The sequence below is a fragment of the Coleofasciculus sp. C1-SOL-03 genome, from assembly GCF_040220555.1.
GTDB lineage: Bacteria > Cyanobacteriota > Cyanobacteriia > Cyanobacteriales > Coleofasciculaceae > Coleofasciculus.
This window is the reverse complement of record NZ_JAVJUO010000171.1, coordinates 1-115343: the sequence shown is the minus strand read 5'-3', so window position 1 is coordinate 115343 and position 115343 is coordinate 1. Positions and strand designations below refer to the sequence as shown.

Annotated in this window: 101 protein-coding genes and 5 pseudogenes (1 of these 106 running past the window's edge); 51 read left to right on the top strand and 55 right to left on the bottom strand. The window is 45.3% G+C overall.

Translation table 11 applies throughout. The annotated features are described in order from the left end of the window. Positions 1 to 503, top strand: the end of a protein-coding gene (locus tag RIE73_RS27265; protein ID WP_446404154.1) for a DUF1802 family protein. 955 nt of this gene lie to the left of the window's left edge; 503 of the gene's 1458 nt are visible here — the last part of the coding sequence; its start codon lies off the left edge, out of view; it ends in the stop codon at positions 501 to 503. Between the two features lie 639 nt (positions 504 to 1142). Next, entirely contained in the window at positions 1143 to 1511 is a 369-nt protein-coding gene (locus RIE73_RS27260; RefSeq protein WP_446404153.1) for a hypothetical protein, read from the top strand. Between the two features lie 48 nt (positions 1512 to 1559). Here RIE73_RS27260 and RIE73_RS27255 read toward each other — a convergent pair whose 3' ends face one another. Continuing rightward, positions 1560 to 1853, bottom strand: coding sequence for a hypothetical protein (locus tag RIE73_RS27255; protein ID WP_446404152.1), 294 nt, complete (start codon positions 1851 to 1853; stop codon positions 1560 to 1562). 215 nt (positions 1854 to 2068) lie between these two features. Between RIE73_RS27255 and RIE73_RS27250 the strand changes: the two genes are divergently transcribed. Genes RIE73_RS27250 through argG form a run of 3 tightly spaced genes read left to right on the top strand, consistent with a single transcriptional unit; the run spans position 2069 to position 4084 of the window. Continuing rightward, positions 2069 to 2314, top strand: coding sequence for a UPF0175 family protein (locus RIE73_RS27250; protein WP_446404151.1), 246 nt, complete (start codon positions 2069 to 2071; stop codon positions 2312 to 2314). Then, positions 2311 to 2802 carry a DUF3368 domain-containing protein gene (locus RIE73_RS27245; RefSeq protein WP_446404150.1) on the top strand — a complete coding sequence of 164 codons (492 nt, stop codon included), beginning with the start codon at positions 2311 to 2313 and terminating at the stop codon, positions 2800 to 2802. Before RIE73_RS27250 ends, RIE73_RS27245 begins: the two co-directional genes overlap by 4 nt. A gap of 37 nt (positions 2803 to 2839) precedes the next feature. Next, entirely contained in the window at positions 2840 to 4084 is a 1245-nt protein-coding gene (gene argG / locus RIE73_RS27240; RefSeq protein WP_446404149.1) for an argininosuccinate synthase, read from the top strand. Here the strand turns inward: argG and RIE73_RS27235 are convergent. The 4 genes from RIE73_RS27235 to RIE73_RS27220 form a co-directional block, all read right to left on the bottom strand. After that, a complete protein-coding gene (locus RIE73_RS27235; RefSeq protein WP_446404148.1) occupies positions 4081 to 5052 on the bottom strand; it encodes a radical SAM protein in 972 nt (323 codons plus the stop codon). The genes argG and RIE73_RS27235 overlap by 4 nt on opposite strands. Positions 5053 to 5140: 88 nt before the next feature. Further along, positions 5141 to 8719 carry a methionine synthase gene (gene metH / locus RIE73_RS27230; protein WP_446404147.1) on the bottom strand — a complete coding sequence of 1193 codons (3579 nt, stop codon included), beginning with the start codon at positions 8717 to 8719 and terminating at the stop codon, positions 5141 to 5143. Positions 8720 to 8868: 149 nt separating this feature from the next. Further along, positions 8869 to 9000, bottom strand: a complete 132-nt coding sequence (locus tag RIE73_RS27225; protein ID WP_446404146.1) for a hypothetical protein — start codon at positions 8998 to 9000, stop codon at positions 8869 to 8871. A gap of 574 nt (positions 9001 to 9574) precedes the next feature. Further along, on the bottom strand, positions 9575 to 9958 hold the full coding sequence (locus tag RIE73_RS27220; RefSeq protein ID WP_446404145.1) for a hypothetical protein: 384 nt from the start codon (positions 9956 to 9958) through the stop codon (positions 9575 to 9577). Positions 9959 to 9994: 36 nt separating this feature from the next. On the opposite strand from RIE73_RS27220, the gene RIE73_RS27215 reads away from it, so the two are divergent. The 3 genes from RIE73_RS27215 to RIE73_RS27205 are packed head-to-tail and all read left to right on the top strand — an operon-like array spanning position 9995 to position 11537. After that, positions 9995 to 10807: an EI24 domain-containing protein gene (locus tag RIE73_RS27215; RefSeq protein WP_446404144.1), complete on the top strand. Its 813-nt coding sequence runs from the start codon at positions 9995 to 9997 to the stop codon at positions 10805 to 10807. 45 nt (positions 10808 to 10852) lie between these two features. Continuing rightward, entirely contained in the window at positions 10853 to 11095 is a 243-nt protein-coding gene (locus RIE73_RS27210) for a hypothetical protein (protein ID WP_446379755.1), read from the top strand. Further along, positions 11076 to 11537: a type II toxin-antitoxin system VapC family toxin gene (locus RIE73_RS27205; RefSeq protein ID WP_446404143.1), complete on the top strand. Its 462-nt coding sequence runs from the start codon at positions 11076 to 11078 to the stop codon at positions 11535 to 11537. The genes RIE73_RS27210 and RIE73_RS27205 overlap by 20 nt, the downstream gene beginning before the upstream one ends. A 62-nt stretch (positions 11538 to 11599) precedes the next feature. Here the strand turns inward: RIE73_RS27205 and RIE73_RS27200 are convergent, their stop codons facing one another. Next, on the bottom strand, positions 11600 to 12484 hold the full coding sequence (locus RIE73_RS27200; RefSeq protein WP_446404142.1) for a sulfotransferase family protein: 885 nt from the start codon (positions 12482 to 12484) through the stop codon (positions 11600 to 11602). A 167-nt stretch (positions 12485 to 12651) separates the two neighbouring features. On the opposite strand from RIE73_RS27200, the gene RIE73_RS27195 reads away from it, so the two are divergent. The 11 genes from RIE73_RS27195 to RIE73_RS27145 all read left to right on the top strand — a co-directional run bounded on the left by RIE73_RS27195 (position 12652) and on the right by RIE73_RS27145 (position 30145). Beyond that, entirely contained in the window at positions 12652 to 13689 is a 1038-nt protein-coding gene (locus RIE73_RS27195) for an NADP(H)-dependent aldo-keto reductase (protein WP_446404141.1), read from the top strand. 204 nt (positions 13690 to 13893) lie between these two features. Continuing rightward, positions 13894 to 14577, top strand: coding sequence for an urease accessory protein UreF (locus RIE73_RS27190; RefSeq protein ID WP_446404140.1), 684 nt, complete (start codon positions 13894 to 13896; stop codon positions 14575 to 14577). A 77-nt stretch (positions 14578 to 14654) separates the two neighbouring features. After that, positions 14655 to 14900, top strand: coding sequence for a hypothetical protein (locus RIE73_RS27185; protein WP_006104453.1), 246 nt, complete (start codon positions 14655 to 14657; stop codon positions 14898 to 14900). A gap of 2 nt (positions 14901 to 14902) precedes the next feature. Then, a complete protein-coding gene (locus tag RIE73_RS27180; RefSeq protein WP_446404139.1) occupies positions 14903 to 15064 on the top strand; it encodes a hypothetical protein in 162 nt (53 codons plus the stop codon). Between the two features lie 1054 nt (positions 15065 to 16118). After that, positions 16119 to 17531 carry a response regulator gene (locus RIE73_RS27175; protein WP_446404138.1) on the top strand — a complete coding sequence of 471 codons (1413 nt, stop codon included), beginning with the start codon at positions 16119 to 16121 and terminating at the stop codon, positions 17529 to 17531. Positions 17532 to 18083: 552 nt separating this feature from the next. Beyond that, positions 18084 to 19364, top strand: a complete 1281-nt coding sequence (locus tag RIE73_RS27170) for a response regulator (RefSeq protein WP_446404137.1) — start codon at positions 18084 to 18086, stop codon at positions 19362 to 19364. Between the two features lie 68 nt (positions 19365 to 19432). Continuing rightward, on the top strand, positions 19433 to 19798 hold the full coding sequence (locus RIE73_RS27165) for a response regulator transcription factor (RefSeq protein WP_446388182.1): 366 nt from the start codon (positions 19433 to 19435) through the stop codon (positions 19796 to 19798). A 42-nt stretch (positions 19799 to 19840) separates the two neighbouring features. Next, a complete protein-coding gene (locus tag RIE73_RS27160; RefSeq protein ID WP_446404136.1) occupies positions 19841 to 20377 on the top strand; it encodes a chemotaxis protein CheW in 537 nt (178 codons plus the stop codon). Positions 20378 to 20570: 193 nt separating this feature from the next. Further along, positions 20571 to 25547 carry a GAF domain-containing protein gene (locus RIE73_RS27155; protein WP_446404135.1) on the top strand — a complete coding sequence of 1659 codons (4977 nt, stop codon included), beginning with the start codon at positions 20571 to 20573 and terminating at the stop codon, positions 25545 to 25547. Positions 25548 to 26271: 724 nt separating this feature from the next. Next, the gene (locus RIE73_RS27150; protein WP_446404134.1) at positions 26272 to 29619 is read left to right on the top strand and encodes a response regulator; all 3348 of its coding nucleotides are present in this window, start codon (positions 26272 to 26274) and stop codon (positions 29617 to 29619) included. 88 nt (positions 29620 to 29707) lie between these two features. Then, entirely contained in the window at positions 29708 to 30145 is a 438-nt protein-coding gene (locus tag RIE73_RS27145) for a chemotaxis protein CheW (RefSeq protein ID WP_446404133.1), read from the top strand. 393 nt (positions 30146 to 30538) lie between these two features. Here the strand turns inward: RIE73_RS27145 and RIE73_RS27140 are convergent, their stop codons facing one another. Further along, positions 30539 to 30742: a hypothetical protein gene (locus tag RIE73_RS27140; protein WP_446404132.1), complete on the bottom strand. Its 204-nt coding sequence runs from the start codon at positions 30740 to 30742 to the stop codon at positions 30539 to 30541. 72 nt (positions 30743 to 30814) lie between these two features. On the opposite strand from RIE73_RS27140, the gene RIE73_RS27135 reads away from it, so the two are divergent. Beyond that, a complete protein-coding gene (locus RIE73_RS27135; RefSeq protein WP_446404131.1) occupies positions 30815 to 32101 on the top strand; it encodes a DNA methyltransferase in 1287 nt (428 codons plus the stop codon). 507 nt (positions 32102 to 32608) lie between these two features. On the opposite strand, the gene RIE73_RS27130 is transcribed toward RIE73_RS27135, so the two are convergent. The 4 genes from RIE73_RS27130 to RIE73_RS27115 all read right to left on the bottom strand — a co-directional run bounded on the left by RIE73_RS27130 (position 32609) and on the right by RIE73_RS27115 (position 35382). After that, positions 32609 to 32923 (bottom strand): hypothetical protein, encoded by a 315-nt coding sequence (locus RIE73_RS27130; RefSeq protein ID WP_446404130.1) that lies wholly within the window; start codon positions 32921 to 32923, stop codon positions 32609 to 32611. A gap of 200 nt (positions 32924 to 33123) precedes the next feature. After that, the gene (locus tag RIE73_RS27125; RefSeq protein WP_446404214.1) at positions 33124 to 33474 is read right to left on the bottom strand and encodes a S1 family peptidase; all 351 of its coding nucleotides are present in this window, start codon (positions 33472 to 33474) and stop codon (positions 33124 to 33126) included. Between the two features lie 31 nt (positions 33475 to 33505). Then, the gene (locus RIE73_RS27120) at positions 33506 to 33736 is read right to left on the bottom strand and encodes a CU044_2847 family protein (RefSeq protein WP_446404129.1); all 231 of its coding nucleotides are present in this window, start codon (positions 33734 to 33736) and stop codon (positions 33506 to 33508) included. A gap of 272 nt (positions 33737 to 34008) precedes the next feature. Next, a complete protein-coding gene (locus RIE73_RS27115; RefSeq protein WP_446404128.1) occupies positions 34009 to 35382 on the bottom strand; it encodes an SGNH/GDSL hydrolase family protein in 1374 nt (457 codons plus the stop codon). A gap of 148 nt (positions 35383 to 35530) precedes the next feature. Between RIE73_RS27115 and RIE73_RS27110 the strand changes: the two genes are divergently transcribed. After that, positions 35531 to 36031 (top strand): low molecular weight protein-tyrosine-phosphatase, encoded by a 501-nt coding sequence (locus RIE73_RS27110; protein WP_446404127.1) that lies wholly within the window; start codon positions 35531 to 35533, stop codon positions 36029 to 36031. After that, complete coding sequence (locus RIE73_RS27105; RefSeq protein ID WP_446404126.1) at positions 36028 to 37482, top strand: bifunctional orotidine-5'-phosphate decarboxylase/orotate phosphoribosyltransferase; 1455 nt, start codon at positions 36028 to 36030, stop codon at positions 37480 to 37482. The genes RIE73_RS27110 and RIE73_RS27105 overlap by 4 nt, the downstream gene beginning before the upstream one ends. 168 nt (positions 37483 to 37650) lie before the next feature. Here the strand turns inward: RIE73_RS27105 and RIE73_RS27100 are convergent. Beyond that, positions 37651 to 38079 (bottom strand): annotated as a pseudogene (locus RIE73_RS27100) (PIN domain-containing protein). Continuing rightward, positions 38076 to 38426 carry a hypothetical protein gene (locus tag RIE73_RS27095; protein ID WP_446404125.1) on the bottom strand — a complete coding sequence of 117 codons (351 nt, stop codon included), beginning with the start codon at positions 38424 to 38426 and terminating at the stop codon, positions 38076 to 38078. Before RIE73_RS27095 ends, RIE73_RS27100 begins: the two are co-directional and overlap by 4 nt. A 133-nt stretch (positions 38427 to 38559) precedes the next feature. Between RIE73_RS27095 and RIE73_RS27090 the strand changes: the two genes are divergently transcribed. Both RIE73_RS27090 and RIE73_RS27085 read left to right on the top strand, forming a co-directional pair. Next, positions 38560 to 38811 carry a hypothetical protein gene (locus RIE73_RS27090; RefSeq protein WP_446404124.1) on the top strand — a complete coding sequence of 84 codons (252 nt, stop codon included), beginning with the start codon at positions 38560 to 38562 and terminating at the stop codon, positions 38809 to 38811. After that, positions 38811 to 39254 (top strand): type II toxin-antitoxin system VapC family toxin, encoded by a 444-nt coding sequence (locus RIE73_RS27085; RefSeq protein ID WP_446404123.1) that lies wholly within the window; start codon positions 38811 to 38813, stop codon positions 39252 to 39254. The genes RIE73_RS27090 and RIE73_RS27085 overlap by 1 nt, the downstream gene beginning before the upstream one ends. 49 nt (positions 39255 to 39303) lie before the next feature. Here the strand turns inward: RIE73_RS27085 and RIE73_RS27080 are convergent, their stop codons facing one another. From RIE73_RS27080 to RIE73_RS27060, 5 genes are all read right to left on the bottom strand, one after another. Next, positions 39304 to 39546 (bottom strand): hypothetical protein, encoded by a 243-nt coding sequence (locus RIE73_RS27080; RefSeq protein WP_446404122.1) that lies wholly within the window; start codon positions 39544 to 39546, stop codon positions 39304 to 39306. Between the two features lie 220 nt (positions 39547 to 39766). Next, complete coding sequence (locus RIE73_RS27075) at positions 39767 to 40117, bottom strand: hypothetical protein (protein ID WP_446404121.1); 351 nt, start codon at positions 40115 to 40117, stop codon at positions 39767 to 39769. 95 nt (positions 40118 to 40212) lie between these two features. Next, positions 40213 to 41388, bottom strand: a complete 1176-nt coding sequence (locus RIE73_RS27070) for a glycosyltransferase family 4 protein (RefSeq protein WP_446404120.1) — start codon at positions 41386 to 41388, stop codon at positions 40213 to 40215. A gap of 25 nt (positions 41389 to 41413) precedes the next feature. Further along, a complete protein-coding gene (locus tag RIE73_RS27065) occupies positions 41414 to 41845 on the bottom strand; it encodes a hypothetical protein (protein ID WP_446404119.1) in 432 nt (143 codons plus the stop codon). A 14-nt stretch (positions 41846 to 41859) separates the two neighbouring features. Further along, positions 41860 to 42312: an LOG family protein gene (locus RIE73_RS27060; RefSeq protein WP_446404118.1), complete on the bottom strand. Its 453-nt coding sequence runs from the start codon at positions 42310 to 42312 to the stop codon at positions 41860 to 41862. 252 nt (positions 42313 to 42564) lie between these two features. On the opposite strand from RIE73_RS27060, the gene RIE73_RS27055 reads away from it, so the two are divergent. Continuing rightward, positions 42565 to 43926, top strand: a complete 1362-nt coding sequence (locus RIE73_RS27055) for an NB-ARC domain-containing protein (protein WP_446404117.1) — start codon at positions 42565 to 42567, stop codon at positions 43924 to 43926. A 29-nt stretch (positions 43927 to 43955) separates the two neighbouring features. Here the strand turns inward: RIE73_RS27055 and RIE73_RS27050 are convergent, their stop codons facing one another. After that, positions 43956 to 44192, bottom strand: coding sequence for a hypothetical protein (locus tag RIE73_RS27050; RefSeq protein WP_446404116.1), 237 nt, complete (start codon positions 44190 to 44192; stop codon positions 43956 to 43958). A 262-nt stretch (positions 44193 to 44454) separates the two neighbouring features. Here RIE73_RS27050 and RIE73_RS27045 point away from each other — a divergent pair, with 262 nt between their 5' ends. Then, positions 44455 to 45597: a protein kinase domain-containing protein gene (locus tag RIE73_RS27045; RefSeq protein WP_446404115.1), complete on the top strand. Its 1143-nt coding sequence runs from the start codon at positions 44455 to 44457 to the stop codon at positions 45595 to 45597. Positions 45598 to 45894: 297 nt separating this feature from the next. Here the strand turns inward: RIE73_RS27045 and RIE73_RS27040 are convergent, their stop codons facing one another. From RIE73_RS27040 to RIE73_RS27005, 8 genes are all read right to left on the bottom strand, one after another. Further along, the gene (locus RIE73_RS27040) at positions 45895 to 46197 is read right to left on the bottom strand and encodes a hypothetical protein (protein ID WP_446404213.1); all 303 of its coding nucleotides are present in this window, start codon (positions 46195 to 46197) and stop codon (positions 45895 to 45897) included. Positions 46198 to 46390: 193 nt separating this feature from the next. After that, positions 46391 to 46912, bottom strand: coding sequence for a tetratricopeptide repeat protein (locus RIE73_RS27035; protein WP_446404114.1), 522 nt, complete (start codon positions 46910 to 46912; stop codon positions 46391 to 46393). A 164-nt stretch (positions 46913 to 47076) separates the two neighbouring features. Continuing rightward, positions 47077 to 47664, bottom strand: a complete 588-nt coding sequence (locus RIE73_RS27030; protein ID WP_446404113.1) for a hypothetical protein — start codon at positions 47662 to 47664, stop codon at positions 47077 to 47079. Further along, positions 47661 to 48926: an AAA family ATPase gene (locus RIE73_RS27025; protein WP_446404112.1), complete on the bottom strand. Its 1266-nt coding sequence runs from the start codon at positions 48924 to 48926 to the stop codon at positions 47661 to 47663. The genes RIE73_RS27030 and RIE73_RS27025 overlap by 4 nt, the downstream gene beginning before the upstream one ends. A gap of 415 nt (positions 48927 to 49341) precedes the next feature. Further along, a complete protein-coding gene (locus tag RIE73_RS27020) occupies positions 49342 to 49746 on the bottom strand; it encodes a hypothetical protein (RefSeq protein WP_446372947.1) in 405 nt (134 codons plus the stop codon). A 107-nt stretch (positions 49747 to 49853) separates the two neighbouring features. Further along, positions 49854 to 50225 carry a hypothetical protein gene (locus RIE73_RS27015; protein ID WP_446404111.1) on the bottom strand — a complete coding sequence of 124 codons (372 nt, stop codon included), beginning with the start codon at positions 50223 to 50225 and terminating at the stop codon, positions 49854 to 49856. A gap of 183 nt (positions 50226 to 50408) precedes the next feature. Beyond that, positions 50409 to 50675, bottom strand: a complete 267-nt coding sequence (locus RIE73_RS27010) for a hypothetical protein (protein ID WP_446404110.1) — start codon at positions 50673 to 50675, stop codon at positions 50409 to 50411. A 457-nt stretch (positions 50676 to 51132) separates the two neighbouring features. After that, positions 51133 to 52941, bottom strand: coding sequence for a mechanosensitive ion channel domain-containing protein (locus RIE73_RS27005; protein WP_446404109.1), 1809 nt, complete (start codon positions 52939 to 52941; stop codon positions 51133 to 51135). A gap of 303 nt (positions 52942 to 53244) precedes the next feature. Between RIE73_RS27005 and RIE73_RS27000 the strand changes: the two are divergent. The 4 genes and pseudogenes from RIE73_RS27000 to RIE73_RS26985 form a co-directional block, all read left to right on the top strand. Next, positions 53245 to 53769 (top strand): annotated as a pseudogene (locus RIE73_RS27000) (DUF389 domain-containing protein); the annotation flags it as partial. 275 nt (positions 53770 to 54044) lie between these two features. Further along, positions 54045 to 55322, top strand: coding sequence for an adenosylhomocysteinase (gene ahcY / locus RIE73_RS26995; RefSeq protein WP_446404108.1), 1278 nt, complete (start codon positions 54045 to 54047; stop codon positions 55320 to 55322). A gap of 141 nt (positions 55323 to 55463) precedes the next feature. Further along, entirely contained in the window at positions 55464 to 56084 is a 621-nt protein-coding gene (locus RIE73_RS26990) for an exopolysaccharide biosynthesis protein (RefSeq protein WP_446404107.1), read from the top strand. A gap of 52 nt (positions 56085 to 56136) precedes the next feature. Beyond that, positions 56137 to 56796: a Uma2 family endonuclease gene (locus RIE73_RS26985; protein WP_446404106.1), complete on the top strand. Its 660-nt coding sequence runs from the start codon at positions 56137 to 56139 to the stop codon at positions 56794 to 56796. A gap of 410 nt (positions 56797 to 57206) precedes the next feature. On the opposite strand, the gene RIE73_RS26980 is transcribed toward RIE73_RS26985, so the two are convergent. The 4 genes from RIE73_RS26980 to RIE73_RS26965 form a co-directional block, all read right to left on the bottom strand. Further along, entirely contained in the window at positions 57207 to 57791 is a 585-nt protein-coding gene (locus RIE73_RS26980) for a general stress protein (RefSeq protein ID WP_446404105.1), read from the bottom strand. 481 nt (positions 57792 to 58272) lie between these two features. Further along, on the bottom strand, positions 58273 to 58743 hold the full coding sequence (locus RIE73_RS26975; RefSeq protein ID WP_446404104.1) for a BON domain-containing protein: 471 nt from the start codon (positions 58741 to 58743) through the stop codon (positions 58273 to 58275). Next, on the bottom strand, positions 58736 to 58909 hold the full coding sequence (locus tag RIE73_RS26970; protein ID WP_446404103.1) for a hypothetical protein: 174 nt from the start codon (positions 58907 to 58909) through the stop codon (positions 58736 to 58738). The genes RIE73_RS26975 and RIE73_RS26970 overlap by 8 nt, the downstream gene beginning before the upstream one ends. A 6-nt stretch (positions 58910 to 58915) precedes the next feature. Continuing rightward, positions 58916 to 59557, bottom strand: a complete 642-nt coding sequence (locus RIE73_RS26965) for a DUF1269 domain-containing protein (protein WP_446404102.1) — start codon at positions 59555 to 59557, stop codon at positions 58916 to 58918. A gap of 156 nt (positions 59558 to 59713) precedes the next feature. Between RIE73_RS26965 and RIE73_RS26960 the strand changes: the two genes are divergently transcribed. Continuing rightward, a complete protein-coding gene (locus RIE73_RS26960) occupies positions 59714 to 62656 on the top strand; it encodes a pentapeptide repeat-containing protein (protein WP_446404101.1) in 2943 nt (980 codons plus the stop codon). A 241-nt stretch (positions 62657 to 62897) separates the two neighbouring features. Beyond that, complete coding sequence (locus RIE73_RS26955; RefSeq protein ID WP_446404100.1) at positions 62898 to 63920, top strand: tetratricopeptide repeat protein; 1023 nt, start codon at positions 62898 to 62900, stop codon at positions 63918 to 63920. 383 nt (positions 63921 to 64303) lie between these two features. Here RIE73_RS26955 and RIE73_RS26950 read toward each other — a convergent pair whose 3' ends face one another. From RIE73_RS26950 to RIE73_RS26935, 4 genes are all read right to left on the bottom strand, one after another. Beyond that, positions 64304 to 64621, bottom strand: coding sequence for a DUF2442 domain-containing protein (locus tag RIE73_RS26950; RefSeq protein WP_446404099.1), 318 nt, complete (start codon positions 64619 to 64621; stop codon positions 64304 to 64306). Between the two features lie 455 nt (positions 64622 to 65076). Further along, positions 65077 to 66171, bottom strand: coding sequence for an AAA family ATPase (locus RIE73_RS26945; protein WP_446404098.1), 1095 nt, complete (start codon positions 66169 to 66171; stop codon positions 65077 to 65079). A 3-nt stretch (positions 66172 to 66174) separates the two neighbouring features. Continuing rightward, on the bottom strand, positions 66175 to 66921 hold the full coding sequence (locus RIE73_RS26940; protein ID WP_446404097.1) for a hypothetical protein: 747 nt from the start codon (positions 66919 to 66921) through the stop codon (positions 66175 to 66177). Continuing rightward, positions 66881 to 67228 carry a DUF2442 domain-containing protein gene (locus RIE73_RS26935; RefSeq protein WP_446404096.1) on the bottom strand — a complete coding sequence of 116 codons (348 nt, stop codon included), beginning with the start codon at positions 67226 to 67228 and terminating at the stop codon, positions 66881 to 66883. Before RIE73_RS26935 ends, RIE73_RS26940 begins: the two co-directional genes overlap by 41 nt. A gap of 426 nt (positions 67229 to 67654) precedes the next feature. Here RIE73_RS26935 and RIE73_RS26930 point away from each other — a divergent pair. From RIE73_RS26930 to RIE73_RS26920, 3 genes and pseudogenes are all read left to right on the top strand, one after another. Next, a pseudogene (locus RIE73_RS26930) lies at positions 67655 to 68017 on the top strand (DNA cytosine methyltransferase); the annotation flags it as partial. 481 nt (positions 68018 to 68498) lie between these two features. Continuing rightward, a complete protein-coding gene (gene upp / locus RIE73_RS26925) occupies positions 68499 to 69134 on the top strand; it encodes a uracil phosphoribosyltransferase (protein ID WP_446404095.1) in 636 nt (211 codons plus the stop codon). Between the two features lie 34 nt (positions 69135 to 69168). After that, positions 69169 to 69660 carry an ureidoglycolate lyase gene (locus RIE73_RS26920; RefSeq protein ID WP_446404212.1) on the top strand — a complete coding sequence of 164 codons (492 nt, stop codon included), beginning with the start codon at positions 69169 to 69171 and terminating at the stop codon, positions 69658 to 69660. 48 nt (positions 69661 to 69708) lie between these two features. Here the strand turns inward: RIE73_RS26920 and RIE73_RS26915 are convergent, their stop codons facing one another. Together RIE73_RS26915 and RIE73_RS26910 are read right to left on the bottom strand one after the other, a co-directional pair. Then, positions 69709 to 71346: a cation:proton antiporter gene (locus RIE73_RS26915; RefSeq protein WP_446404094.1), complete on the bottom strand. Its 1638-nt coding sequence runs from the start codon at positions 71344 to 71346 to the stop codon at positions 69709 to 69711. Positions 71347 to 71385: 39 nt separating this feature from the next. Beyond that, positions 71386 to 71769, bottom strand: a complete 384-nt coding sequence (locus RIE73_RS26910) for a hypothetical protein (RefSeq protein ID WP_446404211.1) — start codon at positions 71767 to 71769, stop codon at positions 71386 to 71388. Between the two features lie 336 nt (positions 71770 to 72105). Between RIE73_RS26910 and RIE73_RS26905 the strand changes: the two genes are divergently transcribed. Both RIE73_RS26905 and RIE73_RS26900 read left to right on the top strand, forming a co-directional pair. After that, positions 72106 to 72576 carry a pentapeptide repeat-containing protein gene (locus tag RIE73_RS26905; RefSeq protein ID WP_446404210.1) on the top strand — a complete coding sequence of 157 codons (471 nt, stop codon included), beginning with the start codon at positions 72106 to 72108 and terminating at the stop codon, positions 72574 to 72576. A 985-nt stretch (positions 72577 to 73561) separates the two neighbouring features. Continuing rightward, entirely contained in the window at positions 73562 to 74185 is a 624-nt protein-coding gene (locus RIE73_RS26900; protein WP_446404093.1) for a hypothetical protein, read from the top strand. Here RIE73_RS26900 and RIE73_RS26895 read toward each other — a convergent pair. Continuing rightward, a complete protein-coding gene (locus RIE73_RS26895; RefSeq protein ID WP_446404092.1) occupies positions 74182 to 74655 on the bottom strand; it encodes a hypothetical protein in 474 nt (157 codons plus the stop codon). The genes RIE73_RS26900 and RIE73_RS26895 overlap by 4 nt on opposite strands. Before the next feature lie 360 nt (positions 74656 to 75015). Here RIE73_RS26895 and RIE73_RS26890 point away from each other — a divergent pair, with 360 nt between their 5' ends. Then, positions 75016 to 75663, top strand: a complete 648-nt coding sequence (locus RIE73_RS26890) for a M23 family metallopeptidase (RefSeq protein WP_446404091.1) — start codon at positions 75016 to 75018, stop codon at positions 75661 to 75663. 125 nt (positions 75664 to 75788) lie between these two features. Here RIE73_RS26890 and RIE73_RS26885 read toward each other — a convergent pair. Both RIE73_RS26885 and ftsH read right to left on the bottom strand, forming a co-directional pair. After that, positions 75789 to 75929: pseudogene (locus RIE73_RS26885) on the bottom strand (DUF3368 domain-containing protein); the annotation flags it as partial. A 606-nt stretch (positions 75930 to 76535) separates the two neighbouring features. After that, complete coding sequence (gene ftsH, locus RIE73_RS26880) at positions 76536 to 78563, bottom strand: ATP-dependent zinc metalloprotease FtsH (RefSeq protein WP_446404090.1); 2028 nt, start codon at positions 78561 to 78563, stop codon at positions 76536 to 76538. Positions 78564 to 78817: 254 nt separating this feature from the next. Here ftsH and RIE73_RS26875 point away from each other — a divergent pair, with 254 nt between their 5' ends. The 6 genes from RIE73_RS26875 to RIE73_RS26850 all read left to right on the top strand — a co-directional run bounded on the left by RIE73_RS26875 (position 78818) and on the right by RIE73_RS26850 (position 86920). Then, on the top strand, positions 78818 to 79363 hold the full coding sequence (locus RIE73_RS26875) for an NADPH-dependent FMN reductase (protein ID WP_446404209.1): 546 nt from the start codon (positions 78818 to 78820) through the stop codon (positions 79361 to 79363). A 391-nt stretch (positions 79364 to 79754) separates the two neighbouring features. After that, positions 79755 to 80036: a DUF1830 domain-containing protein gene (locus tag RIE73_RS26870; RefSeq protein WP_446404089.1), complete on the top strand. Its 282-nt coding sequence runs from the start codon at positions 79755 to 79757 to the stop codon at positions 80034 to 80036. Between the two features lie 197 nt (positions 80037 to 80233). Continuing rightward, entirely contained in the window at positions 80234 to 81952 is a 1719-nt protein-coding gene (gene ureC, locus RIE73_RS26865; RefSeq protein WP_446404088.1) for an urease subunit alpha, read from the top strand. A gap of 182 nt (positions 81953 to 82134) precedes the next feature. After that, positions 82135 to 84255, top strand: coding sequence for a tetratricopeptide repeat protein (locus RIE73_RS26860; protein ID WP_446404087.1), 2121 nt, complete (start codon positions 82135 to 82137; stop codon positions 84253 to 84255). 680 nt (positions 84256 to 84935) lie between these two features. Beyond that, positions 84936 to 85772: a hypothetical protein gene (locus RIE73_RS26855; RefSeq protein WP_446404086.1), complete on the top strand. Its 837-nt coding sequence runs from the start codon at positions 84936 to 84938 to the stop codon at positions 85770 to 85772. A 398-nt stretch (positions 85773 to 86170) separates the two neighbouring features. Further along, the gene (locus RIE73_RS26850) at positions 86171 to 86920 is read left to right on the top strand and encodes a response regulator transcription factor (RefSeq protein ID WP_446404085.1); all 750 of its coding nucleotides are present in this window, start codon (positions 86171 to 86173) and stop codon (positions 86918 to 86920) included. Between the two features lie 21 nt (positions 86921 to 86941). On the opposite strand, the gene RIE73_RS26845 is transcribed toward RIE73_RS26850, so the two are convergent. Together RIE73_RS26845 and RIE73_RS26840 are read right to left on the bottom strand one after the other, a co-directional pair. Beyond that, positions 86942 to 88048: a hybrid sensor histidine kinase/response regulator gene (locus tag RIE73_RS26845; RefSeq protein WP_446404084.1), complete on the bottom strand. Its 1107-nt coding sequence runs from the start codon at positions 88046 to 88048 to the stop codon at positions 86942 to 86944. Between the two features lie 4 nt (positions 88049 to 88052). Further along, positions 88053 to 93584: a PAS domain S-box protein gene (locus tag RIE73_RS26840; RefSeq protein WP_446404083.1), complete on the bottom strand. Its 5532-nt coding sequence runs from the start codon at positions 93582 to 93584 to the stop codon at positions 88053 to 88055. 227 nt (positions 93585 to 93811) lie between these two features. On the opposite strand from RIE73_RS26840, the gene RIE73_RS26835 reads away from it, so the two are divergent. Beyond that, positions 93812 to 94396: a thioredoxin family protein gene (locus RIE73_RS26835; RefSeq protein ID WP_446404082.1), complete on the top strand. Its 585-nt coding sequence runs from the start codon at positions 93812 to 93814 to the stop codon at positions 94394 to 94396. 375 nt (positions 94397 to 94771) lie between these two features. On the opposite strand, the gene RIE73_RS26830 is transcribed toward RIE73_RS26835, so the two are convergent. Together RIE73_RS26830 and RIE73_RS26825 are read right to left on the bottom strand one after the other, a co-directional pair. Then, complete coding sequence (locus tag RIE73_RS26830; RefSeq protein ID WP_446404081.1) at positions 94772 to 95338, bottom strand: type IV pilin-like G/H family protein; 567 nt, start codon at positions 95336 to 95338, stop codon at positions 94772 to 94774. A 105-nt stretch (positions 95339 to 95443) separates the two neighbouring features. Then, positions 95444 to 96751, bottom strand: coding sequence for a DUF58 domain-containing protein (locus tag RIE73_RS26825; RefSeq protein WP_446404208.1), 1308 nt, complete (start codon positions 96749 to 96751; stop codon positions 95444 to 95446). A 149-nt stretch (positions 96752 to 96900) separates the two neighbouring features. Here RIE73_RS26825 and RIE73_RS26820 point away from each other — a divergent pair, with 149 nt between their 5' ends. Continuing rightward, a complete protein-coding gene (locus RIE73_RS26820) occupies positions 96901 to 98487 on the top strand; it encodes a UvrD-helicase domain-containing protein (protein WP_446404080.1) in 1587 nt (528 codons plus the stop codon). 139 nt (positions 98488 to 98626) lie between these two features. Here the strand turns inward: RIE73_RS26820 and RIE73_RS26815 are convergent, their stop codons facing one another. The 3 genes from RIE73_RS26815 to RIE73_RS26805 all read right to left on the bottom strand — a co-directional run bounded on the left by RIE73_RS26815 (position 98627) and on the right by RIE73_RS26805 (position 101493). Beyond that, positions 98627 to 99577, bottom strand: a complete 951-nt coding sequence (locus tag RIE73_RS26815) for an AAA family ATPase (protein ID WP_446404079.1) — start codon at positions 99575 to 99577, stop codon at positions 98627 to 98629. A gap of 180 nt (positions 99578 to 99757) precedes the next feature. Further along, the gene (locus RIE73_RS26810) at positions 99758 to 100876 is read right to left on the bottom strand and encodes a DUF4350 domain-containing protein (RefSeq protein ID WP_446404078.1); all 1119 of its coding nucleotides are present in this window, start codon (positions 100874 to 100876) and stop codon (positions 99758 to 99760) included. Beyond that, positions 100876 to 101493, bottom strand: coding sequence for a DUF4129 domain-containing protein (locus RIE73_RS26805; RefSeq protein WP_446404077.1), 618 nt, complete (start codon positions 101491 to 101493; stop codon positions 100876 to 100878). The genes RIE73_RS26810 and RIE73_RS26805 overlap by 1 nt, the downstream gene beginning before the upstream one ends. 380 nt (positions 101494 to 101873) lie before the next feature. Between RIE73_RS26805 and RIE73_RS26800 the strand changes: the two are divergent. Next, positions 101874 to 102008: pseudogene (locus RIE73_RS26800) on the top strand (DUF2887 domain-containing protein); the annotation flags it as partial. Between the two features lie 279 nt (positions 102009 to 102287). On the opposite strand, the gene RIE73_RS26795 reads toward RIE73_RS26800, so the two are convergent. Then, positions 102288 to 103205, bottom strand: coding sequence for a hypothetical protein (locus tag RIE73_RS26795; protein WP_446404076.1), 918 nt, complete (start codon positions 103203 to 103205; stop codon positions 102288 to 102290). A 352-nt stretch (positions 103206 to 103557) separates the two neighbouring features. Then, the gene (locus tag RIE73_RS26790; protein ID WP_446404075.1) at positions 103558 to 103989 is read right to left on the bottom strand and encodes a nucleoside deaminase; all 432 of its coding nucleotides are present in this window, start codon (positions 103987 to 103989) and stop codon (positions 103558 to 103560) included. Between the two features lie 236 nt (positions 103990 to 104225). Between RIE73_RS26790 and RIE73_RS26785 the strand changes: the two genes are divergently transcribed. Continuing rightward, on the top strand, positions 104226 to 105149 hold the full coding sequence (locus tag RIE73_RS26785; RefSeq protein WP_446404074.1) for an N-acetylmuramoyl-L-alanine amidase: 924 nt from the start codon (positions 104226 to 104228) through the stop codon (positions 105147 to 105149). 42 nt (positions 105150 to 105191) lie between these two features. Here RIE73_RS26785 and RIE73_RS26780 read toward each other — a convergent pair whose 3' ends face one another. The 6 genes from RIE73_RS26780 to RIE73_RS26755 all read right to left on the bottom strand — a co-directional run bounded on the left by RIE73_RS26780 (position 105192) and on the right by RIE73_RS26755 (position 110284). Continuing rightward, positions 105192 to 107015: a protein kinase domain-containing protein gene (locus tag RIE73_RS26780; RefSeq protein WP_446404073.1), complete on the bottom strand. Its 1824-nt coding sequence runs from the start codon at positions 107013 to 107015 to the stop codon at positions 105192 to 105194. A gap of 148 nt (positions 107016 to 107163) precedes the next feature. Next, on the bottom strand, positions 107164 to 107721 hold the full coding sequence (locus tag RIE73_RS26775; RefSeq protein WP_446404072.1) for an REP-associated tyrosine transposase: 558 nt from the start codon (positions 107719 to 107721) through the stop codon (positions 107164 to 107166). A gap of 149 nt (positions 107722 to 107870) precedes the next feature. Further along, a complete protein-coding gene (locus RIE73_RS26770) occupies positions 107871 to 108410 on the bottom strand; it encodes a GIY-YIG nuclease family protein (protein WP_446404071.1) in 540 nt (179 codons plus the stop codon). A 9-nt stretch (positions 108411 to 108419) separates the two neighbouring features. Next, positions 108420 to 108746, bottom strand: coding sequence for a hypothetical protein (locus tag RIE73_RS26765; RefSeq protein WP_446404070.1), 327 nt, complete (start codon positions 108744 to 108746; stop codon positions 108420 to 108422). Positions 108747 to 108807: 61 nt separating this feature from the next. After that, complete coding sequence (locus tag RIE73_RS26760; RefSeq protein WP_446404069.1) at positions 108808 to 108981, bottom strand: hypothetical protein; 174 nt, start codon at positions 108979 to 108981, stop codon at positions 108808 to 108810. Positions 108982 to 109063: 82 nt separating this feature from the next. After that, positions 109064 to 110284 (bottom strand): pentapeptide repeat-containing protein, encoded by a 1221-nt coding sequence (locus tag RIE73_RS26755; RefSeq protein ID WP_446404068.1) that lies wholly within the window; start codon positions 110282 to 110284, stop codon positions 109064 to 109066. A 164-nt stretch (positions 110285 to 110448) separates the two neighbouring features. Here RIE73_RS26755 and RIE73_RS26750 point away from each other — a divergent pair, with 164 nt between their 5' ends. The 3 genes from RIE73_RS26750 to RIE73_RS26740 form a co-directional block, all read left to right on the top strand. After that, on the top strand, positions 110449 to 111795 hold the full coding sequence (locus RIE73_RS26750; protein WP_446404067.1) for a TldD/PmbA family protein: 1347 nt from the start codon (positions 110449 to 110451) through the stop codon (positions 111793 to 111795). Positions 111796 to 111949: 154 nt separating this feature from the next. Continuing rightward, complete coding sequence (locus RIE73_RS26745) at positions 111950 to 112924, top strand: LysR family transcriptional regulator (RefSeq protein ID WP_446404066.1); 975 nt, start codon at positions 111950 to 111952, stop codon at positions 112922 to 112924. Positions 112925 to 113777: 853 nt separating this feature from the next. Beyond that, positions 113778 to 115343, top strand: a 1566-nt coding sequence (locus RIE73_RS26740; RefSeq protein ID WP_446404065.1) for a DUF4114 domain-containing protein, incomplete at its 3' end; no start/stop codon positions are given.

Genomic DNA, 115343 nt, shown 5'->3' with positions numbered 1-115343 from the left:
TGCAAAACCACTTTGATGATTGTCTTAAATTAATCGTAGCAGCGGGTGAACTGACCAAACCTGCTGTAAAAACAGCACAGGGAAATAAAATAAGCGTGATTCGTCCAGAAACTCTTCAACATCTCGTAGAATTGCAAGCCCAGCATAAGGGTGCTATCGATTTACTGAAACTCAAAGCCTGCTTGCAAGATGCTTATGGGTTAGCCGATGATAAAATAGAGCAATACCTGGTAGAAGTGCGTCAAGACATCGCCGTGCGATCGCACATTGTCCAATCCGTTAAATCCTTCCAGGAAAATGCCGGGTTAGGCGAAGTGGGAGTTGATGCGATTTATGGCGCGTATATCGGTTCGAGTCCCCCCAAACCCTTAATGCCGAATGAATTGCGTGATATTCTCATTGAACTATCCTCGCCGTTAACTGGTTACTTAGGGCGAAGTAAGGGTAATGAATTGAACCGCGATCGCTTCTATTTCTTGCGCGATTTACCCCAAATTCATTAAGATCAAAAAATCTTATGTAGTGGCGCGACACACCTAGTACAAGAAGGCAGAAATCCGAAGGCAGATGGCAGAAGGTAAGGAGAAAGCTTGCAAGGCACAAGGGAATAATAGCTGTTTGTCGGACATGATATTAACCATTAGCCGCAAAACAGTAGGGGCGCAAAGCTTTGCGCCCGATTCAATGGTCACATCTAATCCACAATTTTAGCTATGTCAGTCCAGTAGTGGCGTGGCACACCTTAATTGATGGATTAGAATTTGGTTCGTAGTGAGGGCTTCAGCCCTCTCCAGCTAAGCGTTATAGCGCTCTTTGTGCTTACTACAAACAAAACCCTATTTTAGCTGTGTCAAGCCAGTAGTGGCGTGGCACACCTTATTTGATGAATTAGAATCACGCCCGGAAACCGTAGGGGCGCATGGCATGCGCCCGATTCAATGGTCAAATCTATTCCACAATTTTAGCTGAACCATAGGGAGATGTGCCAGAATCACGCCTTCGGTAACCTGAACTTAAACCGAATGTCGCTGACTTAAGCTGGTTTCGTAGTAGGCACGAAGCGTGCCAGAAGCGAAGACAGCGCTGACTACAAACTCTAAAGTCAGTGCCATTCAACTTAAACCCGACTCAAGGAGATGATCATGCTAGAGAATTCCCAAACGCACAATCTGGATGCGATCGCCACTGACGCCACCAACGCGATTAACCAACTCCCCACAGCCACACAGACGCAGCTTACAGGAACCAAAGAACTCCTGAGACAATTGCAGCGTATTATTGAGGCGGAGGATAACTTATCGCCCCAAGACAAAGCCCAAGCCTTAGAACAGGTGAAGAGACTCGCCGAAGCCGGGAAGAATCCCCAAGCGCCACAGAAACAGGAACAAGCCCAAACTGCCATTAGAATTTTACGCGGGATGATTGCCGAATTACCCAACGCCCATGACTTTCTGGAAGAGAGTACGCGGCTATTACCCCAACTGGCGGAGATTTTTGGTATTTCTGAATAAGCAGCATGGTGAGAGGCGGGAACAGGGAACAGGGAACAGGGAACAGTTTCAACCCCCTGATGGGAGAAGATTCTGCTTAAGCATCCTCGAAAAATATTTTTCTAATAACGGCGAACCCAGCAACAGCGTTACCGTTCCTTCAGTGAGATGTCCATCGGTTAGATGATAAAGGTATCGGCGTCGAATTAAATCCAGGGATTCTTGTTCCACATCGTTAATCTCTGGCAAATCCTCATACCATTCGGTGAAAAATCGCTCATCTTCTGTGCGCCGGAGATGAAAGCGATTTTCTACATCGGCTAAGGTTTTAATTGCATCAGTAATGGCTTGTTGTTGTACCATGTTTTAACGCATTGACTCCATCTCCCAAGGATAGCAAAAGGCAAAAGTCACTTGTGGGGGTGGATGCGAGCCACTAACGTAATCACAATCCTCTAAAATCTAGATAGAGCAGTGCTGGCGATCGCAAAGTTCGGTTGCCGGAATAAGATTAGGTTAAGTATCCTATCTATCACGTTCTCAACCCATACTAACATAGAGGCGAGGAGAGTGAATCAATGAGTTTAGTGATTCCCGATGATTTTCTGCAAGTGGCACATATATCTGAAGCGGATCTTAAGTTAGAAATTGCTATCTTGCTCTTTCGGCAGGAAAAGATTACGCTGGGTACAGCGAGTCAATTTGTGGGGATGAATCAACTCGAATTTCAGCGAATTTTAGGTCGCCGCCAAATTCCGATTCATTATGGTGTTGAGGACTTTAGGCAAGATTTGAGAACTTTGGAGGCAAACGACTGGCGATGATTGTTGTCAGTAATACCTCGCCTATTTTTTATCTTTCTACTATTGGTCAACTTGATTTGCTGCGTCAACTCTACAATGAAGTCGTGATTCCCACGACAGTTTTTAACGAAATAACTAATGTGGGTAATACTGATGCTAGTGCCAGCATTGTACCAACCTTAACCTGGGTAAAAACTCAATCAGCAACCGATCAAGCATTTGTCAACAGGTTAAGAACTGAACTCGATCCGGGTGAGGCTGAGGCGATCGCTTTGGCTGTCGAGTTAAATGCTGATCGGCTGCTCATGGATGAACGACTCGGTAGAGGTGCTGCAATGCGAGTTGGGCTACAAGTCACAGGTGTCTTAGGAATTCTCATTGCTGCTAAACGGAACAATTTAATTCAAGAGGTAAAACCGTTGCTTGATGCTCTAATTGATCGAGTCGGTTTCTGGGTTGAGGAACAGCTTTATACAGAGGTTTTGCAAGCGGTTGGTGAGTCATGGTAAAGTACAACAAATGCAATTGAAACTTGGAAAGTCATATATGAAACTTAGTGAACTGAAGGAACAAACAGTAGCATTTGTCGGTTCTGGAGGGCTTGACAGTTGTACAATAATGCGCTGGTTAACAGATGAAGGTATAAAGGTTATTTGTTTTAGTGCAGACTTGGGACAACCTGATGAACCTGACATCAAAGTTATTAGACATCGGATGGAATCTTGTGGAGCATCAGAGGTTGTTGTTTTACCTTTGCAAGAAGAGCTTGCAAAAGTGGGGATTTATATCATACAAGCTCAAGCCAATTATGAAGGACGATACTGGAACACTACTGGAGCAGCAAGATATGTTCTGGTTAAGGCTGTAGTGGCTGAGATGAAAAGGCTAGGCTTAGACATTTTCAGCCACGGTGCGACAGGAAGAGGAAATTGCCAGGTACGGTTTCAAATTCTCACTAAAATGCTAGCTCCTAGCTTTAAAGTTTATGCTCCTTGGCGGGATGAAGTATTCTTAAAACGCTTTGGCGGACGACATGAAATGCTCAAATTTTGTCGAGAGAAAAATCTGCCTATAAATACTGTTAAAGAGGTTTCTTATTCTAGCGACGCAAATCTACTCGGAATTGCTCATGCTCCTAGTGTAATCGAATCTTTAGAGACACGTACTCACTATATTGATCCAGTAATGGGTTGTTATCCTTTTGAAGCTCCGGATGAAGCCGAAGACTTTGAAGTCTACTTTGAAAAAGGTTTCCCTGTTGAAATCAACGGCGCTCAAGTTAGTACATTGGAAGCCATTGTACATACTAATATAATAGCTGGAAAGCATGGCATCGGAATTGGTATTAATTTAATTGAAAACCGTATTGTTGGAATTAAATCTAGGGAAATATATGAGAGTCCTGGAATGGAGTTGCTAGGAACTTGTTATAGAATGATATTGCAGCTTGTTTTAGATAGATCTTCCTATGAGCTTTTTGAATTTTTATCTAACATCATATCTAAACAAATCTACCGAGGTTATTGGCTCGATTTGACGACGCAAATGGCATTTCGTGCTATAAGAAGGACAGCAGAGCTAGTAACAGGGAGAATCAAAGTATGTCTCTACAAGGGAAATATTGAATTTGTCTCAGCTCGAGAGATATCTCATTCATTATACTCAGCCGATAACTCTTCTTTAGAAAAGGTTGGTAATTATAACCATGAAGATTCAGAAGCAATGCTTCGGATTTTGGAGATAAGTGCTTATGAACTGGCTATCAAGGGTCAGGTTAGCGACCCTTTTTAAAATTTAGAGTTAAACTGTAATGCTTGGTTGAGTAGCTTGAACGAAAAGTCTTCTCTCCCCTTGTAAGTTCCACTGGTATCTGCCAAACCTTCTGATGTAAGACCAATATAAATTTTTACTCCTTCCCTCCTTTTCTCCTGAGCTAGCTCTAATACATCTGAAAGACGAGGAGGTTTATAGCTGTTCGATTCGGCTAACTTAGCCCAAGGGGTTTGCTTTGAAACATACATTGGGTTTAACCGAATACTAACTGGTATTGCTCTCTTATGACACTGAGTTGTTACATAATCTATTGAATTTTCAGCCTCAATCATAGCTTCGCTGTCTGTCATATATGGACTAGGTTTGAACAAAATATATGTGGTTAATTCTGATTCTGTGTCTGCAACTTTATCAAGTCCCAATAAAAAAGAATCTAGTGGCTCGCGTTTGCCGAGAATGTTATCTCGAATATGTTCATCGTGGGTTTCAAACCCTGTCAATATATCTACCTGTTTATCACTTATTTTCTTTACTTCTCTTAAACGAGCAATATCAATAAATTCCAGTCTTGTTTCAAACACTAGCTTACGAACTCTCGTGAGAATTTTAGTAGAACGTACAATATCCGCTAAGGCTTCAGGAGCAAAGGTTTCGACATCAAATACTGATCCTTCATTAGCAATAGTTATTCGCTCTAGTACACTGAGCGAATGCTTTACTTGCTGAAGTACATATAAGTATTGAGATAGAATATCTTCAGTGGATACCCAATCACTCGAAGACTTAAAGGGTAAGGCGCAAAACTTACATTGATATCGACATCGCTTTGTATTGAACAGTATCGCTAAATCCTGTTCTCCCAAAAAATTTCTGTGTAGAAAGTAGTGAGGTTTAGATCGATCTGATAGAGACATTCCCATTGGTTTGGATGGACCATACTCACGATATAAAGACTTTAGATATTTGGCTGTACGATACTTGCTCATGCTCATTGATTGTATTTAGTTATTAGTTTTTGTCTCCGATTTACTGCATCAAGATAAACGTGGCTGTTTCAGGTAAACTGCCGAGACGTTAAGCGCTGAAATATTTCGCTACAGGGTGATAAGTAACGATCGCGGTTGTCGATTGTTCGGGATATAGTTGTTCACTTTCATCCATATATAGGTTGATGCGATCGCACGCCAGTAACTCCAGTTGCTTGTACTGATCCTGGATATTCGGACAAGCGGGATAGCCGAAGCTGTATCGTGAACCTTGATACCGTTGCGCTAAGACATCCCGAATTGTATCGGGTTCCTCACTCGCCAATCCTAACTCCCGGCGAATCCGGGCGTGTGTCCATTCAGCTAACGCTTCTGCCATTTGCACGGCGAAACCGTGATAGTAGAGATAATCGGTATACTGATCCGATTCAAATAGCTGCTTGGCGTGTTGAGTCGCCACTTCCCCTACCGTTACCGCCTGCATCGGGAAGACATCGATAATTCCGGAGTCTTTCGGTGCAAAGAAATCGGCAATACATAGCCGTCGTCCCGATTTTTGGCGCGGGAACTTAAATGTGGCAATCGGTTCCCATTTCTCTGGATGCTTCTCACCGTCTTGATTCATCATCTCTGGATCAAACAGATGCAGCGAGTTTCCTTCCGATTGACAAGGGAAATAACCATAAATGATTTGCGGATGCAACAAGTTCTCTGCTACAACCCGCTGTTTCCAGTCGTCGAGAATCGGATGAACAGTTTCTTCCAGAAACTGATTATACTCCTCACGGGATTGGTCTTTTTGTTTGCGGAATTGCCATTGTCCAGCAATTAGCGCCTGTAAGTCTAGATACCAAAATACCTCATCGATGGGAATCTCGTCCGGTTGCAGAATCCGAGTTCCCCAGAAGGGTGGGGTTGGGCGATTAAGATCTAAGGTGATATGTTCAGAACGGCGGGTATCTTCTACCTCTGGAACCGATTGCTTGGCGGATGACTGCGGCTTCTCTTGCTTCTGATCAGATTTGCCGTTTTCTGAGGGTTGATTGCTGCCATTGGGACTGTCATCCACTTCATCTAAGAAGCCTTTTAAATCATCCCACTCTTCGGCGGCTTTGGCGGGCATGAGTTTATCCATGAAGTGTAAGTCGGAAAACGCATCTTTGCCATACACGACTTTCCCTTTATAAGCCGACTGACAATCCTGATAGACAAACTTGGGCGTCAATGCTGCACCGCCTAAAATAACCGGAACCGTGATTCCCTTTTCGTTAAACGTCTCCAGGTTATCTTTCATAAATGCCGTAGATTTGACCAAGAGTCCACTCATGGCAATACAATCGGCATTATGTTCTTTGTACGCCTCGATAATATTGTCTACGGGCTGCTTAATTCCCAGATTCACCACCTTATAGCCATTATTGGTGAGGATGATATCCACCAGGTTTTTACCAATATCGTGAACATCCCCTTTCACCGTAGCAATTACCATGATTCCCTTGGCATTATTTTCCCCGTCTTCTTTTTCCATATACGGTTCTAAATATGCTACCGCTGCTTTCATGGTTTCGGCGGATTGTAAGACAAAGGGAAGTTGCATTTGTCCGGAACCGAAGAGTTCCCCGACGACTTTCATTCCATCTAAGAGGAAGGTATTGATAATGTCTAAGGGTTCGTAGGTTTCTAAGGCTTTTTCCAGACTTTCATTCAAGCCAATCCGTTCCCCGTCGATGATGTGGCGCTTGAGGCGTTCTTCAATTGGCAGATTTTCATCCACCGTGCGATCGCGCTTCGTGGTTTTGCCTTCAAATAGCTGCGTAATCTCCCCTAACGGATCATAAGTGCAAATGTCGCCATCAAACTCCCGTTGATCATAAATCAGTTTCCGGCAAATCTCTTGATGATCGGGTTCAATTTTGGCTAGGGGTAAAATCTTACTGGCGCTAACAATTGCCGCATCTAACCCCACCGCCATCGCTTCATGGAGGAACATGGAGTTCAGCACCACCCTCGCAGCGGGATTCAGTCCAAAGGAGATATTAGAAACACCGAGAATAATATGACATCCGGGTAATTCTTCCCGCATCCGGCGGATGGATTCAATCGTCGCTTTCCCATTGCTTCTGTCTTCTTCAATCCCCGTCGAAATCGGTAAAGCCAGGGGGTCAAAAAAGATTTCATGGGCGGGAAGTCCATAGTCTATGGCTTGATGATACGCCCGTTGCGCGATCGCGAATTTTCGGTCAGCGGTTCGCGCCATCCCCTCTTCGTCAATTGTCCCGACAATCACACCCGCGCCATACTGTTTCGCTAAGTCTAAGACTTTCAGGAACCGTTCCTCCCCATCCTCATAGTTGGTGGAATTGAGGATACATTTCCCTCCGGCGACTTTTAACCCCGCCTCCATCTTTTGCCATTCTGTGGAGTCCAGCACTAGGGGTAAGGTAACATTGGTGACTAAACGGGAGACCAATTCATGCATATCATGTTCGCCATCCCGCCCCACATAGTCCACATTCACATCGAGGACATGGGCGCCTTCCTTTACCTGCGCCCTAGCTAAGGACACTAATCCATCCCAGTCTTCTTCATTTAATAAAGTACGGCATTTTTTCGACCCACTGGCATTTAACCGTTCACCGACAATTAGGAATGAGTTCTCTTGTTCGTAGGGTTGGGTGGAATAAATCGACGCGGCGGCGGGTTCATATTCGGGATGACGTTCTTTTGGCGTCAGGGTTTGGGCAATTTCGGCTAATTGTTGAATATGTTCCGGGCGAGTACCGCAACAGCCGCCAATTACCTGTACACCCAAGTCTTCGATAAAATGCATTAACGCCATTCTTAGTTCCATCGGCGTCAATTTATAATGGGCTTTCCCCCCCACATTTTCCGGTAATCCTGCATTCGGGATACAGGACACCACAAACGGCGAATGCTGGGACAAATACTTGATATGATCCTTCATGCGATCGGGTCCCGTGGCGCAGTTGAGACCGAGAATATCGATGGGATAACGTTCCAAAATCGCCAAGGCTGCACCAATTTCGGTTCCCACCAGCATCGTTCCCTGAACTTCCACAGTTACCGATACCATAATCGGGCGGCGTTCCCCTTTTTTCCGAAACACCTCCTCCACCCCATTCAGTGCGGCTTTAATTTGCAGCACATCCTGACAGGTTTCGATAATGATTAAATCGACACCGCCGTCGTAGAGTCCTTCTGCTTGTTCAGCAAAGGCGGCTTTGATTGTGTCAAAATCAATATGCCCCAGTGTGGGGAGTTTGGTTGTTGGTCCGATGGAACCCGCGACAAATCGGGGTTTTTCGGGTGTGGAGAATTCTGCTGCCACCTTTTTAGCGAGTTCAGCTGCGGCTTTATTCAGGGAATAGGCTTGATCGGCTAAATCATATTCTGCCAGAACAATCGACGCCCCCCCAAAGGTATCCGTCTCAATCACATCCGCCCCGGCTTCCAGGAAACGACGATGTACCGTCGCCACGGCTTCCGGTTTGGTGTGAACCAGATACTCATTACATCCTTCATATTTCGCCCCACCAAAATCGGCGGCGGTGAGGTTTTGGGTTTGCAAGTTGGTTCCCATGGCACCGTCGAAGACGAGAACCGGGCGTTGGGGACTATGAAGGCGAGTTAGGAAGGGACTGTTCATAACGGTCTGGGCAATCTGGATATAGATATTAGTGTAGGTGCAATGTATGACCACGCACAACCTGGGGTAAGGGAGTGAGGGGGCGATGGGGTGATGGGGTGAGGGGGCGCGATCGCACGATTAGACCCCATTCCTACTCTACCTTGCCTCTACAGACTAAAAGCTCGTGAACATCTGCCAACATCTGCAACTGTGACAACATTTAGATTAGCATTCCGCAAAGCTTTGACCAACGCCGCGTTAATGGTGTCTTCATCCAGATAGAAACCAATCTGACTCATGATCGCCTTCGAGCTAAATAGTCTGCTTCGAGGCGATCGCATTCTTGATCATAAGCGGCAAATTCCACATCGAGCAATTCTTTATTGGCGTAGTCGTAAGCTATAGCTGCATAACACCTTTCTTGCTCCCCTCTCCCCAGAGTGGGAGAGGGGCTGGGGGTGAGGGGTTTTTAGCTTAAGTTGACACGGATTCACACTTTTACCACTGACGTGCGCCCGATTCAATCGTAAAATTTATCCCACAATTTTAGCTAGATCCATCCAGTAATTTTGTGATTGGTGGGTTACGGCGGATATCAAATTAAAGGGTAACAATTAAAATGGTATAACCGCCTAACCCACCCTACTGGCGTGGCACACCTTATTTGATGAATTAGAATTACGCCCGGAAACCGTAGGGGCGCATGGCGTGCGCCCGATTCAATGGTAAAATCTATTCCATCATTTTAGCTGTGCCACGCCATTACTGGTGATTTTTTTTGAGGAGTTTAGGTTGGGTTTGTTAGCGTTCGTGTCGCGTTTCCAAAGGTAGCGTCACACATTCTGTCGTCAAACGTTAGACATGGGCAAGTTATCACACCGCCGCAAACTCAGCAAATACTTGCTCAATCACCTTTTGCGCCTTAATATCCAGAGAATGCCAATCTACTTCACCGTCTTCATCAATTAGGCTAGTATCAATCTCAACCTCCTGACTTTCTACTTCAGCATGAACGGGGGCGTACTCCTGAAAACAAACTTGAAAGCATAACTCCCATAAGTTAATACAAACCGAATGATCAGGCTTTTCTAAACATACCGCATGACCCGGTATCGGTGTCTGCACATCCTTGTACGTGGCTTTCCAGGTGGTTGGTTCAAGCTGCTGGCGAATATGATCAACGATACGGATTAACGCGGGTTGCATTAATAGTCCCGCTTGTTCCCACGCCTGAGTTGTTTTAAATTTGGGTTTCATTCTGAACGTCAAGAGGGAGGAATTCAGCAAACAACGATGTTAAGACTACTGAGTGGATTTGGTTTCGTGACGGGAGCCACTTACCCGTTGCGCGTGTTGGCAGTTTTCCGACGCACGCCACGTCTGTGGGGATACATGATTACTCCAATTTTGGTGAATGTGTTCATCGGTATTGCTCTGTATGCCGGATTACTGGTGTTGGGTTGGCAACAGGTTGACAGTGTTACGCTTAGTTTATCGCAATGGTTGAATAATGCGATCGCGAGTCTTCCCCCTTGGCTGAGTTTCCTGGGTGTCTTGGCGACGGGGATCAATTGGTTGCTGGATGTAGTCTTGGTAATTGGCTTACTGCTGATTACGGGATTTTTGCTCGTTCAATTTGGCGTATTACTAGGTGCGCCGTGGTATGGTCAACTCTCGGAACAGTTAGAAGAAATCCGCACGGGTCAAATTCATACGGTAGAGGTGGGCTTTATCCAGGATATTTGGCGAGCGATTTTATTTGAGTTGAAGAAGCTGGTATTGGGAATCGGCGTCGGTGTCTTGTTACTAATGTTGAATATTCTTCCAGGGATTGGCACCTTAGCCGCCGCAATTGGCGGAATTATATTAACCGCAACCGTAACTTGTCTGGACTTTCTCGACGCGCCCTTAGAACGTCGCCGTTTACGGTTTCGCTACAAGTTAGGGATTGTGTTTAAGAGTTTACCTGCTAGTGCGGGGTTTAGTTTAGTCTGTATGGCGTTAATTACGATACCCTTGGTGAATCTTTTTACCATTCCTTTATGTGTCGCATCCGGGACATTGTTTTTTTGCGATCGCGTCTTACCTAAGTTACCCCCAGTCTGATTTATGAGTAAAATGTACAATAAGGCGATAGACAGGAGATATACCATGAGAACACTTGAAACAACCGTCAATGTCACATCAGATGGTAAAATCACTCTACAACTCCCTCCCGATATTCCAGCCGGAGAGTATCAGGTTGTGTTGGTACTTGATCAGACCATTGTTCCAGAAGCATCAGAAACTCCTAAGAAACGCCCGCCTTTAAATTTTCCTGTGGATAGTTACGGTTCTTGGTCTCCTAATCTTTCCCTAAGACGTGAGGATATGTATGATGAATGGGGTCGATAATGCGGTATTTCTCGATACCAATGTTCTGGTGTACGCTAATGTTGAAGAATCTCTATTTCACCAATCGGCACTAGAAGCCATTCAAACTCGTTATGAAGCCGAAATCGATTTATGGATTAGCCGACAAGTTTTGCGAGAATATTTGACAACTCTCACCCGCCCTCAAGCTTTTGTCAATCCTCGACCTGTAGAAATTGTGATTGCACGAGTGCGATTTTTTCAAGACCACTTTCGTGTCGCTGAAGACAACGCACAAGTGATAGAACGGCTGTTAAGGTTGATGGAGGAAATTCCTATAGGTGGTCGGCAAGTCCATGATGCCAATATTGTGGCGACAATGCTGGTTTATGGAATTGATCAGCTATTGACCCATAATGTTGCTGATTTCAACCGCTTTTCAGGATTGATCACTGTATTGCCATTAGTTCGAGATGAAGGGTAGTTTTGTCGGTTGGGTTCCCTTATCTCAACCATTAACTTGAATTGTGTCCGACTATTTATAAATCAGCGATTACTCAATAAAGTGGCTTGGCTAACCTTTAATTTATCCTGCATATAGCCGAGTATTTCTAATTCCTGACCTGCGATTTCATGAAACTGCTTTGCCTCCGATTCAGTTAACTCTTTTTTCCAGCGTCCTTGACTTGACTGATCAATGGATTTGGATAATTTGCGAAACTCTTGGCGAGTATCTCGAGTGATGGTGTTCTGGGAATAGTATTGAGGCTCGATCTGTCTGGAATCATATTCTTCCCCAATAAAATTCATGATTTGCCTAACCACCTGTTCCGGGTTATTGGTTAAGTCTTCATACTTAACGTCAAAAATATTGTCATTTTCTCCCTGGTTTAGTCTCGCGTTTACACATTTTTTCCAGTAGGACGCATAGCGGACGATACTCTTTCCTTGGGGAACATTTTGGTGATGGCGTGCGGAACAATAGCCGTCTCGACCATCGCGGAACATATTGATAAACTTGGCGTTGGGAAAGTGCTTTAATAAAAACTTCAGCCTCAAAACATGCTGGGGAGTTTTTTCAATAAAACGCTGACCTCCTGTTTGGTGAGTGATCTGTTGAGTGAAGTTATCGTAAAATTGTACAATATCTGGGGACTGCTTAATTAAATCTGCTATGTCTGTAGTGGTAAATCCTTCATAAGTAAACCCATAAATATCCCGGTACATAAATAAGCCCGTTTCATACCCAAAACTACTCAAATTAGGATGAGCGCCTAAAATCAATTTTATCAGGGTTGTGCCACTGCGAGGCGCACCAAACACGAAAATATGGGGTTCCTGAGAAATCGTCTTCGGTAGGCGCAGAAAAATATTTTTAGGAATAGCTTGGGGATGCTTTAAAAAAGAGCGAAGGGCTGTAATAAGAGGCATAGAGCTAACCTTTGACTATTTTTATTCGATCTGATAATAATAAAATATTAATCGATGATAATTAAGATTTAACCTAGGCTCAAAAAAAATTAATAATTCCTTGAGTTGAATAGTGTCTTAACATTTTGTATTAATATAGAAGGATGACAATTATTTAATAATCAGGTATGGAGTACAAACAACTAGGGGAAAGCGACCTACGGGTTTCAGAAATCTGCTTGGGAACCATGACCTATGGTCAGCAGAACACTATAGACGATGCGAGAGAGCAACTGGACTACGCGATTTCCCAAGGGGTGAACTTTATTGACACCGCAGAAATGTATCCTGTACCGGGACGGGCGGAAACGCAGGGGAAGACAGAAGAGTATATTGGCGAGTGGTTAGTTAAGCAACAGCGCGATCAGCTAATTGTGGCGACTAAAATTGCGGGTCCCACATCTCGGATGAGTTGGATTCGGGGAGAAAACCACCGGATTGATCGCCCGAATATCGAGCAGGCGTTAGAAGATAGTCTTAATCGCCTGCGTACTGATTATATTGACCTATACCAAATTCATTGGCCCGATCGCTATGTTCCCTTGTTTGGCGCCCCCGATTACGATCCCAAGCATGAACGGGACACCGTACCCATTGCTGAACAACTGGAGGTATTCGCTGATTTCATCAAAGCTGGGAAAATTCGCTATTTGGGGTTGAGTAATGAAACCCCTTGGGGAGTGTGTGAGTTTTGCCATGTTGCCAAGCAGCTAGGATTACCGAAAGTGGTGTCAATTCAAAACGCCTACAGCTTGGTTAACCGCATCTTTGATATTCACTTGGCGGAAGCCTGTCGATTTAATCAGGTGGGGTTACTCGCCTATAGTCCCTTAGCCTTTGGCTTGCTGACGGGTAAATATCTCAACGGTATCCCAGAAAAGTCACGGCTAGCCCTATTTCAAGGATTTGGGGGGCGGTATGAGAAATTCAATCTAACCGAAGCGGTGAAGGAGTATGTGAACATTGCCCATAAGCATAACCTGACACCCGCCCAGTTAGCCTTGGCATTTGTGCGATCGCGTTGGTTTGTTACCAGTACGATTATCGGTGCAACCACCATCGAACAACTCAAGGAAAATTTGAGTGCGGCTGAGGTGACATTGGATCAGGATATCTTGGCAGAAATTAATGCTGTTCACGCCCGGTATCCGAATCCGACGCCCTGAGGGTGTGGGGGAGATGGGAGCAATGTAGAGACGTAGCATGCTACGTCTGGGAGCTGGGGAAGCTGGGGGAGATGAGGACAGTCATGGTAGAAACGTACCATGGTGTATCTGTGTGTAGGGGCGGGTTTAGGGACTAATATTGATGGTTTTCCTTAGCTTGGCTGCAAAACCCGCCCTGACCAAATGACAAATGACATAAGACGAATGACAAATAACCAAAGTTCCCTTTTACATTTGTTGCAACTAGCGAGTCCCGCTTTACCTGTCGGTGCTTATGGCTATTCAGAAGGATTAGAAATTCTTGTAGAAAGGGGGCTAATTAATAATCCACAACAATTGAAAGCGTGGATCGACCAAGAATTGAGCTATGGGGCGATTCGCTTAGAAGCTGCGATTATGGTACGCGCCTATGAGAGTCTCCAGGCTGAAGATTTAGAGGCATTGAAGTATTGGAATGCTTGGGCGAGTGCGGCAAAGGAAACCTCAGAGTTGCGATCGCAAAGCTGGCAAATGGGCAATTCCCTGATCCGCTTACTCGTCGAATTAGAACCGGAACTTCAGTCTGTGGCGGGGAGAGTGGGAACCCCCTGTAATTATGCGATCGCCTTTGGGATTGCCGCCGCTTATTGGCAAATTCCCCGGATGGCGGCTTTAGTGGGCTATTTACACAGTTGGGCATCCAATTTGATTAATGCTGGTGTAAAATTAATTCCCTTGGGTCAAACCGTTGGACAACAACTGCTACTCGAACTTGCTCCACAGCTATCTGTTGTGAGTCAAGAGATCGTGGTTCTAGACCAGAGGGAACAGTTACACAGTTGCACCTGGGGATTAGCCCTCTCGAGTATGGCTCACGAAACCCAATATACACGCTTGTTTCGCAGTTAGTGGGATTATGTATTGCTGTGAGTTGTTTATCTGATAGTTATATGCTACCTTAAAAGTTTTTCAATTTTGAGGAAGCTATGACCCAACGAACGCAGATCAATCTTCGCATAGACAACGAATTACTCCAAGCGCTACGCGAAAAATGTGCCGCTGAAGGCTGTACGCAGACGGAGTTTATTACCAATGCGATCAAATCGTCATTAGGTATCCCGATTACCCAAGCCAATCTGATTGAGATCGATGAAAGAATTGCTGCCCATATTCAACCCATTCGAGAAGAGTTAGATCAGTTGAGGGCAGCGTTGGGGGAATTCGCCGCCTGAGGGTGGAAGATGAAACTCTCAGGCAACAGGTTCCACCATTATCCAACTTGGAGGCAATTCGCGATCGCATCCTTGGCAACTTGAATATCGGTAGAAATGCACTCGCCTACAAAGCTGCCCAGAAAGTCCTCGATGAGTTTATTGGCGAATTGTACAGAAAATAAGTGATCACCAAAAGCGGCAACTGGTATAGTTCCTTTGTTCATGGTTGATCAACCTTGAACAATCAACGATGAACCATTTAGCTTTTTTGGTGCTTCGCGAGTATCATGTCTCTTGCGTCTGGTAATATCCCACGTTTTTTAGCGTGGGATATATTTTTTTTATTCTTTTTGCTTTTATATAATTACGCTATACACTTGCTATATATTCAGCCAAAACCTGATAATCAAAAATACTTAATATCTAGGAAGAAAGATTAATCATGTCAGGGAAATTACGGATGGATTGGGTAATAAACCTCCCCATACCTAAGCCAAATGGCTTAGGGAAATTTCCCTAAAATATAGAGCTGATTAGCCGCTGAAACGCCTATGGTTAAGAGGTTAATAGCTTGCCTTTCTGCAATAGAGCTATACGCAGTAAACTTACGCCATTATGCTGAGGCAATTAGCAGCACGATCAGCCGACAATAAGAAGATGTAATGACTTAAACCAGAAAAGGTGAACAAACCTTTACAAAAACTTTATGCTCACTTTACTGAATTGCTAGTGACATCCTCTACCATAAAAATAGAGTAAGTCTGAATGAGTTGTGAAATAGCAATCCTTGCTGGGCAAACGTTCCAGCCTCATCTGTTAAAAATCAATTATTAAGACTGGTGATAGTGAGTGTAAGCAACTTTCTCGAAACGTCTACGTAGAATTACCCAAGATACAACAAAACCTGAACTATCCTACAGCAGTGCATCTCCACAACGTCTAAGTGAGGGGCTGGCTCACGTCCATCGGTGACAGCGAAAACTGATCTAGTCTGGATAATTGACCAAATTCTGTAATATTAACGGCAAGCGCTGGATTTAAATGCCAACCCGACGAACCCAGTTGTTTATGCCGCTCTCCAAACAAGACTGTATGGAATGGTCCGAGTTGATTATCCCAGTCTGATGGTATTAGCACGACTCAGTGCAGTCTGTTCCTCCGTTCCCAACTTGGTTAGTTGCTTTCGTCATCCCTAATCACTTTCATGCTGTATTCCCAGGAGTTCAAGCTAAATTTATGACCAATCAATTCGAGCGAGCCATTGGATATTCACAAAACTGGACTGAATTTCTTAGCACTGGCGCATTTCCCTTTACCCCTTGTCCAATCGCCAATACTGAACATCTAGTGACCCAACTTTTCTCCTGCGCGAGTGAGAAATTTACAGGCTGCTTAGATATTGAAGTTCCTCAACACCAACATTGGAGTTTATATTTTTCCCAAGGTTTAATCTGTGGTGGAAGTGGCATACATCCCCGTCGCAGTTGGTTGCGCCAGCTTTATCGCTACTGTCCCCAACTGATGAAGGATAGGACTGCCAATCATTCCCAGCCGTTCCCTAGTGACAATTATGATGCCTTAGCGAAATTAGTAACGCAGGGAAAAATAGGTCAAGGGCAAATGACAGAAGTTGTCGAAAGCTATATTCTGGAAATCTTCTTTGATCTGATTCAACACCTGGAACAGCTATCTCCTGCCTCAAACTGGCAACTCAGTTATAGTCAAATTCCTCAAAACCAGATGGATTCAGCCTTAGTCACCATCGATGTTGATGAAATGTGGAGGCAAGCGTTAAAACTGTGGCGAAGTTGGCAAAGCGCCAATTTAACCGACATTTCTCCTAATTTAGCGCCTCAGGCATTAAACCCGGAGGAATTGCAACAACAGTTTTCCCAGATGCTCTATGATAACCTGAGTGGTTTGGCAGGTATGAATCAGATGTTTAAAGCGTTGCAAGGTGAAACTTCTCAAGTGACATCAGATAACCTGATTGCGGCGATGGATGGCAATCAAACATTACGGGACTTAGCTGTTCATTTGAATCGGAATCTTGTACTTCTGACTCAGCCGATCATGCCCTATATTCGTCAAGGGTTAGTTGAACTGAATCAGGTTGAGGATGTGAGTTTCAGTGCTGCACCCCTGATGAAGCGAGAATCTTCATCAGCCGAAACTCCTGCCACTCCAGTACAATCGAAATCGAAAAGTCCCTTAATTGCCTGTATCGAGGATAGCTCATTTGATTTAGTGCTGATGAATCATATTCTCACTCAAGCAGGTTATCAGTTTATCAATATTGAGGATCAGGAAAAAGCATTATCAATATTGATAGAACATAAACCTGACCTGATTTTCTTAGATTTGGTCATGCCGATTGCTAATGGGTATGAAATCTGCTCCCAAATTCGTCGGGTTCCTTTTTTCAAATCTACCCCGGTGATTATTGTAACGGGTAAGGATGGGATTATTGACCGGACACGGGCAAAAATTGTCGGCGCGTCAGATTTTATCACCAAGCCGATTAACAAAGATAAAATGCTCCAAGCATTACAAACCTATTTTCCCCAGTCTCCGGTTAACCAGTTTCAGGATAAATCAATGTTTGCTGATTGGTCTATCCAACCGCCGATTCAATACTCTCTGATGTAAGTAGGGGTTGCTGAATAAGTATTGTGGTGAGGTGAGAGAATAGGGAATTGTTTTCCGATGACTTTAATTAAACCCTAAATTATTGGGCATGATTAAAGCGGTGAATTGATTTGCATTTGAATTAAGCATGTCCTAATTTTTTGGAGCATCCCGTTTTGGACAAAGCATTTACTAAAGCAACGCAATTGTAAAGGTTTCAGCCCCATTCAAAGAGCCAACGTGCCAAATGGGGATGCTCCCTAATTTTTAGAATAAAAGGCATAAAACAAACGATAATTGTTTGTTGTATTTTTCGTTTTTAGCAAAATAAAATCAGGTGATTTTATTACTATAATAGGCTTTAATGTTGACAGGGATAGCTTATTATAAGCTACAATTGAGTCAGCCATTTATATTGCTAGTGTATCATGAAGCACCTAATCAACCGACTATAGTGAACTCCAGCTCGAGAAACGATTATTTTTTGATTTCATTGCAAGAAAAAGTCATCTATTTCTATATGCCGATGACTGACTATAAGATCTGACTTAATGAGACCCATCATAAACAAAAATGCTTGCTCCTTTATCTGTTCGTTCAACTCATTGGCCCATAACGAAACATGATGTTGTTTTTACTACAGAAGAACTGCTCAAACGTATTCAATGTTGTGCAAGTCAGCAATTCACGGGTCAGTTAGATTTCAACATAACTAATCCTCAACAACAGCAGTGGAAGCTATTTTTTAGTGTTGGCAGTTTGATTGGTTGTGACAGTAAGGTACATCCGGTGCGTCGTTGGCTTCGTCAGCTATCATTACACTGTCCGGCGATAGCGGTTAATGCTGTGACTCAAGATGGAGAAATGATTCGCTATCAAGATTATGAGTCATTAGCCAAACAAGTGAAAAAAGGACAAATCCCCCTGGGACAAATGGCGGCACTTGTTGAAGGTCACGTCAGTGAAGTTCTTTTTGATATTATTCAAGCCGGTGAAAAACAAAACTATCATTCGGGGATTTATCTAAGCTACCGGGTCATTCCTCAAGATTCCATCGATTTAGGGTGGGTTGTGGTACGGGCGGAGCGCGTATGGCAGCAAGTTTTTCAGGATTGGCAAGCTTGGCAACAAGCGGGTTTAGCTGACATTTCACCGAATCTTGCGCCCAAAATTTTGCAGGCGGATCAGTTACGTCAGCAAACCTCACCTTCTGCTTATCGGAATCTAACAGCCTTTGCTGACGGGACACAAACGCTTCGAGATTTAGCGGTTAAGTTAAAACAAAGTCCTCTGCCTCTAACTCACTCAATTGCGCCCTATATTCGGAAAAATTTAATTGGATTAATTGAGGTTGAGGACTTAAAGGCGTCTATTTTACCTCGTAAGGTTGTTGAATCTCAAGCTCAGGAAAATGGCAAAACTTCATCGTCTAAGCCTTCTCGCCCGTCATCCTCCTCTAAGTCAGGAAATACGGTAATTGCCTACATTGATGATAGTCGAATTGACACTCAAATGATGGGTTATATTGTAGAGGAAGCGGGTTATAAGTTTGTTTCGATCCAGGATTCCGTGCAAGCCCTAGTTAAGCTTTTGGAAAATAAGCCGGATCTGATATTCCTGGATTTGGTGATGCCTGTCGCTAATGGCTATGAAATTTGCTCTCAAATTCGCCGTGTTTCGGTTTTTCAGGATATCCCTGTGATTATTCTGACCGGAAATGATGGCATTGTAGACCGGGTGCGTGCCAAGATGGTCGGGGCTTCGGGTTTTTTGCCGAAGCCGATTACTCAACAAAAAGTATTGAGTACTTTGCAGAAGTATTTACCGACCAAATCTGTACCGATGAGTAATTGAATATTGTTCAGTATTTATGGCTGAACCAAAAACTGCAAAGGTTGTGTATCACAAACATTGGATTAACTATGACAACTGTTCTTTTAGTGGAAGATAGTGTAACCGAAACCCAGGTGCTAACTCGTTATTTAAGACAAGCCGGATTTAACGTGATTAGTGTGACAAGTGGAGAGGAAGCGCATAGAAAACTTCAAGCTCAAAAACCTGATTTAGTGATTCTCGATGTTATTTTACCGGGTCAAAGTGGCTTTGAACTTTGCCGCGAGATTAAAACCAACATCGACACGAAAAAAATCCCTGTGGTCATTTGTTCGACCAAAGGAACGGAAGCTGACAAATTATGGGGGTCAATGCTGGGTGCTGATGCCTATATGTCTAAACCCGTAGACCAACAGGAATTAATGAAAATCATTAATAAATTTACGTTGGTTTAGCGGTTCCCTGTTCCCTGTTCCCTGTTCCCTGTTCCCGAAAAAATGACAAATTCACTTGACTCAATCCTCTTAACCACGAGTCTTGATTCACTCACCCTTAAACCTTCACCCCCTCAAACACAGCGGCGGTTACTTCGCTTTCCTCTGAGTTACCAAGATAGTGCCCTATTGCCCTTGGAACAAATTGGGGAAGTACTACGGGTGAATGTAACAGACATTCTGCCTGTTCCGGAAATGCCCGGTTGTGTTTTAGGGATCTGCAACTGGCGTGGCGATATGCTTTGGTTGGTTGATCTGAGCCAGTTGTTGGGCTATTTATCGTTAGACCAACAAGGGCAATTAGCTGATGTTTTGGTGGTTTTAGTGGTGCAGGTGAATGAGCAATCGATCGGACTTGTTGTTTCCCAAGTTAATGACATCGAATACCACAATTTACAACATTTGCAGCCTGCTGTTCCGGGTGTATTTCCACCTAAACTGTTGCCGTTTATTCTGGGTTCCCTCCCTGAAGATCAGGGCATCGTTTTGAATATTAATGCCATTAGCCATTATCCCCTTTGGCAAATGCATCGTGAGTGAAGAAAATGCTAGGGGCTAATTGAAAATTTAGCCAGGGCGGGTTTAGTTCAATTAGGGGTTTTCTCCTAAACCTTATAGGTAAAACCCGCCCCTACACACTCACACGCCATACCCTCTTTCCCAAGTGGAGGGTCAACATTTTCCCGATCGCAGACGCAGATCGCGGACCTATTAGGACTAGACACATCGAATTATGCAAGAACTCGAACAATCCAAACAAGTACTCAACCCGGATGTTGAGAATGATTCCGCTCAGACTGTTAGTAATGGCGATCGCATGACGGATGAGTCTCAGCCGGAGATGACAACCATTGAGACTTATTTTCAGGAACAACGGAAGTGGTTATTTACGGTGGCTCAACGGATGCGTCGTGCATCCACGATTGAAACTGTTGATACGCTGCTAGAAACCACTGTGGCTGAAGTGCGGGAGCATTTCCAGGTTGATCGGGTTCTGATTTATCAATTTCAGACGGAAACCGAGGGCGTGGTTCGCGCTGAATCTATGGTTGCGGGGTATACTCCCTGTGTGGGTGAATCCTTACCCGCGTTAACCTTTGGCGCCAACAGTCAAATCGAGTATCAGCAGCAACAGGTTGTCACCCTGAGTCATCTGTATCAAGGCGTAACCAGTCCCTATCAACTGCAACTGCTGAAACGGTTTCAAGTCAAAGCCAGCTTAAGTTTACCGATTCTGTTCAGTAAACAAGTCTGGGGGTTACTAATTATTCAGCAATGTTCCGCAACCCGCACCTTCCAAGACTCCGAGATTAACCTGCTGTATCAGGTGACAACGGAACTGGCGCTTAACCTACAACCGGGAGAACTATTTAGTCAACTCCGCAGCCAAAACAAAAATACCAAAGTTGTCGGTCAAGTCGCGGCGAAAATTCTCAAGAACATCTTGCGATCGCTGAATATTCCCCAAGTCTTTAGTAACGCCACCCGGGAAATCCGTCAACAACTAGAGTGCGATCGCGTGGCGGTGTATCGGTTTAATCAAGATTGGAGTGGGGAATTTATCGCCGAATCCGTTGCTCCCGGCTGGGTTCCCTTAGTCGGTCCGGATATCCAAAAAGTTTGGGAGGATACCTATCTCCAAGAAACCCGAGGCGGACGTTATCGTAACGAAGAAACCAATGGCGTGAATAACATTTACGCGGCTGGGTTGACGGATTGTCACATCGATCTGTTGGAACAATTTGAGGCAAAAGCGTATGCGATCGCGCCGATTTTTGAGGGAGACAAACTCTGGGGATTACTCGCCGCCTTCCAAAACTCCGGTCCGCGTCAATGGGACGCCTCAGAACTGAATATATTGGCATTAGTCGGGCGTCAGTTTGGTGTCGCGCTTCAGCAAGCCGAATATTTGGACAGTTTACAAGCGCGAACTGGACAATTAGCAAAAGCGGCGGAACGGGAACGCACCATCGCCCGGGTGATCGAGAAAATTCGTCAAACCACAGACTTAGAAACGATTTTCCAAACCACCACCAAAGAAGTGCGTAAACTGCTGAATATTGAGCGCGTCACCATCTATAAATTCCGCGACGATTATTTCGGTGATTTTGTCAGTGAATCCCAAAGCGGAGGATTTTCTCCAATTGTGGGCAGTGGTTGGGAAGATCCCTATCTCAACGACCATCGAGGCGGACGGTTCCTCGACAATGAAGCCTTGGTTGTGGATGATATTTACACCGCCAATCTCACCGATTGCCACGTCGAGGCGTTAGAAAACTATGGCGTTAAATCCTGCGCCGTTGTCTCGATTTTCCAAGGGCAAAAACTGTGGGGATTACTCAGTGCCTTTCAAAACACCAGTACCCGTCATTGGGAAGACGGCGAAGTCCAATTACTCAAACAAATTGCCAACCAACTCGGTGTCGCCTTACAACAAAGCGAATATGTGCATCAGATTCAGGTTAAATCGGAACAACAGGCGAAAGAGGCGGAACGCGAACGGGCGTTAGCCAAAGTCGTGGATAAGATTCGTCAACCCTTCGACATTGACAAGATGTTTGAAACCACTACTCAGGAGGTGCGGCGACTGCTGAATGCGGAACGGGTAACGATTTATAAGTTCCGGGATGACTATTTCGGCGACTTTATCTGTGAATCCGAGTCGGGCGGATTTCCCAAGTTAGTTGGGAGTGGTTGGGAAGATCCCTATCTGAATGAACACCACGGAGGATGTTTCCGAGACAATGAACCCTTCGTTGTGGATGATATTTACCATGCGGATCTCACTGATTGTCATATCGAGGCTCTAGAATACTATCAAGTCAAAGCCTGTGCGGTGGTGTCTATCTTCCAAGACGACAAGCTGTGGGGATTACTCAGTGCCTTTCAAAACACCAGTACACGCCACTGGGAAGACGGTGAAGTCCGACTGCTCAAACAAGTGGCGTCTCAACTGGGGGTGGCGCTGCAACAAGCCGATTATTTGCAGCAATTGCAAGCCAAATCGGAGCAACTGGTGAAAACCGCCGACTTGGAACGAGTCACGGCTCAAATTATCAGCAAAATTAGCCAATCTCAAGAGATTGATCAGATTTTCCAGTCAGCTTGTGGGGAACTACAAACCTTTTTGGGGGCTGATCGCGTGGGGATTTATCGCTTTGACCCCGAATCTGGGTATGATCAGGGAGAAATGGTGGCTGAACGGGTTGTCGCTGGTTTCCCCTCTGCCCTGTCGATAACAGTTGACGACCACTGTTTTGGCGAAAAATATGCCGAAATCTATCGCAAGGGACGGGTTTGGGCAGTGGCGGATATTGATCACGCCAATTTAGCCCCCTGTTATATTGATACCCTTTCCAAATTCCAAGTGCGAGCCAATTTGGTCGCCCCCGTTATGCAAGGGATCGAATTGTGGGGATTACTCTGTATTCACCAGTGCAGTGGTCCACGCAAGTGGAATAACCAAGAGACCGAATTTGTCAAGCAGGTGGCGTATCAATTGTCCATCGCCCTGAAACAATCCCAGTACCTGCACCAGTTACAAGACCAATCCACGCAACTCGCAACGATTGCCCAAACCCAGGAAACGGTATCCAGTGTCCTGAGTAAGTTGAGCTATGGCGAGGATATCGCCACCATCTACAATACATCCACTCGTGAACTGCGGAAACTACTCAAGTGCGATCGCACGGCGGTTTATCAGTTTGAACCGGATTGGAGTGGCGTGTTTGTAGCGGAGTCGGTGGCGACGGGTTGGACACCCTTAGTCGGTCCGGATATCCGCACCGTTTGGGAAGACACCTATTTACAGGAAACCCAAGGGGGGCGGTATCGGAATCGGGAAAGCTTTGCGGTGGATGATATCCATACCGTGGGTCACTCCGATTGTCACGTTGAAATCTTAGAACAGTTTGAGGTCAAAGCTTACGCCCTCGCCCCGATTTTCGTCGCTGATGAGTTATGGGGAATCCTCTGTGCTTATCAAAATAGCGGATCGCGCCATTGGACGAGTACCGAAATCACCGCATTGACCCAAGTCGCTCAAGGCGTAGGAACGGCATTACAACGCCTCTACTACTTGGAACAGGTGCAACAGCAGTCAGATCAATTCGCCCAGTTAGCGAAACGGGAAAGTAACTTTATCAATCTGCTGTATAAAACCGGACAACGGATTGCCGAACGCTTACAGAAAGGAACCTTAAACCCAGAGATTCTGTTGCAGGCGACGAGTCAGGAATTGCGACTTCTGCTGAATGCGGATCGGGTGGCGGTGTATCGCTTTAATTCTGATTGGAGTGGGCAATTTGTGCTTGAAGATGTCGGGGGTTCCTACGTCAAGGTTGTGGGGTCGCAACTGGCAAAGGTGAGTGACCCGGTGTTGCAACAAAGCGAGGGCGGTGTGTATCGCCAAAATCAGACTACGGCGGTGAATGACATTAGCCAAGCCACGGAGTTGACGTTTAACCGGGAAATGTTGCAGCAGTGGGGAACTAAAGCGTACATGATCGCCCCGCTATTCCAAGGGGAACAACTGTGGGGATTGCTAGGAGTGTATCAAAACAGTGAACCCCGCACCTGGGAAGAGGGCGAGGTTAAACTCTTGGCGCAGATGGCGACTCAGTTAGGAATTGCTCTCCAGCAAGCGCAATCCTTGGAACAAGTGCAGGAACAGTCGCAGCAACTGATGGAGGCGGCGCAACGGGAGAAAGCGGCGAAGGAAGAATTACAACAGGGGGTGATTCAACTGCTAATGGCGGTACGTCCGGCGTTACAAGGGGATCTGACGGTACGAGCGCCGATTACCGAAGATGAAGTGGGAACGGTGGCGGATGCCTATAACAATACCCTGCAAAGTCTGCGGGCGATCGTCCAACAGGTGCAGCAATCCTCTCGCCAAGTCGCACAAACCTCCCAAGCCAGTGAAACCGCGATCGCCGGATTAGCGCAACAAGCCCAACGTCAATTCCTGGCGCTGGAACAAACCCTGGAACAGATTCAGGTGATGGTGAATTCTACCGAAGCAGTGGGGGCTAGCGCTCAACAGGTGGAAGAAGCGGTGCAACAGGCGAACCAAACGGTTCAAGCCGGGGATGAGGCGATGAACCGCACGGTGGATGGGATTATGGATATCCGGGAAACCGTGGCGGAAACCAGTAAGCGGCTGAAGCGTTTGAGTGAATCGACGCAGAAGGTGTCGCGAGTGGTGAATTTGATTAGTAATTTTACGACTCAAACCCAGTTGTTGGCGTTGAATGCGTCAATTGAAGCCACCCGCGCGGGTGAGTATGGACGAGGATTCGTTGTGGTTGCGGATGAGGTGCGTTCTCTGGCGCGTCAATCGGCGGAAGCGACGACGGAGATTGCTCAATTGGTGCAGGAAATCCAGATGGGTACGGCTGAGGTGTCATCGGTTATGGAAACGGGGATTCAGCAGGTGGCGTCGGGTACAAACCAGGTGAATGAAGCGCGGGAGTATCTGTATGCGATCGTGGAAGCGACGAGTCAGATTAGTCAGGTGGTAGCGGGAATTACCCAAGCGACTCAAGTTCAGAGTCAGGAGTTGCACTCTGTTACCCGAACGATGACTCAGGTGGCGACGATTGCGAATCAAACGGCGGAAAATTCGATGGAGATGTCTTCATCGTTCCAAGGTTTGTTGACGATGGCGCAAAATCTGCAAATGAGTGCGGATCAGTTCAAGGTTGAATAGTCTGTCATTTGTCCTTTGTCATTGGTCATTTGTCCTTTGTCATTGATGCTGTAGGGGCGGGTTTCACAACTATCGTTTTTTCTCGCACCTGGGTGTGAGTAAACCCGCCCCTAAACCCAACCATTTAGTCAGGGCGGGTTTTGTACAAAGGTTATCATCACAAAATTCAACCATTTAGTCAGGGCGGGTTTTGTACCAAGGTTATCCGCAATAGCGAAAAGCAAGTTCCTAAACCCGCCCCTACAAACCAGAATTATTGAACCTAGCGTTGGGTCAAAATTCAACCATTTAGTCAGGGCGGGTTTTGTACAAAGGTTATCCGCAATAGCGAAAAGCAAGTCCCTAAACCCGCCCCTACAAACCAGAATTCTTGAGCCTAGCGTTGGATCAAAATTCAACCATTTAGTCAGGGCGGGTTTTGTACCAAGGTTATCCGCAATAGCGAAAAGCAAGTCCCTAAACCCGCCCCTACAAACCAGAATTATTGAGCCTAGCGTTGGGTCAAAATTCAACACTTAGTCAGGGCGGGTTTTGTACAAAGGTTATCCGCAATAGCCAAGCTAAATCCCTAAACCCGCCCCTACAAACCAGAATTATTGAACCTAGCGTTGAGTCAAAATTCAACCATTTAGTCAGGGCGGGTTTTGTACCAGCGTTATCAGTAATAGCGAAAAGCAAGTCCCTAAACCCGCCCCTACATCCCTCACAATCCAACAGTTTTCCCATGAACGATCCAAATATTCGTGAACAAAGTTACCAATATTTTCTGGAAGAAGCGCCGGAACTTATGGGTATTATTGAACAAGAATTACTCGATTTACGGGCTAATTTTAGTGTTAATAAAGTTCATCACTTAATGCGAACCACTCACACCCTCAAAGGGGCGGCGGCGAGTGTGGAGTTGGACACCATTAAAACGGTGGCTCACTCGTTGGAGGATATTTTTAAAACTCTGTTTAATCCCGATGTCGTGATTGATGCGGAGGTGGAGGCGTTACTGTTTGAAGGGTATGAATGTCTGCGCTTACCTCTCACGGCGGAAGTGATGGGGGGAAAGATTAATGAGGCGGAAGTTCTCGATCGCACGGCGGCGGTGTTTGCTAAGTTGCAGGAAAAGCTGGGTGATTGTTTTGAACAACAAGCCAATATTCCCAGTTCGTTGGAGTTAGGATTTGATGTCACCCAATCTATTTTTGAGGTGGGGGTAAGTCAGCGGTTAGAGGAAATTACCGAGGCTTTGGCGAGTAATAATCCGTCTGTGATGGCGGACACCTTGCGATCGCAGGCGGAGGTGTTGCTGGGTGTGGCGGAATCGATGAATTTACCGGGATTTGCGGCGATTGCCAGTAGTGCGATCGCGGCGTTGGAGAATTATCCAGATCAGGCTCAAATGATTACTCAGATCGCCCTAGCTGATTTGCAAGCGGGACAAAAGGCGGTGTTGAATGGCGATCGCACTCAAGGGGGTCAACCCTCTCAATCCCTGCAAGAATTGGCGGGGATGCTGGATGCTATTCCCGATCATGCGCCGCTGGAAGCCGCACCACCGCAGGTGTGGGAAGGGGATCTGAGTGATCCAGAGGTTAGTGCAGATGCGGCGGATTCAGCTTACCCCAATGAGGAGTTTTTGGAACGTCCGATCACGGATTCGGCAGATTTTCAACTGGAGGCGACGGATTTGACGCCTTTACTGGATATCGATATCAATGAGTATGAGGAGGAGAGTGTATCCGAAGCGGAGACAGAAGGGGTTGAGGAACCCGATTCGGCTGACTTATTGGATAGTGTTTGGGGAAATATCTCGGTTTCCGAATCAACAACGGAGGAGGATATTCAGGTAGAATCTGAATCGGAATCCGAAGAAGTGTTTCCCGTCTTCAAGACTCCAGCCAATAATTTTCAGGACTCAATCCCAGAATCGATACCGACTCCTCCAGTAGACGCGGAAGAACCGTTAACGAATTATGTTTTACCTTCGCCACGGGGACAACAAGAATCTGTTCCGGAAACGCAGCCGCAAACGGTGCGGGTGAATATTGATCATTTAGAACATTTAAATTATGCCGTTGGGGAACTCTTAACCTACCAAAATCGCCAATCCCTCCAGGATGAGCAATTGCAATCAGCGGTTCGTTTAGTATTAAGTCGGCTGCAACAGCATCAACAACTCTTGGATGAATTGCAAGATTGGCATGACCGTCAATTGCATCGATCGCGACAAAAACGGATGAATCTCAGGGGGAAAAGGCGTCGAGACTGGATCAACGAAAACCCATCATTAGCTTGGCAAACTCCCCAGACGACAATCCCGAATCAATTTGACCCGTTAGAACTGGATAGTTATAACCAACCGCAGCTTTTAATCCAGTCGCTGATGGATGATACCGCCCAACTCACGGAAGCAACGGAGTCGATTGAAGTTTTTGCCAGTCAATTTAATCAAACCTTTGACAAACAACGGCGACTGCTAACCAGTATCCGTGACACATTGATGGAGGCGCGACTGTTACCGTTAGGTACTTTATTTAGACGGTTTCCGCGAGTGTTACAACAGTTAGAAGTCACCCACAATAAATCTGTGGAACTCTACATGGATGGGACAGAGGTATTAGTGGATAAAGTGGTGGTGCAGAAACTTTATGACCCCTTACTGCACCTGATCCGAAATGCCTTTGATCATGGGATTGAGTCGCCAGAGGTTCGCCAAGAATCCGGCAAAACTCGTCAGGGTACTATTGCCATTGATGCCTATCACCAGAATCGATATTTGGTGATTGAAGTTCGGGATGATGGGCAAGGGTTAAACTTTGAGAAGATTCGCCAACGGGCGGTGGAACAGCGCTTAATCGACGCCGAAAAAGCCAGACAGTTAACACCCGCCCAACTCGCTGAGTTTCTGTTTGAACCCGGCTTTTCCACGGCTTCCGGGTTAAGTGATTTATCCGGGCGGGGAATTGGCATGGATGTGGTGCGTTCTCAGGTGGAATCCCTGCAAGGGTCAGTGACGGTATATTCTCAACCGTACTATGGAACGACCTTTCGGCTGCAAATCCCCCTAAATCTGACCATCGCCAAGCTACTGTTGATGGAGGCGGGAGGTCAAACTTATGCTTTACTCTCAGATGCGATCGAACAAATCATTATCCCGCCACCGGAACGACTGCGCTGCTGGGATGAGGGGAAAGTGCTGCGATGGGGTACTGGCAAGGATGAGCAACTGATCCCGATTTTTTCCTTGGCAGAGGTGTTAGATTACCATATTCCTCAACCGAAAACCTTAGTATTGTCCTCTCAACGCCCGTTAGTTGAGCAAACTCCGAAAATGTCGGTAATTTTAATCCGGTGTCAGAATCGGCTATTAGGCTTGGAAGTCAACCAGCTTGTCGGGGAACAGGAATTAGTGATTCGTCCCCTAGGATCGATGATTGCACCTCCAGATTACGTGTATGGCGGCTGTATTCTGGCAGATGGTGGGTTAGCCCTGGTGCTAGATGGAACAACATTAATGCAGTCGATTGCTGATCAGCAGACGGCAAAATCCTCGCCAGAGTTTACCGCTGATTTTCAATCCTCAATGGTGGCTTTAACGGGTTCCACCTCCGTTGCATCCGATCAACCCCAGCGACAATTATCTCCCTCCCGCCCAGCGGCGTTACCTGCTGCACCTGAACCGCCACCCCCTACCCCAACCCCCAGGCGATCGCCCCAACTGGTGCTGATTGTCGATGATTCGATTACCGTGCGCCAAAGCTTAACCTTTACCTTACAAAAGGCAGGCTATCAGATTCTCCAGGCAAAGGATGGGTATGAAGCCATTGAACAACTGCAAAATCAGGGGGAAATTCAATTAGTTATTTGTGACATTGAAATGCCGCGCATGAACGGATTTGAGTTTCTTAAATACCGCCAACAGGAGCCAGCATTAGCGAATATTCCTGTTGTCATTTTAACCTCTCGCAGTAGCGAAAAACACCGTTTAATTGCGACTGAGTTAGGGGCGAATGATTATATCACCAAGCCATTTCTCGAACCTCAGTTGTTAGAAACCGTGCAGCAATTCATCAATACTTAGATGGTTAGAACGTTCTGAAATTTTCTACCTAGAGAGAGATAAACGTGCTGCTGTCTTTTGCATTCTGTCCTTTATTAACCAATGAACCATGACCCCTGACACCCAAAAATATATCGTCTTTAAGATTAGCGACTCTCTGATGTCATTGCCCATGGATAACGTGTTAAAGGTGCTAAACACACCATCCAATGAGACTGGTTGGAATGCCATGGGATTACTGCAAATTGGAGATTATACAATTCGGATTGTCGATTTACATCAACAGTTAAATCCTGACCATGACACCGATTCAACCAACTTGCAATCCTTTTTAGTCATTACCAACCCCATAGAAGGCGATCTCTTTGGCATTATCGTCGATGAACCCCCCAATTTAATTGAATTAAATCCTGACCTCATTCGTAAGTTACCTAAATATAACCGTCGCTTACCGATGGTAAGTCATGCGGCGGTTCTCCAGGAGAATGAGCAGAAAACTACAATTTTTATGTTAGATTTATATGAATTATTTAATCCAGTTGGATAAGCTTTGTCATTTGTCCTGCGTCTTATGTCCTTTGTAAGAACCGTAGGGTGCGTTAGGCGTAATCACTCCTATTTATTGTCCTTTTCATGGGAATGTCGCCGTAACGCACCATGATTCGAGTCAAGGCAAAGAAAGAACCGTATAACCGTAGGGTGCGTTAGGCGTAATCACTCCTATTTGTTATCCTTTTCATGGGAATGTCGCCGTAACGCACCATTATTCGAGTCAAGGCAAAGAAAGAACCGTAGGGTGCGTTAGGCGTAATCACTCCTATTTATTATCCTTTTCATGGAAATGTCGCCGTAACGCACCATGATTCGGGTCAAGGCAAAAAAGGGCTAAATGCCCTTACTACAAACGGCGCGATCGCACTCCTCACGACTGATGAAACAGTTAGCGTAACGCTCGCCCATCTGTTCCTTTTTCGATACGTTGAACAAACGGCGAAGTCCGATCATGTTCTACCTCAATGACAGCTAAAATTCCTTCCTCAACAGGGACAGCACGCCACAGGGGAAAATAAGGTTCAATCTCAGGAAAATTACCGATACGGTCTGTCAACCACTGGTACATTTCCCGTGAGGGTACAATAAGCAAGCCTCCAACAATGCCTATAGGCTACAAAAGCCCAACCTCAGTCTGATTGACATAACGGAGAAAACTTGGCTCATGTCTGTTACCCATCCATTGTTTCAAGCCATCGGTATCAAGTCCGATGATTCAGTCGCGATTAAGCAATTAGCGTCTAAAACAGGTATTTCTGTTGAACGACTTAGATACTACGATAAAAATAGAATTTTGCCCTCAGAGATAGAGTTAGAAAAAATTCATTTGGTGACAAATATTCCGCCCCTAAAACTTAAGTTTTTAATGGGTTATCTGGATCGGAAAACCATTGCCGCCATACAGGATAAGGCTGAAGAAATTTATGAACTTATTAAATCTGATCGTCCATCATTGCCTGCTGATACAACGACGCCAAGATTAATGCTCGAAACTGATTATGGACAGTTATATCAGGGAGATTGCCTAGACTTGATGCGCGACATGGAAGCAGAAACGGTTGATTTAGTTTTTGCCGATCCCCCTTTTAATCTCAGTAAAAACTATCCTTCAGGCATAGATGATAATTTAAACGAGTCGGATTATTTAGAGTGGTGTGAAGCTTGGCTAACTGAATGCATTCGCATCTTAAAGCCTGCGGGTAGTTTATTTCTCTGGAATCTGCCTAAGTGGAATAGTCACTTATCTGGATTTCTGAATAACCGCCTGACATTTAGGCACTGGATATCGGTTGATATTAAATACAGATTTCCTATTGCTGGACGGTTATATCCTTCCCATTATTCACTCCTTTACTATTGTAAAGGGGAAAAGCCAAAAACTTTTCATCCGGATCGGCTTCCGCTAGAGATATGCTCAAACTGTTATCAGGAGTTGCGCGATTACGGAGGCTATAAACATAAAATGAATCCTAGAGGTGTCAATCTAACCGATGTCTGGTATGATATTCCACCTGTTAGACACAAGCGTTATAAGCAGCGAGAAGGAGCGAATGAACTTTCTATTAAACTGATCGATCGGATTATTGAAATGGCATCTGATCAAGGAGATATTGTTTTTGATCCCTTTGGTGGTGCAGGGACAACTTATGTCGTCGCAGAGATGAAACATCGCCATTGGCTTGGTATTGAGATTGGTTCTGTCGATGATATTTTAAGCCGTTTCCAGAAACTTGATCAGGAACGTGACTATTTACAACAAATTCGAGAGGGTTATAATTGCCTGTTTACTAACAAAACAGTGAAGGTAAGGAGGGAGAAGGGACTCTGGACTTCGGAATCGGTGAGAGAAAAAGCCCAGATGTGTGGAAAAACCCAAGGGAAGCGGAATCAGAAAGCCTTAGCTATTCAAACTGAACTGGATTTCTCAGGAATTAATAATCAGTCAAAGTGAATGGGAATTGCCCAAGTAAGCGATCACACATTTTGTAGTGGCGTGGCACAGCTAAAATTGTGGGATAGATTTGACGGTTAAACCGGGCGCAAGTCCTTGCGCCCCTACAATTCTAATCCACCAATTAAAAACCGTAGAACTGTAGGGTGCGTTAGGCGTAATCACTCATATTTGTTATCCTTCTAATAGAAATGTCGCCGTAACGCACCATGATTCGGGTAAAGGCAAAGCTAGATCAGGGCACGATAATATCGTGTCCCTACAAACGGCGCGATCGCACTCACAAAAATGTGAATTATTCTGAGCCAAGGATCAACAATCTTTCTGGAAAATCTACGACAAGTCGTTTAAGTTGGAGCCAATAACTCTCTGCATCTTGGTTATTACTGGCTCACCAACCCGTAAATCCTGTATCCAGAATTGCTTGAATTGGAATACTATCACCATCAACGGCAATTAAACCAATTTCAAAAATCAACTCTCCCTTACTGTTAAATTCGCCTGAAATCATATCCTGCCGCAAGTTTCCGTCTGATTAATACGCATAATGAGACGTTTAGAATTAGGATGGTTTTCACGAGCTTTTTTTCGAGCAACGGTTTCATCTGGATCAATAAAATAATCTCCGCTTTCTGGCTCTATGACAATAAACCAATCGTAGTAATTTTTGATTAGTTCAGGTTGAACTCGGTCAAAAACAACACGACAATTTCGATAAAATATTTCATTTTCTGCGCGACGTTTTGCTTTCTCTTCTGGCGAGAGACGACGTTCAGGAAATACTCGTCCTTTACGGACGCGATTAGACGATAACTGACTCATATTGGGTTCTACTTGTCTAAGATAAAAATAAGGATAATTTTTCTGTTTCGTTGAATATATTATCATTTTAGGATTCGCGATCGCATCAAACGAACGCTACCACGAGTCAGACTCACCAGTCGGGGCGCTAGATCAGGGCACGATAATATCGTGCCCCTACCGGATCAATTCGCGTAGGGGCATGGCATTGCCATGCCCTATTAATTAGGTGGACAGTTAAACGTTACCGGACAGCCATTGTCAAACTCTCGATCAGGATAACCAAATAGATAGAGTGGATCACGGGATTGAATCGCCCCATCCAAATACACACAAGGCGGATTGGCATCAATAGGAAGCGTCACCCGCAACAGAGCTAAATCATAAGGATCAGGAAGCGATTCCTCCACCACCGCCTGTGACCAATTCTGCTGCATCTGCCAGCGTACCTGAATCGATTCACCCTTCGCCCCTTTGACCACATGAGCGCAGGTGAGAATCCATTCTGGAGCGACAAAAAAGCCTGTTCCCCAACCTCCGGGAAGGGAAAGCTTAACTGTGCATTGTTGCAGCAGACTCTCGACGCGACTCAGGGTTTACGGTTTAGGCTGGGCTTCCCATACCAAATTTTACCGTCGCCTTCTTGGGTCTAGCTTTTTTCAGGGGTGCGGCGACCATCTGTACTACCCCCTCGATCGCATCAGCAACAGGCTGAAACTGCTTGGCGTCAAAGCTGACATCTTCTCGCCCCGTGGTTGTCACCTCAAAGAAAGCGATCGCCCCATTGGGAAGTTCAACGGGAACGGTGTCACTGCGGGATTCGGCAAAGGTCATTTCATCTGTCTCCTCAATTGAGTTCTTACAATCTAAAGTGAACGGTTGAGATTAGGGAACACCTCGGCTTACCTCGGCTTCGCTCGGTAACACGCTCGGTGTATAACAGGGAACAGTAAAGAATGTCCTACTAATGGTACTGACTTAAGGCTGCACCCTACGGAATATCAAGGGTTTGGGCGAGCTAAAATTGCTTAGCTCAGTGCTATTCGTCTTTGTACTTCTATGGTTAATTTTAATCTTTTCCTTCCCCATTTCTCCAATCCTTCAAACTAAGGTATAGGTCGAGACGGTGGCACTTGCAGCTCAGATGAAGCCGTCAGCGTTTGGTATAAGCGCTCCGATAAGATGCGGTTGGCTTCCTCGGTCAAATGAATGGCATCCCAAAACGCCCGATCAGAAAAATCGTTATAAATATCGTAGAAGTTCAGCGTTTTCACATTTTCGGGATACCAACTTTGAAGCTGATCCAGTGATTTAGCTAAAGCAACATAGCCATCTTGGATTCGTGTCTGATAATCTGCTCCTAATTCAACCAAAATTTCCTGCTCTCTGAGTGAAATCTGTTGATTACCCCCACGACCCGTAATTTCGGGTTGTACGGCGATAATTAAAGGAACAGATGCCCCAGTTGCCAAGCGAATCATTTGCTTGTGGCGATCGCGATAACGGGTAACTCGTTCTTGCAGTTCCTCTGAGTTAGCAGGAAGATAGTTGGCTAGGTGGGTTGTACCATTCAACGCCGCTAAACTCAGGCGACTCACCGAGGGTTGGGGACGTATGATCCAGTATTGAGTGGCTTTCACCAGATAGGTGTTCGTCACCACAGAAGTTAACTCTTGGGAGAGGTGCGTCCAAAAATGTCCAGAGGCATCACTGAGAAAGGTTTCAATATGAGGAATATCCGTTGCCATGCGATCGCTCGGTAGGAGCAAGTCCATGTATCCATCCAAAACCATAATCGCATCTGGTTGATAGGACAAAATCTGCAACGCTAACTGAGCCAATTCATTCCCTGATGCATACCCCGGTACAGCCGCATTAATCACCCGATATTGACCATCTTTAATCTTAGGCGGTAATGCCAACGCCTGTTCTAAATCCGGTTTATAGAAGGGCAAATCTGTCGGTCGATATTTCTCCGGAGAACGCTTCTGTTGAGCAACCCGTTCATTCAGACGCGCTTCCAGTTGAGCCGCAATGGTGGCTTGATTACTGGGATTCCATTGACCAAATGCTGTTGATCCTCCCAGCAAAAAAATCCGAAATTCATTGTTGGGTTTGTCTAGGGGAACAGGTTCAGTGTCGCGGAATCCTTGGGGATTAATCTGCCAAAAATTGCTGGTTTGCTCGCCTTCAAGCTCATACCCTACAGCGAGACTCCGGTGGGCGGCGAGTCGCCCCTGTTCGGATAACCCCTCGTAAGGCTGGTCATTTTCATTCAAAAACTTGAGGCGATAAACATTCACGATCGCTGGTTCACCCTCGTAAGCAGCTAACTCAGAGGTTTTGCCCAAAACACCAACCAACAGCCGAGTGGACAATTCTAGGAGAATTAAGATAATCGGAATCGCTAAAATAATCGCGAGTAATGGGAAGGGGCGGCGGCGCTTACGGTAGGTGCGACGGCGGCGCGACTTGAACATCAAATACTTTCCTCAAATCATCACAGAATCGGGCGGCTGCGTTGCTAAACTTAACACGGATGGGGTCATCAGACTGACATTAAAATGGCAGGGTTACATCTGAGCGTGGGTTAAAATCCATAGTTGTACAGAACTATCCATTATACCTATGCCCTGCAAGCTACTCTTTGTCTGCCTTGGTAATATTTGCCGTTCTCCCTCCGCCGAGAACATTATGAATTACTTAATTGAACAAGCGGGATTACAGGAGAGTATTGTCTGTGACTCAGCGGGGACGGGTGATTATCATATTGGTTCTCCTCCCGATGAACGCATGACTCTCGCCGCCAGCCAACGGGGAATCATCCTCAAAGGGAAAGCCCGACAGTTTCAAATCCCTGACTTTGAAGCGTTCGACCTAATTTTGGCGATGGATCGGGAGAATTTACGCGAGATTCTGTTTCTAGATGCGACGGGGAAGTATCGGGATAAAGTGCGATTAATGTGTGATTTTGCCACTCGCCATCGGATACGAGACGTTCCTGATCCCTATTATGGGGGTTCAGAGGGATTTAACCAAGTGATTGATTTACTCCTCGATGCTTGCGAGGGATTATTGGAGTATGTGATTAAAACCTATTCCCTACCCGCCAAAGGCAAAGTTCAATGAGCTTTTTTGAGAAACTCAATCATGCGATCGCCCAAAATCAAAGTTTACTGGTTGTCGGACTCGATCCTAACCCGGAAATGATGCCCAAGCGTTACGCCACTGGAGAATATTCCGGTGATCTGATCGATGGGTTAAGGGATTGGCTACACTGGATTATCCAGCAAACAGCGGATTTAGTCTGCGCCTATAAGCCCACATTTGGCTTTTACAAAGCGTTGGGCGCACCGGGACTCAACTTATTAGAACAGACACTCGCGGCGATTCCGGACTCCATCCCGATTATTTTAGATGCCAAACATGGTGATTTAAACACTAGCACCGTCTTTGCCGAAACCATTTTTACGCGATCGCGGGTGGATGCGGTTACGCTGAGTCCTTATTCTGGACAAGACCACATTGCCCCCTTTTTAATTTATCCCGGTAAAGCCGTCTTTATTCTCTGCTGCACCTCCAATCCGGCGGCTGTTGCTATCCAGCAGTATCCCCAACCCCAAACACCCCTTTATCTGCAAGTCGTGAAGGAAGCCAAAACCTGGGGCGCACCCGAAGATTTAGCCCTAGAAGTTGGCACAACCTCACCAGACATATTGGCAAAGATTCGGTCAATTGCCCCAGAACGCTTAATTTTAGCCCGCAGTATTTGGGCGGAAGGAGGGGCTGAACTCAATCAAATTTTAGCGGCTGGGTTAAATACCAATGGTGAGGGATTATTAATTCCCGTTCCCCAGGATATGTTAGCCACAGAAGAACCCGCCGCCGCCATCCAACCCCTGCGAGAGAAGATTAATCAAGCAAGAGGGAAAAAGATTCAACAGGGTTCGGCTTGTGAGTTATGGACGCCCGATGTTTGTTTTCTCGAAAGACATCCCCATCAGGATTTAATTCTGCAACTTTATGACATTGAGTGCATTCTATTTGGCGAATTTGTCCAATCATCTGGAGCCGTTTTTCCCTACTATATTGATTTGCGGAAAGTTATCTCCAATCCCCAACTATTTCATCAAATGCTGAGTGCTTATGCCGAGATTCTGCAAAATTTAACCTTTGACCGAATTGCCGGGATTCCCTATGGGTCATTACCCACCGCCACCGGGTTATCCCTGCGCCTGAATCACCCGATGATTTTCCCCCGCAAGGAAGTGAAAGCCCATGGAACGCGACGGGTGATTGAGGGTCACTTTGAGCCAGGGGAAACGGTAGTAGTTGTGGATGATATTTTGATTAGCGGTAAGAGTGTGATGGAAGGGGCGGCAAAGTTGGAGTCAGGGGGATTAAACGTGCAGGATATTGTCGTATTTATTGATCACGAAGGCGGGGTAAAAGATAGATTGAGAGATAATGGTTATCAGGCACATTCCGTGTTAACAATTTCAGAAATTACCCAAACCCTGTATCAAGCAGGACGAATTACTCCGGAACAATTCCAAGCATTTAACCACAGTATTCAATAAGTGAACCTCCCACGCCTTAATTTAAGTTCGTTCGTAGTTGCGCTTTAGCGCCATAAACGCTTTACGGCTGACGACCAAGGTTTCTATAACAATCTCTGCATCCTCACCGAAATCTATCGCAGAAACCCGGTTTCTTGCCCCCACCCACATCTCAGAGAGGAAAGCAGTTCATCGCTTGGCTTCCCACGGATTAACCAAATCAATTCCACAATCCAAAAAGTCGCGTATGTTGCGGGTCGCTAATGTTGCCTAGTGAACTCGGCAAATGGCTGCAATTTGTGCATCAAATTGTGAGATGGGGCGACCGATTTGTTTACGGTAAGCTGCTATTTGGGAATAAAGTTCAGCGGCTTTTTGATCGAATGCTAAAATTCGCTCTGCCAAGTAATCCTCAAAGACGATCAATGCTCCGTCGAGCAATTTCTGTCGTCGTTGTCCTTCTGGGAGAATTTGAATACCGTACAGAATTTCGGCTTGGGTAATGCTGGTTGTGTACAGTGATGCACCGTTTTGGCTAGCTAACCATTCGCGGATAACGCTCGAACCCCTCGGCTGAATGAGTTCCGAAATCACATTGGTGTCGAGAAGAATTTTCATGGTTCGCCAAACAGGGTTTCGTCCACTCGGATGGGTTCTCGTGGCTCGATGGGAATTTCGTTGGGTTCGATCTGGCTGAAGTGTCGCTCAAAGACTGCGATGAGCCACTGACCTTCGTTTTCAAAGTTTTCGGGTTGGAGTTCTGGGGCGGGTGTGTGGGAGGTTGGGTGCAGTTCGCGATCGAGAAGCTCGAACAGTTTTTGCTTGTCGGTAGGGTTGAGTTGATAAATGGCTGGCAAGAGTTCATTGAGTGTCATGTCTGGCTCCTGTTGTGTTGTATCTACTATTTTGCCTTCTGGAAACATCAGGAGTGCGATCGCCAAGCATTGGGTTGAATTGTTCCTCAAACGTTATTAGTGCTTCCCCGGTAAATGTGGCTAACGCTTTCCCCGTCGCCAAGTGCCACAGTTCCAGCGTCTGATCATCAGAAGCGGAAGCAGCCTATAATGAATTTAATCGTAATATTGAGCAGGACATTCTATGACAGCAAAACGGCTAGAAATCGAGGGAACTTGGGAAGAGATTGTCAGCCATTCCGATGCTTTAGCTGGATGTCAAGTGCGGGTTACTGTTCTTTCTGACCCAACTCAGTCCTCATCTCCAACAAGCCCTCTCCGCTTTCGTTCCGGTTCTGGTCGCTCTTTCCTCAGACACGCCGGAACTTGGTCTGGTGATGACCTAGAGGATTGTCTAAAGATGGTTTATGAGACTCGTCGCCCTCTGGAGTTTTAATGGTGTATCTGCTAGATACAAACGCTTGTAGTCGGGTTATTCAGGGAGATTCAACGGTCATCAACCGCATTGTTGAAGTCGGGGAAGCACAGGTCGCGACTTGCGTGATTGTACAAGCAAAACTGCTTTATATGGCGTATAATTCTGGGCAAAAAGCTAGAAACTTGGCTCAGATTAAGGTGTTTCTAGAAGATATTAATGTCTATTTTATTGATGAAGAAACTGCTGATATTTATGCTCAATTTAAGGCGGAAATATTAGAGCGTTTGGGTCCCCAAGAAAAAAACAAACGCAGAAAAACCCGGATTGAAAATTTAGGGATTGGGGAAAATGACTTGTGGATTGCTGCGATCGCCTTACGAAACCAACTGACTATTGTTTCTAGGGACAGTGATTTTCAAAGGATGCAAGCGGTGAAGCCGTTCGCTTTAGAATCCTGGTGATCGTTTTTATTCCACATCCCAGAAACCCGGTTATCGAGGAGGTATTGCATTAGAAAATTTCCGGTTCGCGAGGGGGAAGCCGTTCATCCCGATAGGACTCGAAAGCGGGGAAATCAGGGACTCCTTGATATGACAAAATCGCCTCTGGCCATTGGGACACTGAAATGGGTGGCGTTTGCATGGTGCGGCGTAACACTTGCACAATTAAAGTAGGCAGGGGAATATTAGATTGTGTGGCTTGATGGATGAGGTCTTGTTCGAGGTCTGGCGGTAGGTCGATGGTAATTTGCATCGGTGATTTTCCTCAATTTATCTTATCCCGCTTCGAGATTTTATCACCCTCCATGATAAACTCAACGAGAATTAAATGTCTGCGGTGAGGATGAGCTTGCCAAACAAGGACTGTAGCTTTTAATCGCCTCAAAACTCTCTTGAAATCCGGGTAAAAATGGTTAAAGCTATTGCTGTCCAATGAATGAGTTCCGAAATCACGTTGGTGTCGAGAATGATTTTCATGGTTCGCCAAACAGGGTTTCGTCAACTCGGATGGGTTCCCGTGGCTCGATGGGAATTTCATTGGATTCGATCTGGCTGAAGTGTCGATCAAAGACTGCGATGAGCCACTGACCTTCGTTTTCAAAGTTTTCGGGTTGGAGTTCTGGGGCTGGTGTGTGGGGGGTTGGGTGCAGTTCGCGATCGAGAAGCTCGAACAGTTTTTGCTTGTCGGTAGGGTTGAGTTGATAAATGGCTGGCAAGAGTTCATTGAGTGTCATGTCTGGCTCCTGTTGTGCTGTATCTACTATTTTGCCTTGTAGAAAAGTCAGGAGTGCGATCGCCAAGCATTGGGTTGAATTGTTTCTCAAACGTTATGACAGCAAGTCAGTGACATTCGTGTTAAGTAGAGGCTATAGATTTATGGTTAAATCGGGCGCACGTCGGTGCGCCCCTACAATTATAATCATGAACCATATCGAAGGAAATCTTCAAAAGCTTCAATTTTAATTTGAGAAACGAATTTATTGGCGGCACTTCTAACTAAGCTAGACTGCTGGTCGTATAGTTCCTTGTTTGATATAAGCTGAAAAAGAGCGTTATACCAATGCAAAATTTTTTGCTCTGGAACAAACGGAATAATTGTTTTATTTTTGTTCAAACTATGAGCGACTCGTTCAATCGGCTTCACGGGCAACATAAAACCAGTTCCTAGATTAATCTCTTCAATTCCTCCTACATTACTGGAAATCACAGGAATTCCTCGAAGCATTGCTTCAATAATAATCAGTGGAATATTTTCTAGCCAGAGTGATGGGACTAATAAAATACGAGTTTGAGATAAAATTAGATTAACATCAGAAGATGGTTGTAGCAGGTAAATATTTGAAATACTTTCAAGCCATACTCGATCTTGATAAGTCGTTCCCCATGTCGGAACTGCGGCAAATTCCAGATCGGGAAATTGATCGGCTAGTTTTATAAATATTGAAATACCTTTTAAATGGCAGGGGTTAACTAAAGTAATAAAACCGTATTCAAAATTTCCGAAGTTGGGAAATGGTGGTTGACCATACGCAGGTAAATAAATAGTAATTGGTTGAATATTTATCCAATGATGGACGTAATCGGCAAGGAATTTACTGTTAACAACAAATGCGTCTACTTGCTTCAAGATAGATGTTTTTTGACGATCAGGATAGAAGGAGTAGAAACCAAATGGCAATAATGATGGTGTTTGTGCTATGCAAACTACAGGACATTTACGAACACTTAGAGATGTTTTAAGCAAGACCTGTGTAATATCCTCAGCGGCAACTATTATGTAGTCAGGCTGAAATTGATTGATCTGATTTTTTAAATACCAACTAATTCTTTTTTCATCTGATACAGCATGAACTTCAACACCATTTAGGTGAAATATATACGCTCCTTGATTGAGAGTACAACGGATACCATATCTTTCTTGTTCCTCAAAAAATTGCTTTTCTGTTACTCCGCCAGGAGGCTCGCCGAAAGCAGGTACAATAACCACGACTGAGTGCTTTCGTAACGCCAAAGCCTCAGCCAAATAACGGATAGTTTTATTGGCTCCACCTAATGGAGGCAGATAAGGCATATGCATTGTAAATAAAAGCTTCATACAATGTCCTTATTTAAGTTAAATCCTAGTTAATCAATCTGCCAACAATTTCGATAATTGATTGACCACCATTTGTACCTATATTTTTTAAATATTGCTGTTTATTGTTTTCATAAATATCGGCTTCCATCAATCTACGTTTTATCAATGTATAAAAATTATGTTGATAATTACTTAAGGACTGATAACAAGAATAAAATTCATTCAAATTATTAATTACAGCATTGACTTCTTTAGATTCATCTAAATGTCTTTTATATGTACAAGTTTTTCCATAATAATTATAGTGACATACAGGACTTTCAATCCCTGCATCTATCAAAGCCATAAGTTGTAAATACTGGGTAGAATTATGAGGTAGGAGTAGCACAGAATGTTTACCCAAATAAACAGTTTCATAAAAAGTTTCTATTCCTGGCGTTGTGATTACTAAGTCACTCCTACCGATACAAGACAAAAAAGCATTATGATCTAGGGTTCATAATCCAAAAAAGAAAGTAGTCTGTCATAAAACCCTTCAATATTTAAGAGTCCACAGGCTTTTCTATGAAATCCAAGTTGAGTCCAGGTTGCCACTTCACAAAATTCCTCTAATGTTCCTAATCCTCCTGGTAAAGCAATAAAGGCATCAGACAGATCAGCCATTAGCGATTTGCGCTCGTGCATTGATCCCACAACCCGCAGATCGCTTAATCCAGTATGTGCAGCCTCCTTATCTACCAATGCTTGTGGAATTACTCCAATTACTTTTCCACCAGCAGCAAGTGCAAAATTAGCTATAGCACCCATTAACCCTGTGTTGCCTCCACCATAAACAAGGGCTATTTCGCGTTTTGTCATCTCAGCACATAAATTTTGTGCAGCCTCAAGGTAACTATCACGAACACCAAAGTTGGAGCCACAGTAAACACAAATACTCTTCATCAGTTAAAGCGAGCGCTTCTGGTTAGACTACAAATTTTATTGGCTTGGCTACAAGCTGCCTTAATTTATAGTCATGTTTTCCAGGATAAACATTCTCAATAATTTGCACAGTAATAAAAGGTGTAATTTAGTACAGATTTTGACCTATATTTTTTAGCCGCAAATTGCCAAAAAAGTATAGTTTAGTCTTAAAAAGTTGCAAAAGTGTGCAAAAGGTAGTAAAATTACCAGAAACCAATATGCGGATCGCCGATGGATGTCCACGAAGTCCTGGAATGGGTCGATGAATTGGTGTTGACCAAAACGGGATCGCACTTAAATAGCTTGCAACAGGCAGTATTATCAGGGGTCTGGAATAGTCAAAAATACAGAGAAATCGCGGATGACTATCACTGTACTGAAGCTAACGTCAAAAGAGTAGCAGGCAGTTTATGGCAACTGATATCAGAAGAATTGGACGAAAAAGTTAATAAATCAAACTTCCGCGCTACAATGGAACGCTATTATATTTATAATTCTAATGTTGGTGATTTTGCACAGAGTAAATTTTGGGGAAGTAACATCAATCTCTGTAGAGAAAATTGGCATTCTGACGAAACTATACAAAACCGATCGCGCCCCTCAAACGCCACCAGTACCAAACCCGAAAAACGCCACGATTTAACCGAAGCACCGGAATGCGATCGCGTCTACAACCGCACCGCAGAACTAACCACCCTCAAACAGTGGATACTCCACGAAAAAATCCGCATCGTCACTATCTTTGGATTACCAGGTATCGGCAAAACCACCATTGCCAGAGAACTCGTCGAACAAATTAAAGATAATTTCGATTATATCCTCTGGCGCAACTGTACCGACACCCTGACGCTGAAATCTCTAAAAACCAACTTAACTCAGTTCTTTTCTCAAGACAGAGAAACCCAACTCCCCTCCCTAATCGACTATCTGCGATCGCATCCCTGTCTAATCATCCTCGACGACTTCCAAGAACTATTTACCCCTGGAGAATTAGCAGGTACATATCTGCCAGACTGTGAAAATTACAGCAAATTCTGGCAACAAATTGCGCGAACACCTCACCACAGTTGCTTCCTCCTCATGAGTTGGGAAAAACCTACAGAAATGGCTATCTTAGAAGGAGAAAATCGCCACTGTCGCACGTTACAACTTGATGGTTTGGCAAAGTCGGCGGTGGAAATCTTGACGAACAAAGGCTTAACCGATGAGGATAAATGGTTGGAACTGATCGAACGTTACAGTGGCAACCCCTCCTGGTTAACTATAATCGCCTCTACCATTCAAGATTTATTTAACGGTAGCGTTAATCGCTTCTTATCCTATCCCAGTCTATTTCTGGGAGACTTAGAACCCAGATTGCAGGCACAATATCAACGGTTATCTGAATCTGAAAAAATGGTAATGCTGTGGTTAGCGAACCAAAACGCGGTAGACATTTCCGATAAACCTGCCGAGTTAGCGTTGTCTGATTCCGATTTTTTGAAGGCGGTACAGTCTTTGAGGAAAAGGGGTTTAATTGAAAAAATAACCGATAACGGATCATCGCTGTTCGCCGTTCAAGCTTTAGTTAAAGCCTATGTGAAAGAGAGATAGAATGCGCTAACGGAGGCGAGACAGCTTTCTCAACTTTCAGTTATCAAGATGGTCAGGGCACGTTCTATGGCTTCCTCTTCTGTGGTACAAATTCCACTGGCTAGGATGCGATCGAGCAAATTACGGATATCTGGACGGGATAAAATCTGATAGGCTTTGCGTTCAGCATGGCGTTGTTCTAAAGCGGTTGTTAGCGTCATCACATCTTGATGAATATCGTCAGCCGATAGTAATTCAGTATTGGGTTCGGGAACTTGTTTAGTCATGGTTTACCTTCCGTAAGTTTCTGCAAGGGTTTCAATTAATCGATCGCTGTAATAAGTGCCTTGTTGCTGGCAGGTTTTGAGGTGTTGCCTAATGTCATCTTTGGTGAAGATTCCGTCGTATGTACTCAGACAAGGAATTGTAGCATCCTAAACGAAATTAAGTTAAGACGGAACAAATTATAGAATAAAAGGATATGAGTAAAAAAACTACTCCTCATTTAGAGGCAAAATAGAGATAAACGCTGAATTGCCAACTATCCCCATGAGTTACTGTCTCAATCCTAACTGTCCCACTCCCCAAAATCCCGCCGGAACCAAATTTTGCCTCACCTGCGGGTCAAAAGTACGCCTCAAGGAACGGTATCGCACGGTTCAACCCTTGGGACAAGGCGGTTTTGGGCGAACGTTTTTAGCGGTGGATGAGGATAAACCCTCTCATCCCCCCTGTGTGATTAAACAGTTTTTCCCCCAAGCCCAGGGAACCAGTACGGTACAAAAAGCGGCGCAGTTATTTACTCAAGAAGCAGTACGGTTAGATGAGTTGGGCAAACATCCCCAGATTCCAGAACTGTTGGCGTATTTTTGCCAAGATAATCATCAATATTTGGTGCAAGAGTTTATTGAGGGCGAAGATTTAGCCCAGGAGTTGGCAAGAAAAGGTGCGTTTACAGAAGCCCAAATTCGCGATGTGTTGAATAATTTGTTGCCTGTTTTACAATTTGTTCATCAGCATCATGTGATTCACCGCGATATTAAACCGGAAAATATTATTCGTCGAAATCGCGATAAGCAACTATTTCTGGTCGATTTTGGCGCATCAAAAGTGGCGACAGGTACAGCGTTAGCCAGAACCGGGACAGTGATTGGTTCGGTGGGGTATGTCGCACCCGAACAAAGTATCGGGAAAGCCGTGTTTGCGAGTGATATCTATAGTCTCGGCGTGATGTGTATCCATCTGCTAACGGGAATCCATCCCTTCGACTTATTTGATGTTAATCAGGGGGTTTGGGTATGGCGACAAAGGTTGAAAAATCCAGTGAGCGATCGCGTGGCTAAAATTTTAGATAAGATGTTAGTTAATGCGACGAATCAGCGCTATCAATCTGTAGCGGAGATACTCCAGGATTTACAGTCTCAAACCCCTGTGGCTAAGGTTAAATCGGCAAAACCTGCACCTCCTCCGGCTTCAGCGCCAATTAAGTCACAGCCGAATCCGCCTCAATATGGGAAAGGGTTAGATAAAGAATTAGCGGATTTGAAGTCTGAGTTTTTGCAGCCGCCGACATCTAAAAGTACGCCGCAAAAATCGACACCGCCGACTAAAGGTTCTGCCAATACTCAAAAAACCCAAAGTCAAATGGACAGAGAATTAGAGGAAATTAAGTCTCAGTTTTTGGAAGAATAGGTTGTCGTGGTGTGGTATAGCTTACGCCCGGAAACCGTAGGGGCGCACCGACGTGCGCCCGATTCAATGGTCAAATCTATTCCCCTATTATTGCTGTGTTACCCACCATCGTGGGTTGATGAAAGAGATTTAACAGAATCAAGGGCTAAAGCCCTTACTACAAACAGGAATTAAGGCGGGTTTTTTTGTTCATTTAATTTAGTGGTGAGGAGGGCGGGTTTTGTTGTTCCGTTATCGGTAAATAGCGGAATTTAGTCCCTAAACCCGCCCCTACAGTGGTTAAACCTGCCCTACAATTTAGGCGTTGACTTTATCCAACAGATTAGACGCGATAAACTCCCATTCTTGATTCAATTCACCGTTAAATTGTGACTGTCCACTGCGTCTGTACCAATAACGGGCGTTGCTTAAGTCGCCTTCTTCGCGGTGAAGATAAGCATGAACCCATGCACTATCACTATCGCTGGCATTCTGCACGATGTCATGCGCCCTGTGCCAATCCCCTCTTTTGTCATACCACAACGCTTGCAGCGCTTTGGGTAATTCAGAAGGACATTTTTCCTGTTTCGCCGTTAATTGGGTAAATTCATTCAATATCATAGTTCTCATAAAATCCCACATTTATGCTCATCAGCTTGATCTATTATAAAATCTGTTGCCGTATAATACAAATTACGGCTTGATTGACTTTCTAATCAGCAGCAGGAATAACAAAGCGAGCAAACCAATAGCGATACCAAAAATAATACTCCATAAAATTGACCAGATAAATGGATGTATGGGTAAGGAAAAATCAGGACGCCATTGGATGGGAATATCTTGGGTGAGGGGATAGCTGGAACCAAAGATGCCTTTGGTACTCTTCCAGGGAATCGTCAGCATTACCCAAACCAATCAGGGAATTCCCTTCCCCATGGCGATCGCCGATTTTCTGGAAAATCGCCAGAGACTGCTGATAGTAATCGATTGCCTTTTGGTACTCTCCCAGGTATGTGTAAGCATTGCCTAAATTACCTAGTGAATAACCTTCCCCTTTGCGATCGCCGATTTCCTGTGTAATCTCCACACACAGTATAAAATAATTTATGGCTTTTTGGTATTCTCCAAGCCGATTGTAAGCATTACCCAAACTACCTAGTGAATAACCTTCCCCTTTGCGATCGCGGATTTCCCGATAGCGAGTTAATGCCTGTTGCCAAGACTGTAAAGCCGCTCGAAATTGGCTATTGTTATACTGATGCGTTCCTTGATCAAAGAGTCTATCTGCTTCTGCTTTTGCTATTCGGCGATACTCCTTCTGCCATTTTTTAGCCATATTTCTCAACCTATCACGCTTTGTTGAGTTTGCTGTCTCCGGTTATCTCCCTTTTTTAGCATAGTTTGCACCCAACCTGCTGCTGATTGGTTTGTTTTGGATGCAGACAGGCAAAACTAAGTTAGTAATTTAGTCGAAGTAGAAGTGACAGCCAACCAAGTAACTTAGATGGTGTCCTCTAGCCAAGACTTGATCCGGGTTTCGAGTGCCGCAACATCTTCGGGACATAGTTGGCGAATGCGACTATATTGTTGTGCGGCTGATAGGGCAAGTATTTTTCGTCCTTCACCCGGAGAATCGAGAAGATTTTGCTGTTGAGCAAAGGGGAGAAAGTCGGTTTCTTTAGGATTTATTTCCTGACGGATTGCTTGCCAATTCCACTCTTTAGGTAAGGAATGACCAGCCAACACCCAAACTTCTATTTCTTGCCAAGCATTTTCGGCTAAAAATAAACGATTACTCGTTAAAAGGCTACAGGCGAGGTTCTCTAACTTATCGAGAGACTGTTTTCGATTTACATTTCCATCCCGATCAACACAGAGTAGAAACAGATCGACCATTCCTTTATACCGATTAATTATTTCGGCTATTCTTTCCCATTTCAACGCTTCACTGATACCTCCAAGCAGAGGATCTTGGCAAATTCGGACTTTAGCCTTCGATTTCCCAGCCGCCTTGAGCATTGCCTCAATAATCGGCTTGAGCATATATTGATCTTTGCGGAAATCTTCAGGAATAACCAGTATATTCATACTACTGTTTCCTCCTCTTCGAGGAAGTAAACCGCATCTTCTAACCATCCTGATTCATGCAGGCGGGCTAAGTCTTGTTCTTCAATTAAACGCTGGGCATCAGGAATATCTAGGAGCCGTTTAATTTTGGCATCCAATCGATCGGGAAGGCGATAGGTTAAACAGGCAGATTCTAAGGATTGTTGACTGAGAAGTCTGAGCAATTGAGGCGAGTGAGTTGTGGCGACAACTTGAATGTTTTTTTGGTTGACTTGATGCTCAATGAATTGAATCAGTAGATTTAAGCGAGTTGGATGAATTCCATTGTCTAGTTCCTCGAAAAAATAAAGCTGATTGGGTTTACTGACTAATAATGCCGCAATGATAGCTAAAAAACGCAGGATGCCATCGGAGGCGCTAATCGCTGATATTTTCTGTCCTGTTCCTTCAATCAAAGTCAGTAATATTTTCCCGGTAAAGTCGGTAGGAAAGTCAAAATCTACGACATCCATTGGCGTGAGTTCCTGTAACCATTGAATCAGTGCTTGTTTACCTTGGGGTTCAACACAAATACTCTGAACTACACTGGACAGGTTCTCGCCGCGATCGCCTAACGTCGTTTGACCGGGTAAAGAGGGTATCCGCATGGCATCAGGGTTTAGGTCTAAAAATCGCATTGAATGAAACGTCTCTAGCGTAGCTTTAGCCTTGCCTCGAATTGAAGTCGCTGGAACCAATGCTTCTCCCTGAATCGGAAGATTTGTCGCTAGTTCCGCTAGCTGTGATACAACAGGTTGAGAAGGAATAAAAGGAATAGGGCGGTTGAGTACTGGATGATCCAAAACTGTAACAATTAAGCTTTGATGTCCTGAATCAATAGTTGTTCTGGCTTCAAAAAGGTTAGTTAATTTTTCATTAACGATATACGGAGTTTTATCCGGAGAGTCTAAATTTAGTTCAATTCGATAACTTGATTCTAGCTCCGATGTCCCCTGTTGAATCAAACAAGAAGCATCTAAAGTAAAAGAGTTCTCAGCCTGAAAAGTGACTTCTCGCGTACCGCCCCTAATCCCCCGCCACTGGAGAATTCCACTTTCACTATATTTTTCTCCCAATATTTCAGCTAGGTTATATCCTCTGGAAATACCATGAAGAAAACGAAAAGCCTCTCGGAGATTACTTTTGCCAGAGGCATTGGTGCCAATCAGGAGAGTAAATTTGCCGAGATGGATCTCAGCATCTTTAAAGTTTTTAAAGTTTTTTAATCGGAGTTGGGTCAGCATTGCTGTTTTTAAGCTGTGAGTTATCCAATAAGTATAGTAATCAATAGTAAGTCACATTGTCGGGTGAGTAGAGTGAAGTGTAAGGCACTATTTTTTAAGGTTTTGATGGGTTTCCGGGCTTCAGTTTATGGTAAAGTCAGCGCAACGATGAACCGGCGCTAAAGCGCAACTACAAGCGCAACTACAAGCGCAACTATGAATGAACACAAAAAAGACCCACTGGAGGTCGTGGGTCGTCTAGTCTAGTGCAACGCTTTTATACTACCGACTGTACAATGGGGGAGTATGGGTTTGGCTCACAGTGTTCTAGTGATTTTAAAGTGACGGGAGTGCGATCGCGATATCACAGAACTTGTTTGCTCACTCCCTTGACTGCTGTACTGGTGTTGCGTTGACTGGGATGGGGATGCACCGACTAAGGAGAGCGATCGCCGTAAACCTGTTCAAAGTGAGCATCAATCGGTTCGCAAAAGTTAGTCACGCCTTGGCTGAGAGCAGACATCAGGACGGGTGTTGCTAGAATCGCCGGAAGTAGCGGTGTCCCTGCTAAGTATTCAATCACCTGAGAATAAGAGCCATTGAGCAAGTCTTGGCGAAACTCCGGCTTACAAATAACTGCACGGCATTTTTTGGCTAAATCGTCTAACCATCGAGCATTATCGCTTTGGGGTTGTTGTCCGGCTCGAATCGCGAGTGCGATCGCGGCGTCTTCTAAATCCCCCTCGCAATCCTCAATCGCATCCAGCGCTTGCATCGCTTCGGGGTTATGGGAAAGCTGAGAACGGAATCGGGCAATTTCTTGAGAGGTCACAATAGTCATAGTTTCTTTTGGGCAACTGACCCAGCCTGGAATAGCTATAATCAGATCTTGCACCATTCTCAGTAAGCCCGAAAACCTGTCCGGAGTTCCTCAAGGCAATTGCTCTATTACACGCCCAGCAACAGATCACCAATATCTGAACCATTAAGCTGGCGGGCGATTGCCAGTCGAGCTTCTAGTTTGGCAACACTGAACTGATTCCGCAAGTATTCTAAGTTAGCCACAGCGTTCGCCTTTTGATTGGTTAACCGCATTACGGTGTTAAGGGCGTGCTGATATTCCAAATTCACCTCTAGTAGCTCAAATCGACGCGCTTTGCGTTGTGATTCATTTTTTAACTCAGAATCAAAGGCAATTTGCTTGTCGATACTGGCTTCTAGGCGATGAATATTAAGTTGCACCGCCTGAATTTGCGAGTCCAAATCATTAACAGTTTGAGCGGCTTGTGCGATCGCGGCGGGGTACTGACTCATGTTCATCGTCAATCTTCCTGTATGAGAGTATCAATCTGGACAATCCTTTATCCGGTTATCCAAGCTAGTACAAGAAGGCAGAAGTCCGAAGGCAGAGGGCAGAAGGCTATAAGCCTTATGGTAGCTGCTTTTAAGGAGCTTGTTAACTGATTAGTTATTTCTGCCGCGCTGCACTAGACAGTTAACCGACTACGCCACCCATTCCGAAGGTTGGGAGTTGAGTGTCTTGGTGGCTCCATCCTTGGAATTCCTTTGAGGCTGAGGATTTGGGGCTTTCTCTAAAAGGTTGACTTCAATATTCACCTCGACTAAATACGATCCCGCTTCATCCCCCACGGCTTGGGCGATTAAACTGGCAAAATCCGGGCGTTCTGCGGTGATCGGGTGGCGTAGGATGCGTTGTTCCCACTCGTACTCGGCGTTGGGGTTGATGCTGAGGATGTAATGCTTAATCATGGCGACAATCTTGAATGGTTTAGGGGGTCAGGCGTTCACGGCGTAAAATCTTGGATAGTTCCATTATAGTACACTTGTACTGTAATGGCGAGGGCTTTTGGGGATTGGAGGTGTAGGGGCGGGTTTCACTGATAACGTTTTGGACAAGCCAATAACGTTATTAAACCCGCCCTTATAGGGGTGCAAGGAAGAGATTCAACCTAGCTAATACCCTTGGTGCGTTACGCTTCGCTAACGCACCCTACTCCCGTGACCCAGCTAAAATTGTGCAATAGATTTTACGGTTAGAATGGGCGCACGCCGTGCGCCCCTACAATTCTAATTCACCATTTTAGGTGGGTCAGCCCACTACAATAGTGGAATAGATTTTACAGTAAATAAAAGACGTAGCCATGCTACGTCTTCCTAAGCATGAATGATTTATTTTGACAGTGAACTGTTTCACTAAATCGATGCTCTATTCCATTTCAGCATACTCTGCCTGAACGTCGTGGAGACTATTACCATTAGAATGACCATTCGGCAAGGATTGCATCGGTAAAGTGTTATTAAACCAGAGCGCTTGCTGAGGCAATGAAAGCAGGATTCCCGCTTCATCAAACGCCACTTTTAGACGACGGCGGAATTCTCGCGCTACTTCCCATTGTTTTAAAGGCTGGGTTTTAATCCACACCCGAATAATAAAACCGCGATCGCCAAAATTATCAACCCCTAAAATATCGGGTTCATCTAGGATACGCTCCCGCCACATTTGGGTCATAATCATCTCATGTGCCACCTGTCTGACCAAATCCAATGCTTGATCAACATCGGCTTGATAGGTAACGGGAATATTTAAATCGGCGCGTGACCAATTACTCGAAAGATTTGCCACAATTCTAATTTCACTGTTGGGAACCGTAATTAATCGTCCCTCAGCATCTCGCAATTGAGTAATCCGGAGGTTGATTTTTTCTACAAATCCGCCGACGTCTCCCACGGTAATTACGTCACCAACGGCATACTGATCTTCTAAGAGAATGAAGAAACCATTAATGGCATCTTTGATTAAGTTTTGCGATGCCAAAGATAAACCTAAACCAATGATCCCAAACGCGGCTAAAAGGGGACCAATATCAATCCCAATTGCCACCAGCGCCACTAAAAATCCAATTGCACTCCAACTTACGGTGATAATATTTTTGGTCACCCCAGAAACCGTTGACACGCGCAACTGCGCTCGCTGGGCGCTTTCTGGTGTCAATAAATGATTTCTGGCAATGGCAGATGAGAAGCGATCAGTTAAGGCATAAGATAAACGGATGATTAGGTAGGTTCCCAAGCTAATAATTCCCACGCGCACGGGAATCCGGAAGCTGGAAATAATTAAAACCGGTAGGAATCGGGTGTAAGGAAATAAATTAAAAATGAAAAAACTTCCCCCCACCCAAATAACGCCTTGAGTCACTTGTAACAGGCGATGTAAAACTTCTTTGACATTTCGCTGTTGATTTTGGGTCAGTTGAGTGGATATTGGCTCGGCGTTCGATTCAGAAGGCTCTAACAGTTGTTTGGAGCGTTTTAAGCGGCGTTCCCAACGAGAAATGAGCAAGCTGGCAACAATCATAGCGACGCCAGTACCAACGGCAATTTTAATTCGATTCCTCAAAACGTCGGGTTGCCGTTCCTGTTTTGCCTGAGGAAGTTGTTGTTCGATCTGTTCGATAATTTGGTTAGTTCTTTGTTCAATCATCAATTGACTGGGACTCTCTTGGGTAAACCCCTCTTGAAGCTTGGCGTCTTCATAAGTAACGCTCATCAAGCGTACTTCTTTGAACAGCTCACCTGCCTCATCTAGGAGAGAGATGTAAATCTCGGGTGATTGGCTTTCTTCGTCTAGTTCTTGGCGAATCTTTAATTCAGCGTTCTCGTTTTTGAAGTAAGTACGGCTGATATCCTGTAATCGTTGTTCAATTTCTTGAATGCGTTGGGGTAAAGGGGGTAAAGGAGTTTCTGCTTCCTCGGTTTCTGGTGCTTCCTCGGTTTCTGGTGCTTCCTCTACTTCCCCAGCAGTTTTGGGGGTTAACTTCGTCCCCGCAATCTCGAATAAACAGCGACCATCAAGTCGGACACAACCGGAAACGACGGCATCTTCGGGTTGCTGCTTGAGAGGATTCGGAGTCGGTAGGTTGACATCGGGTAAACCGGGTATCTGAGCCTGAACTGGAGAGATCACCCAGCCAGCTAACGCAATTGATCCGGCAATTGTCCAAGCTGAAATTCGCATTTTCCTCATCCTGATTGTTTGCTTGTTATTTTTCTTAACAATTAAGTATATAGACTAAAAAAAAATTTAACAGTAGCCAATTCGGGACAAAAGCTGGCAAAACGGGCAATATGACCTTGTTTAAGCCGGATACCCAGTCCTAATTAAAAAAAGTTATGGCATTCGAGCCAGTCAATAGCAACTATTAACAATCGCCACTTTCGAGTTATCATCCATCTTAGGAGGTAGTTGTCGGGGAGTCTCTCAGTCCTAACTGAATCTATCAAATACCCATTTAATTAATTGATGCGACGATATATACTCATGCTCAATCGGCTTTTACCGGAAGCCGTGACTGAAGATGTATTTAAGGAACTCCACCAAGAGTTGTCAATTGATGCAAGTTGGACGATTAACTATGTTGTACTAACGATTAGTTCTTGTCTGATTGCCACGTTTGGTCTAATTAGCAACAGTACCGCCGTAATCATTGGCGCGATGATCATTGCCCCGTTGATGCTGCCCTTACGGGGATTAGCGTTTGGGGCGTTGGAAGGGGACTTGATTTTATTTTGCAAAGCCTTAGGCGTGATCGCAGGTGCGACAATCTTAGCATTAGTTCTCTCGTGGCTGACGGGACGGATTGCTGGGATTCCTGAATATGGTTCAGAAGTGCTGTCTCGTACACAGCCGAATTTAGTAGACTTGGGGATTGCGGCAGTAGCAGGCGGGATCAGTAGTTTCGCCAAAATTCGCGAACGTCTCAGTGATGCCTTAGCCGGGGTTGCGATCGCGGTTGCCCTCATGCCACCCTTATGTGTGGTCGGTTTGTCGCTGTCTCAGGGAATCTGATTGTAGAGGCGGGTTTAGGGACAATTGTAGGGGCGGGTTTAGGGAACCAATTCAGCTAGTCACCACTAAAGGAACAACTTGCACCCGCCCTCCCCACCAATAACGGAACCACTTGCACCCGCCCTCCCCACCGATAACGGAACCACTTGCACCCGCCCTGATAGGATGGGAGGCGTTTATAGCGCTGAAGCGCAACGACGAACATTGAGTTATGGCAAATAGGCTAAGTTAGGTAAGATGGCAATGCAAATTAAATAAAACCAACCAAATCTATGACAGCAACATCTACTGCGCTCAAACACGAAGTCAAAGACATATCCCTAGCTCCTTTAGGCAAACAGCGAATCGAATGGGCAGGACGGGAAATGCCCGTGTTGCGGCAAATTCAGGAGCGTTTTGCCCAAACCAAACCTCTGGCAGGGATTCGCTTAGTCGCCTGCTGCCACGTTACCACCGAAACTGCTCATTTAGCGATCGCGCTGAAAAATGCGGGGGCTGATGCGCTGCTGATTGCCAGTAATCCTCTGTCTACTCAGGATGATGTCGCCGCTAGCTTAGTCGCTGATTACGGGATTCCTGTCTTTGCCATCAAAGGGGAAGATAACGCCACCTACAACCGCCACGTTCAAACTGCCCTAGATCACAAACCCAATCTAATCATTGATGATGGGAGTGATGTCACAGCCACTCTGGTGAAGGAACGGCAACACCAGCTTGATGATATTATCGGCACCACCGAGGAAACCACCACCGGAATTGTCCGCTTGCAGGCAATGTTCAATCAAGGGGTTCTCTCTTTCCCCGCGATGAACGTGAATGATGCTGATACCAAGCACTTCTTCGATAACCGCTACGGTACAGGACAATCCACCCTCGATGGTATTATCCGCGCCACCAACATCCTGCTAGCTGGGAAAACCGTTGTCATTGCTGGGTATGGTTGGTGTGGCAAAGGTGCCGCGATGCGGGCGCGAGGTATGGGCGCGAATGTAATTGTTACTGAAATTGACCCGATTAAAGCGATTGAAGCAGTCATGGATGGCTTCCGGGTAATGCCGATGATTGAAGCTGCATCCCATGGTGATGTATTCATTACCGTTACCGGAAACAAGCACGTCATTCGCCCAGAACATTTTGAAGTGATGAAAGATGGCGCCATGGTGTGTAACTCCGGTCACTTCGATATTGAAATCGACCTGAAATCCTTGGCAGAGTTATCCACAGAATATCGCCAAGTTCGCAACTTTACCCAACAGTATTTCCTCAAAAACGGTAAATCTATTATCGTATTGGGTGAAGGACGATTAATTAACCTAGCCGCAGCCGAAGGACACCCCAGTGCGGTGATGGATATGAGTTTTGCCAACCAAGCTTTGGCGTGTGAATATCTGGTGCAGCATAAGGGCAAACTAGAACCGGGTCTACATTCCATTCCAACGGAGATTGACAAGGAAATTGGACGGCTGAAGTTGCAGGCAATGGGGATCTCACTGGATACCTTAACCACTGAGCAAGTTGAGTATATGAACTCGTGGACATCAGGCACCTAGTTCGGAATTTTTCGGGTGTGGTATCATGCCTGACTTGATCCTCAAAACAAGATCCCCGACTTCTTCAAGAAGTCGGGGATCTCCAGAAGTCGGGGATATAATTCAGCAAATTCTCAATTGTTATCGAAAGGTTTCAGGAAAATGGCTCGACTTTCGGTTGAACTGCAACGTTATTTTTTTGAAGAAGATCGACAACCCCAGGTGAGACTGGCAGATATTCTGTCTTTCGCGGGGGAGCGAATTTTTGGGTTTTTGTTTGTAATCCTGTCGCTTCCCTCAGCTTTACCTGTTCCAGCACCGGGTTATTCGATCCCCTTTGGCATTGTCATGCTGATCTTAGCCTTTCAGCTAATCATTGGTGCTAAACGTCCCTGGTTACCCCAGAAAGTCATGAATGGCAGGATGAAACTGGAAACGGTGCAGGGACTGGTTCAAGGGGGGATTCCTTGGTTAAAGAAGATTGAAGCGATCGCCCGTCCACGTCTACCCTATCTCTGTACCAGTCTAACGGGTCGTGTGGTGATTGGGGTAGCGATCGCGCTAATGTCCGTCTCGATGATGATTCCCATTCCCGGAACCAATACCTTACCCGCGATCGGAATTTTTGTCACGGGCTTTGGCTTAATTGAAGATGATGGGGCAATTAGCTTAGGCGGATTAGTTATTTGTTTACTCGGCGGAATTCTCTCAATTTCTATTTTACTTGCCGTTTGGTTTGGCGGTGCAAGTTTGGTGGATTGGCTCAAAGATGTCCTGCGTTGAACGATGCCAGCTAAAATAAACAAAAAATCCGCTGTCTTCAACTCACCCTGTTATGTCCCAACTCCAAGAATTTGCGCCTTCCCCAGATATCTCACAAGATGTTATCTTTCCTCCAGGTGAACTCTATAGCAATGAACCCCCCTTGGAAACTGAACTACATCTGCGACAAATCATCCTACTACTCGAAAGCTTAGAATGGCTATGGCGAGATAGACAGGATTTCTACGTTGCTGGCAACCTCACCATCTATTACAGTCCCCGCCAACGCAAATCGGAACACTTCCGGGGACCCGACTTTTTTGTCGTGCTAGACACTGAACGGAAAACTCGCAAAAGTTGGGTCGTCTGGGATGAAGATGGTAAATATCCAAATGTGATTATTGAAATCCTTTCTCCCAAAACGGCTGATACAGACAAAGGCTTCAAGAAAAAACTCTATCAAGACACCTTTCGTACTCCCGATTACTTTTGGTTCGATCCAAATACGTTAGAATTTGTTGGATTTCATTTAGTTGATGGAGACTATCAACCCCTCGAACAGAATGCTCAAGGACAATTGTGGAGTCAGCAGCTTGGTTTATTCCTAGGAATTCATCAGAATCAGTTGCGTTTTTTCACCTCAGAAGGGAAACTCGTCCCCACACCTGAAGAAGTTGCGGAACGCTACGCCGCCAAACTACGAGAATTAAATATCGATCCCGAAACACTCTAATGAATGTAGGATCTGCTACAGGGAGTCTGGTGGTGGGGAGAGGCAATAGGAAATAGGCAATAGGCAACAGTTTCAACCCTCTGTTGAGAAAAAAAATTCGTCATTCGTTTATGTAATTTGTAAGGATTTGAGGAATATTAAACGAACTTAATCTTAATAAAGTTTACTTGATTTCCACAAACCTACTTAAAGTATCGCTTAGTGTAACCAGATTATATTGTTTCATACCATGTCCGCCCAAACAGTCATTATTCCCTTGTCCCTTGCAACCTTCCTCCTTTCCTTCTGCCCTCTGCCCTCTGCCCTCTGCCTTGTCTCAACCTATAGTGTAAGTATTCCACCGGACATGATATCAGTCGGTTTTAACCGACTTAAGCTATTAGCCAAGAACTTGAGTTCTTGGCGTCTAACTAGCGAGAAGCGGTATTTCGAGGAGCCTCATAAATTTTCCATTCCCGAATTCCCATCGGACTAAGAATAGCTTCCGCCAAACCAATTTGATCAGGGGTTCCTTCTACCATAATCAAATACTCACCTTTAGACACTAAATCGTGATAAACCTTAGCTTGCTCGTCAGGAACACCCCAACCGACTAAACCACCAACTAAACCGCCACCGACTGCGCCAACTGCACCGCCAGCAACCGCTGTCGCGAAAGCATTAGCCGCAACCGTACCAAACGCTAAAACCTGACCAGCGCCAGGGAGTAGAAACGCCGCGTAAGTGGTGACACCGAGGGCTTCCAATGCGCCCAGAACCACGCCACCGATTCCACCCGTAGCCGCACCTGCTTTAGTACCTTTACTGACTTGATGTCCTTTGCCTTTTTCCACATCAACACCAGCAAGTTCCTCGTTCCTACCTGCATCTTTAGCAACGACAGAAATTTGTGCTTCCGGGAAATCTGCCCGTTTCAAATCCTGTACTGCTTTTTCCGCTTCTTCACGAGTCGGGAATACACCAAGCGCGTGTCTGTTGAGTTGGTCTTCAGCCATGTCTTTCTCGCTTTCTTTTATGATTGTTCCAGCACAAATTCAGCCTTCAGTGCTAGATTTGTGCTTTACTTCCATGTCTACTACACATTGGGTAAGGTATTCATCTATCAATAGAGATAAATTTAATATCCAAAACTACCATTTGTAGGGGACTCTGAGGTACATAGAGTCTGCTGAATAAGTGTTTTGGTGGGGTAGGGAGCAGAGGAAGCTGGGGAAGCAGGGGGAGCTGGGGGAGCAATGATACATTTTCCCTGATAGCGGTGCAAGGGTATGAAAGGGTTTTACCTTATGTCCTTGAAAATGAGCCAATGTTCATGCTACTCAAAGCTTTGATATCTAAGGGTTTTGGAGTTGTGCAGCAAATCCTACATAGACAGATCCCCGACTTCTTGAAGAAGTCGGGGATCTTGCTTAAGGCTATACCTCATAAACCTGAAATCTGCTGTATCTGTTGCCTGTTCGTTAAAAAACAGAAAATTTAACCCTTATAAGGCGGTAAATTGGGTCCGACTTCAGCTTGGACATTGACATCCCGAACCCCTCTAATTTCCCTCGCCAACGGTTCAATCCGTTCCAGATTATCTTGCGTTTGCACGTATCCAGTTACCGTAACAATTCCCTGATTAGCCTGAATCGCTAGTTGAGAGGTTGGCAGGTTAACCTCTAACTTACTCCGCACTTCACTTTGGACATTGCGATTAGAGCGTTCCTCTCCTTCCCTAAACACATTGTATCGTTGCTCCCGCGCCCGAATGTCAGAATTGGCTTGCGCTCTGCGGATAGGGTTCGTCGCATCGCTTTCATTTCCTAACACAGTGTCCAAGTCTGGAGGATAACCAACTTCATTGACCGAATTAGGAGCGCTAGTACTGGTTCTCGCCACATCACCACAGGCGGAAACCCCTAACCCTAAAACACCTGTCAAGCATAAGAGTGTAAATTTATTCATTTTTTCTATCCTCTTCGACAATACATAATTCAGCAAAGATGTATAGCTTTCGCCCTAAAGTTAGAACTTTTTTGAATGGCTCTGGCGAGTCTATACTCCTAAGAACCCTTCTGCCTTCTGCCTTCTGCCTTCTGCCTTCTGCCTTCTGCCTTTTGCTATATATCAATCCATCTCAATTCAGTTCCGGTTCTCGATAAACCGTTGATCTAGACATCTGAGCATGAGGCTCATCAACAGCCGCAACGGGGAAATCTGTATTTATCCCATCCATCTCTGGTGCATTGTAAATTCCCAACTCTTCGATTCCACCATCTTTAAGTAGAGAAATTGCCTGACGAATTTGCTCATCCGTACCTTCGACAATGACCAAAAAATCACCTCGTAAAAATCGTTCCTGATAAGCTTTAGCCTGTTTTTTGGGAATCCCTAATCCAATCAGTGCGCCCAAAAGTCCACCACCAACCGCACCAATTCCTGTCCCGGCTAAGGTTGTGGCGACAGCAGTCCCCAAAGCGTCGGCTAACATGATTGGACCAATCAGAGGAATCGAAGCAGCACCCACACCGACGAGTACACCAGTTACCAGTCCAATTGCACCACCGACAACAGCGCCATTCGCCGCCTGTTTACCCGTTTGATTACCCTTGCGAGTACTTCTATCCGTATCGTGAAGCGACTCCTCTTCTAATTCTCTGGCAATCACGGTAACCTGATCCAGGGGAAAATTAGCCAGGTGGAGTTCCTGTAGTGCTTGCGTCACCGCGTCTCGGTGAGTAAAAATACTGATCGCCCGTTTGTGTTGATGTAAAGCCATTGTTCTCTCCTTTTACACGCTAGAGATAAATTAGTCTGTCAAACTTTATTTATAAGTAAATCTTATCGTTTATCGGAGATCGTTTCCTCAATCAATAGGTGTAACTTTAGTCTCTATCCATAGAAAGAAGGACAAATGACAAATGACGAATAACGAATGACGAATAAATTTATTACCACCGAACCACTCGGTAAAGGAGGTGAAGGCGGTGAACAAAAAACCTGGGACGCTGTGCAGAACGCATTTCGCGATCGCACCTGTATCGGCTATTGGCGTTATCCCATATTTTCCAAGGTGGGTAAGTCTCGCAAGGAACCGGATATTCTGATTGTAGACGCCCAACTGGGTTTAATCGTGATTGAGATTAAATCCGTCACCATTGACCAAATTTTGGCGATTACGGGTCATCGCTGGGAATTTCAAAACTATTACACCACCAGCAGTAATCCTTACCAACAAGCAGAGAATCAATTATTCTCCCTATTGGGGTATTGCGATCGCGAACCGATATTACGCCGTAAAGTCACAGGGCGGGCGTTAATTTGCCTTCCCTTAATTACCGAGACTGAATGGTATCAAAGCGGCTTCTACCAACTCCCTAGCTGTCCGCCAATTCTCTTTCAAGATAATATCTATCCCCGACCCCTCCCGACGCCTCCCCTACAAGGGGAGGGAAGCGGAATAAATTTTTCTTTGGAGGGGCTTCCGGCTCCCCCTTCCGTGCAACAAAAGCGCAGCAACATCTGGTCTTCCCCGTGCAAAAAAAGCGAAGCATCCGCTGGTCTCCCCCATGGAACAAAAAGCGAAGCATCCTTTGGCTTCCCCCTTTTGAAGGGGGACGGGAGGGGGATCGACAAGGGGGACAGAAGGGGGATCTCCAAAGGGGGACGGGAGGAGGATCTAAAAGGGAAGGGGGCTGGGGGGTTAGGTTTTCTCGTCAAACGGATTCAGCAAACCTCTCCAATTATCAAAGGAACCCCGCTGAATAACCAGCAGTGGAAATTGCTACAAGCCGTGATTAGTGGTACACCTGTTTTCCGGAAAAAACAACACCTGAACGGACACAGAAATGCCATCCCAAAAACGATTAATGGCACACCGCAACAAACCCGTGGTAGTATTCTGGCACAGGTACGCCAACACCTATCCGAATTCGATTTAGCCCAAGAACAAATCGCCAAATCCATTCCCCCAGGTCCCCAACGGATTCGGGGGATAGCGGGTTCCGGGAAAACTGTATTACTCTGTCAAAAAGCTGCCCATATTCACCTCAAGCATCCCGATTGGGATATTGCCCTAGTTTTCTTCAGTCGCAGCCTCTATCACGGGATTATTAGCCAACTAGATAAATGGTTACGTCGCTTTAGTAGTGGCGAAATCAGATACGACGCCAAACACAATCGCAAACTAAAAGTTCTCCACGCTTGGGGAGGAAGAAAACAACCGGGATTTTATAGTACCCTTTGCCGACACACAGGGGTAAAAGCGCTTACGGTTAACGATATAGAAACCAAGCAACCGCATCAGGCATTAGCTGAAGTTTGTCTCAACCTTTTACAAGAGACAGCGATGCCAAAATTATACGATGTTATTTTAATTGATGAAGGTCAAGATTTAATCGTTGATGACCCCTTAAAATTTGAAGGAAAACAGCCGTTTTACTGGATGGCATATCAGGCATTACGCCCCGTTAATCCCACCCAACCGGAACAACGGCGGTTAATTTGGGCGTATGATGAAGCGCAAAGTTTAGAAAGTTTAAATATTCCTAATGCAAGTGAATTATTTGGCGAAGACTTAGGGCATTTAGTCACCGGACAGTATGGGGGCGGAATTAGAAAAAGTGAAACCATGTATCGGTGTTATCGTACCCCAGGGGCAATTCTTACCGCCGCCCATGGAATTGGGATGGGATTATTACGACGAGGGGGAATGTTAACCGGAATTACCCGGATTGAGGATTGGCAAGCGATTGGCTATGAAGTGACTGGAACGTTTCGTCCCGGTCAACAAATCACCGTGAGACGCCCCCCAGAACATTCACCGAATCTAGTATCAAAACTTTGGCAGGGTTCTTTATTTGAGTTTATCGCCTATCGATCGCGCCAGGAAGAATTAACCGCCTTAGCCGATAATATTATCTCCAATCTTCGCTATGACGGACTTAAACCAAGTCGCGAAATACTGGTAATTGTTTTAGGATTAGGGTTGGAAGCGATGCGACTGGAAACAGCAGTGGCAGAGTTTTTAATGTCCCAGGGAATTGATATTTATCGTCCCAGTGCCATGGATTGTAATATGCTGCACATTGATAAAGATAATCGTGATCCAAATAAGTTTTGGTGTGAGGGCGGCGTAACCGTGTCTCGTATCCATCGGGCGAAAGGAAATGAGGCGGATATGGTGTATGTGGTGGGGTTAGATAATGTGGCAAAAGATGAGAGTAATCTGCAATTGCGGAATCAGTTATTTGTAGCGTTAACTCGGGCAAAAGGGTGGGTGAAGTTGAGTGGGGTGGGTTCTTATCCTTTGTATGAGGAAATGTGGCGGGTGATGCAGAGTGGGGATACGTTTACCTTTACCTTTCGCCATCCGCCCCAGCGAGAGATTAGTGTAACCGATGTTGGGGAAGTGCGATCGCGTTATCAAAGTGGCGGGAGAAATTTCCAGAATGCGGAGTTAGCTGGGGCGCAGTTAGCGGGGGCGGATTTACGGAATGCTAATTTAATTGGCGCGATGCTGCGAGGGGCTAATTTACAGCAGGCGCACTTAGATGGGGCAAAGTTGGTGATTGCGGATTTGAGTGAGGTTGACTTGAGTGGGGCGAGTTTACGCAAGGCGAAGTTAGTGGGGGCGAGTTTGAAGCAGGCGCGGTTAAGCGGGGCGGATTTGAGTTGGGCGAAGTTGGGGAATGCGGATTTAAGAGGGGCGGAGTTAGTGGGGGCGGAGTTAGTGGGGGCGAGTTTGAGTGGTGCGGATTTAAGGGAGGCGAATTTGACGGGGGCGAATTTAGATAAGGCGGATTTAAGTGAGGTGAATTGGGAGGGGGCGAGGATGCCAGATGGGAGTATTTGTAAGACTAATTGGCGTGAAATGTGACAGGGTACGGTAGGGGCGGGTTAGACTACAAGGGTTGCGGTGTTTGGAATTCACGTTGGTAAACCCGCCCGGGTTGAATGTGTCATATCAAATCCGGTTAAACAACCTCACTCAAAATGGCTGAAACCCTCATTCTGGCGTGATCGCATTTGTGTGCAATCAACAGGATTCGATATCAGCTATAAAATAAATGATAGGAGTGGGGAAATTTAATCATGAATCTTACTTTATGTCCACAGATATGAACGCTAACAACTCAGATAAGATATTACATCAGCAACAACTTAAACAACGCTGCTTTGTTACTTACTTTAACCTTGGTGTTGATTGTCGCAAAAGAGGAGATAAACACGGAGCAATCAAAGCTTGGACTGAAGCACTAAGTATTAATCCTAACAACCCCTATGCTTACTACGACAGGGGAGTAACCAAGGCTGAACTCGGAGATTACATAGGTGCTTTGGAAGACTTTAACCAAGCTATCCATATCCATCCCAGATATTCTAACGCTTATCTTCAGCGGGACAAAGTGCGTAGAAAGTTGTTGGAAGATAACAACACCTTTTTAATTGACTTTGAAGATGTTTTTAAATTCTGTCAGTTTGGTAAATATTTGTTGCAAAACAAAGATTATAAAGAAGCGATCAAAAACTTCGATCAAGCACTACAGCTTAATCCCAATATTGCAGAAGCCTATTATAATCGAGCGAAAAGCCGCTATAAGTTAAAGGATCGACAAGGAGCTATTGAGGACTTCCAACAAGCGGCAAAACTATTATGTGAGGACAATAAAATTGAAACTCTAGCTAAATGGACACCATTTGAATTAGGTGAATCAAATAGAAAAGAAGCCATTTCTTATCTTATTGGCTATCTTGCTGGAAATAGTTCTTACGAGCAAAGAAGATTAGCGGCATCAGCTATACAGAAACTTGCTAAAACTTTTCCAAATGACTGCCAATCAGCTATTCCTTATTTATTAGAGAATTTATCGAATTCCGCTCCCCAAGTAAGGCAGTATGCCCTAAAAGCCCTTAGCTTGTTGAGTTTACCGGATTCTGCTATTGCCGAAATTGCTGCAATTGCCGAGAAAGATCCAAAAGAGTACAATCGAACAATTGCACAAGTTATTTTGAAGAAAATTACTACAATTGAAGATGAGCAAGAATATGAAATGAACTGGGTGGAATACGAAGACTATTTAGGCTTTATTGAGCGTGATTCAGGTCTTACTTCATTACAGAAAATCGATCGACTTAATTAATGGACGAAAAATTATTTTTGAAGGTAAAAGAGTAGATTGTAAAGGATATTTAACAGCTAAGGCTAGCCTTATGAAGAGTAAAAAAAATACAAACCATTCTCAATCTGGTAATAATAAAAATTATAAATACGATGAATCCGAGGATTTAGAATGTGAAGTGTATCAAGAACAATATGATACATTTTATGACAGAGCTGATGACAGATCTATAGATTATGGCTATTTGAATGATTTCTCTAACCCGTATGAGTATTTTTAACGATTTGGGATTCGTACAGGAAGGGATAAAAAAATATAGAATGTGACGGCGCCTTTGGATAAAGCGGATTTGAGTGAGGTGAATTGGGAGGGGGCGACGATGCCAGATGGAAGTATTTGTAAGACTAATTGGCGTGGAATGTGGCAGGGTATGGGGGAGCATCCCAATTTGGCACGTTGGCTCTTTGAATGGGGCTGAAACCCTTGCAATTGCGTTCTTTGAGATCCAACACACCAGCCAAAAGCGCCGGAACACTAAAATCTGCATCCAGCTTTTCCCAGCGCAACCCATCCCCCGATGGCGTCACTTCAACCTCAGCCAAATCCTCTGGAGAAGCATCGGCTAACCCTTGCGCTAATGCTGGGGGAAAGCTAAACGTCGCCCCACTCTTCAAATTAATTACCACGCGATCGCAGAAAAGGTAAATTTCCTGACAGGACAACAATAAAGGACACAATTAGGGTTGAGTTTAACAGGAACGTTGGGATAAATTTCAACAGGTTTTACATAAAGTTTCCGATGTTGAACTGGAACCATACGACAGATTTTAGTCTGTTTTACTCGTAGCCAAAAATGTATAACTATGATATATTAATAGTCTTATCACTGTCAGATTTTGATTCATCAATTTCCCCTTGTAAATCAGCTTCTCCAAGGTGTCGCTGCCCAGTTTTGTCGAAAACTTCTAAATGAGCGGCTTTGCCGTAGTGGAAATTATCGACGTACCAATATTTACCTGTAGAGATTTCGCAATAAACCACTCTCTCATCATACCTAATTCTAGTTTTTTTGAATCTTTTAGTATCTCGTAATATAGTTTGCTCATCCTGAGGAGGAAAAGTAGAAGATTCATCATATTCTATTTTGCTTAATTTCAGTTTTTTCTCTAACCAATTTTCAAGAGCTGCTTGATTGTGCTTTAGGATGTAAATGTGCTTCCGGATTTTCTACAATTAAGATTTCACCTTCTTTGGCAATTAATGCTGAAACAATAATCGGTAAAACACAATGATATCCAAAGCCAATATTAGCAGGTCTAAAACGATCTTTTGATGGACTTGAATTCATTAACAGTTCAAGTATATTACTTTCTGAACTTTTAATTTCTACCTTTGCTCCATCAAAAATGTCATTCAACCATTCTTCTGTTTGAGTGGCTAACGTTTTGGCGTCTTCTCCTAAACATAGCTTATCGTCAACTAGATAATCTTTGTTTTTTTGTAATAAATTAGCGGTAAATTCACCTTTAGCTACTACATTGGGAAATTTGGCAAGAGTGGATTTCAAATAAAATTCTTGTGGTCCCACACGGTCGGCTGATATGTAATGAATTCTATCAAAAAACAAAGATTTATAGAATTTTAAATCTATTTCTAGATTACCACCTCTTACCCTCTCGAATTTTCTCCTATCTGAGAAAGGTAATAATTTGAACAACGAACAAGAGCCATTATTTTTATTTTCTTTTTCTTGAGTACTAAATATGAAATTAAATCGATTTGGATGCAAGTATTGATTACATTCATCAGATTTTTCATAAACTGAGTTCAGCTTGTATGATATACTCTTGAAGTCATTACTATCACATTCTATAATCTCATCATTAAATTCAATTCTACTTATTTGAGCAACCATATCATCTTCATAGTTTTCATTCAAATGATATTGAGCTGATCCAATTATTTGGAAAATATTATTTTTTGGTACGTCTATATTATCTTGATACGAATATTTAAAAATAATGGGATTTTCTCTGGATATATTGCTATTTCTAATTTCATTAAAACTGCCTAAATTAACGCAACTACCATTTAATACAAGTAGGACAGCATTGTCATTGTGTTCTATGGATTGTCTCATTAAAAGTAAGGATTGGAGCAGGGTTGATTTACCACGTCCATTAATCCCTGTCAGTAAAGTTAACTGCCCCAAAGGAAATTCTGTTTCTTCCCTAAAGCATTTAAAGTTTTTTAGGATTATCTTTTTGAGCATTTTTTACACATCTCCTAAAATTTCTTGAGCTAGCTTAAACCTAGTATACACCTTTGCTTTGCCGCTCGTACCAGATTTTATAGAATCAAGATAATCTTTATTTTCTAGTAATTTAATGAAATTGATTTTAATAGACTCTTTGTGTTTTTCTAAGAAATCATCACTACTTATCGAGAAAAAATAAGATACAGACTCAAAAATAGCAATATTTATTCTTCCTCTTTTGTGACCTGTAGGCAACCGAAAATTTTTATCCCCAAAAAAATCAAAAGTAAACTTCATTACTCGCTCAAAATCTTTTCTTAAATTTTCTATTTCTTCATCTGACATCGAATTTATTTTTTTCATTGCCTTTTCTATAAAGTCACTCAAATCACCTTCATACTCTTTTGTATAATCAAAAATATTGAAGGCTAAATAACGTAAAATAATTTCTCTATCTTTCATTCTTTTAGGTGAAATACCATTGTCAATAGCTTTTTTGAAATATTCTTTTTCTGATAATTCTTTAAGCAGGTTTGTTGATTTTCCTGAGAAAATACAGCTTCTAACTTCTTGACGCTCAAGCTTCGTTCCTCCTGTATTAATTCTATTAAAAATGTCGTAAACAACCTTAACAGGTACAGACCGTCTCATAACATACAAATTAAGCTTTTTGTCTTCGATCCTTGTTTGATAGTAACCTGGAAGTTCTTTTAGCTCAGTGAAATTAAATCCATTTAACCTGAGCCATCCAAGCCGCCGTGCCAAACACACCTGCCAACAGCGCCGGAACACTAAAATCCGCATCCAGCTTCTCCCAGTGCAACCCATCCCCGGATGGAGTCACTTCAACCTCAGCCAAATCTTCTGGAGAAGCATCGGCTAACCCTTGCGCTAATGCTGGGGGAAAGCTAAACGTCGCCCCACTCTTCAAATTAATTACCACGCGATCGCGACTCTGGTCATAATATGCTGATTCCGCCCTCGGTTCAACAATGTTAGCAATGTCTGCGGCTTCTCTTGATGAAGCGATCGCGGCTTTGAGCCTTGTCTCATCCCAACCTGAATTAACCATGAATTTTCTCCCATTTTTTGAGTCGTTCTATTCGATGTTCAGTTACTATTTCCAACGCTTTAACAGTCTACCTTTTCAGATTGTCTCTCCCATAATTTGGGCAAGAGTGGTAAAGAGGCGATCGCAATTCGGTGCGGCTTTACGTACCTTGGCAACATCCAATAATACTAAAAGCAATAATATCCCATTTGATTCGCTTGCTCCGCGCTATCTGCACCAGATCTCTCAGAAAACCGCTAAATCCTTTGGTCTCCCCCGTGCAACAAAAAGCGAAGCATCCTTTGGTCTCCCCCTTTTTAAGGGGGACGGAAGGGGGATCTAATAGGGGGATGGAAGGGAAATCTGAAGGGGGACTTTAACGGTAGTAGGGTGTGTTAATACAGCTGTTACCCCTGTAAACGTGCGATCGCGTCCTAAAATAGGAGAATGCGAAACCAACTCCCCTATCTTGATTTCCTCTCTCAAGAACTTCAACTTCCCCCCATTGATGCGACAGCACCTTTGGTCATTGATCTGTTTGCTGGCTGTGGGGGACTAGCACTCGGTTTTGAAGCCGCAGGATTTAGAACTATCGGTTATGAAAAATTAGCAGACGCCTGCGCCACTTATCAGCACAACCTGCATGGTTTCTGCTATCAGACCACGCTAACACGCCAACCCAATTTAGTCGATGGAGCCGATGTAATCATTGGTGGTCCACCCTGTCAACCCTTTAGCGTTGGTGGACATCAACGGGGACTCAAAGACAGTCGCGATGGTTTCCCCATATTTCTTGACGCGGTTAGACAGAAGGGGAACAAGCCCTACGTCTCTGGTATTTAATCCAGGATGCTGGAAAATCTACGGATATTGTCGGTTTTCTTGGCGGACCTCCCTGTTCTGTTCAAGTAGCATCAGGGAAAACAATATAATTCAGGACTTAGACAGCCACCCTACCTAGGATGAATGGCACACCCCTTAAGCATTATGAGATCGCCAAAACCTTTGATATACAGTAGGGTGGGCATTGCCCACCAGCATACCAGTCAGTGACATTCTACCTAGGATAGGGGCAATTTCAGACATAATTTGAATAAATAGAGTTTGGTTACAGGGAAAATATGATACTATTGTTATTTTTTTATTAATTATGATGAATTAATAAATCCATGATCAAAGTGGAATTTATAGTGTATTCCTTTCTGGGCTGTGATTTGGCAACAGGAGTGGTATACTCTCAGGACAGAACGATTAACTTCTATACAGAGAAAAATCTGTCTACTCCTAACAGATGAACCCTAAAGTTACAGTAATCAATCACCCATTCGTGCAGCACAAGCTAACCCTTATGCGTCAGGCAGATACCAGTACGGCTAAATTTCGTCAACTGATGAAAGAAGTTGGCAGCTTGCTGGCTTACGAGGTAACGCGGGACTTACCGCTTAAAGACGAAGGGATTAAAACTCCCTTGGCTCCCATGCACGCTCCCATGCTGGCTTCGGATAAGAAAATGGTGATTGTTTCGATTATGCGAGCAGGGCAAGGGCTAGTGGATGGTATCTTAGAACTGATCCCTTCCGCCCGCGTGGGACATATTGGCTTGTATCGTGACCCAACGACACGGATTCCGATTGAATATTATTGTAAACTGCCTCATGATATCGAACACCGAGACATCTTGGTGGTTGATCCCATGGTGGCGACAGGGAATACAGCCGTAGCCGCCGTGGATCGGGTGAAGGATTTTATCCCCTTGTCCATCAAGTTTTTATGCTTACTCGCTGCACCGGAGGGAATCACGAATTTTCATGATCATCATCCGGAAGTCCCTCTGTATACCGCCGCGATTGATGAAAGCTTAGACGAGCATGGTTATATTTTGCCCGGACTTGGGGATGCAGGCGATCGCCTGTTTGGGACAAAATAGCGGTAAGCTTTGTGTTGCACTATCGACATCTGTTATGAATCGCACCATTTCGGTGAAACAGCTTCCACTCGAAGACATTAGCGCCGAAGGCTTTCAACCCTTCGGTCAGTTGATCACGCCCACAGCCGATGATAAACCTTATGATGCAACCGATGCACAATTAATTTTGCACAACGGTACTCCCCGCTTCTACATTATGCGCTTGTACCAAAGAGGTCGCCAATTTCACAAAATCACGCGCCATCACCAATGTACTCAATGTTTGGGTTCTCTGGCAGGGAAAGAGTGGTGGATGGCGGTTGCACCAGCTTGTGAACAGGAACAACCCGCGATCGATGAAATTCGAGTCTTTCGGATTCCTGGAAACTGCTTCATTAAGTTAGAACTAGGAACTTGGCACGCTGGTCCTTATTTTGATCATGATGTGGTCGATTTCTACAATTTGGAACTGAGTGACACCAACGAGCTTGACCACTTTACCCATAATTTTCTCACAAGTCACAATTTAGAATTTGAAATTGTTTAAGGTGTCACCTCTTGTTCTACATTTTGAATTGTGCAGTTTGGGTGAACTTCAGTTGATCGTGAATTCATTTTGCCGATCTTCTACTAAGATAACCGGAATAGACGTGGTTTCGAGAACCGCTTGCGACACGGAACCAACTCGCACATTTTGCCACCGTTGATGTCCCCGTTTCCCCATAACAATATCTGCCACTTGATACTCTTGTGCTACACGAACTATTTCCTCTGGAACAGAACCCTTGATCGTGATAAATTTATAGCGAATATCACTGAGTAATCGTTGCGTGCGATCGCGCAACTTTTCTACGTCCTCTATTTTGTCATGATGGAGGACATGTAAGACAATTACTTCACCATCCGTGCGTCGAGCAATCGTAGCGACTTTCCGTAACACTTCTATCGCTAAGGGAGACGTATCCACCGCCGCTAATAGCACAGTACGAGTCACCACCGTTACTTTCGTCGGGTCAACCTCTCCCCGTTCCAATAATTTTGGCGCAAAGGTAGGAATCGCCCAAGCCCCAATCGGTGCCGTGGTCAAAATTGAAAGCGCTGCAACGGCTAAAATAATTTCTCCCCCTTCAATTCCCATCGCTAAAGGAATCGCACCAATCGCCGCTTGTACCGTTGCTTTTGCCATATTTCCCGGCAGCAAAAACAGCCGTTCTTGCCATGTCCAATTACTCCCCACTGTCGAGAGATACCAACCCACGGGACGACCAATTAACAAGCCAATGGCTAACACGAAAAGTCCCGGTAAAACCGTATTCCCTAATACCTGAAGTTGAACACTCGCGCCCAACAAAACAAATAAGACAATCTCCGCCACAACCCAAAGGCTATCAAATCCACCGCGTAAGCGTCGAGCCAATGGTGCATCCAATTCAATCAAAAAGAACCCCATCGCCATAGCCGCTAAATAGCCTGAGTAAGGCAAGGCTGTCTCTACAATCACTAATAACAGGGCAATTCCAGCGGCAATTACAACATCTTGAACCGCGTTTTGTGTCCAGTTTTGTTCCGTGAGCAACGAGACAATTAAACAAGCCGCCACGTAGCCAATTAAGACGCCCAGTCCGACTTCAATGACAACCTGAAATGGTAATAATTGTACTGCCGACAGTGTAAATCCTCCAGGTAGGGTGATGGTTTCAATTCCGCCCTGCCCTAAAAAACTTAACAGTAAACTAAATAGAAGTAATAAAAGAACATCGGATAAGGCACTCCCAGTGAGAATGGTATCGGGAATTCCCTTCCTCACCCCCCAACCCAAACGTTTCAGTTGCAACATTCCCGGAACAATGACCGCTGGAGATTCTGCGCCAATAATGCAACCTAAGAGTAATCCGGTGGGAACGTCAAACTGAAAAATCCAAATCCCAGCTAACGCGATCGCAACGGCTTCAAACCCCGCAGGCAGAAAGCCTAATCGCAGCGCCACACTTCCCTGAGAAAGCAGCTTTTCCCGATCCAGCCCCAATCCCGCTTTCATCAAGATAACCATCACGGCAACCGTTCGTAAACTATCTGCCGCCTCCAGCACCTCTAGACTGAGAACATTGCCAACTTGTGATCCTAGGACAATCCCCACCAAAATCATACCGATTAACGGTGGCGCACCTAAACGACGGGCAATTTGACCCCCAAAAAAGCCCATCAGTAAAATCCACAAGGCGCTGGCTAACATGGAGGATTATGGTTCTGAGTAAGGATATAGAACAAATGACTAATTTGACTGACTATCGCGACGCCCTAATTCATAAACCGCGCCACTGATACAAGCCAGAAGCCCCATACTAATTGCCCAACTCGAACCGAGCGTGAGTTCGACACCCCAATTGCAGCCAGCACCAACGATTAAAAATGGCACAATGCTGAACAGGGAAGCATAGAAGGCGTTTTGGGCTTCTCTCCCCCGACGAGTGCGTTCATATTCCTTCATGGATGTGTAGAGCGATCGCTCAGCAAAATTAAACCAGCGATTCAGTTGCTCCATGATCCAGTCGCTGAGTGTCGAGAAGCCCCAGTACAGCGCTAGCGCCCACAACGACGCACCCGCGATCGCTGTCGTATTTAACTCGAATTGGAAGGGCAAAAATTCAGTGATCATCAGTTGTTTGGTAGGATAGGGCGACGATTGAGTCATTAATGTATCTTAACAAAAAGCCGTTTAACGGGGAGGGACTCCAAGTGCGGGGGAAGCGGGGGAAGCGGGGGAAGCGGGGGAAGCGGGGGGAGCAGGGGAAGCGGGGGAAGCGGAGGGAGCAGGGGAAGAGAATAACAAATGAACCATGAACAATCAACAATGAACAATCCCAGCTTGCGGCAAAATAGGAAAGTTAGACCCCATCTGTTTCAATCTGAATAGACAACGATGACGAATGCGAGCCAAAACCGAACCGAAAACCGCCCCAGTCAAAAGACTGTGCAACTTTTGGCAATTGCGATGGGATTGTTGATCACAGCCTTAGCATCGATTGTAGATGTACCGAGTGCGATCGCCCAAGAGAATACTGTCAACTACACCCTTACAGAATTACACTATCGAGATTTTTCCAATCAAAATTTAGAGGGAACCTCGTTTGCTGGGGCAGATTTACGCGGTGCCTCTTTTCGCGGAGCGTCTCTTCAAGGCTCAATTCTCACCAAAGCTGCGTTTTTTGAGGCGGATTTAACCGGAGCAAATCTTGCCGAGACTTTAGCGGATCGCGTTGTTTTTGATGGTGCTAATTTGACCAATGCCATTTTTACCAATGCCATTGCCAATCGCAGCCGCTTTTTTGATGCCACGATTACCGGGGCAGATTTTTCCGGTGCTTTGCTGGATACCTATCAAATATCATTAATGTGTAAACGGGCAGATGGGGTTAATCCCGTCACTGGCGTTTCCACGCGGGATAGTTTAGGGTGTCGCTAGTACAAGAAGGCAGAAGTCCGAAGGCAGAGGGCAGAAGGCTATGAGGCTTATGGTAGTTGCTTTTAGGGAGCTTGTTAACTGGTTAGTTATTTCTGCCGCGCTGCACTAGTGCGGCGGGCATGGAAATATAGCAACTGCCATAGCTGTTAGGACACATCATTTATGTAGAGACGATGAAGCAGGGGGAGCAGGGGGAGCAGAGGGAGCAGAGGGAGGGAAATCCTGGTGCGTGGCATTTTGCCCGTTGAACAAGAGCGATAGTTCTTGACTGAAAAACAACAGCAACGTTTACATTTCTGCCAGTAATTTCCTCGATTGACACAATTGGTTTTAGAGTTGCGCTGACTTACCTCACACCGTTCAGTCGCATGGCTCCCTTTCTTGTAGTTGAGGAAATATGAGCAATACAGTTAATCGTGGCTGTTGTTTGTTGACGAGACAGATATTGGGGTAAACAGATGTTTTGACCTCGTTACCTTTATGGTTAAGTTACACTAGACTAGACTTGGTTATCTGTCAGGGAAGCTTCATTACTTCACTTTTTTACTTTACTCCTTTCTGGTTTTTGTGGACTCGCAATGATACAGAAATTTGTTTATTGAAAAATAAGATAATAAATCGATATAATCGTTTACGATGATTTGGCTCTTGCCTAAGTAAGTAGGACTTACGCAAAGCCTCTATGTGTAGGGTGTGGCACACCTTATTTGGTGGATTAGAATTGTAGGGGCACCATCCTTGCGCCCGGTTTAAACGTCAAATCTATTCCACAATTTTAGCTGTGTCACGCCAGTAGGGTGTGTTAGCCAAGCGTAACGCACCTTTACCTCCATCCGTGGTGTGTCTGCGTAAGTCCTGGTAAGTAGATTGGTGGCAATAAACTCAACTCTAATAAGTTCTGTAAATCGACCTCAAACCCTTATATAAGACGTAGCTTGCTTGGCGCTGTGCGAGTATGACAAATGACGAATAACGATCCCCGCTTATGTCTAAGTCCAAAATTTTGCAAGAGGGAGCAAGCTATACGTTTCGCTCGTACTTTGAGTTACCCAATGATACAGATGAAGTCCTTGCAGAATTCGGCTATAAGTTTGAACGCCAGCGCCTTCAGTTACCAAAAGCCACTCGTGAGATTCCGCATCTATCGGAGTTACAGCAGCAGTTGGAAGACACGATTCCTTATGTCACCCTCAGCAGTGAGACAGCGAAGCGGGAAATTTTGATTGCGCCAGTGTTGACGCGAGTGGCGGTAAATTGTCGCCGTTTGTTGCGAATTGAGTACCCCTTAAAGGTAAATGAGCAACTTCAGGGAAATTTAGATTATTTTATTCAATCAGAACGGGGATTAATTGTTATTGAAGCAAAGCGGGATGATTTGACGCGGGGGTTTACCCAACTGGCGGTGGAGTTGATCGCATTGGCGATGCTGGAGGAGTCGCCGCAGGTGTTATATGGGGTGGTAACGATTGGAGAATTGTGGGTGTTTGGCAAATTGGAGCGAAGTACGTCTACAATTACCAGAGATATTGGGTCATATACGTTACCGGATGATTTAGCCGAGTTGGTGAGGATTTTAGTCGGAATTTTGGATGGATCAGCAACGCCCTAAACCCAACCAATAACATCCCGGATCTGAGACTTGGCATACTCGCAGTCAATATGCTGCTGTGCTTTAGATAACGCCGTTTCCGGTCGCTTGTACCAGCGCTGCGATCGAATACAAAGACCATCTCGTCGAGTGGCTTCCCAGGAATAACGGGCGCGGTCTACTACCAACCACAGTTTATAACCCCGATGCTGGTGTTGGGGGAATTTCAACAGACCAATCTCAGCTAGCACGCTTAAGCGCATTCGGGAACGGGCTAACCGTTTCATCAACTCCAGAAAGCAAACAGCAGCGCGTTTAGCATCATCATGAGAAGGGTAACGATAGCGATCTCTGGGTTCAAACTTAAAGTCAGATCCAATCAGTGAAAACCGGAACTTCCCAGAGGCTTCCTCAACGAAAGTGACTCGCCAGGAAGTTTTGGGGTATCGAACGCAGAAGCCAGAAGGCTGAATTTTGACCGTCGCTGTCATCTGAAGTCTAAAGTATAAAAGGTGGAAGACATTGAAAGAAGGTAGAAATCACCATCAAGAATTGTCAGGCGTCTCGCTGAAACAGGAATCGTGACTACGCCACAATCCATCATAGCCTTCCCAACCCGGTATCCGCCTCAGTAAATTGTCGCATGTTTCCAATAAAGTTGATGCTGATCGACCTATCTCAGGCTGGGAAATGCTAAGGTTAATGGCACGCTCCTGAAGCGTTTTGGAATCGCCGGAAACCCTTGATATACCGTAGGGTGGGCATTGCCCACCAGCAGACCAGTCAGTACCATTCATGTTAAGGTAGCGAAGCTAGCTACTTGTTCGTTCATCCCATCGAGGAGTGAGGAAATGTCAGGAGTATTTCCACGCCGAGGACACAAAAAATACAAGACAACCGTAAAACGCTTTCTCCTGTTTGCTGGACTAAGTTTAATCAGTTTTATCCTCTGGGGAGTCATCACCCAAAACCGAGTGACCGCCTCAGAGGTTGTGCCTACTCAGATAACGACCAACACCAACACCTATTGGCAAGGAGGTTCGTTTCCCGTTGAGAATTTTCAGGCTTATACCTCTCCCTACGGCTATCGTCGTTCTCCCCGTGGATCAGGTACAGAATTTCATCGCGGCTTAGACATCGCCGCACCCGAAGGCAGCTACATTCGCAACTGGTGGGCGGGTCAGGTGGTATCCCTCTCCGATAATACCGCCTGTGGCACCTCTATCACCATCCAATCTGGTGAGTGGAAGCATATCTACTGTCACCTCAAAGGTCATGTGGAAACAGATAGCCAAGGCGTGTATTTGAGCGATCGCAGTGGTGGGATTCAAATCTGGAAAGGTCAACAGATACCCACCGGAACCCGAATTGGTCGTGTGGGTATGACCGGACGCACCACGGGTCCTCATTTGCATTGGGGGTTAAAGTACGCCGACAACTATATCGACCCCGCCTTGGTTCTCCGGGAAATGTACCGACGGCAAACGGCATCGAATTAGGGGTTGCTGAATAAGTGTTGTGGTGAGGGGAGCGGGGGAAGCTGGGGAAGCTGGGGGAGCTGGGGGAGCAAGGGTACATTTTTCCTGAGCAAGGTGATGCCATACATTTGAAAAATACTACCCGAAGGTATCGAATCCCCTGCACCTGTCAATTCCTGATAAACCCTTTCAGGAATAATGATATCCCCATAGAGTTGCTTTAATAAAGACAAATGCCCAACAGCCGCCAGATTAGTAATAGGAGACGTATCACTAATAACAATCACAACTTTCTAAGAGGAATTCAGGTTCAGATAATCCACTTGCCCGAATAATTTCATCAGAAATAACTAAACTCATCGGCAAACTGTCCTTCTACTTAAGAGGAATGGCACTGAAATAAGCCTTGTTATATCGCCAAAACCTTTGATATATCGTAGTGTCGTGGCACACCTAAAATGGTAGATTAGAATTGTAGGGGCGCAAGGCTTGCGCCCAGTTTAAACGTCAAATCTATTCCACAATTTTAGCTGTGTCAGTCCGCCATCGTGGGTTTCGACTTCGCTCAACCCACCAGCCTTAAGTCGCTCAACCCACCAGCCTTAAATCAGTGACATTCTACTTAAGAGGAATGTCACTAACTTAAGCTGGGTTCGTAGTAGGCACGAAGCGTGCCAGAAGCGAAGACAGCGCTTACTACAAACTCTAAAGTCAGTGGCATTCTACTTAAGAGTGGTTTTCATTTAGGTATTATCTGGGAAATAGTGTCAACGAGTCGATTTAACCCGTTCAATGGGCAGCACAGCGAACATAATTCACCCGTTAACAATAGATGAAAAAGCAGGTCACATAAACCTTACAGCCTTCTGCCTTCTGCCTTCCTTTTTGCTTTCCTAATGTATCACCGCCATTTGTTTTTCCGGCAGTTGGGTGTGTTCGGCAACAATTTGTCGGAATTGCTCCCCTTCAATGGTTTCCTGCTCCAACAACATGTCTACTAATCGATCAATCAATGGTCGATTGTCGCGAATTAGCTGACGCGCTTGTTCATAGCATTGCATCGCGATCGCTTGCACCCGATGATCGATTTTGGCAGCAACTTCTTCGGAATAGTCCGATCGCTGCGTCCAACCGCCGCCGAGAAACACTTCGCTGTCCGGGCGTTCCAGAGCAACCGGACCTAAATCAGACATCCCATAGCGAGTCACCATCTCACGCGCCAGTTCTGCCACTTTCTTAATATCACTAGCCGCACCAATGGTCACTTCACTATGACCAAAGACTTCTTCTTCCGAAGCCCGCCCCCCTAAAGCAATGGTAATCTGATCAATGAGCCACGTCCGAGGCAAGTACAAATCCCCCAGATCAGTGGAGCGACTGATATCCATGAATTCTTCATTGGGTAGGGGTTGGGCAAACCCACCCACACCACCGGAACGGGGTAAAATTGTCACCTTGTTCAAGGGATCAGAATTTTTCAGGATAGTCATCAGCAAAGCATGTCCGACCTCATGGTAAGCAATTAATCGTTTTTTCTTGCTATCCAGAAGCGGCGTCATTTGCAGACCAATGCTCACCCGATCAATGGCATCATCAATTTCTAGAGGGGTAATTGCCTCTTTACGCCGTCGGGCGGTGAGGATCGCCGCCTCGTTGAGTAGGTTCGCCAAATCCGCGCCCGAAAATCCCGGAGTGCGTCGGGCGATCGCTTCTAAGGATATCTCTGGTGCTAATTTCTTATTCTGACTATGAACATCCAAGATTCCCAGCCGTCCGTTATAAGTCGGAAGATCTACCATAACATGGCGATCAAATCGCCCAGGTCTAAGCAGGGCGGAATCTAACACATCGGGGCGGTTGGTCGCCGCAATAATGATAATCCCCGTATTCCCCTCAAATCCATCCATTTCTGTGAGCAACTGGTTGAGGGTTTGCTCGCGCTCATCGTTACCTCCACCAATACCCGCACCCCGTTGTCTACCAACGGCGTCGATTTCGTCGATGAAGATTAAGCAGGGAGCATTTTCTTTGGCTTTTTTGAATAAATCCCGCACCCGCGAGGCGCCCACCCCGACGAACATCTCCACAAACTCACTGCCCGAAATGCTAAAGAACGGAACCCCCGCTTCTCCCGCGATCGCTTTTGCCAGCAGGGTTTTTCCTGTACCCGGAGGACCGACTAACAGCACCCCTTTGGGGATACGCGCACCGATGGCGGTAAACCGTTCCGGTTGTTTGAGAAATGTAACAACTTCTTGCAATTCTTCTTTCGCTTCTTCAATCCCTGCCACATCACCAAATTGTATCCCGGTTTTCGCTTCCATCTGAAAGCGAGCGCGGGATTTGCCAAAGTTTAACGCTTGACCCGAACTACTCGCCGAACGGCGCAGAATCATCATCAGTCCGGCGAGCAAGAGTAAGAGCAAAAATAACTGCATCACCAGCCCTAAAGCGGCGGAATTATTTGTGGTTGGCGTCACATCCAAGGGAATATTGGTGTTCCGCAGTTTCCCAATCAGTTCGCCATTTTGCTCCAGTAGCATGATTTCTTGGGGCGGTTCGGCGTCTTCCTGTCCCGCTAAGTAGACTCTGGCAACATTACGGGCGGGGTCAAGTTCAACTTTTTCGATAGTACAATCCGTTTTCGATGTCTGACTCGGTGGGATCTCTTCGTCGGGGGATGAGGGTGGCGGCGTGCAGGCATCAATTTTCTGCAAAAACTGCCCATAGCTTAACGATGGCTTTTGTTCCGTCTGTTGCGCTTGGGCAGGGACACCCAACATCACACCTTGAACGATCACTAAGCTGGTTACCATACGCCACCAATAACGAAGTTTATTCTGTGGCGGCTTTGGCTTACTCGTTGAACCTCTACGCGGTTCATGTCCCATCCATGATCTCATCCAGGAACTGTTGTTCATCGAAAATTTCCCTTGTTGGTCCTGTCTATTAACTCGCAGCATAATGCTGCCAAGGCGTGACGCGGCACTTTCAACTGCTTCCCAATCTCTAGTTTAGCGTTACTCCAGTCTAGCCGTTGCTTGGGGAGGATTCATGGCAACTGAAGAGGTGATAAGCGACTTGAAGAGTAGGCAGGGTGTAGGGTGTGGGGTGTGGGATGTCAGGAACCAGAGAACTAAGGTATTTTGTATTAGAAAGTATTAATTGGCAAGACATGGTGAAAATTGTTGGCATTAATGGTAGCCTGCGAGCTAAATCCTATAGTTATCAAGCCTTAACCTTAGCCATTCAGCGGGTGCAAGCCTTGGGCGCATCCACGGAAATTCTTGACCTGCGACAGATGCAGTTACCCTTTTGTATCGGTAGCGATGACTATCCCGGTTATCCCGATGTCGTCCGATTACGGGAAACGGTACAGGATGCTGATGGCTTAATTTTGGTTACACCGGAATATCACGGGGGCGTGAGTGGGGTTCTCAAAAATGCCTTAGATTTGATGACATTTGACCATTTATCGGGTAAAGTGACAGGGCTGCTCAGTGTTTTAGGCGGTCAAGCTAACAGTAATGCCCTCAATGAACTTCGCCTGATTATCCGTTGGGTTCATGGTTGGGTGATTCCAGAGCAAATCGCTTTTGGTCGGGCGTGGCAAGCGTTTGGGGAGGATGGCAAGCTTTTAGATGAGAAACTCTCGAAGCGTTTAGATCAGTTTGCTGAGAGTTTAGTGGATCATTCTCGTAAGCTGCGGGACGTGTTATAACAATTCTAAGTGGCTCCAGCTTGAATGGTTCTCATCTCAGGGTCATCGGAGATCAACCCCTCTGATTTTCCCGACAAATTGTATAAGGATGTTACTAAAAAATTGGCTGAACGAAGATTCGTTCAAATAGCCTGTTGGCGGTTTCCTCTTCTCGCTGTCCTGTTGCCAAAATTTAACGGAAGTGGTTTAATGGTAAGCCACTTATTCATCGCCGCTTCTAATACATTGACAAGCTAAATGTCAATACCCTTTGTATTTAATTTTGTCAACAAATATAAAATTTAGTGTAAATTTAACAATTATTTTTAGTAAACTTAAACTCCCATTTGTAAAAATTAAAATAGAGGGAGTCAATCACCTTCGCTTTGTTACTCAAGAACACCTAAGACCCATGATGATATCAGCCATTCCTTCACAACCGACGAGTGCTTCTGCTCAACGTCTTTGTAGCTATGCCAACACAACTAGCTCCCTGCAAGTGATTCGGATTGGTACCCCTAGCGCTTACAGTTTTGAGCGGGTTGTGTTTCCCGGCGATCGCCTGTTGTTTGAAGCGGCATTGGATGCTCAACTGGAAGTTTTATCAACTTATCTGGGTCAAGCGATCAAGATTGAAAAAATCCCCTGTCGCCAGTTACAGGTTGACGTTGATCAGCCTCGGCTATCAGCTTAAGAAATAGCATAAAGAAGGCATATTGGTACAGGTTTTCAAACAAAACTTAACATTGTTTGAAACTCACGTTGCCACAATAGATAAGGACTGGGGAGGACATCGGTTTCCTCCTCTTTTTTTGCTCGTTTTTGGACGTGCGATCGCGCCGAAATGCCGTATAATTAACCCGCCCCATAGCATCTGCCAGAGAAACCGCGATGAGTTACCGAATGGATCGCCGCGCCTACGCTGAAACGTATGGTCCGACTGTAGGCGATCGCATCCGTCTTGCTGATACTGAGTTATTCATTGAAGTGGAACGAGATTTCACCACGTATGGTGATGAAGTCAAATTTGGGGGCGGGAAAGTGATTCGGGATGGGATGGGACAATCTCCCATATCTAATGCCGATGGGGCGGTGGATCTGGTGATTACCAATGCCCTGATTTTGGATTGGTGGGGAATTGTCAAAGCCGATATTGGGATTAAAGACGGCAAGATTTTCCAGATTGGCAAAGCCGGAAATCCCAATATTCAAGATAACGTCGATATTATTATTGGTCCGGGGACGGAAGCCGTAGCGGGGGAAGGGATGATTCTCACCGCTGGCGGGATTGATTCCCATATTCACTTTATCTGTCCCCAACAAATCGAAGTGGCGATCGCATCCGGGATTACCACCATGTTAGGTGGTGGTACGGGACCGGCTACCGGCACCAACGCCACGACTTGCACACCGGGTCCGTGGACTATTTACCGGATGCTACAAGCGGCTGATGCGTTTCCGGTAAACTTGGGATTTCTAGGCAAAGGCAATAGTAGTCAACCCCAAGGACTTGTAGAACAAGTGTTAGCGGGGGCAATGGGGTTAAAGTTACACGAAGATTGGGGAACCACGCCAGCCACAATAGACACCTGTCTGAGTGTCGCCGATGACCATGATATTCAAGTCGCCATCCATACCGACACCCTCAACGAAGCCGGATTTGTAGAAAACACGATCGCGGCATTCAAAAACCGCGCTATCCATACCTACCATACCGAAGGCGCAGGCGGGGGTCATGCCCCTGATATTATCAAGGTTTGTGGTCAAGCTAATGTTTTGCCCTCATCCACGAATCCCACTCGTCCCTACACGATGAATACCCTGGAAGAACATCTGGATATGCTAATGGTATGTCATCACTTAGATCGGGGGATTCCAGAAGATGTCGCCTTTGCCGAGTCCCGGATTCGCCGGGAAACGATCGCGGCTGAGGATATTTTGCACGATTTAGGCGCATTTAGTATGATAGCCTCCGATTCTCAGGCGATGGGGCGAGTCGGGGAAGTAATTCTTCGCACCTGGCAAACGGCGCACAAAATGAAAGTGCAACGGGGTGTTTTATTCCCATCCTCTGGGGAAGCGGTGGAACATGATAATTTTCGGGCAAAGCGGTATGTGGCAAAGTACACGATTAACCCCGCGATTACCCATGGCATTGCTGACTATGTCGGTTCAGTGGAGAAAGGGAAGCTGGCAGATTTATGTCTGTGGAAACCCGCCTTTTTTGGCGTCAAACCAGAGATTGTAATTAAAGGCGGTGCGATCGCCTGGTCGCAAATGGGGGATGCCAATGCCAGTATACCCACACCCCAACCGATTCACAGCCGTCCGATGTTTGGCAGTTTTGGCGGTGCGATCGCGGCTACGTCGTTAACGTTTGTCTCCCAGGCGGCATTAGACCGAGATATTGCCACACAATTGAAGTTACACAAACCGACGGTTGCGGTGTCCAATACCCGGCAAGTAAGTAAGCGAGATATGAAATTAAATGATGCCTTACCGGAGATGGAAGTTGACCCAGAAACCTATCAAGTGAGGGCAGATGGAGAATTGTTAATTTGCGAACCCGCCCAGGTTTTACCGATGGCACAGCGTTATTTTTTGTTTTAGCTGAGACTGTCCAGGTACTTATCTGTTTGTTGGGCGGAGTGATAAGGGAGAGGAATGTGACCCCTGAGAAAACCCGTAGTATCCGAAGGAGAGGAAGCAGGGCAAGGATTGGGGAAATTTTGTGTAAAAATCAATCATATCATTATTGCATGGCAATGCTGGGATTTCCTTGGTAAAACCAGATGAACTTGGCACTCGGACAAACAATTGGTGGACGCTATAATATCGTGCGACAACTGGGACAAGGGGGGTTTGGTGCAACATTCATCGCCCAAGACCGACATTTGCCCAATGATCGCGACTGTGTGGTCAAGCAACTTAAACCCCAGGGAACTGACCCGTTTACCTTGCAGACGGCGCGGCGTTTGTTTGAAACGGAAGCCAAAATCCTGCATCAGTTGGGTCATCATCCGCAAATTCCCCAGCTATTTGCCTTTTTTGAAGAGAATCAAGAGTTCTACTTGGTGCAGGAACTGATTGAAGGGGATAATCTGAGTCAGGAATTTACACCGGGAACCCCGTGGTCAGACCAGCAGGTGATTGATCTGTTGCAGGAAATCCTGACTATATTAGCGTTTGTCCATCAGCATCATGTGATTCACCGCGATATTAATCCCCACAACCTGATCCGGCGTCAATCGGATGGTAAGTTAGTTCTGATTGATTTTGGCGCAGTGAAACAAGTTAGCACTCAGGTGGTGCAGGGACAATCCTCTAGCTTTACCGTGGCGATTGGTACGCCGGGATATCGACCCAGTGAACAAGCGAATGGGAATCCCCGCTTGAGTAGTGATATTTATGCGGTGGGGATCGTGGGGATTCAGGCGTTAACCGGGGTAGCGCCTCAGGAACTACCAACTGATCCCGACAGTGGAGAACTTTGCTGGCGCGATCGCACGTCGGTTCGTCCAGAGTTGGCGAAGGTTCTGGATAAGATGATCCGCTACGATTTTCGCGAACGCTATCCCTCGGCGGAGGCGGCGTTACAGGCGTTGCATGACTTGACTCAACCCACGCAGGCGACGGTGGCTTTGGGCGCGGCTTCCCCGCCGCCTGTGACTCAATCCTCTAAACGGAAGAAACTGCTTGTTGTCCTCTTAATTACCGTAGCAGTCATTGCTGGTGGCGCAGGGGCGACAGTGGCGATTATCAACTGGATTAATTCAACCAATGCGATCCAATCCTATAACCGAGGCGAAACCCTGCTGGAGTTGAGGCGGTATGAGAATGCCCTCAGCGCTTATAATCGGGCGGTGGAACTGCAACCCGACTATGCTGAAGCATGGCAAGGTCAAGGGGATGCACTGTTGGGATTGGGTAAGCCAGAAGCAGCGTTGGATGCTTATGATCAGGCGATTCAAATTCAGCGCCAGTATCCAGAGGCTTGGAAAGGACGAGGAGAAGCATTAGCCGCATTGCAGCGCTATGAAGCCGCGATTCGGGCGTTTGACCAAGTGACGGAACTGCAACCGGAGGATGTGGACACCTGGGAACGTCGCGGCATGGTACAAATGAAGTTACAGCGCTATTCGGCGGCGATCGCATCCTATGATCAGGCGTTAGAGATTCAATCCAATTATGCCTCAGCGTGGTATCAACGGGGCTGGGCATTACATAATTTACAACAGTACAAAGAGGCGATTAAATCTTATGACAAAGCCGTAGAACATCAGCCGGATTTTGCTGAATCCTGGTATCAACGGGGGAATGCGTTTGTCAATTTAAATAAACACCGTGACGCCGTGGACTCTTACCAGAAAGCGGTTCAGTTCCAGCCTGATTTTTACCGGGCGTGGTACAGTCAGGGCAGTATTTTAAATACTTTAAACCAGTATGAAGAGGCGTTAGTGGCGTTTGAGCAAGCGGTTCAACTTCAGCCCAACAGTTATGAGGCGTGGTATGGTCGGGCTTGGGCGTTGCATCAATTGCAGCGTTATGAGGAAGCGTTAACGGCTTACGAGAAGGCGGTGAAACTGAGACCCAGTTCAGATCAAGCCTGGTATAACCGGGGGAATGTCTTCTATACATTGGCACAATATTCAGATGCGATCGCGGCGTATGATCAAGCTGTTGCCCACAAACGCAGCCATTACCAAGCCTGGAATAGTCGCGCTAATGCCCTATTTAATCTGAAGCGATACAGTGAAGCCTTGACCTCTTATGAAAACGCTTTGAAATATCAACCTGATTACAAAGAGGCGAAGCGGGGGAAAGACCAAACGCAGCGTCAACTTGAGAAGTTGAAAAAGAAATCCCAGCCGCGCTCAGCCAGTAGGGATGACGAGGAAGAAACTGAGGATTAAACTCAAGTTGTCTTAAGACCAAGTTAATGATTTTTTCAATAAAATTCACATATAATGAGTATTTACTAATTGTTTTATTAATTATTTTTTCTCAACCTTGACATTCACAGATTAATGAGCCATGATATCAAGAATAAGATGAAAAATCAAGGGTTTCAGTAGGTTTATTTCAGGGAATTACTTTCTTTGATTCATACTAGATAGCGTCACCTCATGTAAATTAAAGATAACTTGCTGTCAATACGCTTATGGCAATTGCCAAGGCGATTCAGAATTGTATGACTAATATAACCAAAAGTCATTGATTTACGTTGCCGAGGAAAAATCATGCCAAAAACATCCACAAAAAATGTTAAATCTGGGTCTTCCGGACTTAGTGTGCTAAACTATCAGTTTTAATGAGCCAGGAAGCTTACCAAACAGGGACTGTAGCGTTTAATCGCCTCAAAATAAATTGAAATTCGGGTAAAAATGGTTAAAGCTATTGCTGTCCAATATTTGGGCAAATCAAACTAACAATTTAGCACACCAACTACGGAAGACCCGAAATTTATAGAGAGTTAAGAGAATTTGAAAAATCTCGTCGCTACTATAAAATTGCCTATAAAAGTGGTTGCAATCAAGCTCTTGACGGAATAGCTTTATCTTACCTCACCGAGAAAGGTGATAAAGAATTTTCTTTGGCGGCTGATACTTTTAGAGAAGCAACGAAAGATTATGAATACAAAGAAGACTATACTTTAACAAAAGAGCAATATGAAATTCTGTTTACCTTAGTAGAAAATTATCTTTATAATGAAGAAAGAAAAAGTTACTCAGAAGCCGAAAAGTGGCTGAAATTGGCGGAAAGAGCAAAATTTAATACTTTAAGTCAAGCTCAGCTCTGGTGTCCGTACCAAAAAATGAGTCACTGGCAATTTTTACTTTTGCAATTTAAAAAACTGGATTATTTGTTAAGTTTTTTGTTAAAACAACCAAAAGTTCAGGTCTTTTCAACAAGGGTTCAATATCTACAATATCTAAAGCTAAAGCTAAAGGCTTTACCGAATCCAGAATTAAAGTTAAGTGATTATGTAAATAGCCTTTATTTCGACTCTTATCCAGATTTTAAATCTTATGTGTCTGATTTAGAAAATTGCTACAAAATTAATCTATACTATAGTAGGTTAAAACAAAGTCAGAACTTTAAGAATAAAGAAGATTTTAAATATTTAAGAAATGCAATTGTAATTAATGCATTGTTTTGGCAACTATATGAAAATTTTGAAACGATAAAAATAAACAAAAATAATTATGAACAAAAAGAAGAACTTAGAAAAACTATTCATAGACTAGCTAATGAAAAAAGAGCTTATAAGATTAGAGAAAATGTAATTGAGAATTGGCTGGGTAAGCAGGAAAATGTCAATGAACCAGATGTGAATAATTCCGAATCACTAAAAGACATTGATCTGGCAATAGACACAATTGTGCGTTTTGTTGAGCAACAAATACCAAATACATCTGACAAAAAGTAAATGATGTGAATGGGCGCAGCGTTTGGGTAGAGAGTTTTGCACGAGTACCCATAAGATTATTCCCCAATGCTACTCCTGTAGCCAACTCCAAAAGACTGACGCTTCTAGCCTACGGCTGGCTTCGCTAACGCCGCTCCCCCAATAGCCTCACGGGAGTACCTCTAGGATATTAATATCTGGCGTCTTCTGTGCCAATGCGCCTACTTGACCGATGCCCGATACAGGATGTGTTTCCAAATTAACCCTTCATTTTACCTGATTTTTCCAAAAAAATCAGCAACTTCCCATTTTCTTCACAAGTAGTTTAGAATCAGCGCTTATAATCGGTACAGTATCTGTAGTTTTCTGTGACAGTTCTTATCCAAGCTTAACAAGTCCTATTAGTAACCACTTAAGTGATGCCTCGAATCCTTTTAATCGATGACGATCCCGCCATCTCGGAACTTGTCTCCATTAACCTAGAAATGGCAGGATACGAAGTTCACCAAGCGCCAGATGGAATCAAAGGTCAGGCGCTAGCACTGCAACTCCAGCCCGACCTGATTATACTCGACTTGATGCTGCCTCGCGTCGATGGCTTTACCGTTTGCCAACGGTTGCGTCGGGACGATCGCACGGCGGATATTCCCGTGTTGATGCTGACGGCGTTGGGTCAAACTCAAGATAAGGTGGAAGGATTCAATGCGGGTGCGGACGATTATCTGACTAAACCCTTTGAACTCGAAGAAATGCTCGCCCGGGTACGCGCCTTACTGCGACGCACCGATCGCATTCCCCAAGCCGCCAAGCATACGGAAATCCTCAACTATGGTCCTTTGACGCTGATTCCAGAACGGTTTGAGACGATTTGGTTTAATCAAACGGTCAAATTAACCCACCTGGAATTTGAACTGTTACACTGCTTATTGCAGCGTCATGGTCAAACAGTTTCCCCCAGTGAAATTCTCAAAGAAGTCTGGGGATATGATCCAGATGACGATATTGAAACCATTCGCGTTCATGTGCGCCACCTGAGAACCAAACTCGAACCTGATCCCCGTCATCCCCAATATATTAAAACAGTATACGGTGCGGGATACTGTCTGGAGTTACCCAGTAGTGAAGAAACCGCCGAGGCGGGATCATCCAATGCAGCAAAATCAGAATAGGGGATGTAGAGACGTAGCATGCTACGTCTCTACAGCCGTCATTAACGGTAACGTAACCGTAAATGTCGTACCGACTCCCACCGTACTCTCAACCGTAATCTCGCCGCCATGTAAATCAACCGCTTGCTTAACAATACATAATCCTAATCCTGTACCCTTAATATTACCCACATTAGCAGCGCGTTCAAATTGCTGGAAGAGTTTGTTCAGGTACTCTGGAGGTATACCAATTCCTTCATCCTGCACCTGAAACGTAACCTGTTGGTTATTCCTCGTCACTATTAACCGAATATTACCCCCTTGGGGAGAATACTTAATCGCATTGGTGAGCAAATTGGTGAGTAAATACCGTAGTAAACTTTCATCGAAATAGGCAAGGGGAAACTCTCCCTGATAACTGAAATTGAGGCTATGTTGCTGGCTAGCCAGGGGAATTAACTGTTCCCTAATAGTTTCACACAACGCAATCACATCCAAAGACTCAGGTTGAAAGTCTAATTTTCCCGCTTCAGCTTGACTCAGAGTTAAAACATCTTCCAGTAGCTGATTCATATTCGTCACCGCATTTTGAATCCGCTTAAAATGCCGAGTTTTTCGCTCATCCTCCTGATCTGCTTTTAACTGAAGCAGTTCCGCTGACATCTGGATCGTAGTTAACGGGGCGCGTAAATCATGGGACGCCATGGACAGTATCCGGGATTTATTTTGATTAATCACCTGCTCATCTGCCAACAATTGCCGCATTTTTATCGCTTGTTTATGTTGACTCAAGGCGATTTTAATCGTCGCGTGTAAGTCTCGTTCTTTAAAGGGTTTGATTACATAACCATAGGAGCCTGTGGCTTCCGCCTGCTGTAAGGTATCATCATCGGCATACGCTGTCGTATAGATAACCGGAATATCCAATTGCTGATGAATCGTAGCCGCCGCTTCAATCCCATTCATTTCTCCTTTAATCACGATATCCATGAGGATTAAATCCGGCTTAATTTCTGCCGCTTTCTGAATCGCCGCTTCTCCGGAGGAAACAATCGCATCAACGCTATACCCCAGCTTTTTCAGTTTGCGGGATAAGTTCTTGGCAATTAACAGTTCGTCTTCGACAATTAGAATATGAATATCGCTCATTTGTTTAGATCCGTTTTTGATACTGAAGTTCGCTAAATTGAATCGAAAATACTGTGCCGGGAGTGCGTTGGAGTTCAATCGTTCCTTCTAACTGTTCGATTAATGTACAAACGACTTGAAACCCCATGGATTCGGTATCCTGAAAATCCAATGCTTCGGGAAATCCGATGCCATTGTCGCTGATGACTAAGTGAATTTGCCCATCTGACTGTTGATGACAGTCGATAGCCACAATTCCTCCTTCTCGCTCATCCGGAAAGGCATGTTTGAGGCTATTCGAGACTAATTCATTAATGATTAAGCCACAAGGCGTAGCGGTTTCAATGTTGAGGAATATTGGCTCAACAGTGATGTGTAACTGAATGCAATCCTCATTAACATTATAGGAATCAAACAGATTATTTGCCAAGTCTTGGATATAGTCCTCCAGGTTAATTTGTCCAATGGTGGGCGAACGATATAATTTCTCATGAATCAGCGCCATGGAGTAAATTCGATTTTGGCTTTCTTCAAAGAGTTTGCCGATGTGAGGTTCAGTAATGGAGTCGGCTTGTAGTTCCAAGAGACTGGACACCACATTTAAATTATTTTTAACCCGGTGATGAATTTCTTTGAGTAAAACCTCCTTTTCTTTCAGTGACGCTTTGATTTGTTCTTCTGCCTTTTGCCGCTCAGTAATATCAATCCCCACAGTCACACAGACTTGACTTTGCTGATATTTCTGAGCCACGATCAAATAACTTTGGATAGTGCCATTCATCTCAAACCGCAGTGTTTGAGACGTGGTTTGAGTTGAGCTGGCAAAAAATTGGCGCAGGAACTCAGCAAAATCACCATTTTTGTCAACAAAGCCAACTTTTTGACCTAAGAAATTATCAGGCGTTAAATGATAACGCGAGGCTAAATGGCGATTAACTCCCAAATAAGTTAAATCGGCACTAATCCAAGACACTAAGCCCGGTACAGCATCTAAAACAGCTTGGAGTTGAGATTGAGACGTTTGCCATGCTTTGGTGGTAATTTCCCGTTCTTTTGCCAGGGCGATCGCCGCCGCCGCAGAACTCAACAATCCCTCTTCCAAGGGTTGCCATTCTCTGGCTTCGACACAATTATCAAAGCCAATAAATCCAAAGAATTCTCCATTGACAATTAACGGTAATGCCAGGATCGATAAAATCCCTTGGGGTGCTAAAATAGACCGTTCCGATTCCGGAAAATCTGTCACAATCCCATTAATTATACCTCCTTGAGCTAAGACATCCATCCAACGGGGGACAAAATCATGATAACTGACATTTTGTAGCGCCGGATTATCTAGTTGGGATTCAATTCCTGGGGCGCACCATTCCGCCCGTTGGCTACTAAAAAGTTGTCCTGTTTCATCACAATGATTCTCAAACACATAAATTCGGTTAGCATCGGCAATCGGGGCGAGAATGCTCAAAATTTGCTGATAAACATCACAATTAACAGGCGCGGCTAATAATTGACGCTGCACTTCAACCAACGCCGTCAAATAGCGATCGCGCTTGGCTAATGATGCTTCAGTTTTCTTGCGTTCGGTAATATCGCGACAGACACAAATCAGTCCACCCCCCTCAATTAATGTCAGGGATAATTCCTCGGCAAATGTCGAACCATCGCGCCGTTTCGACAAGGTTTCTCCTCGCCAATATCCATGTTCAATCAGCACAGGAAAAATATCGCGTTCAATGCGACTGACTTCATCAGGATAATACAAGTGATACCAGGTTTTTCCCAATAAATCCGTCGGTGTCTCATAGCCAAATATTTCCAGATGTGCTTGATTTAGATAAATATATTCACCCTTCTCATTTAAAATGCAAATTCCATCAATAGCGGCTTCAATCGCGGCTAACTGTTGATTGAGAGTTTGTTCAGAGAGTTTGCGTTCCGTAATATCCGTCAGCGTTCCTGATGTTCCTTTAATGCTTCCATCTGCGGCTAAAGTTAGCCTAGAAAACACTTCCAGCCAGCGAATATTACCGTTTTTGGTCAAATAGCGAATTTCCTGACGACAGTATTCCTGTTGACGATTAATTAGGGATTGAAATAGATCCAGATGCAGTTGTCGATCCGGCTGATGGATATAATCCCAACAAGGCGTTCCTAGACTGTCCTCAATTAAAAATTCCGTAATTTCTGTCCAAGCAGGATTCAAAAATGTCCAGTTTCCTTGAGCATCGGTTTGGAAAATAACCTCCTTGACGCTATTAATTACTGACCGATACTGTTCTTGACTCTGGCGTAACTCATCTTCCGCTTTTTGGCGGCGTTTATCATTGCGATAAGCCTCCATAATATTGGCACAAGTTGCCAGAAAAGGTTGCAGATACTCGACAAGGCTTTCATCATATCCTCCTGGTCGATTAGCAATGCCCACCATACCGACAAATTTGTTTTCAATATAAAACGGCAGTCCCAAAAATGCCATTAGCGGCGGATGATCGTCTGGGAGTTTACCCCGACCCGAATCAGTAATAGGATGGTTAATCATAACAGGTCTACCTGTGACGATAACCGCATTAAATAGAGTTTGTAGAGTATCCAACTCCATCTCCGGAACCGTTTCCTCGTTCCCAAGACTAGAGATAATGACCTGAGATTTTAGATCAGGTCTACCCCGTATCTTCATGTAAGCTTCTTCGACAAAGGCTTTACCATTCTCTGTATAGAGAATCTCACCAATGAAGCCATATTCACTATTGGTTAACCCCAAGATACTGTCCAAGAGTCCATCAAAAAGAATATGGGGATTTGCATCAGCAATAAATTGAGACTGCGCGGCGCTAATCGCTTGTAATAGCTGATTACTCTGTTGGAGAGTCGCTTGATCCTGTTGGCGTTGGATGGCTTGTTGATAGGCATCACTAATATCCCGTTGAATGACGACAATATAGGCACAGTTCCTGTGTTCATCTTGTACCAATGAACTCGATAAATCCATAATCGCCAGAGTACCATCCCGACGAATCATTTCCACATCTAAGCGATTGCTTCCGGTTGCTAAAAGTGTGGGGAATTGTTCAGCAAAGCGTTGTTTTGACTCTGGCGTCAAAAACTCATCCAGGTGATGACCAATCAGTTCAATTTCCCTATAGCCCAACTGTTCGACTGAGGCGGGATTGGTTTGCCAAATAAACCCATCGAGATCAATAACATGAATAGAATCGGGAGCGGCTTCAAACAGCGAGCGAAACCGGACTTCACTCTCCCATAACGCATCTTGAGCATATTTTCGCTCTGTGATATCATGGCGAATCGCTAGATATTGAAAGGGTTGACCTTGCTCATCTAAAAAGGGAATGATGGTCGTATCCACCCAGTAATAACTATTATCCTTTGCCTTATTTTTGATTTCTCCTTGCCAAACATTACCTTGGGCTATTGTTTGCCACAGTTGCTGAAAGAATGAGGAGGGATGATATCCGGAATTAATCAGACGATGGGTTTGACCAATTAATTCATCTGGAGAATACTGAGAAATTTCGCAGAATTTTTGGTTGGCATAAGTAATCATACCCTGAGCATCTGTAATTGCCACAATTGCCGAATAATCCAAAGCCAATTTGTGAAACTCTAACTCCTGGGTTCGCGCCTTAACGCGACGTTCGAGTTCCTGATTAAACCGTTGCAAGGCTTGATGCACTCGTTTGCGTTCCAATTCAGCGGCGGCTCGAGTCGCAAAAATCTGGAGAATGGCTAAGGCTTGTCGGGGTTCAGGGATGAATTGTTCGTGTAAAACACAAAGATTGCCAATTGGATTTCCGTCACCATCCGTCAAAGCTACACCCATATAACTATCGGCGCATAAGGTAACTAACGCCGCATCATCAGCAAACGTTTTTTGCACCTGAGTGGGACACCAATAAGTTCCTTCCGCTAACACTCGTTGGCAAGGTGTATGGGTGATAGAATAGGTAAACTTTGGCTGTAATTGACCCTTTGACCAAAATGCTAATGTCTTAAAAGAATCGCCGACTCGCTCACTAACCAGAACATGGGAAACACCTAAAGCCAAGGCGATATGGCGGACTAATTCTCGGAAAAAGTCAGCACCTGTAACGTTAGCCGTTGCTGCAAAAATATTTTTAAGGGCGGCTTCGGCTGTTTTGCGACTATTAATATCCGTGAGTGTGCCAATATATCCCAGACTCTCGCCATTGGTTCCGACTTCGGGGACAGCTTGACAAAATACCCACGTTACCTTACCGTCAGGTGTAAGAAAGCGATGCTCTGAGGTAAAAACCTGCTGTTGCTCAACCGCATCATGCCAATCCCGAATCACGCGATCGCCGTCTTGGGGGTGTAAGGTTTTTGCCCATCCTTGTCCCAGGATTTCTGCTATGGGAATTCCGGTAATTTCAGCACAGCGTTGATTCGCATACAAGCCAATTCCTTGAGCATTGGTGCGGAAAATACCCACGGGTGAGGCGTCAGCTAAGGTTGCATAACGATGCTCACTTTCCTGTAATTGTTGTTCGATCTGTTGACGTTGCGTTAATTCCGTTTGCAGTTGCTGCGTGCGTTCCTGAACTTGCTTTTCTAGTTGAATCGTGCGATTTTCTAATAACTCAACCTTTTCCCGTTGCAGTTGGCGCACTTGTTGCTTTAAACCCTGAATCACCTGATACATTTCCATCGGATTCAGGGCTTGCAGTAGGCGAGTTTGCGTCACAAGTCCCACCAATTCCCCTTGACTATTTGTTACCAGTAATCGTTGCACTCCTTGGGACAGCATTTGTTGATGCGCTATCCATAATGAGTCTTTGGGATTCAGGCAAAATTGAGGTGTACTCATCACCATTTGGGCGGAAATGGTACAGAAATCTAAACCCAACGCCTGACATTGAACTATATGGGGTTCAGTAATCATTCCCACCGGAATTGGCGATGCACTTGATGGGTTTTTCTGCTCAACAATCACCACACAGCTAATCCGATAGTTTGACATTAGCTGAGCCACATCTAAGATAGAGGTGTTCGGTTGCGTCTGAATCACAGAGGTTACCATCACATCCTCAACCCGTCGCCACCGCAATACGTTTGTTGGTTGCAAATAAGCGCGAATACTATCCGGCGTCACCACACCCTGTAAATTCCCCCCATCATCGACAATGGGTAAGTGACGAATGCGATGGTGACGAAACAGGTTGAGTGCGGTAAAAATCGTCTGAAAGTCCGACGCTTTCAAGGTAATCAAACGCCCTGTCATTATCTCAGCCACATTTACCCCAGCCAAGTTCATCCCTTGAGCCACTAATCGGACAATATCCCGTTCCGTCAGTATCCCCACCAGTTGCGTTCCCTCCCGCACCAGCACACAACTAGCGCGTCGTTCGTTGATTGGGTTAGCCTCTGGTGCTACATTGAAACACGGTAAGGAACAAGTGCTTCGGAGTTGACTCATCTGCGCGATCGCGTCTATCACAGGTGTATCGGGTACAACGGTTAGGGGTTGAGTATCAATAGCCACCTGGGGTGATGACGCAATGGGACGATCTAACGCTTGCATGGGACTTGCTGGGATAATCTGTCACAGGATAAAAAGGGGGTTCTGTTTCAGTTATTCCCAGATGGACTCGCTCAACTTTCTATTTATAGCGTTAATCTATAAAGTTTTGTAAATTAATAAGGTAAGCTTATAAAATATCGTCTTCCTGTTTCCCGTTCCCTGTTCCCTCTCCCGCCTATATGTTTAACAATCCAATCCTCTAATTAGTCAGCAAAGGAGTTAAAACCATGGCACTCACAGCCTCAACCATGTTGCCTCTAGGCAACAAAGCCCCAGAATTCCAGTTACCCGATGTGGTATCAGGCGAAACGATTTCCTTAGACACGTTTGCGGGAAAACAGGGATTAGTGGTGATATTTCTTTGTCGTCATTGTCCATTTGTCAAGCATGTTCAGGGTGAATTAGCCAAACTAGGTCGAGACTACCAGGATGCGGATCTGGGGATTGTGGCAATTAGCGCCAACGATGCCACGACTCACCCCGATGATGCGCCGGACAAATTAAAGCAAATGGCACAAGAATTAGGATTGACGTTTCCCTTGTGTTATGACGAAAGCCAGGAAACAGCGAAAGCCTATACAGCCGCCTGTACGCCAGACTTCTTTGTGTTCGATCGCGATCGCAAACTCGTCTACCGGGGACAATTCGACGATAGCCGCCCAGGGAATGATCAACCTGTGACAGGTAAGGATCTGCGATCCGCGATCGATGCGGTATTGGCACAATCACCTGTTAGTGAAGAACAAAAGCCCAGTATCGGCTGCAACATCAAATGGAAGCCAGGGAATGAACCCGCGTACTATGGCGCTTAAGGGATTAAGGCAGGTTTCATGTGTAGGGGCGGGTTTAGGGACAAACTTAACCCACAAACCAATAACCTTTCTCCAAAACCCGCCCTGCCCCCTATCACCACCGCGACATTTTTGGCGTGCGATCGCGGTTGAGAGGTTGGGATTAGGGCGGGTTTTGTTGTTTAGTTTGAGGTAGGTTTCCTGATTTAATCCCTAAACCCGCCCCTACATCTTTGGGATGCGATCGCGGGTGAGACTAAGGCAAACATGACTCAAACTTTATAGTTGCAAGTTTTCTGGATAATCATGAACCGACACTCTAGTTAGTTATTTAATGTCAAACTAATAAGGTAAATTTAATGGGCAGTTTAAATCTGAACAGCTTATAATTACCTTTTACTCAATAGAGTAAAGATAAGATGAACCTGCTGGGCATCGAAGTCTTTCTTCTGAACGACTAGGCACTACCACTATTTCAGGCGGTTTGGTAGAAGGTTTGTCTGTTCCACAAATACCATCCATTGTGATAGTTCCACCATTTTCTTTAATTTCAAATACCACCCCGGTGTAACTTTTAAGTCCAGATTCTTTAGCCGCCGCTGTAGCCATTACACCGGGTATTTGTTGGGGGGTGATAATCTGGTAGCGATAACGTTCTGTTTCTGGCGATATTCCCAGATTTAATTCCTCAATTGAGTGAGCAAAAGTACCTTTTTCTAGATAGATCATTTGCTGCATTCGATTGATTGAACGAATATGTTTTTTGGCTTCAGATTGTTTGGCTTTCGTTGCCTGATTCAGAAAATAGGGTAATACAATCGCCGCAACTGTACCTAAAATGATTAGACCCAAAAACAAGCAACCACAACCTGCAAATATCCATAGTATAAGAGGAAACTTATTTTTCTTGGCAGTTGCCGTTGATTCTACTGTCCAATCGCCTTCTGGTGGTGTTTGTGCCATCGTAATAGTTCCCCCTGATTGAACCCGTGGGCAAGCTTAATCATGTCAGAGTATTCCCATCGACTCTATTTGTCAATACAACCCTATCTGAATTTTCACGGTTTGTTAGAGTAGACTCCGCGCCTTCAGTTGTAAATAACGGTTAACCAACTGCTCACTAATCTGATTCGCTGGTGCATCTAATACCAACACCCCTTTTTGCTTCAATTGGGCAAAAGCTACCTGACGCTGGGCAATTAAATCTAACGCAACGGCACGAGAGTATGTTGTTTCTAGATCAGAAGTCCGAGTGTGAGCAATAGTATCAACTTGGGGATCACGTAATGTCACACAAAAGGGCAAATAACGCGGCGTGAGGCGTCCCATGGCTGATAAGAGTTCAGCCGAAGCGGTTACATCAACAATATCGGTAATCAAAACCACTAAAGCACGACGAGTTTGTTGATTCACTAATCGCGTCACCGCGCCAAAATAATCCGGTTCTAATAATACAGGTTGAATTGGCGTCAATCGTTCTATTAATTTCGACAACTGATGCTGACCCCGTTCCGGTGGAATCCAACTGGTCACCTCTCGGTCAAACACCCCAATTCCCACTCTATCGCCTCGATTTAATCCCGCCAAAGCCAGGGATAATGTCGCATTTAATCCCCAATCAAATCGCTTTAATCCCTGCACCTGCGCCGTCATTAACCGTCCTCGGTCGAGTAAAATAATTAAGGTTTGCTCCCTCTCTGGTTCTAATACCCGGATTAACGGACGTGAACGGCGGGCTGTGGCTTTCCAATCAATCAGTCGAGTATCATCGCCAACACCATACTCCCGAAGTTCTGCAAACTCGGTTCCCGCACCCAGGCGTCGCGCTCGGCGCATGGTTCCGGTATTTTCTAAGGTGAGGCGAATCGAAAGTTCTCGCAATCCCAGCAAATCCGGATACACCGCCACCATCTGACTGGCGGGGATTGTCCAATCCAGCCATGCTAATCCCCAGCGCCCCCGTTGTCGCACTTGAATATCTCCCCAGTGATACTCGCCGCGACGTTTAGGATGAACGGTATAGGTGAATTCCTGAGTATGATTGGGTTCCAGTTGGGCTGAAAGAGTGGATGTAGAGATGTCAAACTCTAACGGGTAGTGATCACGCAGGCGAATTCGGGCAGATGACGATCGCGATCGCACCGATAGTACCACAGGATTATCCCGCCCGATGGATAATCGATGTAACGGATAGCGTGTCACTGTCACACGATGCGGTTTAACCCGTTGTCCATCCCAAACCGCTAAACTCAGGACAACCGCATCAAACCCCAGAGTTCCCCAAATGCTGCTGGGCTGATTAAACACAACAGCGAGGACAAGGGCGATTACCATACCCAATAGCAGCAACCCATACAGACGTTGTGACGGAATAATCATATTTCATTTAAGGCTTGCTTAATCAAAGATGGCATTTTTCAAGCGCGATCGCTCTATACTTTTTCCAGTTCCTCGATTACTGTATAAACATGGGGTTTCATCCTGGCTCCCTGCTTCTTTTTTAACACTCATCAGGGTAAGCGATCGTGTCCAGCTCTCAACTGCCTATACCCGGACTAGGAGATATGGTGTTGGGTACTCCCCATCGCCCTAGTTCTGCGCCTTCCCCCGATTCCACACTCTCACCTCGTCCCACTGATGTGGTGCTGGGATTTCAGCCTTCACAGTACCAAAGAGCAATTTTCGATTGGCTATCCCGTGGAGAAGGGTCTTGTGTGGTATCAGCCGTTCCTGGTAGCGGTAAAACAACCACTCTCCTCAAAGGAACTAATTATCTCCCGTCTCACTTACGGTCTCGCTTTTTAGCCTTCAATCGACATATTGCCGAAGAACTGTCCAATCGCTTACCTCGCCATATCAAAGCTAGCACCATTCACTCATTAGGATTAGCCAGTATTTGTCGCCGCTATCGGGGAATGCCGAACATTGATAACCGCAAGTATTTCCAACTGGTTGACCGTTATTTAGCTGACAAAAATGTCAACTATGAATCTCAAGAACGGCGGGGATTAATTGAATTAATTAAATTTACCCAACTGACCTTAACCGACCCCCCAAACCAGCAAGCCTTAAAAACATTAATTCACCACTACAACCTTTATCAGTTCCGGGATTTAGATTTCATCGAAAATGCTGTTTATCACATTTTAGAGCGTGGTATTCAACAAGCCAGTCATCGTATTTCCTACTCCGATATGATTTGGTTGCCTTGTATATTAGACCTCACGGTAAACAGTTACGATTTTCTCTGTATTGATGAAGCGCAAGACCTTAACCGAGCGCAGTTACAAATCGTGCTTAAAGCCCATGCCCAAGGAGCGAGAGGCATTTATGTGGGTGATGCTCATCAGGCAATTATGGGGTTTTGTGCTGCTGATCATCGCAGTATTGAAACGATTATTTCAACCACTAACGCAATGCGACTGCCCCTATCAATATGTTACCGATGTCCCACGTCTCATATTGAATTAGCGAATAAAATTTACCCCGTAATCGAACCTCGTCATGGCGCACCTGTGGGGACGATAACTGAGATAGGAAAATCAGAAATCCCTAAATTAGTCAAGGAAAGAGATTTGATTGTTTGCCGTTGTTTTTATCCTCTCATAAAAACCTATTTTGATTTGCTATGTGCGGGGATTAAAGCCAAAGTTCGTAACAAAGATATTATTCCTCAACTGTTTTCACTGCTGGAACAAATCGTAGGAGAAGGGGAAAACGATTATTCTCCCAGTGAATTTACTGACATTTTAACGGACTGGTATACGCAACGGAAAAAAGAAATGATGGAGGATGAAGTCGAGATGATGATCATTGTGGGATTGCATGACCGAATACAAACCTTGAATGCTATCTACGTGGGCAGTCAATGTGTAAATACCGGAGAACTAAGAGAAGCCATTGCTAATCTATCTGGAGAATCAAAAAATGCGGTCAACCTAACCACAATACATGGAGCCAAAGGGTTAGAAGCCAACCGAGTCTTTCATCTTAGACCCGATTTAGTCCCTCACCCTAGAGCCACCAAAGATTGGGAAAAAACGCAGGAAAACAACTTAGAATTTGTGGCTCTGACTCGCGCTCGTACTGATTTGTTTTTGGCTAAAGGCTAAATAAGATGAATCACCGAAAAAATCACATCCATCGTACTATTTTAAGACTCTAGGCAACGACTCTAAACCCTCTGCGTTACTCTGCGTTAACCTCTGCGCCTCTCTGCGTTAAAAAAGTATATCATTCATAGCCATACCATCAACGCGGAACCGGAACCTGCTTCAATAACGACGCAATCACCCCATCAACCATCAACCCATCCAACTGCGCCTCTGGTTTCAAAATCAGACGATGACGCAACAACGGCGGCGCCACCGCTTTCACATCATCCGGTGTCACATAATTTCGCCCCGCCAACCAAGCATACGCCTTACTCGTTTGTAACCACGTCGCCGTCGCCCTGGGAGACGCCCCTAATGCTAAATCTGGATGGTTACGTGAACCCGCCACTAATGCTAATAAATAATCCAATATCTTCTCATCCACATCAACAGCTTGTACCGCTTTCCGCCCATTCAGAATATGTCCTACCGTTGCCACAGGTTTGAGACGTTCCAAATCAAAACGTTTAGCCCGAAATCCCTTCTGCACATTCAGCAACATCTGCTTTTCGGCGGCGGTATCTGGGTAATCCACCACCAGTTTAAATAAAAAGCGGTCTAACTGCGCTTCGGGTAACGGATAAGTCCCCTCAAATTCTAGGGGATTTTGAGTCGCAATCACCCAAAACAAGTCCGGTAAAGGTAAACTTTCCCCATCTAACGTTACCTGTTGTTCTTCCATCGCTTCTAATAGCGCCGCTTGGGTTTTTGGGGGTGTACGGTTAATTTCATCCGCCAGCAAAATCTCGGTAAAAACGGGTCCTTGCTTGAGGGTAAAACTGCGGCTATTCAGGTCAAAAATATTGGTTCCGAGAATATCTGAGGGCAAAATATCAGGAGTAAGTTGAATTCGGCGAAAATCGGCTTGTATTAATTTTGCCAGCACTTTCACCAGTAAGGTTTTTCCGGTTCCCGGTACACCTTCGATAATCACATGACCTCCACTCAGTAGGGCGACAAGCAACTGTTGCACGACAGTCGATTGACCCAAAACAACTTTGCCCAGGGTTTGGCTGATGCGATTAAAGATGGTGTTGTCATTTGTCATGTTTCAGGGAACGGGGAACAGGGAACAGGGAACAGGGGAATGTAGAGACGTAGCATGCTACGTCTCTACGTCGGGGCGGGTTTAGTCGCATCTGGGTGAGGGAAGAAAGGATAGTTGTCAAACCCGCCCCTACACATTCATGCGCCATGCCCTCGAAGGTTGTGAAGGGTCAAAACTTTTTTATAATTCCGACCATTTTCTCAACCAGTTTAGCAAGTCAGATTCACTCAAACGGCGTTTGCTAGAGGAGACTTGCAACAGTTGTTCTAAATCTTTGGCGGGACGCCCCGTCTGTCGCGCCCAAGCCGCTACTAGGGATTGATGGTTGAGGGGAGTCTCTCCTAATCCTAAGTCTTTCTGGAGTTGTCGCTGTTCTGCTTTGCCCACCCTATCCACGATAAAGTCATGACTCCCAGCTTTGAGTAAAACAGCCGCTAGCGCCCGAATGTACGCTTCACTATTATCCACCACTGGGGCGGATAGGGTGACGGGTTGTCCAAAACGACGATTAGCCGCAAAAATCGCCACGAGTAGGATAACAATGCCTTGAATCAGCAGAGGAAATAGGGGGGTTTTGATTAAATAACTGATCACATTTTCGCCAACTTCGCGTTCAATTGCTTCTTTATCTTTGTAACCATGGATGTATTCATCGACCCATAGTTGATTGGCGTTGGCAGATGAGTTAATCGTTTCATTGCTAATTTTATCGCCTAGGTTTTCCTGATTTGCCAGTTTAGCTAAGAGTTCATAATTAGCTGGAAAATCTTGATATGCATTGGCAGCGAAATGGCGAGTAGTGACGAAAATAACCTGTCCTTTGCCGCGTTTTTGTTGCCAGATAATCGCGCCAAAGTTATCACTAAGAATGGCATCGTCGCTAGACTTATGTCGCCGCCTGGTGTCAATCTTAACCTTACCAACTGGACTATCCTGTAGGGTGCTAAATGCCGCTTCGGTTACGGGTTGGTGGACACCAACGATAACGAGGGTATTCCCTTTTTTCACCCAGTCGTCCTCTGAACTCCCTAATTGATTGGAGACTAAACGGCTGTGAACGCGCAACAAGGTGACATCCTGGCGATCGCCGAATTCACTCAATGGCTTTTGCCAACGCTGGAGGGGAGTTCCCCGTTCTGCCATAAATGTATACCAAGCCCCGTAGCCATCGGGGGCGCGGCTATAGGTTGAACCACTATTGAGTTTATTGCTAGCTGGCGCAGCGACTAGGGTAATCAGGATCAGAACCGCGATCGCGATCGCACTGAATACCCCTAACCGTCGTTTAGATACTCTCATCACCCTTGATTAATTTGTTGATAGGCTTGCTGACACTCCTCAAACAGCGATCGCGAGGCTGGAGTCTGACTGAAACAAAGCTGTTGATGGGTAATCAGCAAGCGTTGATAGGCTTTCTTCTGAGGGAACTGTTGGACTAAATGCAAATACTCCCCATCCGTGCGACTAGCTTGTTGAGGAACTTTCCCACTATCATGCAACTGTTGTAACATGGCTCGATACAGGCACAGGCAAGCCTCACGGTAATCACCTTGCTTTTGGGCGTTGTGCGATCGCGCCAACCAATCGGCAACGGATAAAGCCTTATCTGGGGGGGTTGTGAGTTTCTCAGATTGCTGATGCAGTTGATGTCTCAACGAATAAACATAAGGAGAAAACCGTCGCATCAGTTGCACAACAATCCAGCATACCAGGAAAGCCATCACTACCCAAAAGATGACCCTAGCGATAAAGAACAGAACTGGCGAACTTAACCAAGCGGGTAAAGACCAATCGGGACTATCCGGGAAATCCGGTGAAAATCTAGACAGTTGCAGTTCCCACCATTCCCCCACTTGTTTTTGCCACTGCTGAAACTGCCAAGCCCAATTACTTTTCTCGTAAGATCCGGTAGGCATGGTTTCCTTCCCCATTTCCCCATCGTGCTGATGCTTACTGTCCAGTCTTTCTCGAAAAACTGAAATGTTCTGGCATCACAGTCAAAACTTGTTGGCTTAACTGTAGCATTTATCGCGTTACACGCGGCAGCACAACTTCCCGCCGTTTCCAGCAAATGCGGTAAGGGTTCTGCGCTGATACCGAAGGTCAAGCGTCGGAGGAATCGCCGCCAGCCAATGAAAAGGTGTAGCCATCTGCCTTAGGAATTGCTGTAAGATAGTTACAAAAAATTCATCAAATCTTACCGTTCGCTTATTTGAGTAACTCATACCAAGTTGCAGTCTAAGGTAGAATCTGTCATGCTGAGCGAAGCGAAGCATCTGTGGAGTCCTTCACTTCGGAAAGAGGAGAGACAGCCGGACAACTGGCAAGACAGTTAATTACACAAGCACAGCAACAGCTAACCGATGAAACGCTTCAACGTGAACTTATCAATCTGATTGAAACCATTATTGTCTACAAACTACCGAAAAAAAGGCTCCCATGATTGGGTACCGTAAGGATCATTGGTGTCAACTTAAGGTAAAGAGTTCTTAGATCGAGGGGTGTAGGGGCGGGTTTAGTTATATCTGGGTGCAACCCTGAATGATAGTAGTCAAACCCGCCCCGACAATTCTAATCCACCAATTAGGGTGTGCCACGACACTACAGTAACCGTAGGGGTTTGGTTAAACCGTAGGGGCTTGGTTACCAAGCCCCTAATTTTCAATCCCGAAGTCGGACGTATAGATAAAAAAAGGGGGGGTATGGACTATTAAATTACTGCCTGAGGGTGTTGAGACCAAGACTGAATCACCTTGAGTGAGGTTGAATGGCGCGGTTGGGTTGCATGTCCCTGAGACTGAGCCGCTTTTTGAGCCGCCTGTAGTTCGGCTTGCATGACAATCATCTGAGACATGATGTTTTGTAGTTGCACCTGAAGTTGTTCAACCTCAGATGAACCAACTGCTACCCCAGTTGATGCAGAGGGAACCGATGTTTTGGGTTGATAACCCAGGAAGCTTTGAGCCGAGGCAAATTTCGCTGACGCTGTTTGGCTGCTAACGGGATGAGTGGTAGCCGATTGAGTATAGAAAGGTTGTGTGGTGATGGTGAAAGGAACACTCTTCGGCTGTTCATCAGATTTCACCACAGTAGGTGTTAGTGCAGGCTGGGGTTCAACCGTTTCTTCGACTAGAGGTTGAGCTTCATTTTCAGAAGGTGGAACGATTTCCGGTTCTGCTTTAACGGTTTCTTCAACCAGGGGTTGATCTTCGTTCTCAGAAAGCAAACCTGATTCTTGTTCGCCTTCTTTCTCTAAAAAATTATTGAGTCCAGCCGCTGCCAGTCGAGATTTAGACAGTTGCAATTCTTCTAACAGTTGTTCTTTTTCCTGAAGATTCCGCTCTAAATCCGAAAGCTGTTCTTTGGCTTGGGCAGATTTCTTCGAGGATTGTCGCCACCCGGTTACAGCGATTGTGGCAATTCCTGTCCCTACACCTAAAACACTTGCAAATCCTAAGTAAGGCGTTGCAATATCCCGGAGTTTTCCATGATGTACAGGCTCTTCTTGCAGTTGGATTGTGACCTCTTGATCTCCGAAGAACGCTAGAGGCAAGGTTAAAGCTGAGAAGACGGCGGTTGAAAGAATTATCGGCGTAAAGAGAAATTTCTTTAAAGGAGAGCCAGTCATGATTGATAAGTCCTAGTGACAATTTCCAGTATCAGTTTTACGAAACAAGGCGTCTTTCTCAACTTTCACCAAATTGCAAATTGCCGATGCTGATTAAGCCAGTTGGCAGGAGAGATTGCTTGGGTGTGAATCGACTTGCCTTAGCTTGTTTACTAGATTAGCCAATTGTCTATCAAGTCCAGATAAAGTCCAAAAAAAACTCAGTGAAGTTCTGATGAACTTTTATTAACTTGTTATTGGTCATTGGTCAGAGAAGAGGGAACAGGGAACAGGGAACAGGTAAGGTAGAGCATCATTTGGTAGAGACGTTGCATGCAACGTCTCTACATGCACCCCCGCACCCTGGCTTCCCTTAAACGCCAATATCTTCATTCCAGAGTTTGGGATGCTGTTGAATAAAGTCGCTCATCATCTGCTGACACTCCTCCAGATTCAAATCCACAACCTCGACGCCATGAGACTCCATAAATTCTCTGGCACCAGCAAAGGTTTTCGACTCGCCAGCAATCACCTTTTTAATCCCAAATTGCACAACAGCCCCGGCGCAGAGGTAACAGGGCATTAATGTAGAGTAAAGGATTGTGTCATTATAGTTGCCGATTCTGCCCGCATGACGCAGGCAATCGATCTCGGCGTGGGTCACGGGATCATTATCTTGAACCCGCTTATTATATCCCTGACCAATAATCTGACCCTCTTTGACTAACACCGAACCAATGGGAATTCCCCCTTCCCGGAGTCCCTGTTTGGCTTGAGCGATCGCGGCTGCCATAAACTCATCCATAATCTTGTTATCCTAGAATTCTCCAAATTTCTCTAGAATAATACGTCTCCAGGATTTTCTCCGGATTGAGTTATCAGAATTTGGGAGATGAAGAAAGACATTCTGAACCACCATTACCGATTTCACAAACGGAACAAAAGGGTGGCGGGGATATCAACCCCTAGTCCCTCGGTTCAGTCATCGGTCATCATCATAGTTGAGTGAATTAACATCTCATCACCAATTGGGAGTCAACAATGAAATACGGAATTGATATCGGACATAACTGTCCTCCAGATACTGGTGCTAGCAACATCAGAAAAGAAGATGATATGACTAAGGCGGTGGGAACGAGAGTGATCTCGAAGCTCAAATCCTTGGGTCATCAAGTCGTAGACTGTACACCGAGTCGCGCTTGGAGTGTTAGCAACTCCCTGCAACAACGGTGCAATACAGCGAATAACAATCGTGTCGATCAATTGGTATCTATCCATTTCAATGCCTTTAACGGCAAAGCTAAAGGCGCAGAAGTCTTTGCCGTCAGCAATGCGGGGAAGGATATGGCTAAACCTGTATTAAATAATATTGTAGAGCTAGGGTACTTTGATCGCGGGATTAAAGATGGTTCCCATTTGTACGTTCTCCGGAATACCGCAATGCCAGCGATTCTGGTTGAGTGCTGTTTCTGCGATAATCAAGAGGACATGGATCGCTACGATGCCGAAGCTTTGGCAAATGCAATTGTCACAGGATTAACCGGACAAACCGCATCACCGACGATTCCCCTTTCCCAAAATCCAATTGTTGACCTTCAAAAAGCCTTAAATCGGCTAAAAATTAGAAGTCCCAAAGGTACACTATTCAAAGAAGATGGTTCCAACGAAGCGGATACTACAGCAGCACTCAAAACCTTTCAGGCGATCGTTGGTGTTACACCCACAGGTACTGCTGATGCTAAAACCTGGCAAATCATTAATCAAATCTTAGCCATGCCAGTGTTGCGAGAAAACCATGCCACAGGATTTGTGGTCAAATACGTACAACGTCGTGTCGGGGCGACACCAGATGGAGTATATGGTCCAGCGACAGCCGCCGCCGTTAAACGATTCCAAAAACAACAAGGGATCACGGCTGATGGTATTATTGGTTCCCAAAGTTGGAGCAAAATACTGGCTGATTAAGTCAACCCGTCGAGAGTAGGGGTTTGGTTACCAAACCCCTACTTAATGTAAATCAGCTTCCCACACGCCAATATAAATGCGATCGCGCTCATTGCGTTCAATCACCCCTTTCAAGGGAGAACCGTTGTTGCTGGTGAAACGATAGCGATTGGATTGACGCTGATAAACCTGAGTTAATCCCTGGCGAATCTCTGGTGAGAGATTGCGACTCAGCATTTTATCTAAGGTATCTGCCATCGTTTCTAATCCCACAGATTGGGAAAAAGCCACCTCAGTTTGGCGCAAACGCTGGGTATCGCGATCAAACAGATAACCGAGACTGACGCGATCGCGAATAAAGTCTTCATAGAGTAACGCCTGGGTATTATGCCACAACCCTTTGGAAAGCTGGGTGGGCGTGCCTAAGGCAGCTTCGACAACTTTTCGAGAGGTTCCTGGTGTAAATCCAGGGATTTTAGTGGATAGAGGCGGTGTGGGCGTCTGGTTTTCGGGTGCAGGTGAGGGTGAAGGCGGGGGAGTTGGGGAAGCAACAGGAGAGGGGGAAGGAGACGGGGAAGGAGAGGGGGAGGATAATTCTGAAGGTTCAGAGGCAAAGGGTGCGGGGGGATCAGGAGACGGCAGGAGTTCTGGGGATTCTTGGATACGGAATGTCGGATCAGGTAGGGACAGGGGTGGTGGTGATTCCGGGTTCACCAGTTTAGGCGGCGGAGTTGGCGGAGGTGAAGCGGTTGGGGGCGGTGTTGGTGAGGGCATAGGGGTGTTTTCAGAGGAGGCGGATACTGACTCTGAGGGTGACGGTATGCGATTGGAGGGTTCTAATACACGGTTTAAACCCCAGCCAATCGCCACAGCACTTAGGAGTAAGCCACCAGCAATTAAACCGCCGAAGCGCCGAGAGGGTTGTTCCTCCTCTGCTTGTAGGGGTTTTCTGCGGATGGGAACCGTTGGCGGAACCGCTGGCTTACGGGTAGAAGGGACAGGTTCGCTAGAACTAGAAAGGGATAATGTGGGTGTCGCGATCGTGGTTGGATGGGCGTTTAAGGCGTCCAGCATCTCCTTAGCATCCGCAAAGCGATCGCGCGGATGGAAGCGAATCGCCTGATCAATCACCGTAGCTAAATGGGAGTGACAATTCGGCGCATCCCGACGCCATAAAATTTCGCCCGTGCGGGTATCGGTTTCTAAGGTTTGCGGTAATTTCCCCGTGAGCAAAAATACCGCAATTAAGCCCAAACTATACAGATCACTAGCATAGCGAGGACGTCCTGCCGCTTGTTCGGCTGCCATAAACCCTGGTGTACCAATGACTATCGATGGGGTGGTGTGGGCTTGGGAATGAACAACGGTTTTAATCGCTTCTTTAACGGCACCAAAATCAATCAGCACAGGCAACCTGTCTCGCTGCCGCACAATCACATTATCGGGTTTAAGATCCCGGTGAACAATGTGACAACTGTGGACATAATCCAGAACAGGCAACAGACTCAACAAAATAGCCTTGACTTGACCATCATTCAGCCGACCTTCCCGGTCTACAATTTGAGTCAGGGTATCCCCTTCTATCCATTCCTGAACCAAGTAAAATTGTCCAGATTCGGAAAAATAAGCAAATAATCGGGGAATTTGAGAGTTATTTTCACCTAACTCTTCTAAAACTGCCGCTTCCCGCTGAAATCGCTCTTTTACTTGCTGATAGGTCTGGGGATCATGGGTCATGGGTTTAAGCTGCTTAATCACACACTTACGTCCCGACGGCATGTAAGTATCTTCAGCGAGAAAGGTATTCCCAAACCCACCTGCCCCCAGCGTCTGGAGGATACGATAACGATTATTGAGCAGCGTTGGCGTCATGAGCGATTTAGGCAAGCTATTTATGAATGATGAATATGAATTATGATATCTTAAGCAACTCTGAGAAACCGGTATTCCTAGAAACCGGGTTTCTCGTGAGGATGACAACATCATATCAACCTTTCACTCAAAGAAACCCGGTTTCTTGACCGATGTCTTGTTTCTATTCATCAAAAATTAAATGCTGTATCATCGCCATCCTAGGTTCTTGGGATTGATATTCGTCATTGGAGTCAAATAGCTGTTTGAGGGCATTTATTTTTGGCAATGTACCCTGTCGTAATCTCGCGTAGTCTTGATAACTGGAGAATTCCCAATCTCTTGGATGGTTAACGAAGCCAGCCTTAACCGGATTCTGATGCACATAGTAAACCAGTTGCAAAAGATAGTTTTCTTGATCGACGACAACGGATTGGAAGCGCCCTTGAAAGAGAGATCCTGTTCTGTGATAGCGCTTATTGATAGCTTTTGTGTAGGAGAGTGAAAATGCTTGCATGGCGTCAGAGAGGTTACTAGATTTTAGGTACACAACCAGGTGGTAATGGTTGGGCATCAGGCAATAAGCGATAACATCTAGAGTCTGGGAAATTAGGAATCGACGGATTTGGCGCAAAAAATAGAGGTAATTTTCGCGTTCAAAGAAAATATTGTGGCGATTATTTCCCCGATTGTAAAGATGGTAATAACATCCCGACTTGAATGGGGTTTTTCGATAAGGCATAGTCCATACATACATAACTTGAGAAACCGGGTTTCTGAAGCCATGCCCAAAATTGATAGGAAATGTCTAACACTTGAGAAACCGGGTTTCTGAAGCCATGCCCAAAATTGATAGGAAATGTCTAACAAAGAAACCCGGTTTCTGGGCGATTATTTTAAATCCAGTAATCCCTGCTCTTTTAACTTAGGATTAAAACGAATCTCAGCTTGCACACCACGGGCATTTAATTGTTCGACTATTTCCGCTTCAACGCGCCGTGCTATTTTCTTTAACAGCTTAATTTTCCCTAATTCTTCACTCTTGTTATAGGTGGCTTTATCCTCATCTGTCATCGCTTTTTTCGCATCAATCGGCTGATTCCAAATCGCTTCATCTTGACCATTCCCTGGCGGAATGTCTCCATTTTCTTCAATCCAAGCCTTACGGATTGTTTCCAAGCGAGTGCGATTGGGGCGCTCAATGGTTTCCACTTTCAACCAATAGCAAGATTGAGGCTGACGGACTAGGTGTTGTTTTAAGCTGACATAAATATCACGAGAATAGTTGACCAGTTGCAGAGTTTTATCCTGGTCAAAAATGGCATAGACACCGATTTTACCGGATAAGGATTCCGGGAGATGACCCTCCTCGTCCAGATAAGGGATATACTCTAGGTCAGAGAGAGCAGGAATTGGCGTTTCAGAACTCATCAGCAATCCTTAGGCTATTTTTCTATAAATCGCGCAGAGACGGCTAGGGTTAAAGATTTTGGCTTTGAACATGAAGTTAGGCGGGACATTTATAATTGCATAATCGTCCGATTCGTGATACTGTTCAAACTCCCGTGGCATCCCTTTGGGAGTCCCTTCGCTGTAGGGGACAGGTTGAAACAGTAACTCGGTGAATTCCAACTCTTGACAGTGCAGTTGTCCCGCGACTTGCTGGCGGAAGACTTCACCGTTCAACAAGCTAAATAGATGGGTCTGGGCGTCTGGTTCAAGGACAAAGCTGCCATCAAAATTGTTAACAATTTTTAATTGAGCCATGGTGGGGCAGAATACAGAGCAAGTTGACGACTGGGATGATTATACCCCACATCTTGCACGATTATTTTCTATCACCGACAGCTTCTTCAATGATTACGCCACTGGAAACGCTACGAATCAGCTCTTGCTGTTCTTGCTTCTGTTGCTCATCAGAACTGTCATTGATAATAATCAGAGTAGCTGAAATCTGATTGGCATTGCTCGTGTCAGGAATAGAGATAATCGATAGATTCACGCTATGTCCTACTTCGTTTCTATGGCATAGTAAAGTCTGAGACGGATAAAATTGCTCGCTACCCTTTCCCAATTTAAAGGCGTTAACGCCCTAATTTATTCACAATCCCATCACACCCCCCTGGAATCGTCCGGCGAGACTGCTCCCCACACCAAGAACAGCAGTATTGACGTTGTTCTTCGCCTAACCGTTGAACCCCTGTAAAATTAATTCCCTCAACCACTGCACCCGTATGCACCCCAGTACGATAATCAGCTGGTTCCGTGCGACTGCGAGGACTAGCGGTTTCCAGTAATCCATAGAACAGGCGCACACCCTTGAGATCAGAATTAGATAAATTGGCTTTATAGAGAATCGTGCGAGACAAATTCGCTCCAGCTAAGTCACAATTGCTGAGATTGGCTTGCACCATATTGGCTTCACTTAATTCCGCCCAGCGCAGATCTGTACCTGCCAAATCAGCCCCCGCTAACATCACATTTAAATCAATTACCCGCACGCCATAAATCCGATCTTCTTGATACCCGCCATGACCATCTAGGATAGGACGTCCTAAATGGCGATCGCGTTTTAAGGGTGTGAGTAATCGGGATTGCGACAAAAATCGTAAAACTTTCGCTTTCCCCGCCGCATCTACACTCTTAAGAATAGCGGCGGTTCGTCCTTCACAAAATGCCCGTTCTTGGGGCCAATCTTCGAGTAATCCTTCGTCGTCTAAAGCGAGGTCACAAATCCCCTGAAAATAGGCATCAATGGTTTGCTGCTGGGTAATTGTATTTTGCTGGATGGTCAAATCTTTAGAAATAACATACTGTCGCCAAGCAATATAAACAGCGAGAATAGCAATCAGAATTTGCCCTAATGCGCCAATCCATTCCGCTAACGAACCCACCGAATCAAAGGCTTTCGTAAATCCCGTTAACGCCGCAATCCCAACAATTGCCAGGATCACACCACAAACCGCAATCAGTTGCGATCGCTGCTGAGGAGAGAGAGACTTCTGGAACCATTGCTGTAAGGGGAACCAAATCACCGACAAGGAGAGGAGTAATGTCACGATTACCCCAGCGAGAATCACCCAGTTGTTATCCAGAATTAAACCCACCATCAAAACTGCGATCGCGCTGAGGGTGATAATGGAAGGATCAGCCAATGCTTTACTGTTAGGATTCTGTCGATCCGGGAATTGAGTCGAGGAAACAGCCGCCACCTGATCAGAAGCCAGGGATGAGATTGGCTCAGGATTAGGGTGGGTTGACTGGCTCGTTGGATTAGACGGAGACGGATCGGACGGGTTAGTCATAAATTCCCATGACGACAGTGGAAGCAGATACAAAAAGATTTTAACGACACTGAATTTTGTACAATCATTATGATATGAACAGTTCCAAAACTCTTTAACACTTCTGGCACATGCATGTTGATCAGACGCATGTCGTGTAACGTTTAACTTGGAGTAGAAACGTCGTGACCCCAGCTACAGCCCCAACTTTAGTCAGTGAAGACCAAGCCTTATCCCTTGTGGATTCTGTAATTCAGCAATCCCAAGCTGAAGGGGTATTTGTCAGCGTCAATTCCAGTGAATCGGCTCTCAGCCGTTTCTCGGAAAATCAAATTAGCCAGAATATCAACCGCCATAAATTTACCCTCACCATTACCAGTTATTTCGGAAAACGTAGTGCATCGGCGTCCACCACAGAATTTTTACCCGATGCGATTACCGATACCATCCAACGTTCCGAAGCATTAGCTCGAATTGCGCCCGACGATCCAGAGTGGGTTCCCTTACTCGAACCCCAAGTCTATGAACCGCGTGTTCCGGCGTTTGATCAAGCCACCGCCACCTTATCCCCCTTAGCACGGGGAGAAATGGTTCAACAAATCTGTGCTAAAAGTGCCAAAGCTGGCGTGGACGGCTCTGGACGACTGAGTACGCAAGCCTTTACTCAAGCCATAGGAAACTCCCTGGGATTACGCGCCTGCGATCGCGGCACCGAGGCGGAGTTGAGCTTTACGGCTCGAATTGAGGATGGATCAAGTTGGAGTCAGCGCACCGCCTTTGCGATCGCTCAGTTACCCCGAGATTCCCTGATTGAACCCCTGATTGAGCGGGCGTTTGCTGCCCGGAATCCCCGTGAAGTTCAACCGGGTGTTTACCCCGTCATCTTTGACAATGCAGCCTTTGCGGATTTACTCCCCTGGGTGATTTTCAATTTAAATGCCCGATCCGCCGATGAAGGGCGATCGTTTATGTCTCGCACGGATGACAGGGGTCAACCTGTGGGTAATCGCGTTGGTGAACCCCTATTTAGTCGGTTGGTACAAGTGCAACGCCATCCGGCTCATCCATTGTTGCAGAAAGGAACCTGCTTTAGTAATGGGTTGAGCAATCACTACCTGGATATTATTAAAGAGGGAGTGCCTCAAACCTTATCCTATAGTCGCTACTGGGCGCAACAGCAAGGGAAAGAACCGACGGGATCATTGTTTCCTATTGTGATGTCTGGATCTGACCAAAGCCTCAGCGATTTGATTGCTCAGACTGAACGGGGAATTCTGGTCAATCGCGCTTGGTATGTGCGCTATGTCAATCCGCGTACTTTAGAGGTTACGGGGATGACCCGTGATGGTACATTCTGGATTGAAGAGGGGAAAATTGCCTATCCGATTAAAAATCTGCGATTTAACCAAAGTCTACCGGATATGTTACGGGATGTTGATGCCTTGAGTACAGTACAGCGTTTCGGGGGTCGGGTGATGCCAGGAGTACGGGTTAAGGCATTTAATTTTAGTAGTGTGACCGATAGTGTTTAGAGGCAATAGGCAATAGGCAATAGTATTGGGTAGGGTGGGCAATGCCCACCTTACGGTTCAGCTAGAGATTGAACGTGCCGTATAAAGTATTACTAAGTTGAGGTGAGATATGGATTAAGCTAATCCCACGTTACTCTATCTCCGCTACGCCATCATGCGTCTAGAGCAGTTACAAGCGTTTTTAGCCGTTGCTGACACAGGCAGCTTTCAACAAGCCGCTCGTGAATGCGGTGTGACTCAATCGACGATCAGCCGTCAAATTCAATCGTTGGAAGCCGAACTCGGGCTACCCTTGCTCCATCGAACTGCTCGGGCAACATTAACCCTAGGGGGCGATCGCTTTTTGTTTCGCGCCCGTAAAATCTGCCAGGAATGGAAAACCGCTACCCAAGAATTAGCGGACTTGTTAGAGGGGAAACAACCCGAACTCTGTGTCGCCGCGATTCACTCCGTCTGCGCCCATTATTTGCCCCCAGTTTTACAGCGTTTTTGTCAGGATTATCCTAACGTGCAACTGCGGGTGACGGCATTAGGGAGCGATCGCGCCCTGAAAGTCCTCAAAGATGGCTTGGTCGATTTAGCGATTGTGATGAATAACCGCTATTTAACCGCCAGCGCCGAAATGGTGACGGAGCAATTGTATGACGAACCCATCGAAGTCTTAATGGCAGCCGATCATCCGTTAACAAAATATACCCTAGTGCCTTTGGATGCCCTAACGTGCTATCCCCATGTGATATTTAAAGATGGCTATGGAATGCAGCGATTGGTACAAGACTTGTTCTCCCGGCAAAGTGGCACCCTTAACGCTAGCTTAGAATTAAATTCCCTGGATGCTTTTCGAGGAGTTGTGCGTCAGGGACATTTAATTTCGCTGCTACCCCGATCTGCCTTAGTAGAAGCCCTAGGTGATCCGACTCTGGCTGTACGTTCGATTGCCGCTGCTGCTACTGAAAATGGATCACCCCCGAAACAAACCTTGACCCGGCAAGTGGTGTTAGTTACGACACAAGATCGACTGCAAATCCCGCCGATTCGCTCCTTTTATAACCTGGTGCTGGAACTTATGCCTACCTGTCCTACAAAAGTTCAAGAGACTGTGGGCATAACTCCCGCGATCGCTCCTTAACAACATTGCGTGAAACAGGGAGGGGATGTAAACGGAAATGTTAAGGGAAATCAATCATTTTTTAATACCTTTATCAAATCTTTAAGCAGAGACTTACGGGGTTCTACGACATAAGCTGACATGGGGAGTTTACCGTTTCCGTAATTTTATGGAGGATAGGCTGACGTAGTATAGCGCTACTCGCCAGGGAATAGGGAATGAGAAACACCTCGATCCTTCGACAGGCTCTATTTGTAGGGTGCGTTAGCGAAGCGTAACGCACCTTAACCCCCATCTGCTAAGACACTTAGGATTCGTAGAGACGTGACCGTGGAACGTCTTCAGAGAGTTAACATTTACGACCTATTGCTGATCATCAGGGAAAAGTTCCCCGCTTTATGAAAACTTAATAAAAAACTCAAGACAAAGTTTATTCTTTTGGTATAGGATAGTGAACAAGCTAGATTTCCGTTCAGTTGATTTTCCCTTCAACTTAATACGTTTTCTGTCCGACGTTTTCTGTCCGACGTTTTCTGTCCGACGTTTTCTGTCCGACGTTTTCTGTCCGACGTTTTCTGTCCGACGTTTTCTGTCCGACGTTTTCTGTCCGAGTTTGCTGCTGGCAATTGCTGCTCTATTCAGTAACAGGATTTGCTGGACGACTCGTTTACATTGACTGGCAGCAGCGTTTGGGGTTCAGCGTGCTTATCCAGTGTTTCCTTAATTCATCGTCATGATTGTGGGCTTGGCTCAAGTCGAATTTGCCTGCCAATTTGAATGGGTTTAACCCCTTAGCGACTCATAGCATCTGATAGATTTTGCCACTTGGCTTAATCGGTAATTTTACCTGCACATTTTCACAAAAGGGTCATCTATGCCTTGGTTTAACTTTTTATCAAAGAAACGTCCTGCTGCTCAAGGATTTGCGGCGAAAAAGAAGGGTCAGGAGTTACCGCAAGCCTTTATTTTAGAACCGATTTTAACGCCCAGTGGTTTATTGGATGGTACGGATAATCCCATAGATCCCGTGGATATCGATATCTCGGCTGACCAAATTGCTGATATTGATATCCCGGAGATTGAGGAAAGTTTTGGCAATACTTCAGATAATGATTTAGAGGAGATTCCCTTCGTCACATCAATTGAAGGAGAGGAAACCTTAGAAGAGATTCCCTTTGTTACCTCACTGGATGACGTGGCGGAAAGTGAAGCCACTGATGAAGCGCTGACGGAAGAAACGCCGTTAAATGAATCGCTGTTAACGGGGTTAGACAGTTCTAGTCCCAGCTTTGAATCCGGCGTGTTTACGGTTGGACAAACTGGGGAAGTTAGTGTTGATTTCCTCTTTGATGGTGGGGGATATGAAGGTGAACTCGCCGTGTTTAGTTTAGAGGGGATGGAGGAGTTTGAACCGGGTTCGGAAGCGTTTATTCAGGAAGCGGCGTCTCGTGGGTTGAGTGATTCCGAGTTAGGTCATGTTGTGATTAGTGACCAAACCGATGGGGCGCGATTCGTTGGCGAATTAGGAGAAAGCGACCGAAATTCTGGAGAGTATTTGGGAGTTAAAACAGTCCAAATGCGTCCAGGGGATGAGTTTGGTTTCATGCTAGTTCCCAATAATACAGTGCAACGGGTGTTTGATAATCCGGATGTGGGAGGGGCGGCGCGTCCCCTATTTTCTATGGCGACGGCGAATCCAGATGATGGGTTTCATGTGGGGCAAATTGCCGATGTCACCGGGGATGGAAGTACCTTTGTGATGGAAGATTTGCGGGTGGATACCCAGTCGGATGGCGATTATAACGATGTTATTTTCCAAGTGCGCGGGGCGACGGGTGAAGCCGCTTTAATGGAGGAGGTGATTGATTCTGGAAAGGATTGGCGAGAGACTGATTTGGGTCAAGCGTTGATTGATTATGCCGAACCTTATATCACGCCGGATACGCCTGATGATGGCGGACTCTTACCGGATGAATTGGTCGGAGAATCCCCAACCGATGAGATTGTAGTCGATGAGAGTGAAATCGTTACCGAACCCACAACTGAAGAATCAACCGATGTCGTTATCGATGAACCTGTTAACAATAGTGAAATCGTTACCGAACCCACGACTGATGAATCAACGGATGTTGTTATCGATGAACCCGTTAACACCAGTGAAATCGTTACCGAACCGACAACAGATGCTGACCTGGCTGAACCTGTCCAGAATGAGTTTCCTCCAGAAAATCAGCCGTTAGTCGGCATTATTGATACAGGTTTCAGTGACAATAATCCTGATATTGACTATAGCCGAATCAGTTTAGGGCAAGACCGGATTGATGGCGATAATAATCCTCTAATGGAAGCTGGTGAGGGGAATGAACATGGCACCCATGTGTTAGGAATAATTGGGGCGACTCAAGATAATGATATTGGCGTTGAAGGGATTAATGATGAT

What these genes read in the sequence shown, in the direction of transcription:
- RIE73_RS26795 (WP_446404076.1), bottom strand. Translation starts at nt 103,205, where the DNA reads ATGACTGGCTCTCCTTTAAAGAAATTTCTCTTTACGCCGATAATTCTT.
- RIE73_RS26990 (WP_446404107.1), top strand. Translation starts at nt 55,464, where the DNA reads ATGGCTCGACTTTCGGTTGAACTGCAACGTTATTTTTTTGAAGAAGAT.
- RIE73_RS26890 (WP_446404091.1), top strand. Translation starts at nt 75,016, where the DNA reads ATGTCAGGAGTATTTCCACGCCGAGGACACAAAAAATACAAGACAACC.
- RIE73_RS26790 (WP_446404075.1), bottom strand. Translation starts at nt 103,989, where the DNA reads ATGGATGAGTTTATGGCAGCCGCGATCGCTCAAGCCAAACAGGGACTC.
- RIE73_RS26745 (WP_446404066.1), top strand. Translation starts at nt 111,950, where the DNA reads ATGCGTCTAGAGCAGTTACAAGCGTTTTTAGCCGTTGCTGACACAGGC.
- RIE73_RS26835 (WP_446404082.1), top strand. Translation starts at nt 93,812, where the DNA reads ATGGCACTCACAGCCTCAACCATGTTGCCTCTAGGCAACAAAGCCCCA.
- RIE73_RS27165 (WP_446388182.1), top strand. Translation starts at nt 19,433, where the DNA reads ATGACAACTGTTCTTTTAGTGGAAGATAGTGTAACCGAAACCCAGGTG.
- RIE73_RS27160 (WP_446404136.1), top strand. Translation starts at nt 19,841, where the DNA reads ATGACAAATTCACTTGACTCAATCCTCTTAACCACGAGTCTTGATTCA.
- RIE73_RS27195 (WP_446404141.1), top strand. Translation starts at nt 12,652, where the DNA reads ATGGAGTACAAACAACTAGGGGAAAGCGACCTACGGGTTTCAGAAATC.
- RIE73_RS27145 (WP_446404133.1), top strand. Translation starts at nt 29,708, where the DNA reads ATGACCCCTGACACCCAAAAATATATCGTCTTTAAGATTAGCGACTCT.
- RIE73_RS27105 (WP_446404126.1), top strand. Translation starts at nt 36,028, where the DNA reads ATGAGCTTTTTTGAGAAACTCAATCATGCGATCGCCCAAAATCAAAGT.
- ureC (WP_446404088.1), top strand. Translation starts at nt 80,234, where the DNA reads ATGAGTTACCGAATGGATCGCCGCGCCTACGCTGAAACGTATGGTCCG.
- RIE73_RS27020 (WP_446372947.1), bottom strand. Translation starts at nt 49,746, where the DNA reads ATGACTATTGTGACCTCTCAAGAAATTGCCCGATTCCGTTCTCAGCTT.
- RIE73_RS26975 (WP_446404104.1), bottom strand. Translation starts at nt 58,743, where the DNA reads ATGAATAAATTTACACTCTTATGCTTGACAGGTGTTTTAGGGTTAGGG.
- RIE73_RS27225 (WP_446404146.1), bottom strand. Translation starts at nt 9,000, where the DNA reads ATGAGTCAGATTGGTTTCTATCTGGATGAAGACACCATTAACGCGGCG.
- RIE73_RS26960 (WP_446404101.1), top strand. Translation starts at nt 59,714, where the DNA reads ATGACGAATAAATTTATTACCACCGAACCACTCGGTAAAGGAGGTGAA.
- RIE73_RS27060 (WP_446404118.1), bottom strand. Translation starts at nt 42,312, where the DNA reads ATGAAGAGTATTTGTGTTTACTGTGGCTCCAACTTTGGTGTTCGTGAT.
- RIE73_RS27090 (WP_446404124.1), top strand. Translation starts at nt 38,560, where the DNA reads ATGACAGCAAAACGGCTAGAAATCGAGGGAACTTGGGAAGAGATTGTC.
- RIE73_RS27045 (WP_446404115.1), top strand. Translation starts at nt 44,455, where the DNA reads ATGAGTTACTGTCTCAATCCTAACTGTCCCACTCCCCAAAATCCCGCC.
- RIE73_RS26945 (WP_446404098.1), bottom strand. Translation starts at nt 66,171, where the DNA reads ATGCTCAAAAAGATAATCCTAAAAAACTTTAAATGCTTTAGGGAAGAA.
- RIE73_RS27120 (WP_446404129.1), bottom strand. Translation starts at nt 33,736, where the DNA reads ATGACCTTTGCCGAATCCCGCAGTGACACCGTTCCCGTTGAACTTCCC.
- RIE73_RS27155 (WP_446404135.1), top strand. Translation starts at nt 20,571, where the DNA reads ATGCAAGAACTCGAACAATCCAAACAAGTACTCAACCCGGATGTTGAG.
- upp (WP_446404095.1), top strand. Translation starts at nt 68,499, where the DNA reads ATGAACCCTAAAGTTACAGTAATCAATCACCCATTCGTGCAGCACAAG.
- RIE73_RS26965 (WP_446404102.1), bottom strand. Translation starts at nt 59,557, where the DNA reads ATGGCTTTACATCAACACAAACGGGCGATCAGTATTTTTACTCACCGA.
- RIE73_RS26870 (WP_446404089.1), top strand. Translation starts at nt 79,755, where the DNA reads ATGATGATATCAGCCATTCCTTCACAACCGACGAGTGCTTCTGCTCAA.
- RIE73_RS27010 (WP_446404110.1), bottom strand. Translation starts at nt 50,675, where the DNA reads ATGATTAAGCATTACATCCTCAGCATCAACCCCAACGCCGAGTACGAG.
- RIE73_RS26840 (WP_446404083.1), bottom strand. Translation starts at nt 93,584, where the DNA reads ATGCAAGCGTTAGATCGTCCCATTGCGTCATCACCCCAGGTGGCTATT.
- RIE73_RS27185 (WP_006104453.1), top strand. Translation starts at nt 14,655, where the DNA reads ATGACCCAACGAACGCAGATCAATCTTCGCATAGACAACGAATTACTC.
- RIE73_RS27070 (WP_446404120.1), bottom strand. Translation starts at nt 41,388, where the DNA reads ATGAAGCTTTTATTTACAATGCATATGCCTTATCTGCCTCCATTAGGT.
- RIE73_RS26845 (WP_446404084.1), bottom strand. Translation starts at nt 88,048, where the DNA reads ATGAGCGATATTCATATTCTAATTGTCGAAGACGAACTGTTAATTGCC.
- RIE73_RS26985 (WP_446404106.1), top strand. Translation starts at nt 56,137, where the DNA reads ATGTCCCAACTCCAAGAATTTGCGCCTTCCCCAGATATCTCACAAGAT.
- RIE73_RS27260 (WP_446404153.1), top strand. Translation starts at nt 1,143, where the DNA reads ATGCTAGAGAATTCCCAAACGCACAATCTGGATGCGATCGCCACTGAC.
- RIE73_RS26980 (WP_446404105.1), bottom strand. Translation starts at nt 57,791, where the DNA reads ATGGCTGAAGACCAACTCAACAGACACGCGCTTGGTGTATTCCCGACT.
- RIE73_RS26785 (WP_446404074.1), top strand. Translation starts at nt 104,226, where the DNA reads ATGAAATACGGAATTGATATCGGACATAACTGTCCTCCAGATACTGGT.
- RIE73_RS27210 (WP_446379755.1), top strand. Translation starts at nt 10,853, where the DNA reads ATGAGAACACTTGAAACAACCGTCAATGTCACATCAGATGGTAAAATC.
- RIE73_RS27215 (WP_446404144.1), top strand. Translation starts at nt 9,995, where the DNA reads ATGTTAAGACTACTGAGTGGATTTGGTTTCGTGACGGGAGCCACTTAC.
- RIE73_RS26850 (WP_446404085.1), top strand. Translation starts at nt 86,171, where the DNA reads ATGCCTCGAATCCTTTTAATCGATGACGATCCCGCCATCTCGGAACTT.
- RIE73_RS27255 (WP_446404152.1), bottom strand. Translation starts at nt 1,853, where the DNA reads ATGGTACAACAACAAGCCATTACTGATGCAATTAAAACCTTAGCCGAT.
- RIE73_RS27050 (WP_446404116.1), bottom strand. Translation starts at nt 44,192, where the DNA reads ATGACTAAACAAGTTCCCGAACCCAATACTGAATTACTATCGGCTGAC.
- RIE73_RS27135 (WP_446404131.1), top strand. Translation starts at nt 30,815, where the DNA reads ATGTCTGTTACCCATCCATTGTTTCAAGCCATCGGTATCAAGTCCGAT.
- RIE73_RS26770 (WP_446404071.1), bottom strand. Translation starts at nt 108,410, where the DNA reads ATGAGTTCTGAAACGCCAATTCCTGCTCTCTCTGACCTAGAGTATATC.
- RIE73_RS26905 (WP_446404210.1), top strand. Translation starts at nt 72,106, where the DNA reads ATGGGATTGTTGATCACAGCCTTAGCATCGATTGTAGATGTACCGAGT.
- argG (WP_446404149.1), top strand. Translation starts at nt 2,840, where the DNA reads ATGAAACTTAGTGAACTGAAGGAACAAACAGTAGCATTTGTCGGTTCT.
- RIE73_RS26915 (WP_446404094.1), bottom strand. Translation starts at nt 71,346, where the DNA reads ATGTTAGCCAGCGCCTTGTGGATTTTACTGATGGGCTTTTTTGGGGGT.
- RIE73_RS26920 (WP_446404212.1), top strand. Translation starts at nt 69,169, where the DNA reads ATGAATCGCACCATTTCGGTGAAACAGCTTCCACTCGAAGACATTAGC.
- RIE73_RS27190 (WP_446404140.1), top strand. Translation starts at nt 13,894, where the DNA reads ATGACAAATAACCAAAGTTCCCTTTTACATTTGTTGCAACTAGCGAGT.
- RIE73_RS27085 (WP_446404123.1), top strand. Translation starts at nt 38,811, where the DNA reads ATGGTGTATCTGCTAGATACAAACGCTTGTAGTCGGGTTATTCAGGGA.
- RIE73_RS26900 (WP_446404093.1), top strand. Translation starts at nt 73,562, where the DNA reads ATGTCTAAGTCCAAAATTTTGCAAGAGGGAGCAAGCTATACGTTTCGC.
- RIE73_RS27015 (WP_446404111.1), bottom strand. Translation starts at nt 50,225, where the DNA reads ATGAACATGAGTCAGTACCCCGCCGCGATCGCACAAGCCGCTCAAACT.
- RIE73_RS26755 (WP_446404068.1), bottom strand. Translation starts at nt 110,284, where the DNA reads ATGACTAACCCGTCCGATCCGTCTCCGTCTAATCCAACGAGCCAGTCA.
- RIE73_RS27040 (WP_446404213.1), bottom strand. Translation starts at nt 46,197, where the DNA reads ATGATATTGAATGAATTTACCCAATTAACGGCGAAACAGGAAAAATGT.
- RIE73_RS26875 (WP_446404209.1), top strand. Translation starts at nt 78,818, where the DNA reads ATGGTGAAAATTGTTGGCATTAATGGTAGCCTGCGAGCTAAATCCTAT.
- RIE73_RS27035 (WP_446404114.1), bottom strand. Translation starts at nt 46,912, where the DNA reads ATGGCTAAAAAATGGCAGAAGGAGTATCGCCGAATAGCAAAAGCAGAA.
- RIE73_RS27250 (WP_446404151.1), top strand. Translation starts at nt 2,069, where the DNA reads ATGAGTTTAGTGATTCCCGATGATTTTCTGCAAGTGGCACATATATCT.
- RIE73_RS26910 (WP_446404211.1), bottom strand. Translation starts at nt 71,769, where the DNA reads ATGATCACTGAATTTTTGCCCTTCCAATTCGAGTTAAATACGACAGCG.
- RIE73_RS27245 (WP_446404150.1), top strand. Translation starts at nt 2,311, where the DNA reads ATGATTGTTGTCAGTAATACCTCGCCTATTTTTTATCTTTCTACTATT.
- RIE73_RS27025 (WP_446404112.1), bottom strand. Translation starts at nt 48,926, where the DNA reads ATGCTGACCCAACTCCGATTAAAAAACTTTAAAAACTTTAAAGATGCT.
- RIE73_RS27205 (WP_446404143.1), top strand. Translation starts at nt 11,076, where the DNA reads ATGATGAATGGGGTCGATAATGCGGTATTTCTCGATACCAATGTTCTG.
- ahcY (WP_446404108.1), top strand. Translation starts at nt 54,045, where the DNA reads ATGACAGCAACATCTACTGCGCTCAAACACGAAGTCAAAGACATATCC.
- RIE73_RS27175 (WP_446404138.1), top strand. Translation starts at nt 16,119, where the DNA reads ATGACCAATCAATTCGAGCGAGCCATTGGATATTCACAAAACTGGACT.
- RIE73_RS27030 (WP_446404113.1), bottom strand. Translation starts at nt 47,664, where the DNA reads ATGAATATACTGGTTATTCCTGAAGATTTCCGCAAAGATCAATATATG.
- RIE73_RS26955 (WP_446404100.1), top strand. Translation starts at nt 62,898, where the DNA reads ATGAACGCTAACAACTCAGATAAGATATTACATCAGCAACAACTTAAA.
- RIE73_RS26935 (WP_446404096.1), bottom strand. Translation starts at nt 67,228, where the DNA reads ATGGTTAATTCAGGTTGGGATGAGACAAGGCTCAAAGCCGCGATCGCT.
- RIE73_RS26805 (WP_446404077.1), bottom strand. Translation starts at nt 101,493, where the DNA reads ATGCCTACCGGATCTTACGAGAAAAGTAATTGGGCTTGGCAGTTTCAG.
- RIE73_RS26860 (WP_446404087.1), top strand. Translation starts at nt 82,135, where the DNA reads ATGAACTTGGCACTCGGACAAACAATTGGTGGACGCTATAATATCGTG.
- RIE73_RS26815 (WP_446404079.1), bottom strand. Translation starts at nt 99,577, where the DNA reads ATGACAAATGACAACACCATCTTTAATCGCATCAGCCAAACCCTGGGC.
- RIE73_RS27220 (WP_446404145.1), bottom strand. Translation starts at nt 9,958, where the DNA reads ATGAAACCCAAATTTAAAACAACTCAGGCGTGGGAACAAGCGGGACTA.
- RIE73_RS27200 (WP_446404142.1), bottom strand. Translation starts at nt 12,484, where the DNA reads ATGCCTCTTATTACAGCCCTTCGCTCTTTTTTAAAGCATCCCCAAGCT.
- ftsH (WP_446404090.1), bottom strand. Translation starts at nt 78,563, where the DNA reads ATGAACAACAGTTCCTGGATGAGATCATGGATGGGACATGAACCGCGT.
- RIE73_RS27150 (WP_446404134.1), top strand. Translation starts at nt 26,272, where the DNA reads ATGAACGATCCAAATATTCGTGAACAAAGTTACCAATATTTTCTGGAA.
- RIE73_RS26810 (WP_446404078.1), bottom strand. Translation starts at nt 100,876, where the DNA reads ATGAGAGTATCTAAACGACGGTTAGGGGTATTCAGTGCGATCGCGATC.
- RIE73_RS27080 (WP_446404122.1), bottom strand. Translation starts at nt 39,546, where the DNA reads ATGCAAATTACCATCGACCTACCGCCAGACCTCGAACAAGACCTCATC.
- RIE73_RS26775 (WP_446404072.1), bottom strand. Translation starts at nt 107,721, where the DNA reads ATGCCTTATCGAAAAACCCCATTCAAGTCGGGATGTTATTACCATCTT.
- RIE73_RS27115 (WP_446404128.1), bottom strand. Translation starts at nt 35,382, where the DNA reads ATGTTCAAGTCGCGCCGCCGTCGCACCTACCGTAAGCGCCGCCGCCCC.
- RIE73_RS27130 (WP_446404130.1), bottom strand. Translation starts at nt 32,923, where the DNA reads ATGAGTCAGTTATCGTCTAATCGCGTCCGTAAAGGACGAGTATTTCCT.
- RIE73_RS26765 (WP_446404070.1), bottom strand. Translation starts at nt 108,746, where the DNA reads ATGGCTCAATTAAAAATTGTTAACAATTTTGATGGCAGCTTTGTCCTT.
- metH (WP_446404147.1), bottom strand. Translation starts at nt 8,719, where the DNA reads ATGAACAGTCCCTTCCTAACTCGCCTTCATAGTCCCCAACGCCCGGTT.
- RIE73_RS27055 (WP_446404117.1), top strand. Translation starts at nt 42,565, where the DNA reads ATGGATGTCCACGAAGTCCTGGAATGGGTCGATGAATTGGTGTTGACC.
- RIE73_RS26895 (WP_446404092.1), bottom strand. Translation starts at nt 74,655, where the DNA reads ATGACAGCGACGGTCAAAATTCAGCCTTCTGGCTTCTGCGTTCGATAC.
- RIE73_RS26830 (WP_446404081.1), bottom strand. Translation starts at nt 95,338, where the DNA reads ATGGCACAAACACCACCAGAAGGCGATTGGACAGTAGAATCAACGGCA.
- RIE73_RS27235 (WP_446404148.1), bottom strand. Translation starts at nt 5,052, where the DNA reads ATGAGCAAGTATCGTACAGCCAAATATCTAAAGTCTTTATATCGTGAG.
- RIE73_RS27005 (WP_446404109.1), bottom strand. Translation starts at nt 52,941, where the DNA reads ATGCGAATTTCAGCTTGGACAATTGCCGGATCAATTGCGTTAGCTGGC.
- RIE73_RS27110 (WP_446404127.1), top strand. Translation starts at nt 35,531, where the DNA reads ATGCCCTGCAAGCTACTCTTTGTCTGCCTTGGTAATATTTGCCGTTCT.
- RIE73_RS27170 (WP_446404137.1), top strand. Translation starts at nt 18,084, where the DNA reads ATGCTTGCTCCTTTATCTGTTCGTTCAACTCATTGGCCCATAACGAAA.